Source organism: Streptococcus constellatus, from assembly GCF_902167705.1.
Classification (GTDB): domain Bacteria; phylum Bacillota; class Bacilli; order Lactobacillales; family Streptococcaceae; genus Streptococcus; species Streptococcus constellatus_A.
The window spans coordinates 1-110,060 of record NZ_CABHMZ010000011.1; the positions used below are offsets into that span (position 1 = coordinate 1).

100 protein-coding genes, 20 tRNA genes and 2 pseudogenes are annotated in these 110,060 nt (G+C 40.8%); 13 read left to right on the forward strand and 109 right to left on the reverse strand.

The features are described from left to right. Positions 1–182: 182 nt before the first annotated feature. The 4 genes from FQ204_RS03065 to FQ204_RS03080 form a co-directional block, all read right to left on the reverse strand. On the reverse strand, positions 183–1,229 hold the full coding sequence (locus FQ204_RS03065; RefSeq protein WP_144208484.1) for a zinc-dependent alcohol dehydrogenase family protein: 1,047 nt from the start codon (positions 1,227–1,229) through the stop codon (positions 183–185). Between the two features lie 205 nt (positions 1,230–1,434). Then, on the reverse strand, positions 1,435–1,752 hold the full coding sequence (locus FQ204_RS03070) for a carboxymuconolactone decarboxylase family protein (RefSeq protein ID WP_144208487.1): 318 nt from the start codon (positions 1,750–1,752) through the stop codon (positions 1,435–1,437). Next, positions 1,752–2,144: a stress response transcriptional regulator NmlR gene (gene nmlR / locus FQ204_RS03075; protein ID WP_003036520.1), complete on the reverse strand. Its 393-nt coding sequence runs from the start codon at positions 2,142–2,144 to the stop codon at positions 1,752–1,754. The genes FQ204_RS03070 and nmlR overlap by 1 nt, the downstream gene beginning before the upstream one ends. 15 nt (positions 2,145–2,159) lie before the next feature. Then, positions 2,160–3,200, reverse strand: coding sequence for a zinc-dependent alcohol dehydrogenase family protein (locus FQ204_RS03080; RefSeq protein WP_144208490.1), 1,041 nt, complete (start codon positions 3,198–3,200; stop codon positions 2,160–2,162). A gap of 242 nt (positions 3,201–3,442) precedes the next feature. Between FQ204_RS03080 and FQ204_RS03085 the strand changes: the two genes are divergently transcribed. The 4 genes from FQ204_RS03085 (at position 3,443) to dusB (ending at position 7,588) form a co-directional block, all read left to right on the forward strand. Then, positions 3,443–4,261, forward strand: a complete 819-nt coding sequence (locus FQ204_RS03085; protein ID WP_144208493.1) for a hypothetical protein — start codon at positions 3,443–3,445, stop codon at positions 4,259–4,261. A 17-nt stretch (positions 4,262–4,278) separates the two neighbouring features. Then, positions 4,279–5,550 (forward strand): toxic anion resistance protein, encoded by a 1,272-nt coding sequence (locus FQ204_RS03090; protein WP_144208496.1) that lies wholly within the window; start codon positions 4,279–4,281, stop codon positions 5,548–5,550. Positions 5,551–5,757: 207 nt separating this feature from the next. Next, positions 5,758–6,630: an Hsp33 family molecular chaperone HslO gene (gene hslO, locus FQ204_RS03095; RefSeq protein ID WP_144208499.1), complete on the forward strand. Its 873-nt coding sequence runs from the start codon at positions 5,758–5,760 to the stop codon at positions 6,628–6,630. Next, positions 6,617–7,588: a tRNA dihydrouridine synthase DusB gene (gene dusB, locus FQ204_RS03100; protein WP_186286680.1), complete on the forward strand. Its 972-nt coding sequence runs from the start codon at positions 6,617–6,619 to the stop codon at positions 7,586–7,588. The genes hslO and dusB overlap by 14 nt, the downstream gene beginning before the upstream one ends. Before the next feature lie 74 nt (positions 7,589–7,662). On the opposite strand, the gene FQ204_RS03105 is transcribed toward dusB, so the two are convergent. From FQ204_RS03105 to FQ204_RS03115, 3 genes are read right to left on the reverse strand one after another with little or no spacing between them, the layout of a single operon-like run. Next, positions 7,663–8,103, reverse strand: coding sequence for a GNAT family N-acetyltransferase (locus FQ204_RS03105; RefSeq protein WP_144208501.1), 441 nt, complete (start codon positions 8,101–8,103; stop codon positions 7,663–7,665). A 39-nt stretch (positions 8,104–8,142) separates the two neighbouring features. Then, positions 8,143–10,572: an ATP-dependent Clp protease ATP-binding subunit gene (locus tag FQ204_RS03110; RefSeq protein ID WP_144208504.1), complete on the reverse strand. Its 2,430-nt coding sequence runs from the start codon at positions 10,570–10,572 to the stop codon at positions 8,143–8,145. A 3-nt stretch (positions 10,573–10,575) separates the two neighbouring features. Continuing rightward, positions 10,576–11,037, reverse strand: coding sequence for a CtsR family transcriptional regulator (locus FQ204_RS03115; RefSeq protein ID WP_144208508.1), 462 nt, complete (start codon positions 11,035–11,037; stop codon positions 10,576–10,578). A gap of 259 nt (positions 11,038–11,296) precedes the next feature. Here FQ204_RS03115 and FQ204_RS03120 point away from each other — a divergent pair, with 259 nt between their 5' ends. After that, complete coding sequence (locus FQ204_RS03120; protein ID WP_144208511.1) at positions 11,297–11,647, forward strand: hypothetical protein; 351 nt, start codon at positions 11,297–11,299, stop codon at positions 11,645–11,647. A gap of 80 nt (positions 11,648–11,727) precedes the next feature. Here FQ204_RS03120 and tsf read toward each other — a convergent pair whose 3' ends face one another. After that, complete coding sequence (tsf, locus tag FQ204_RS03125; protein ID WP_144208514.1) at positions 11,728–12,771, reverse strand: translation elongation factor Ts; 1,044 nt, start codon at positions 12,769–12,771, stop codon at positions 11,728–11,730. A gap of 82 nt (positions 12,772–12,853) precedes the next feature. Continuing rightward, positions 12,854–13,636, reverse strand: coding sequence for a 30S ribosomal protein S2 (gene rpsB, locus FQ204_RS03130; protein WP_144208517.1), 783 nt, complete (start codon positions 13,634–13,636; stop codon positions 12,854–12,856). 297 nt (positions 13,637–13,933) lie between these two features. Between rpsB and FQ204_RS03135 the strand changes: the two genes are divergently transcribed. Further along, positions 13,934–14,004: transfer RNA gene (locus FQ204_RS03135), tRNA-Cys, on the forward strand. A 212-nt stretch (positions 14,005–14,216) separates the two neighbouring features. Here the strand turns inward: FQ204_RS03135 and nusG are convergent. From nusG to pbp2a, 4 genes are all read right to left on the reverse strand, one after another. Next, the gene (nusG, locus tag FQ204_RS03140) at positions 14,217–14,753 is read right to left on the reverse strand and encodes a transcription termination/antitermination protein NusG (protein WP_003027329.1); all 537 of its coding nucleotides are present in this window, start codon (positions 14,751–14,753) and stop codon (positions 14,217–14,219) included. A gap of 143 nt (positions 14,754–14,896) precedes the next feature. Then, on the reverse strand, positions 14,897–15,073 hold the full coding sequence (gene secE / locus FQ204_RS03145) for a preprotein translocase subunit SecE (RefSeq protein WP_144208520.1): 177 nt from the start codon (positions 15,071–15,073) through the stop codon (positions 14,897–14,899). 9 nt (positions 15,074–15,082) lie between these two features. Continuing rightward, on the reverse strand, positions 15,083–15,235 hold the full coding sequence (gene rpmG, locus FQ204_RS03150; RefSeq protein ID WP_003074882.1) for a 50S ribosomal protein L33: 153 nt from the start codon (positions 15,233–15,235) through the stop codon (positions 15,083–15,085). Between the two features lie 49 nt (positions 15,236–15,284). Further along, a complete protein-coding gene (gene pbp2a, locus FQ204_RS03155; RefSeq protein WP_144208523.1) occupies positions 15,285–17,507 on the reverse strand; it encodes a penicillin-binding protein PBP2A in 2,223 nt (740 codons plus the stop codon). A 137-nt stretch (positions 17,508–17,644) separates the two neighbouring features. Here pbp2a and FQ204_RS03160 point away from each other — a divergent pair, with 137 nt between their 5' ends. Then, the gene (locus tag FQ204_RS03160; RefSeq protein ID WP_144208526.1) at positions 17,645–18,505 is read left to right on the forward strand and encodes an RluA family pseudouridine synthase; all 861 of its coding nucleotides are present in this window, start codon (positions 17,645–17,647) and stop codon (positions 18,503–18,505) included. A gap of 53 nt (positions 18,506–18,558) precedes the next feature. On the opposite strand, the gene FQ204_RS03165 is transcribed toward FQ204_RS03160, so the two are convergent. The 9 genes from FQ204_RS03165 to FQ204_RS03205 form a co-directional block, all read right to left on the reverse strand. After that, on the reverse strand, positions 18,559–18,768 hold the full coding sequence (locus tag FQ204_RS03165; protein ID WP_144208529.1) for a heavy-metal-associated domain-containing protein: 210 nt from the start codon (positions 18,766–18,768) through the stop codon (positions 18,559–18,561). A gap of 14 nt (positions 18,769–18,782) precedes the next feature. Then, positions 18,783–21,035 carry a heavy metal translocating P-type ATPase gene (locus FQ204_RS03170; protein WP_144208532.1) on the reverse strand — a complete coding sequence of 751 codons (2,253 nt, stop codon included), beginning with the start codon at positions 21,033–21,035 and terminating at the stop codon, positions 18,783–18,785. A 3-nt stretch (positions 21,036–21,038) separates the two neighbouring features. Continuing rightward, positions 21,039–21,506 carry a CopY/TcrY family copper transport repressor gene (locus tag FQ204_RS03175; protein WP_144208535.1) on the reverse strand — a complete coding sequence of 156 codons (468 nt, stop codon included), beginning with the start codon at positions 21,504–21,506 and terminating at the stop codon, positions 21,039–21,041. A 142-nt stretch (positions 21,507–21,648) separates the two neighbouring features. After that, the gene (locus tag FQ204_RS03180; RefSeq protein ID WP_144208538.1) at positions 21,649–23,151 is read right to left on the reverse strand and encodes a zinc ABC transporter substrate-binding protein AdcA; all 1,503 of its coding nucleotides are present in this window, start codon (positions 23,149–23,151) and stop codon (positions 21,649–21,651) included. Between the two features lie 9 nt (positions 23,152–23,160). Further along, on the reverse strand, positions 23,161–23,967 hold the full coding sequence (locus tag FQ204_RS03185; protein ID WP_144208541.1) for a metal ABC transporter permease: 807 nt from the start codon (positions 23,965–23,967) through the stop codon (positions 23,161–23,163). After that, complete coding sequence (locus FQ204_RS03190; protein WP_144208544.1) at positions 23,960–24,664, reverse strand: metal ABC transporter ATP-binding protein; 705 nt, start codon at positions 24,662–24,664, stop codon at positions 23,960–23,962. The genes FQ204_RS03185 and FQ204_RS03190 overlap by 8 nt, the downstream gene beginning before the upstream one ends. Then, positions 24,661–25,104, reverse strand: coding sequence for a zinc-dependent MarR family transcriptional regulator (locus tag FQ204_RS03195; RefSeq protein WP_144208547.1), 444 nt, complete (start codon positions 25,102–25,104; stop codon positions 24,661–24,663). Before FQ204_RS03195 ends, FQ204_RS03190 begins: the two co-directional genes overlap by 4 nt. Before the next feature lie 110 nt (positions 25,105–25,214). Next, positions 25,215–26,630, reverse strand: coding sequence for a hypothetical protein (locus tag FQ204_RS03200; protein WP_144208549.1), 1,416 nt, complete (start codon positions 26,628–26,630; stop codon positions 25,215–25,217). A gap of 189 nt (positions 26,631–26,819) precedes the next feature. Further along, positions 26,820–32,249 carry a Spy0128 family protein gene (locus FQ204_RS03205; RefSeq protein ID WP_260843547.1) on the reverse strand — a complete coding sequence of 1,810 codons (5,430 nt, stop codon included), beginning with the start codon at positions 32,247–32,249 and terminating at the stop codon, positions 26,820–26,822. 563 nt (positions 32,250–32,812) lie between these two features. On the opposite strand from FQ204_RS03205, the gene FQ204_RS03210 reads away from it, so the two are divergent. After that, positions 32,813–33,436, forward strand: a complete 624-nt coding sequence (locus FQ204_RS03210) for a TetR/AcrR family transcriptional regulator (RefSeq protein ID WP_144208553.1) — start codon at positions 32,813–32,815, stop codon at positions 33,434–33,436. Between the two features lie 274 nt (positions 33,437–33,710). On the opposite strand, the gene FQ204_RS03215 is transcribed toward FQ204_RS03210, so the two are convergent. The 17 genes and pseudogenes from FQ204_RS03215 to FQ204_RS03295 form a co-directional block, all read right to left on the reverse strand. After that, on the reverse strand, positions 33,711–35,285 hold the full coding sequence (locus FQ204_RS03215; protein ID WP_144208556.1) for an ABC1 kinase family protein: 1,575 nt from the start codon (positions 35,283–35,285) through the stop codon (positions 33,711–33,713). 109 nt (positions 35,286–35,394) lie between these two features. After that, complete coding sequence (locus FQ204_RS03220) at positions 35,395–35,673, reverse strand: phasin family protein (protein ID WP_144208559.1); 279 nt, start codon at positions 35,671–35,673, stop codon at positions 35,395–35,397. Between the two features lie 120 nt (positions 35,674–35,793). After that, positions 35,794–35,942, reverse strand: a pseudogene (locus tag FQ204_RS03225) (divalent metal cation transporter); the annotation flags it as partial. A gap of 147 nt (positions 35,943–36,089) precedes the next feature. Beyond that, a complete protein-coding gene (locus tag FQ204_RS03230; protein ID WP_144208562.1) occupies positions 36,090–36,452 on the reverse strand; it encodes a DUF1304 domain-containing protein in 363 nt (120 codons plus the stop codon). A 12-nt stretch (positions 36,453–36,464) separates the two neighbouring features. Next, positions 36,465–36,899, reverse strand: coding sequence for a MarR family winged helix-turn-helix transcriptional regulator (locus FQ204_RS03235; protein WP_144208565.1), 435 nt, complete (start codon positions 36,897–36,899; stop codon positions 36,465–36,467). 91 nt (positions 36,900–36,990) lie between these two features. Next, entirely contained in the window at positions 36,991–37,602 is a 612-nt protein-coding gene (locus FQ204_RS03240) for an HAD-IA family hydrolase (RefSeq protein ID WP_144208567.1), read from the reverse strand. Next, positions 37,599–38,876, reverse strand: coding sequence for an MATE family efflux transporter (locus FQ204_RS03245; protein WP_144208570.1), 1,278 nt, complete (start codon positions 38,874–38,876; stop codon positions 37,599–37,601). Before FQ204_RS03245 ends, FQ204_RS03240 begins: the two co-directional genes overlap by 4 nt. A 135-nt stretch (positions 38,877–39,011) precedes the next feature. After that, positions 39,012–40,496 (reverse strand): threonine synthase, encoded by a 1,485-nt coding sequence (gene thrC, locus FQ204_RS03250; RefSeq protein ID WP_144208573.1) that lies wholly within the window; start codon positions 40,494–40,496, stop codon positions 39,012–39,014. A gap of 176 nt (positions 40,497–40,672) precedes the next feature. Then, the gene (locus FQ204_RS03255) at positions 40,673–41,296 is read right to left on the reverse strand and encodes a V-type ATP synthase subunit D (protein ID WP_144208576.1); all 624 of its coding nucleotides are present in this window, start codon (positions 41,294–41,296) and stop codon (positions 40,673–40,675) included. Between the two features lie 12 nt (positions 41,297–41,308). Beyond that, positions 41,309–42,700 carry a V-type ATP synthase subunit B gene (locus FQ204_RS03260; RefSeq protein WP_144208578.1) on the reverse strand — a complete coding sequence of 464 codons (1,392 nt, stop codon included), beginning with the start codon at positions 42,698–42,700 and terminating at the stop codon, positions 41,309–41,311. Continuing rightward, positions 42,687–44,477 carry a V-type ATP synthase subunit A gene (locus FQ204_RS03265; protein ID WP_144208581.1) on the reverse strand — a complete coding sequence of 597 codons (1,791 nt, stop codon included), beginning with the start codon at positions 44,475–44,477 and terminating at the stop codon, positions 42,687–42,689. Before FQ204_RS03265 ends, FQ204_RS03260 begins: the two co-directional genes overlap by 14 nt. A 12-nt stretch (positions 44,478–44,489) precedes the next feature. Beyond that, entirely contained in the window at positions 44,490–44,813 is a 324-nt protein-coding gene (locus FQ204_RS03270; protein WP_144208584.1) for a V-type ATP synthase subunit F, read from the reverse strand. After that, a complete protein-coding gene (locus tag FQ204_RS03275; RefSeq protein WP_144208587.1) occupies positions 44,803–45,813 on the reverse strand; it encodes a V-type ATPase subunit in 1,011 nt (336 codons plus the stop codon). The genes FQ204_RS03270 and FQ204_RS03275 overlap by 11 nt, the downstream gene beginning before the upstream one ends. Before the next feature lie 12 nt (positions 45,814–45,825). Further along, on the reverse strand, positions 45,826–46,416 hold the full coding sequence (locus FQ204_RS03280; protein WP_144208590.1) for a hypothetical protein: 591 nt from the start codon (positions 46,414–46,416) through the stop codon (positions 45,826–45,828). 48 nt (positions 46,417–46,464) lie between these two features. Beyond that, positions 46,465–46,944, reverse strand: coding sequence for a V-type ATP synthase subunit K (locus FQ204_RS03285; protein WP_144208593.1), 480 nt, complete (start codon positions 46,942–46,944; stop codon positions 46,465–46,467). 96 nt (positions 46,945–47,040) lie between these two features. Then, on the reverse strand, positions 47,041–48,999 hold the full coding sequence (locus tag FQ204_RS03290) for a V-type ATP synthase subunit I (RefSeq protein WP_144208596.1): 1,959 nt from the start codon (positions 48,997–48,999) through the stop codon (positions 47,041–47,043). Then, complete coding sequence (locus FQ204_RS03295) at positions 48,989–49,312, reverse strand: hypothetical protein (RefSeq protein ID WP_144208599.1); 324 nt, start codon at positions 49,310–49,312, stop codon at positions 48,989–48,991. Before FQ204_RS03295 ends, FQ204_RS03290 begins: the two co-directional genes overlap by 11 nt. Positions 49,313–49,550: 238 nt before the next feature. Between FQ204_RS03295 and FQ204_RS03300 the strand changes: the two genes are divergently transcribed. Further along, positions 49,551–50,396 carry a MurR/RpiR family transcriptional regulator gene (locus FQ204_RS03300; protein WP_144208602.1) on the forward strand — a complete coding sequence of 282 codons (846 nt, stop codon included), beginning with the start codon at positions 49,551–49,553 and terminating at the stop codon, positions 50,394–50,396. Between the two features lie 67 nt (positions 50,397–50,463). Here FQ204_RS03300 and FQ204_RS03305 read toward each other — a convergent pair whose 3' ends face one another. The 25 genes and pseudogenes from FQ204_RS03305 to FQ204_RS03425 form a co-directional block, all read right to left on the reverse strand. After that, a complete protein-coding gene (locus FQ204_RS03305) occupies positions 50,464–51,348 on the reverse strand; it encodes an ROK family protein (RefSeq protein ID WP_144208605.1) in 885 nt (294 codons plus the stop codon). An 18-nt stretch (positions 51,349–51,366) separates the two neighbouring features. Next, positions 51,367–52,284 carry a dihydrodipicolinate synthase family protein gene (locus FQ204_RS03310; RefSeq protein WP_144208608.1) on the reverse strand — a complete coding sequence of 306 codons (918 nt, stop codon included), beginning with the start codon at positions 52,282–52,284 and terminating at the stop codon, positions 51,367–51,369. A gap of 25 nt (positions 52,285–52,309) precedes the next feature. Continuing rightward, entirely contained in the window at positions 52,310–52,957 is a 648-nt protein-coding gene (locus tag FQ204_RS03315) for a YesL family protein (RefSeq protein WP_144208611.1), read from the reverse strand. Positions 52,958–52,981: 24 nt separating this feature from the next. Continuing rightward, on the reverse strand, positions 52,982–53,437 hold the full coding sequence (locus FQ204_RS03320) for a YhcH/YjgK/YiaL family protein (protein ID WP_144208614.1): 456 nt from the start codon (positions 53,435–53,437) through the stop codon (positions 52,982–52,984). A gap of 13 nt (positions 53,438–53,450) precedes the next feature. Next, positions 53,451–54,281, reverse strand: coding sequence for a carbohydrate ABC transporter permease (locus FQ204_RS03325; RefSeq protein ID WP_144208618.1), 831 nt, complete (start codon positions 54,279–54,281; stop codon positions 53,451–53,453). A gap of 16 nt (positions 54,282–54,297) precedes the next feature. Further along, the gene (locus FQ204_RS03330; RefSeq protein WP_003071173.1) at positions 54,298–55,185 is read right to left on the reverse strand and encodes a carbohydrate ABC transporter permease; all 888 of its coding nucleotides are present in this window, start codon (positions 55,183–55,185) and stop codon (positions 54,298–54,300) included. Positions 55,186–55,327: 142 nt separating this feature from the next. Then, on the reverse strand, positions 55,328–56,653 hold the full coding sequence (locus FQ204_RS03335; protein ID WP_144208621.1) for an ABC transporter substrate-binding protein: 1,326 nt from the start codon (positions 56,651–56,653) through the stop codon (positions 55,328–55,330). 46 nt (positions 56,654–56,699) lie between these two features. Next, complete coding sequence (locus tag FQ204_RS03340; protein ID WP_144208624.1) at positions 56,700–57,404, reverse strand: N-acetylmannosamine-6-phosphate 2-epimerase; 705 nt, start codon at positions 57,402–57,404, stop codon at positions 56,700–56,702. A gap of 596 nt (positions 57,405–58,000) precedes the next feature. Then, positions 58,001–59,151, reverse strand: a pseudogene (locus FQ204_RS03345) (iron-containing alcohol dehydrogenase). Between the two features lie 100 nt (positions 59,152–59,251). After that, positions 59,252–60,247, reverse strand: a complete 996-nt coding sequence (locus tag FQ204_RS03350; RefSeq protein ID WP_144208627.1) for an acetylxylan esterase — start codon at positions 60,245–60,247, stop codon at positions 59,252–59,254. Positions 60,248–60,415: 168 nt separating this feature from the next. Continuing rightward, positions 60,416–61,087, reverse strand: coding sequence for an HAD family hydrolase (locus FQ204_RS03355; RefSeq protein WP_144208630.1), 672 nt, complete (start codon positions 61,085–61,087; stop codon positions 60,416–60,418). 195 nt (positions 61,088–61,282) lie between these two features. Next, positions 61,283–63,934: a bifunctional acetaldehyde-CoA/alcohol dehydrogenase gene (gene adhE, locus FQ204_RS03360; RefSeq protein WP_144208633.1), complete on the reverse strand. Its 2,652-nt coding sequence runs from the start codon at positions 63,932–63,934 to the stop codon at positions 61,283–61,285. Positions 63,935–64,280: 346 nt separating this feature from the next. After that, on the reverse strand, positions 64,281–66,098 hold the full coding sequence (locus tag FQ204_RS03365) for an acyltransferase family protein (protein WP_144208636.1): 1,818 nt from the start codon (positions 66,096–66,098) through the stop codon (positions 64,281–64,283). After that, entirely contained in the window at positions 66,088–66,501 is a 414-nt protein-coding gene (locus tag FQ204_RS03370) for an MORN repeat-containing protein (RefSeq protein ID WP_144208639.1), read from the reverse strand. The genes FQ204_RS03365 and FQ204_RS03370 overlap by 11 nt, the downstream gene beginning before the upstream one ends. Before the next feature lie 7 nt (positions 66,502–66,508). Further along, positions 66,509–66,937, reverse strand: a complete 429-nt coding sequence (locus FQ204_RS03375) for a low molecular weight protein-tyrosine-phosphatase (RefSeq protein ID WP_144208642.1) — start codon at positions 66,935–66,937, stop codon at positions 66,509–66,511. A gap of 239 nt (positions 66,938–67,176) precedes the next feature. Then, entirely contained in the window at positions 67,177–67,740 is a 564-nt protein-coding gene (locus FQ204_RS03380) for a nucleotidyltransferase family protein (protein ID WP_144208645.1), read from the reverse strand. A 1-nt stretch (position 67,741) separates the two neighbouring features. Continuing rightward, entirely contained in the window at positions 67,742–68,740 is a 999-nt protein-coding gene (gene ruvB / locus FQ204_RS03385; protein ID WP_144208648.1) for a Holliday junction branch migration DNA helicase RuvB, read from the reverse strand. Positions 68,741–68,889: 149 nt separating this feature from the next. Continuing rightward, on the reverse strand, positions 68,890–69,927 hold the full coding sequence (locus FQ204_RS03390; protein ID WP_144208651.1) for an aldose epimerase family protein: 1,038 nt from the start codon (positions 69,925–69,927) through the stop codon (positions 68,890–68,892). A gap of 47 nt (positions 69,928–69,974) precedes the next feature. Next, positions 69,975–70,976, reverse strand: coding sequence for a tagatose-bisphosphate aldolase (lacD, locus tag FQ204_RS03395; protein WP_144208653.1), 1,002 nt, complete (start codon positions 70,974–70,976; stop codon positions 69,975–69,977). A gap of 10 nt (positions 70,977–70,986) precedes the next feature. Beyond that, positions 70,987–72,156, reverse strand: coding sequence for an SIS domain-containing protein (locus FQ204_RS03400; protein WP_144208656.1), 1,170 nt, complete (start codon positions 72,154–72,156; stop codon positions 70,987–70,989). A gap of 167 nt (positions 72,157–72,323) precedes the next feature. Next, positions 72,324–72,728, reverse strand: coding sequence for a PTS sugar transporter subunit IIA (locus FQ204_RS03405; RefSeq protein WP_144208660.1), 405 nt, complete (start codon positions 72,726–72,728; stop codon positions 72,324–72,326). Between the two features lie 17 nt (positions 72,729–72,745). Beyond that, positions 72,746–73,573 carry a PTS system mannose/fructose/sorbose family transporter subunit IID gene (locus tag FQ204_RS03410; RefSeq protein WP_144208663.1) on the reverse strand — a complete coding sequence of 276 codons (828 nt, stop codon included), beginning with the start codon at positions 73,571–73,573 and terminating at the stop codon, positions 72,746–72,748. Further along, entirely contained in the window at positions 73,560–74,453 is an 894-nt protein-coding gene (locus tag FQ204_RS03415) for a PTS mannose/fructose/sorbose/N-acetylgalactosamine transporter subunit IIC (RefSeq protein WP_144208665.1), read from the reverse strand. Before FQ204_RS03415 ends, FQ204_RS03410 begins: the two co-directional genes overlap by 14 nt. Positions 74,454–74,471: 18 nt before the next feature. Then, positions 74,472–74,948, reverse strand: a complete 477-nt coding sequence (locus FQ204_RS03420) for a PTS system mannose/fructose/N-acetylgalactosamine-transporter subunit IIB (protein WP_144208668.1) — start codon at positions 74,946–74,948, stop codon at positions 74,472–74,474. After that, the gene (locus tag FQ204_RS03425) at positions 74,945–76,732 is read right to left on the reverse strand and encodes a glycoside hydrolase family 35 protein (protein WP_144208671.1); all 1,788 of its coding nucleotides are present in this window, start codon (positions 76,730–76,732) and stop codon (positions 74,945–74,947) included. The genes FQ204_RS03420 and FQ204_RS03425 overlap by 4 nt, the downstream gene beginning before the upstream one ends. 161 nt (positions 76,733–76,893) lie before the next feature. Between FQ204_RS03425 and FQ204_RS03430 the strand changes: the two genes are divergently transcribed. Next, positions 76,894–77,610 carry a GntR family transcriptional regulator gene (locus FQ204_RS03430; RefSeq protein ID WP_144208673.1) on the forward strand — a complete coding sequence of 239 codons (717 nt, stop codon included), beginning with the start codon at positions 76,894–76,896 and terminating at the stop codon, positions 77,608–77,610. Positions 77,611–77,779: 169 nt separating this feature from the next. On the opposite strand, the gene FQ204_RS03435 is transcribed toward FQ204_RS03430, so the two are convergent. From FQ204_RS03435 to dhaK, 5 genes are all read right to left on the reverse strand, one after another. Beyond that, positions 77,780–78,217, reverse strand: a complete 438-nt coding sequence (locus tag FQ204_RS03435; protein WP_144208676.1) for a bacteriocin transporter — start codon at positions 78,215–78,217, stop codon at positions 77,780–77,782. 99 nt (positions 78,218–78,316) lie between these two features. Beyond that, positions 78,317–79,030, reverse strand: a complete 714-nt coding sequence (locus FQ204_RS03440; RefSeq protein WP_144208679.1) for an MIP/aquaporin family protein — start codon at positions 79,028–79,030, stop codon at positions 78,317–78,319. A 12-nt stretch (positions 79,031–79,042) separates the two neighbouring features. Beyond that, positions 79,043–79,417, reverse strand: coding sequence for a dihydroxyacetone kinase phosphoryl donor subunit DhaM (gene dhaM / locus FQ204_RS03445; protein WP_144208682.1), 375 nt, complete (start codon positions 79,415–79,417; stop codon positions 79,043–79,045). Next, entirely contained in the window at positions 79,414–79,995 is a 582-nt protein-coding gene (gene dhaL / locus FQ204_RS03450; RefSeq protein WP_144208685.1) for a dihydroxyacetone kinase subunit DhaL, read from the reverse strand. Before dhaL ends, dhaM begins: the two co-directional genes overlap by 4 nt. Positions 79,996–80,005: 10 nt before the next feature. After that, complete coding sequence (gene dhaK / locus FQ204_RS03455) at positions 80,006–80,995, reverse strand: dihydroxyacetone kinase subunit DhaK (RefSeq protein WP_144208688.1); 990 nt, start codon at positions 80,993–80,995, stop codon at positions 80,006–80,008. Between the two features lie 156 nt (positions 80,996–81,151). On the opposite strand from dhaK, the gene dhaS reads away from it, so the two are divergent. Together dhaS and dhaQ are read left to right on the forward strand one after the other, a co-directional pair. After that, positions 81,152–81,688: a dihydroxyacetone kinase transcriptional activator DhaS gene (dhaS, locus tag FQ204_RS03460; RefSeq protein WP_144208692.1), complete on the forward strand. Its 537-nt coding sequence runs from the start codon at positions 81,152–81,154 to the stop codon at positions 81,686–81,688. Positions 81,689–81,697: 9 nt separating this feature from the next. After that, positions 81,698–82,684 carry a DhaKLM operon coactivator DhaQ gene (gene dhaQ, locus FQ204_RS03465; RefSeq protein ID WP_144208695.1) on the forward strand — a complete coding sequence of 329 codons (987 nt, stop codon included), beginning with the start codon at positions 81,698–81,700 and terminating at the stop codon, positions 82,682–82,684. A gap of 56 nt (positions 82,685–82,740) precedes the next feature. On the opposite strand, the gene purB is transcribed toward dhaQ, so the two are convergent. From purB to purD, 6 genes are all read right to left on the reverse strand, one after another. Beyond that, positions 82,741–84,036 (reverse strand): adenylosuccinate lyase, encoded by a 1,296-nt coding sequence (gene purB / locus FQ204_RS03470; RefSeq protein WP_144208698.1) that lies wholly within the window; start codon positions 84,034–84,036, stop codon positions 82,741–82,743. Positions 84,037–84,304: 268 nt separating this feature from the next. After that, positions 84,305–85,792, reverse strand: a complete 1,488-nt coding sequence (locus FQ204_RS03475) for a PIN-like domain-containing protein (RefSeq protein WP_144208701.1) — start codon at positions 85,790–85,792, stop codon at positions 84,305–84,307. A 10-nt stretch (positions 85,793–85,802) separates the two neighbouring features. Then, on the reverse strand, positions 85,803–86,873 hold the full coding sequence (gene purK / locus FQ204_RS03480) for a 5-(carboxyamino)imidazole ribonucleotide synthase (RefSeq protein WP_144208704.1): 1,071 nt from the start codon (positions 86,871–86,873) through the stop codon (positions 85,803–85,805). After that, a complete protein-coding gene (gene purE, locus FQ204_RS03485) occupies positions 86,860–87,348 on the reverse strand; it encodes a 5-(carboxyamino)imidazole ribonucleotide mutase (protein ID WP_144208707.1) in 489 nt (162 codons plus the stop codon). The genes purK and purE overlap by 14 nt, the downstream gene beginning before the upstream one ends. A gap of 239 nt (positions 87,349–87,587) precedes the next feature. Beyond that, complete coding sequence (locus tag FQ204_RS03490; RefSeq protein WP_144208709.1) at positions 87,588–88,022, reverse strand: DUF523 domain-containing protein; 435 nt, start codon at positions 88,020–88,022, stop codon at positions 87,588–87,590. Beyond that, on the reverse strand, positions 88,012–89,277 hold the full coding sequence (gene purD, locus FQ204_RS03495; RefSeq protein ID WP_144208711.1) for a phosphoribosylamine--glycine ligase: 1,266 nt from the start codon (positions 89,275–89,277) through the stop codon (positions 88,012–88,014). The genes FQ204_RS03490 and purD overlap by 11 nt, the downstream gene beginning before the upstream one ends. A 194-nt stretch (positions 89,278–89,471) precedes the next feature. Here purD and FQ204_RS03500 point away from each other — a divergent pair, with 194 nt between their 5' ends. After that, complete coding sequence (locus FQ204_RS03500; RefSeq protein WP_144208713.1) at positions 89,472–91,130, forward strand: GBS Bsp-like repeat-containing protein; 1,659 nt, start codon at positions 89,472–89,474, stop codon at positions 91,128–91,130. A gap of 58 nt (positions 91,131–91,188) precedes the next feature. Here the strand turns inward: FQ204_RS03500 and purH are convergent, their stop codons facing one another. From purH to FQ204_RS03670, 34 genes are all read right to left on the reverse strand, one after another. Next, positions 91,189–92,736 (reverse strand): bifunctional phosphoribosylaminoimidazolecarboxamide formyltransferase/IMP cyclohydrolase, encoded by a 1,548-nt coding sequence (purH, locus tag FQ204_RS03505; RefSeq protein WP_144208715.1) that lies wholly within the window; start codon positions 92,734–92,736, stop codon positions 91,189–91,191. Positions 92,737–92,750: 14 nt separating this feature from the next. Next, entirely contained in the window at positions 92,751–92,918 is a 168-nt protein-coding gene (locus tag FQ204_RS03510) for a phosphoribosylaminoimidazolecarboxamide formyltransferase (RefSeq protein WP_186286683.1), read from the reverse strand. 57 nt (positions 92,919–92,975) lie between these two features. Next, entirely contained in the window at positions 92,976–93,530 is a 555-nt protein-coding gene (gene purN / locus FQ204_RS03515) for a phosphoribosylglycinamide formyltransferase (RefSeq protein ID WP_144208719.1), read from the reverse strand. After that, positions 93,530–94,552, reverse strand: coding sequence for a phosphoribosylformylglycinamidine cyclo-ligase (gene purM, locus FQ204_RS03520; RefSeq protein WP_144208721.1), 1,023 nt, complete (start codon positions 94,550–94,552; stop codon positions 93,530–93,532). The genes purN and purM overlap by 1 nt, the downstream gene beginning before the upstream one ends. A gap of 122 nt (positions 94,553–94,674) precedes the next feature. Beyond that, positions 94,675–96,114, reverse strand: coding sequence for an amidophosphoribosyltransferase (gene purF / locus FQ204_RS03525; protein ID WP_144208751.1), 1,440 nt, complete (start codon positions 96,112–96,114; stop codon positions 94,675–94,677). Between the two features lie 89 nt (positions 96,115–96,203). Further along, positions 96,204–99,929: a phosphoribosylformylglycinamidine synthase gene (locus tag FQ204_RS03530; protein WP_144208723.1), complete on the reverse strand. Its 3,726-nt coding sequence runs from the start codon at positions 99,927–99,929 to the stop codon at positions 96,204–96,206. Positions 99,930–99,974: 45 nt separating this feature from the next. Then, the gene (gene purC, locus FQ204_RS03535; RefSeq protein ID WP_144208725.1) at positions 99,975–100,682 is read right to left on the reverse strand and encodes a phosphoribosylaminoimidazolesuccinocarboxamide synthase; all 708 of its coding nucleotides are present in this window, start codon (positions 100,680–100,682) and stop codon (positions 99,975–99,977) included. A 158-nt stretch (positions 100,683–100,840) separates the two neighbouring features. Further along, complete coding sequence (locus FQ204_RS03540) at positions 100,841–101,086, reverse strand: acyl carrier protein (RefSeq protein ID WP_144208727.1); 246 nt, start codon at positions 101,084–101,086, stop codon at positions 100,841–100,843. Beyond that, positions 101,083–102,081, reverse strand: coding sequence for a phosphate acyltransferase PlsX (plsX, locus tag FQ204_RS03545; protein WP_144208729.1), 999 nt, complete (start codon positions 102,079–102,081; stop codon positions 101,083–101,085). Before plsX ends, FQ204_RS03540 begins: the two co-directional genes overlap by 4 nt. Then, positions 102,078–102,851 carry a DNA repair protein RecO gene (recO, locus tag FQ204_RS03550; protein WP_144208731.1) on the reverse strand — a complete coding sequence of 258 codons (774 nt, stop codon included), beginning with the start codon at positions 102,849–102,851 and terminating at the stop codon, positions 102,078–102,080. Before recO ends, plsX begins: the two co-directional genes overlap by 4 nt. Then, positions 102,829–104,016, reverse strand: coding sequence for a pyridoxal phosphate-dependent aminotransferase (locus tag FQ204_RS03555; RefSeq protein WP_144208734.1), 1,188 nt, complete (start codon positions 104,014–104,016; stop codon positions 102,829–102,831). The genes recO and FQ204_RS03555 overlap by 23 nt, the downstream gene beginning before the upstream one ends. A 154-nt stretch (positions 104,017–104,170) precedes the next feature. Continuing rightward, positions 104,171–105,139 (reverse strand): ribose-phosphate diphosphokinase, encoded by a 969-nt coding sequence (locus tag FQ204_RS03560; protein WP_144208736.1) that lies wholly within the window; start codon positions 105,137–105,139, stop codon positions 104,171–104,173. A gap of 133 nt (positions 105,140–105,272) precedes the next feature. Further along, a complete protein-coding gene (pcsB, locus tag FQ204_RS03565; protein WP_144208739.1) occupies positions 105,273–106,499 on the reverse strand; it encodes a peptidoglycan hydrolase PcsB in 1,227 nt (408 codons plus the stop codon). Between the two features lie 109 nt (positions 106,500–106,608). Then, complete coding sequence (gene mreD / locus FQ204_RS03570; protein WP_144208742.1) at positions 106,609–107,109, reverse strand: rod shape-determining protein MreD; 501 nt, start codon at positions 107,107–107,109, stop codon at positions 106,609–106,611. A gap of 1 nt (position 107,110) precedes the next feature. Beyond that, the gene (mreC, locus tag FQ204_RS03575; RefSeq protein WP_144208745.1) at positions 107,111–107,917 is read right to left on the reverse strand and encodes a rod shape-determining protein MreC; all 807 of its coding nucleotides are present in this window, start codon (positions 107,915–107,917) and stop codon (positions 107,111–107,113) included. Positions 107,918–108,015: 98 nt separating this feature from the next. Beyond that, positions 108,016–108,103, reverse strand: a tRNA-Ser gene (locus tag FQ204_RS03580). Positions 108,104–108,113: 10 nt separating this feature from the next. Beyond that, a tRNA-Ile gene (locus FQ204_RS03585) sits at positions 108,114–108,187 on the reverse strand. 35 nt (positions 108,188–108,222) lie between these two features. Further along, a tRNA-Gly gene (locus tag FQ204_RS03590) sits at positions 108,223–108,293 on the reverse strand. Between the two features lie 16 nt (positions 108,294–108,309). Further along, positions 108,310–108,382: transfer RNA gene (locus FQ204_RS03595), tRNA-Phe, on the reverse strand. Positions 108,383–108,388: 6 nt separating this feature from the next. Further along, positions 108,389–108,462: transfer RNA gene (locus tag FQ204_RS03600), tRNA-Met, on the reverse strand. A gap of 12 nt (positions 108,463–108,474) precedes the next feature. Further along, a tRNA-Ser gene (locus tag FQ204_RS03605) sits at positions 108,475–108,564 on the reverse strand. 13 nt (positions 108,565–108,577) lie between these two features. Beyond that, positions 108,578–108,651, reverse strand: a tRNA-Ile gene (locus FQ204_RS03610). A gap of 14 nt (positions 108,652–108,665) precedes the next feature. Further along, positions 108,666–108,739: transfer RNA gene (locus FQ204_RS03615), tRNA-Met, on the reverse strand. A gap of 6 nt (positions 108,740–108,745) precedes the next feature. Beyond that, a tRNA-Pro gene (locus tag FQ204_RS03620) sits at positions 108,746–108,819 on the reverse strand. A gap of 39 nt (positions 108,820–108,858) precedes the next feature. Further along, positions 108,859–108,932, reverse strand: a tRNA-Arg gene (locus FQ204_RS03625). 60 nt (positions 108,933–108,992) lie between these two features. Further along, a tRNA-Arg gene (locus FQ204_RS03630) sits at positions 108,993–109,066 on the reverse strand. 60 nt (positions 109,067–109,126) lie between these two features. After that, a tRNA-Arg gene (locus FQ204_RS03635) sits at positions 109,127–109,200 on the reverse strand. Positions 109,201–109,209: 9 nt separating this feature from the next. Next, positions 109,210–109,295: transfer RNA gene (locus FQ204_RS03640), tRNA-Leu, on the reverse strand. Between the two features lie 7 nt (positions 109,296–109,302). Beyond that, positions 109,303–109,374, reverse strand: a tRNA-Gly gene (locus FQ204_RS03645). 14 nt (positions 109,375–109,388) lie between these two features. Beyond that, positions 109,389–109,461: transfer RNA gene (locus FQ204_RS03650), tRNA-Thr, on the reverse strand. Between the two features lie 10 nt (positions 109,462–109,471). Beyond that, positions 109,472–109,553 (reverse strand) — tRNA-Leu (locus tag FQ204_RS03655). Between the two features lie 9 nt (positions 109,554–109,562). Further along, a tRNA-Lys gene (locus tag FQ204_RS03660) sits at positions 109,563–109,635 on the reverse strand. 27 nt (positions 109,636–109,662) lie between these two features. After that, positions 109,663–109,735: transfer RNA gene (locus FQ204_RS03665), tRNA-Asp, on the reverse strand. Positions 109,736–109,776: 41 nt separating this feature from the next. Further along, positions 109,777–109,849: transfer RNA gene (locus FQ204_RS03670), tRNA-Val, on the reverse strand. Positions 109,850–110,060 lie beyond the last annotated feature (211 nt).

Below are 110,060 nucleotides of genomic sequence, written 5' to 3' on the forward strand. Positions count from 1 at the left end.
CCACGAAAATGTTTAGCTTACAGAACTGCTTATGAAGCTCTAGTGGATGAGTTAGAGTAAATGTTGCACTTATTCTTGCAATTTATCTTTTATTTTATCAAAAATGAAGGTATTTGAGAACTATTGGACTAACATTCACAATCATAAAAGAGGTCGGATTCTACCAACCTCTTTCGGAACTCTTAATTCATCACAATCATAGCTTTAATCGTTTTTCTGTCAGCCATGTCTTTATAGGCTTGGTCAATGTCTTCTAATTTGTAAGATTGAGTGAAAACTTTACCAGGATTGATTTGACCGTCTAGAACTGCTTTTAGCAAGATTTCTTTGTCATAAGTTGTACAAGAAGCTGGTCCACCAGCCATTGCCAAATTGACCATCCAGTAGTCACCAATATTGATGTCTCCTGTATGAGGTACACCAACGCGTCCGACAACAGCACCTGGACGAGCAATTCCAATTGCTGTCTCGGTTGATAAATGCGTTCCGACACATTCCAAAACAGCATCGCAGCCAGCACCGTTGGTTAATTCTTTGACCTTAGCGATACCTTCTTCACCGCGCTCTGCAACAATATCTGTTGCACCGAATTCAAGAGCTAATTTCTGACGATCTTCATGACGGCTCATGATAATAATGCGTTTTGCACCACGCAATTTTGCAGCAATAACAGCACAAAGTCCAACAGCTCCGTCACCAACAATAGCAACTGTATCACCTGTTTTCACATGTGCTACACGCGCAGCGTGGTAACCTGTTGGCATCACATCCGCAAGCGCCATGAAGTTGGCAATCATGCCTTCCGTATAATCACTAGGTTGTCCCGGAATCTTAATCAAGGACCAATTCGCATGTTGATAACGAACATATTCTGCTTGGTAGCCATCAGAGAAATTTTCCCCCATTGGATGACCTTGACAATCCCCTTCAAATCCAGCTTCACAAGCCGCACAATGTCCACAGCCATGAATGAATGGCGCAATGACAAAGTCTCCTTTTTTAAAAGTCGTAATGTCTTCGCCAGCTTCTTCTACAATCCCAATGACTTCGTGCCCAGAGTTCATGGAGCCTTCTTCTTTGGCATCATCCCCACGATAATTCCATAAATCCGAACCACAGACACAGGTGCGAACCACTCGCAAAATCACATCATCTTTTTCCATAATCTTTGGCATATCTACTTCTTTGACAGTTACTTGACCAGGCTTCATAAAGACAGTTGTTTTCATTTTATTTCTCCGTTTCCTTTATTAAAATAGAAGAATTATATATCGCTTTACATCAATCACAACACATAATACTTGTAAATGCAATTCACATTAACATTATTCCAGTAATTACAGGTTGTGCTTGTATAAATAGGTATATCCTTCTCAAAAACAGTATACCACTTGGAGTTCACTATAAGCCAAGAGGTTCTATTTTTCACATATTTTATTTCCAAATCTCTTTTGCACGGTTAAATGCAGACCAAGCCTTAGGCCAGCCCATATAAAAGGCTGCATGGGTAATGATTTCGGCTATTTCTTCCTTAGTTACCCCATTTGACTTGGCGAAGGCTAGATGATGTTCCAACTGCTCGAAATTGCCAGCAGTCATCAGAACCGATACTGTCACAATTGAACGAAGTTTAGGCGACAGCTCTTCCTCTCTTGACCAAACTTGCCCAAAGAGGACATCATCATTTAACTCTGCAAATTTAGGAGCAAATTCTCCTAGATTGTCGCGACCCGCTGTTTGTTTTTTTGACATTATTCGTCTCCTTTTTCTTCAAAAAGCTCTTTTTCTATAGGAACAATTTTATTTTTATAATTTTCAATTTTGTAATTCAAACGATCTAAGGTTTGCTGTAGCTGATTGACACGCTCTTCCAGTTTTTCTTTCTCGTCTTGCAAAATAGCCAAGCGAGCTGAAATACTAACCTCTCCTTTATCCAGCAGGCCAATGTAATCAATCAAACTTTCTACGGACATTCCAGCCTTTTTAAAACAACGGACAAATTCCAAAATATCAATATCGTGCTGGCTAAAATCCCGAATGCCTGCTTGATTTCGTGGGACAGGAGGAATGAGACCGATCCGCTCATAATACCGAATCGTATCAGCCGTTATCCCTGTCAATTCACTCACTTTCTTAATGTTCATTCAAAACCTCTTTTGTTATTGTCCGATGATAACCAACGACTTAATCGCTTCACGCTTGTCCATTGCTTCATAGGCTTCTTGAATCGTGTCCAAAGTAAAGCGTTTGGTAAAGACTTTCCCCGGTTCAATGCGACCTTTTAAAACGGCATCTAGCAAAACTTCCTTGTCATAAGTCGTAACAGACGCAATTCCTCCACGCAGACCAATGTTCTTCCAGAAAAGATTATTGGTATTCATTTCTGCTTTTTGCGGCACTCCTACACGACCAACAACAGCGCCTGGACGAGCAATTTTAGTAGCCGTATCCACAGATTGTTCTGTTCCAACGCATTCTAAGACAGCATCTGCGCCTGCTCCATCGGTCAATTGAAGGACTTTCTCAACAGCTTCGTCTCCCCGCTCTGCAACAATATCAGTTGCACCAAATTCACGCGCTAGTGCTTGACGATCTGCATGACGGCTCATCGCAATAATCCGTTCAGCCCCTAATAGCTTGGCAGCAATAACACCGCACAAACCAACGGCTCCGTCTCCCATAACAACGACTGTATCCCCTGCCTTTACTTCAGCTGTCTTTGCCGCATGATAACCCGTCGCCATTACATCAGCCAAAGTCAAGAGTGAATTCAGCTTATCATCAGAATAATCCTCTGGCTGTCCTGGAATTTTAACCAAAGCCCAATTGGCATTTGTAAAGCGAAGGTACTCTCCTTGATAGCCAGCATTACTTCCATCTTCCATATTTAAGCAATTACCATCAAAGCCGGCACGACAAGCCGCACAATGCCCGCAGCCATGAGTAAAGGGTACAACGACAAAATCACCTGCTTTTATATCCGTCACAGCCGATCCGACTTCTTCTACCACACCAATCGCTTCGTGACCCGCTAATGTGTTTGGCTCGCGCTTAGAAATGCCACGGAACCACCACAAGTCAGAACCACATACACAAGCTCTGACAATTCGGATAATCGCATCCGTTTCCTTTTCCAACTGCGGACGCGCAACCTCTCTTACCTCCATTTTCCCTAGTTCTACAAAAACTGCTGCTTTCATCTTATTGCTCCTTTCTCTATTAAAAAGATGATGCTCCACATTCATCAAAAAGATAAAATATTTACACTTTTATTATATACCTTGGAGTGCACTCTAAGTCAAGAAATTTTTGAAAAATCTTAGCAGTCCATGATTATTTTCAGCCAAACTTTTTATTAAAAATATTGTTCAGTTCCGTCTTTGATGCTTTTTTATGCTAAAATAGACTTAGAAATTTCAGAAGAAACGGGATTATAGAATTTATGTCCAGAAGAGATTATAGAAATGTACGTTCGAGAAGATGGATTGGTATACTGCTTATTTTTATCGCAGTCGGTATTATTATGCAGTACCTCATCCCAATCCTCTTTGCTGTCGGTATAGGCTACGGAATTTACTACTATGCAACCCAGCAGCCGAAAAAAATCACAGGACCTAGCGCCAGTCAGCAAATTGAAGATTTAAAAGAGGAAATCGGTGCCGCAGATAGTCGAATCAGACAATTGGATGCTTATCTGGAAGAAAAGTCTTATGAAAAATACCAACAGTTGGCTGAACAGCTCTTACCTCAATTAAGCTATATCCAAGGTCGGACTGATACCTTGAAAAAACATATCTCGCCTGAAATTTACCAGCGGATTCAACGGAAAGTGCAAGACGTAACAGCAGACATTCATGCTCAACTTTACAACCTCCGCACGCAAGATGCTGAGAGTACAAAGTCAAGCCTTGAAGAATTAGCACCAGAATTGCTCGAAACCATTCACAATATCCAAACCGACCATGAAGCTATTCTCAAGAAAATTTCTCAATCAGAAAGCAACAACAAGGAAGAATTAACTGCTATTCATCAATCTCAAATGGAGCATTATGAGGATATTTTGGAGGGTTACCTAAAAATCAAGGCTTCCCCGAAAGATTTTTACAATGCTGAGGAACGGCTCTCCAGTGCCAAAGCGGCTATTGAGCAGTTTGATTTAGACTTGGATGAAACACTCCGTCAGCTCAACGAAGCTGATCTGCGAGATTTTGACATCAGCTTGCGGATTTTAACTAAAAAAGAGACGAACACAGAACTATAACATCAAAAGGAGACCTTATGAGCCAAGAATTTAACTTCGACATTGACAAAATCGCTAACAATGCCATTACGAAAACGGATAAAACCACTGAAATCATTGAATCAACCAAAACTCAAGCAAATGGGCAGTTAACTTTTTTGGAGAAATTAACTCCTGAGCAACAAAATGCTATCGTGGCAAAAGCCCCACAGTTGGTAGATAACTTTATTTCCGACCAAAATGCTCTTTTAGATTTTGGGCAAGCCGCAGTCGAAGATGTTAATAACACTGTCAACCGTATTTTAGCCGAGCAAAAGAAACTTCAAATCCCACAAGTCGATGAATTGCTAAAAAATACTAATAAAGAATTAAATGGTTTTGTTGCTAAGTACAAGGATGCTCAAATTGCAGAACTAGATAAAAAGCCAAATTTCTTAGAAAAACTCTTTAAACAAAGCAAGAATACCTTGCAAGAGTTCTATTTTGATTCACAAAATATCGAGCAAAAAATGGACGGAATGGCTGCTACTGTCGTCAAGCAAGAAGATGTACTTGCACGCAATATCGTTTCTGCTGAGATGTTGATCGAAGACAATACCAAATCCATTGAAAATCTAGTCGGTGTCATTTCCTTTATCGAAGCCAGTCAAAGAAAAGCCGGTGCGCGTGCCTTGACTCTTCAAAATGAAGTGGCACAATTAGATACCGCCACTCTAGATTACCAAACCAAATCACAAGAATTGGCCCGCTTGACTGAAGTTGTCAATACATTGGAACAGCAACATACTGAATACATTAGCCGTCTGTATGTTGCTTGGGCCACTACCCCGCAAATGCGTAATCTCGTGAAGGTGTCTTCTGATATGCGCCAAAAACTCGGCATGCTCCGTCGCAATACCATTCCGACCATGAAGCTCTCTATTGCTCAACTAGGCATTTTGCAACAATCAATGAAATCTGGTCAGGTAGCGGACGCCATTTCTAATGCCAACAATGCAGCGCTTCAAATGCTGGCTGAAACCAGCAAAGAAGTCATTCCACAAATGGAGAGAATCTCGCAAAATCCAACAATTGCAGTCGAATCTGTTACTAAGTTGGCTGAAAGCTTAGTCGCTCAAAACCAAGGTATTATCGAAGCTATTGACAAAGGACGGGAAAAACGCGCTCTCCTTGAAGCGACTGTTATCCAATCCGCTGAAACCATTAACGACTCTGTTAAACTGCGCGACCAAAAGATTATCCAGGCTTTGCTAGATCAGGGAAAAGAAACTCAAAAAGAAGTGGATGAACGGACTATAAACGAAAACTAATGGACTGGAACAAGAGTTTTCTAAATTCTTATGATATACTATTTTTTCACCGAAACGAAGTGGGCGCTTGGTGGTTTTCATTCCTTGCTATGCAAAGAATGAGACCAGCCTCGTCAACTATGGGGGGTGGGACAACAAAATCAATTTCTTACGAAATACCGATTTTTGTCCCGCTCCCTTTTCTTTTTTTATGTTACAATAAAAGGTATGGACAAGATTATTAAAACTATTTCAGAAAACGGAGCTTTCCGAGCTTATGTACTAGACAGTACTGAAACCGTTCGGACAGCTCAAGAAAAGCATCACACTCAGGCCAGCTCAACTGTAGCACTAGGCCGCACGCTCATTGCCAGTCAAATCCTTGTCGCAAATGAAAAAGGAGATACAAAAATCACCGTCAAAGTTCTAGGGACAAGCTCTCTCGGTGCTATTATCACCGTTGCAGATACAAAAGGTACGGTCAAAGGCTATGTGCAAAATCCCGGCGTAGACATAAAAAAGACTGCAACGGGGGAAGTGCTGGTCGGACCATTCGTTGGAAATGGCGAATTTCTCGTCATTACAGACTATGGAACTGGAAATCCTTATCATTCTATGACGCCACTTGTGTCCGGTGAGATTGGCGAAGATTTGGCATTCTATCTAACAGAAAGTCAGCAAACTCCGTCAGCTGTCGGGTTAAATGTTCTACTAGATACCAATGACAAGGTCAAGGTTGCTGGTGGTTTCCTCTTGCAAGTCCTTCCTGGTGCCAAAGAAGCAGAAATCGCTCGCTTTGAAAAGCGAATCCAAGAAATGCCTGCTATTTCAACACTTTTAGAATCCGAAAATCATATTGAAGCCCTGCTTTCAGCTATCTATGGTAATGAGCCTTACAAACGATTGTCAGAAGAAGAACTCCGCTTCCAATGCGATTGCAGCAAAGAGCGTTTCCTAAATGCTCTCTCAAGCCTACCTAAGTCAGACCTTGAAGAAATGCGAGACGAAGACCACGGCGCTGAAATCACCTGTCAATTCTGCCAAAGCACATATCATTTTGACGAGAAAGACTTGGAGGAACTCATTCGTGACAAATCTTAATACCCCTTTTCTGATTGGCGATGTAAAAATTCCCAACCGAACGGTTCTCGCTCCTATGGCAGGTGTGACCAATTCGGCTTTTCGGACGATTGCAAAAGAGCTTGGTGCAGGACTTGTCGTCATGGAAATGGTCTCAGACAAGGGCATTCAATACAACAACGAAAAGACACTCCACATGCTGCATATTGATGAAGGGGAACATCCTGTTTCCATTCAATTGTTTGGCAGTGACGAAGATAGTTTGGCGCGCGCAGCCGAGTTTATCCAAGAAAATACCCAAACAGATATTGTGGACATTAATATGGGCTGTCCCGTCAATAAAATTGTCAAAAACGAAGCTGGTGCAAAATGGCTCAAGGATCCAGACAAGATTTATTCTATTATCAGCAAGGTTCGGTCTGTTCTCAATATTCCGTTGACTGTGAAAATGCGCACTGGTTGGTCGGACGCTTCACTAGCTGTTGAAAATGCTCTGGCAGCTGAAGCTGCTGGTGTGTCGGCTCTTGCTATGCACGGACGCACACGCGAACAAATGTACACTGGGCAGGCTGATCTTGAAACCCTCCACCATGTTGCTCAAGCCTTAATCAAGATTCCTTTCATTGCCAATGGCGATATTCGCACCGTTCAAGATGCCAAACAACGCATAGAAGAAGTCGGTGCTGACGCAGTCATGATTGGACGCGCTGCTATGGGCAATCCTTATCTCTTTCATCAAATCAATCACTATTTTGAAACGGGAGAAATCTTGCCCGACCTCAGCTTTGAGGATAAAATGCACATCGCTTACGATCATTTGAAGCGCTTGATTGACCTTAAAGGCGAACATATCGCTGTTCGAGAATTTCGTGGTTTAGCACCTCATTACCTCCGCGGAACTGCTGGTGCTGCCAAACTCCGCGGTGCTATTTCCCAAGCCAACAGCCTTGCGGAAATCGAAGAATTGCTACAAGTCTAAACATCAAAAAACACCAATCATCTGGAAAATTATTCCCAAATGGTTGGTGCTTTTTATTTAAACAGCACTTTCTACTAGGTATCTATCCGAGTCATTTCAGTCCTCGCTTGATTACGGTAAATGAGATCTTCTCGAACAGAGAAACCTAATTTTTCCCAAAACTGATTTCCTTCTGTATTTCTTTTGAAAACAACTAAGGCAACCTTATGAATTTTCAAATCATCTAGGACGGTTAAAACCGCCTCAACCAGCTGTCTTGCAATCCCTCTCCTGCGATAGTTCGGATGAACAGCTGTATGGTAGATATAGGCTCTTCGTCCGTCTGAACCAACTAAAATCGCTCCGATAATCGTTTGATTTTCTACTGCTACCAGACAAGTTTGAGGATTTCTTTGCAAAAACCGAGCAATTCCCTCTTTTGAATCATCTAAATCATTCAATCCCATGCCTGCACACGACAACCACAATTGATAAACCTGATCATAATCCGCTTCTGTCATTTCACGAATGTTCATCTTTTAAATCCTTATCTATCCCTGAATGTTTCAAAAAACTCATAGCACTTCAAACTTCAGCTGCCCGGCTTTAACACCGACTTTCAAACGTTGTCCTGTCTTTAACTCACCAGCTAAAAGTAATTCGGATAAATGATCTTCTACCTGAGTTTGTAGAGTTCTGCGAAGTGGCCTTGCTCCCATTTCAGGGTCATAACCCTCTTGAGCCAGAAGTTTCAAAGCGCTAGGTTGGAATTTCAGCTCAATTCCTTTTTCAGCGAGACTGACAATGAGTGGTTTCACCATAATTTTTACCACTTCTTGCATGTCTTCGCTAGTCAGGCTATGGAAAACAACCTTTTCATCAATTCGATTGATAAATTCCGGACGATAACTTTTCTTGAGTTCTTCCATCATCCGTTTTTCCATGCTTTCATGGCCAAAGCGGGCATCACGCGCTCCAAAACCGACCGTCTTATCATCCCGCAAACTTGTCGCACCAAGATTGCTGGTCATAATGATAATGATATTAGAAAAATCCACCTTGCGTCCCTTGCTGTCGGTCAGCACCCCATCATCTAAGACCTGGAGAAGCACATTGAAAATATCAGGGTGTGCCTTTTCTACCTCGTCAAAGAGGAGCACAGAGTAAGGACGATTGCGAACTTTTTCAGTCAATTCGCCCCCTTCTTCATAACCGACATAACCTGGAGGCGCTCCATTGAGACGACTGGCCGCAAATTTCTCCATGTATTCACTCATATCAAAGCGAATAAGTGCTGACTCATCATCAAAGAGAACTTCTGCCAAGGCCTTAGCCAACTCAGTTTTTCCAACCCCAGTTGGACCCAAGAACATAAACGATCCGATGGGACGTTTGCTGGTGCGGATGCCGGATTGATTGCGCCGAATCGCTCGACTGATAGCAGAAATTGCTTCATTTTGCCCAATGACCCGTTTGTGCAGCTCCTTTTCTAAATGGAGGTATTTCTTCGCATCTGTTTGCGTCAACTTTTGCACAGGAATGCCCGATAAACCGCTGAGTGTTGCCAAAATATCCTCGTCTTTAACCTTTAGTTTATAGACAATTGGCTGATTTTCTTTCTCCAACAAAGTGCCAACCTTTTTCCAATCGCCTGCCATTAAAGCCTCGTCTGCTGCACTCAATTCTGCTTTTACATGATTTTGCGGACCTTTATTTTGTACCGTTGCGGCAGCTTCATCTAGCAAATCGATCGCCGAGTCAGGTAGATGTTTGCTGGTTAGATAACGATGAGCATACTTAACAGCTGTCTCAATCGCTGAATCTGTAATCACCACTTTGTGGTGCTCTTCATAACTTTTCTTGAGTCCCTGTAAAATCGCAATACTATCAGCTACCGTCGGCTCTTCAATAGTAACCTTGGCAAATCTCCGTGAAAGAGCTGCGTCCTTTTCAATATATTTCTGGTACTCTTCTTGTGTCGTTGCGCCAACCGTTCTGAGTGTCCCTCTAGCCAAAGCTGGCTTGAGAATGTTCGCTGCATCTAATGTCGAGTCAATCCCGCTGCCAGAACCCATAATAGTATGAAGCTCATCAATAAAGAGAATCACATGTCCATCTGCTTCAATATCATTGATAATATTGTTCATCCGCTCTTCAAAATCACCACGGAAACGAGTTCCAGCCACCACATTCATCAAATCTAACTCTAGAACTCTCATCTTTGCAAGCTTATTTGGAACTTGACCAGCAGCGACACGTTGCGCCAAACCAAGGGCTAATGCTGTCTTCCCAACTCCAGCATCTCCTACCAACACTGGATTATTTTTCGTCTTGCGACTTAAAATCTGAAGCATGCGCGAAATTTCTTCATCACGCCCAACGACCGGTTCCAAAAGACCAGCATGAGCCATTTCGGTTAAATCACGGGTGTAATCTTCTAACCCTCCGCTGGTAGAAGGAGGCATTCCCATCATATTGGCCATCGTTTGTTTTGCTGCAGCAGCATTTTTATTTAAGTGGCGAATAGCCTTTATATCCTCTTTGCTCCAGCTAGCCTTATGCTCTAAATTCTTCCGAAGATCTGTCATGCGCAAAACGCCTTCTTTATCTTCATAACTAAAGCCTGTAAATTCAAGGATACGTGCCGCCAAACTTCCTCTGTCAAACAGCATGGCTAGCAACACATGCTCTGTCCCAAGATTCTTAGCATGAACAGCCTCTGCAATTCGTTCAGCTGTTAAAAACAACACTTTCATGCGATAAGAAAACGGCCAAATGGTAAAGGTTCCATCCTGTTGATAAACCTTTCCCGTGATGTGAAAAGCTGCCTTTTCAAAGTCATCAATTTCAAGTGGATAATCGTTTAAAACTGAACCAGCAACACTATAAGGATTGTTTGCCATCGCAATCAATAAATGCCAAGACTCCAAATAATCCGTTTCAAAATGACTCGCTAACAGTTGTGCTGATTCAATACTTTCTGTCAAAGCTTTTGAATATTTCATATATTAGTTTTTCCCTTTTCTATCAACTTGTTGTAAAATTTTCTTTAACATTCGCGCACGAATCTGTGCAGCATTTACTCCCAATACCCTGTCTGTTGCCGTTGCTAAAAGAAGATTTCCTTCTCGTTCTGTCATGATTTTTTCATCAAACAATAGCTGAATGATATCTGTAAAGACCTGCTGATTAATCTGCTCGCCAATGCTATGCAGCAAATCACAAAGTAGCTCATGATGATTGGAAAACTCAATCCGACCAATTCGAATGTAGCCGCCTCCACCACGCTTGCTTTCAACAACATAGCCGCGACTTTCTGTAAAGCGCGTCTTTATCACATAATTTATCTGGCTGGGAACAACCTGAAAAACGTCCGCAATCTCGCTTCGCTTCAACTCTGCAATCCCCGCCTGCGCCAAAAGAGCTTTAATATATTCTTCAATACTATCTGATGTATTTTTACTACTCATGACAACTCCTTTCCTTTAGGTCTCACTCTATGCACAATACCCGCAACTGACATTGACTATCTTTGACTATTATTATACCGAAATTCTTCCGTTTTTGAAAGAAAAAGAGCCAAATGAAAAACTGAAAAGTCTGATTATTCAAGCAAGTGAAAAAGCTTATTTATCAGCAATAATTCGAGTGTAAACGCTTGCTTTTTAAATTTTAAGCGTTATAATATAGATGAAAATTTGACGATATCAATAAAAGGAGGCCAAATGAATGAAAATGGATTGGTTCAAATATACACGTCATGTACTGGTTTGGTTGTTTTCAACTTTATTCTTTTTTACAATTATTTCTGCTGACTATGTAGATGTTCAAGTCGCCACATTAGTCGCCTGTTTGTTTGCCCCGTTTTTATTTGAACCGTCTTCAATAAAACCCAAAACAAAATGGACAATTGACTTAGCCATTGTTGTCACTAGTGTCTTTGCTATTCTGTTTACACAAACTTACCGAATCGCTTTCACTTACTCTGAAATTACTTATCTACTCATCTCCTTAATTGTTTTAATCTTTGTAGAGTTAGTCATTTCCCACAAGGGATTCACTAAAAGAATTGTAAAATAGCAATAGTCACTAACTAGAAAAGGTTAGAGAACTGGACTTGTTCTCTAACCTTTTGTTTGTTATTTAAATAGTTGATTGACTTAGTTTTGTCCAAGTGCAGCAGCCATCGTAGCAGCTACTTCTGATTCAAAATCATTGGCAGCTTTTTCAATACCGTCACCTACTTCAAAACGAGTGAAGCTAGCGATTGTAGTCCCTTGACTTTCAAGGAATGCTTCAACGGTTTTGCTGTCATCCATGATGTAAACTTGTGCCAATAGTGTATATTGTTGGTCAACTTTTGTATTGTCTAACATAAAGCGATCCATTTTACCAGGAATGATTTTATCCCAGATTTTTTCTGGTTTGCCTTCGGCAGCAAGAGCAGCTTTGATGTCTTCTTCAGCTTGTGCAATCACTTCATCCGTCAATTGAAGTTTAGAACCAAATTTGTAGTGTGGAAGTGCTGGTTTACCAACCATTGCACGACTTTCATTATCTTGGTCAATCTTGTGGTTCATTTGAGCTAATTCATCATGGATAAATTCTTCGCTCAATTCTTTGTATGAAAGAACAGAAGGTTTCATAGCTGCAGCGTGCATTGCCACGTGTTTTGCAAGATCTTCGTCACTACCTGAAAGAACAGTGATTACTCCGATACGTCCGCCATTGTGTTGGTAAGCACCAAATACTTGATCATCTGCTTTTTCAACAACTGCAAAACGACGGAATGAGATTTTTTCTCCGATGGTAGCAGTTGCACTAACATAAGCAGCTTCAAGCGTTTCTCCTGAAGACATTGTCAAAGCAAGAGCTTCTTCGTTGTTAGCTGGTTTGCCTTCTGCGATAACTTTAGCTGTTTCGTTTACCAATTCAACAAATTGAGCATTTTTCGCCACAAAGTCTGTTTCTGAATTTACTTCAACGATAGCGGCAACATTGCCGTTCACATAGACACCAGTCAAACCTTCAGCAGCAACACGGTCTGCTTTTTTAGCAGCTTTTGCCATACCTTTTTCACGAAGCAATTCAATTGCTTTTTCGATATCGCCATCTACTTCTACAAGTGCTTTTTTAGCGTCCATGACACCAGCACCAGATTTTTCGCGCAATTCTTTTACAAGCTTAGCTGTAATTTCTGCCATTTTGATCCTCCAATTAAGATATTATGCTTTTATTTAATAAAAAGGGGAGGGCTAGGCCCCGCCCCATAGGTTCGTTACTTGATTATTCGTTTGATCCTTCGACAACTTCAACGATTTCTTCGATAGAATCTGCTTGTGTATCAGTTGCAGCCAATTCTGCTTCTACTGATTCAACATTATCTTCACCTTGACGGCCTTCGATAATCGCATCAGCCATTTTCGCAGTGATCAATTTAACAGCACGAATAGCATCGTCGTTAGCTGGGATGATGACATCAATGTCATCTGGATCTGTATTTGTATCCACCATCGCTACAACTGGAATACCTAATTTTTTAGCTTCTTTAACAGCGATTTGTTCTTTATGTGGATCTACAACGTACATTACATCTGGGATACGCGGCATTTCTTCGATACCACCCAAGAATTTTTCAAGACGAGCACGTTGCTTGTTAAGAAGGGCAACTTCTTTCTTAGGAAGAACGTCAAAAATTCCATCTTCTTCCATACGTTTGATTTCTTTCAAACGAGCAACACGTTTTTGAATCGTTTCCCAGTTTGTAAGTGTTCCACCCAACCAACGGTGGTTGATGTAGTATTGACCAGCACGTTCTGCTTCTTCTTTTACAGCGTCAGCAGCTTGTTTTTTGGTACCAACAAACAAGATAACTGCATCGTTAGCAGCTGCATCACGCATAAAGTCGTATGCTTGATCTGCAAATTTTACAGTTTGTTGCAAGTCGATAACGTGGATACCGTTACGTTCTGTGAAGATATACTTAGCCATCTTAGGGTTCCAGCGACGAGTTTGGTGACCAAAGTGTACGCCAGCCTCAAGAAGTTGTTTCATTGAAATTACTGCCATGAGTAATGTCTCCTTTTTGTTTTTTTCCTCTTTCAGATTTCAACTCGCAAAATCACCCGTAGGCAACAATTTCACGATTCATCTGAAATGAGTATTTGCCGATTACACGACATCTACTATCATATCAAAATTTCTTCCATTTTACAAGAGGCATTCTGCTTTTTTATAGCCCTCCAAATGATAACTCGGCTGCTTTATTGCTTGAACTCAGGCAAAGAAGCGCGAAAATTTTACAAGGAGATAGCAGTCTACACTCTTGACGAAAACGATTTTTTACGATAAAATAGTAAAAGTTGTGGCGGTATAGCCAAGTGGTAAGGCACGGCTCTGCAAAAGCTTGATCGTCGGTTCAAATCCGTCTACCGCCTTTCAGTACCTGACTTATCAGGAATTAACCGAATGAAAAGCCCGTAAAATAGGGCTTTTTTATTTTTTTGTTCGGTTAAATCAGATCAAATCTGATAAAGTTGGTGGGCAAGTAGTTTTAAAATGAATTTATTATTTTGGATAAAAATAGATAGCATAAAAAAGCAGGCTAGGAATCAATTTCTGCATGTACTGATTCTAGCTTGCTTTTTGATTATAATTCAGCAATTTGGTTCAGATTTACTTCGGCAACTGTATCATTTCCGAACAGCGAAATAATCATCTTCACTTTGTTGTTGTCAATTTCAGTGATTTTACCCGTATAATCTGCAAAAGCGCCGTCAATGATACGTACGGTATCGCCAACTTTCACATCAATATCAAATTCTTGAACGGTTTGTCCCATTGAAATCAAGATTTGGCGGATTTCCTCTTCCAAAAGTGGTGTTGGTTTAGAGCGGTTTCCATGTGAGCCGACAAAGCCTGTTACGTTTGGTGTGTTCCGTACGACAAACCACGCTTCGTCTGTCATCACCATTTCTACCAAGACATAACCTGGGAAGCGGTTTTCTTCAACTTCTTTGGTTTTTCCGTTCTTTTCCACTTGCACCGTTTGCGTTGGGATTTCCACGCGCAAAATATTTTCTAACATATTATAGGTTTGCGCACGCTGTAAAAGATTTTCCTTTACTTTATTTTCATATCCTGAGTATGTCTGCAAGACAAACCAGCCTTTATCAAAACTGTCCATCGTTCTTCCTTTCCTAAATAAAAAAGCCTGTGGGCTTCGGTTTCTTTCTAGCCCTATTATACCACAAAAATAGCCAATGTAACCTTTTTACTGCTATTTTTTACAATAAAAACCTACTTGACAAATAGCAAGCAGGCTAAAAATTAAAAGATATTTAACAATCGTACCAAACCTCTTGTAACAAGTAGGTCGAAAAGATAAATAATGACAACAAAGAAAGCTGTGTATTCCATAACTGAGATAAAATCTACCCAGCTTTGCTTTCTAGTTGGCCAAGTTGTATCTTTTAATACTTGAAATGTATCTTTAATGAATCTCACAACTTTCTCCTATCTAGTTTCTTTATGAATCGTGTATTTACTACAATGCTTACAATATTTATTTACTTCCAGACGTTTTGGTTTTGGCGTACTACTCAATTTGATTGAATAGTTTCTCGATCCACAAACCGTGCACGCCAGACTCGCTTTTTTTAGTGCCATAACGCCTCCATCTTGTTTATTATATCAAGAAAGCCCATTTTTGACAAGCCTATTGGAACCAACTCTTCACCGTGTCCCAAAGATTCTGTGCTTTTTCAGGAATCTTAGCATCGTCAATAGCTTTCTTCGCTTGGTCAACCAAGTTCTTAGCTTTATCCTGTACATCTTTCAAAATATCTGAAGGATTGTTACTTTGATTTGCAGTGTCATTTGTACCACTCGTATCAACCGGTGCAATGCCGTTTTTGGCATAGGCATTTTCGTCACCAAATTTCGTACCATTGGTGTACGGTAGGATACTATTTGCCACACTTCGGAAAATAGCTGAAGCTTCATTGGCACTGGTGCCTGTAAGATAATGATTTTCATCTGTCTTTGGAAAACCTAGCCACTGACTAATCACCACATCTGGCGTGTAACCAATAACCCATTGGTCTCCTGACAAATCTGGGTTAAAATCAGTCTCTGTCGTTCCTGTCTTCCCAGCCATGTCATAGCCGTAAGGAGCTGCATAAACACCTGTACCATTGGTAAATGTTCCCAGCATCATACTGGTCATTTTTTCTGTTGTTGAGCGATTGAGCACTCGCGTTGAAGTTGATTTATGAGTTTTAACGACTTGTCCACTAGCATTTTCAATTTTGGTAATCAAATGAGCATCATTCATAACTCCATTATTTGCAAAAGTCGAGTAGGCTTGTGCCATTTGAAGCGGATTAGTTGCTACGCCACTACCAAGAGCCACTCCAAGGGTCTGCTCCACTTTATCCATATTCAAGCCAAATTTTTTACCATATTCAAAAACTTTTTTCAGTCCTAATTCATTAGCTGCAGCAACTGCTGGAATATTTAAGGATTGCGCTAAAGCCTGATACATTGGCACAGTCGGACTGGATTGAATCCCGCCATAGTTATTCACAGTGTAAGTTCCATACGTTGTTGTACTATTATCCAATTCTTTATTGATAGACCAGCCTGCATCAACTGCGGGGCTATAAACAACCAAGGGCTTAATGGTGGAACCAGGACTTCTTGACGATTGTGTGGCATAGTTAAAACTTCTAAAACCAGCATTTATATCACTGTTTACCTGACCAACCAAAGCGCGAACTCCTCCCGTTTTAGGGTCAAGTGCCACGCTACCTGATTGAGCTCTTGTCCCATCGGCTGCTTGCGGGAATAAATCTTCGCGATCATAGATAACTTGCATGCTAGCTTGGTAATTCTGATCTAGCTCTGTGTAAATACGATAGCCGTTATTGACAATATCAGCTTCTGTTAAGCCATAATCTTGAACTGCTTCATTGATAACCGCATCAAAGTAAGACGGATAACGATAATCTGCTGATTTTCCTGTGTAAGCATCTACCAATTGACTACCCAATCCATTCGCTGCTGCCTGATCAGCTGTCGTTTGATTGATATAGCCAGTAGCTACCATATTTTGCAGAACGGTATTGCGCCGATTGGTTGCATTTTTGATAGAAGCAATGGGATTGTATAGCTCCGGTCCTTTAAGCATGCCCGCCAAGGTAGCAGACTGGTCAAGTGTCAACTGGCTAGCAGATACGCCGAAATATTTTTTAGAGGCATCTTCTACACCCCACACACCATTCCCAAAGTAAGAATTGTTAAGGTACATGGTGAGAATCTGATTCTTACTATATTTCTTGGTTAATTCCAAAGCAAGGAAAAATTCTTTTGCTTTCCGCTCAATAGTCTGATCTTGAGATAGGTAAGCATTTTTGGCTAATTGCTGCGTAATGGTGGAGCCACCGCCAGAACGTCCCGCTGTCAAAATCGCCATGATAAAACGACCGTAGTTAATCCCACTATTTTTATAAAAAGAACGGTCTTCTGTCGCAATGACAGCATGTTGCAAATTCGGGCTAATCTGAGACAATTCTACGTAAGTTCCCTTTTGACCTGACAAACTTCCAGCTTTTTTGCCGTCCTTATCATAAATAGATGTCGTTGCTTTCAAAGCATTCTGCAAATCATTCACATTAGTGGATTTGGCAACATAAAAGAGATAGCCTCCTGTCACCAAGCCAAAACCAAGTCCCAAAATCAAGACAATCTTCGTCAGGTGATAGCGACGCCAAAATCGACGAAATGGATGTTGAGAAATCGGTTTTTTTCGGCTTTTCCCAGAACGACTCAAATGTGATTCAGCCTCTTCAACCTCTGTCACCTCTTGATGCTTACGCTCAGGACTTTCCTTTTTAAAATGATTTACTGCTATTTCAAATAATTCACTCAATTTTTTCATATCCTTATTCTATCACCTTCTCCATATCCAGACAAGAAAGGACCTCTTATTAAGCGTTCAGTTTAGAAAACTTTAAGAAATTGTTCAATCTTTAGCTGGCTATTTTCAATCATCAGCTATTTTGTTACAATAAAATCATGCAATTTACGATTACGATTCCACAAGGTTTGCCAGAAATGACAGTCAAAGAGCTTCTTGAAGAACATTTTTTGATTCCACGGAAGATTCGCCATTTTTGGCGTATCAAAAAACATGTCTTCGTCAACCATGAATCAATCAATTGGCAGAGTATTGTCCACCCACATGACGAAATTACATTGATTTTTGACGAAGAAGATTATCCGAAAAAGTCTATTTTAATGGGCAAAGCTGATTTTGTGGAAGAATTATACCAAGATGAACACATCATCATCGTCAACAAGCCCGAAGGCCTGAAAACACATGCCAATGAACCAACAGAGCTGGCGCTTTTAAATCATGTCTCTGCTTATGCTGGAGATACTTGCTATGTCGTTCATCGCTTAGACAAGGAAACGAGCGGAGCAGTTCTTTTTGCGAAAAACCCTTTTATCTTGCCAATCTTAAATCGATTGCTAGAAAACAAGAAAATTTCGCGTGAGTATTGGGCTTTGGTACAAGGAGCATTTCCCAAAAAACGTCAAATCTATACGGATAAAATCGGGCGTGACCGCCACGATCGACGAAAACGGCTGGTGGATAACAAAAACGGCCAATACGCTGAAACGCAGGTCACCAAGCTCAAAGAAATTGGAAACAATACCCTCGTTAAGTGCCAGCTTAAAACTGGACGCACTCACCAAATTCGTGTACATCTTGCTCATCATGGATACCCCATTATCGGCGACCCATTGTACAATCCTCAAAAGGCAGAGCGCCTCATGCTTCATGCTCATCGCTTAACTTTCACACATCCTTTTACACTTGAAACAATTAGTGTCGAAGCCAGCTCTCAAAGTTTTGAAAAAGGATTGATTTAAAAAAATGATAGGCAGACATCGTTATCTTTGAATAACAATGTCTGCCTGTTTTTCTATGCAACAGCAACAACTTTATAAATTGTTTTAGCGAGTGCTGCCTGGTAATCTGCTGCGCTGTAAGCGCGGTCTGTGGTGACAGTAGCAACCTTTGTATCTAAATCAATTTGAACGTCCGATACACCTTCTAATTTTAGGAAGTGCTCAGTGACGTGTTTCACGCAATTTTGACAAGATATATTTTCTAAAGTGACGATTTGTTTCATGATGAATTCTCCTTTTATGATTTTCTTTTAAAGCGCCGTAAACGCAACGCATTGGTGACGACAGAAACCGAGCTAAAGCTCATGGCAAGACCGGCTAACATAGGATTGAGCAACGGACCGCCAAATACATACAAGAGCCCCATTGCGACCGGTATTCCTAAAGTATTGTAGGCAAAAGCCCAGAACAGATTTTCTTTGATATTTTTAATCGTGGCTTGGCTGAGGCGAATGGCTGTCACCACGTCTAAAAGATCGCTATGCATCAAGACAATGTCGGCTGAATCAATAGCCACATCCGTTCCAGAGCCAATGGCAATCCCGACTTCGGCTTGCACCAGAGCAGGTGCATCATTGATCCCGTCACCCACCATGGCAACCTTTTTCCTTTGCGTTTGCAAATCCTTGACAACATCTGCTTTTCCGTCTGGAAATACTCCTGCAATCACGTGATCGACACCAGCTTCTCTTGCAATGGCTTGAGCCGTTTCCTCACGATCACCTGTCAGCATCACCACTTCTAAGCCCATTTTTTGCAATTCAGCAATAGCTTCACGGCTATTTTTTTTGATTTGGTCAGCGACTGCTACCAGCCCTACCAGTTGTCTATCCAAAACGACAAACATAGCCGTCTTTCCTTGATGAGATAAGAAAATCAAGTCAGAGATATGTTCTCCGAGCTCGACTTGGTATTGTCTCATCAAGCTTTCATTCCCGATTAAAATTTCTTGAGCTTTTACGTGAGCTATAATCCCTTTACCTGAAATCGCTTGGAAATCCGTTACCGGTGCTAATGGTATAGCTTCCGCTTTAGTGGCTTCCAAAATAGCAATTGCCAGCGGATGCTCTGAATGTTGCTCACTACTTGCAACTAAACTCAGCAAATCCTCTCGCGAAATAGTACCAAAAGTCAGTACATCAGTCAAACTTGGCTTCCCTTCTGTAATCGTACCTGTCTTATCCAGAACGACAACATCTACCAAATGAGCCGCTTCAAGAGCCTGCCCCGACTTAATCAAGACACCATTTTCAGCGCCTTTTCCTGTGCCGACCATAATAGCCGTCGGAGTAGCTAGCCCAAGCGCACAAGGACAAGCGATAACCAATACCGCGATAAAGATAGAAAGTGAGAATTGCAGACTTTCTCCTGCTAGAAAATACCACAACAGAGCTGCCAAAACTGCCAAGCCCAAGACAATTGGTACAAAGTAGAGCGAGATTTTATCTGCCATAGCCGCAATAGGCGCTTTCGAGCCTTGCGCTTCCTCTACCAAATGAACAATCTGAGCCAAGGTTGTGTCTGAACCAACTTTCGTTGCTTCATAGTCAATAGAGCCCGTTTGGTTCATAGTGGCACTCGTAATCACATCTCCGACATTTTTTTCAACAGGAACGCTTTCCCCTGTCATCATGGACTCATCTACATAGGTCTGTCCAGAGATAACCACACCGTCAACTGGCATACGCTCTCCTGGCTTAATCCGTACAATATCTCCCACCTTGATGTCTTCTGTATCAATTGTGACGACTTCGTCATAACGGATAACCGTTGCTTGGTTGGGCACCAAGCTCATCAAACTTTGAATCGCTTGTGAGGTTCGACCCTTGGCATTGGCTTCCAGATATTTCCCCAGTAAAACAAGAGTGATAATCACACCAACTGATTCAAAATACAACTGGTGCACAAAAGTATGATGCCCCAGTAAAACTTGAACGACCGAGTACAAACTATACAGAAAGGCTGCACTCGTTCCTACAGCAATCAAACTATCCATGTTTGGATGCCGTTTCACCAAATTTCGAAAGCCACGCGCATAAAAGCCCCAGCCTACCCAGATAGCCGGTAAGGTGAGGAGAAGCTGTGCCAATACAAAGGCAATGGGATGCGTCATGTGATCTAAAAAGGAGGGCAACGGCAAGCCAATCATGCTCCCCATTGAAATATAGAGGAGTGGCACGGTCGCTCCTGCCGCAAACCAAATCTGACGCGCCATTTGGCGCACGTTTTCTTGCTTTTCCGCGACTTGCTTCGCATAATCAGACTGCTTTTGTTCTCCTTTTTCTATCGCTTGGTAGCCCGCTTCTTTCACAGCGTCTAAGACTTGCTCACTTGCAAATCCGTCTTTGGGAAGAACTGTCAATTTTTCCGTCGCCAAGTTCACCGTAGCTTCTTCTACCGTTGGAAGCTCCTTGACTGCCATTTCAATCGTCATCGCGCAAGCTGCACAGGTCATGCCAGATAATTTATACTCTCTTTTGTCTTTTTCCATTTCTTACTCCGCCATTTTGGATTGATTCGTGTCATCTTGACAATGTGCACCACAAGTACATTGACCTGGTGGACAATTACATTGAACCCTTTTAGGAGCTTGTACCTGCTTTTCTTTTACAACATCTAGGATTCGAGACAAATCTGTTTGACTGAATTGATTGCTTTCTAGTATTGAAACTACTAAATCGCCATGCTTGGTGTTGCACATATTGTCAAGCAAGGTACGCCAACTATTTTCCAAGTGCTCATCTTCTAAAATCAACGCATCATAGTAAAATTTCCCCTCAATCTTTTCCATTGAAATAAATTCTTTGGTCTTCAGGCGATTCAGCAAGGTTTTGACAGTAGCCGGTTTCCAATCAAAATCAGCTTCTAAGCGCTCTACAACTTCAGTACTCCGGCTATGAGGATACGCCCACAAAACGCGCATGACTTGCCATTCTGCCTGACTGATATTTTGTTGTTCCATTTTATTTCATCTCTTTTCTGATTACAATTGTAATTTTTGATTCTTTCATAGTTTACATCTGTAATCAACAATTGTCAAGCAAAAAATCGAGAAGATTGTTCAACTCGATTTTTCTCTTTCTGTATAGAAATTTATATCTTCATCAATGCGCAAGCATTTCTTGGGCGATTTCTTGTCCGCTTAATTTCGTTGGGTAGTAAGTTGGCCAATTTTCCAATTCGTTAAAGAGGGCTTCTTGGCTTTCACCACCATAAAAGATATGGAAGTGTGCTGCTTTCGTTGGGGCGATATTATGGTCGCTAAATTGAACATATTTATATTTGCCTGCATCAGCGTCTGTTGCTTCAAACATGAAGCGCACGCCACGATTGCCTTTAGAATACGTCAAAGTGTGTTTGCCGACATATTTGTAAGTATATTTCTTCTTTTGTCCATTTACTACAAATTCCATCGTCTTATCTGTGATATTGATATTAGACACATCTGTCTTGTAGCCTTTTTCATAATAGGCTTTGTACTCAGCCGCTGTCATCTTACCACTTAATTTTGCTTTATAGTCAAAGACTTGATCTAAAGTTCCGTCTTGCAAATATGGATAAACAGATTGCCATTGACCTGCATAATCCGATAATGTTCGGTCCTTAACAGCACTATCTTCAAAGTAACCATTTTGTACAGTCTTCGTATTTTCCTCTTTTTCAGCAGAAATTTCAGCACCTGCTTGGTCGGTTGTCTTTTTCAAGGCTTTCAAGTTGGACTTCATGATTGAAATGTAGTCCGCTCCGTCTTTGGTTTGTTTTTCTGTCAGACTTTCAAGTGGATTGAGCACATCCAATTTCACACCTGTTTCCTTTGCCAAAGTAGATGCCAAGGCTTGAGAAGCATTTTCTTCAAAGTAAATGTACTTGATATTGTTTTTCTTGATGTACTGTGTTAATTCCGCCAAGCGAGAAGCAGAAGGTTCACTGTCTGGTGACAAACCTGAGATAGAGACTTGTTTCAAACCGTAGTCCAAAGCAAGGTAACGGAAGGCTGCGTGCTGTGTCACAAAACTTTTTTGTTTGGCATTTGCCAATCCGTCTGTGTATTCCTTATCCAGAGCTTCTAATTTTTTAATGTAAGCTGCTGCATTCTTCTGGAAAGTGGCTTTCTTATCTGGGTAGCGTTTGCTTAAGCTATCTCGAATATTTTCCACCATCTTAATGGCACGTTTTGGTGACAACCACACATGCGGATCGTATTCGTGATGATGCCCTTCACTCCCATGATCATGGTCTTCTTCCTCTTCTGTACCAGGAAGAAGCAACATTTTTCCAGTTGCTTTCACCACATTTACTTTATCTTTTTTCAAAGTTTTGAGCAATTTTGGTACCCAAGTTTCCATGTTTTCATTTTCGTATACAAAAGCATCTGCATCTTGAATCGTTGCGACAGCTTTGGCAGACGGCTCGTATTCATGCGGTTCTGTTCCTGCACCAATCAAGAGCTTTACATTAGCCGTATCTCCGGTGACTTGCTTGGTGAATTCATAGACTGGGTAAAATGTTGTGACAACATTTAATTTCCCATTTGTACTTTTTTGATTAGAACAAGCTACTAAAAAGATGCTCAGCAAACTTGCCACTAATAAAGCAATTTTCTTCATTTCTAGCTCCTATTTGATAAATTTTTTCAATAAATTAACAAGTAAAAATACGCCAACAAAAATGATGGTGATGCTTGCACTGGCTGGTGTTTCGGCATAATACGAAATATACAATCCAGCAATCATACCTACAAATCCGATAACATTAGCTAATAGAATGACAGATTTAAAGTTTTTCCCAAGCCGCAGAGCAATACTTGCCGGCAAAACCATAATGGTCGATACTAGCAGGGCACCTGCCGCTGGAATCATGAGAGCAATGGCAACACCTGTCACGATATCAAATAGAATAGACATAGTACGAACAGGCAGTCCGTCCACAAAAGCTGTATCCTCATCAAAGGTCAAAATATACATTGGTCGAATGAAGAGAAAAGTCAACACAAGTACGATTGTCGCAATGATAAACAGTGAAATTACTTGCTCCGTACTAATCGTGACAATAGAACCAAACAAATATTGATCTAAACTCATGGAACTAGAGCTTTTGCCCCTGCTCATAACAATCAAAGCAATGGCAAGTCCTGTCGACATCAGAATTGCCGTTCCAATTTCCATAAAATCCTTGTAAATTGTCCGCAGGTATTCTAAGAAAACTGCTGCAATAATCACAATAATGACAGTTGAAATCGTAGGCGAAATACCTAGCACCAAACCAAAAGCAACCCCCGAAAGCGACACGTGGCTGAGCGTATCACTCATCAAACTCTGACGTCGCAGAATTAAAAAAGTTCCTAAAACAGGTGAAAACAGACTCATGGCAATTACTGCCAGAAAAGCCCGCTGCATAAAGTCGTAAGCTAATAAATTAAGCATGGCTCACCTCCTGATCACTCTCGTGAACATTGAAGCACCGCCATGGTGAATCTTGATTTCGCACCAAATGAATATTGCGGTCCGCATATTTTCGGACTTCCTCTGGATCATGTGTAATCATCAGAACAGCCTTGCCATGCCGATGCGCACTGTGGTGCATCAAATCATAAAATTCATCCTTGCTGCCTGCATCCATTCCTGTTGTCGGCTCATCCAAGACAAAAATATCTGGATCTGAAGCGAACATTCGTGCAATCACTGCCCGTTGCTTTTGCCCGCCTGACAGCGAGCCAATCCGTTTATCTCGATGTTCCCACATACCAACTGCATCTAGACTGACCTTGATATGCTCCTCATCATGGGCATTTAAACGACGGAACCAACCCTTGCGCGGATACCGACCGGATTTTACAAATTCATAGACGGTACTTGGAAAACCCGCATTAAAACTAGCAATTTGCTGCGGCAAATAAGCAATCCGTAATTTCTTGCCAGCTGTATTTGTCTTAGAAATCATCACCTTACCAAATCGAGGCTGCAAAATCCCAAGACTAGCCTTGATCAATGTCGTCTTTGCAGCGCCATTTTCACCTGTCAAGGTCACAAACTCACCACTATCTAAATAGTAGTTAATATGCTCCAACACAGGCTCTTTGTCATAATAGAAGGACAAATCTTCAACCGTGATATACCTCATTTTCTGATTTCTCCCACTAAGGTTTCTAAGAATTTTTGAATGGTGGCTTGCTCATCAGAACTATATTGATTAGCAATTTTTTCGTAGATTTCTATCGTATGGTGATGATGGTGCTGATGTTCAGCCGCAACAGGTTCCGCCAATTCTGTCAACCGATAAAAAATGACACGTGCATCTTTAACATCTTTAAAAGGTTCCAACATTTCTTGCTTGATGAGCGACTTGATAGCTTTTGTCACCGCTGCCTGACTGATATTCAAGCGCTTTGCTAACTCTGAATTTGTCAAAGATTCCTCAGACAACAACATCAAAATATGCTCTTGAGTATTGGTCAATGGCATTCCACTCGTGCAAGATCCAATCAAAATCTCATGTTGATTCTCGGATTTTAAAATGATTTCATTTAAAAAACGATCAATTTCATGTGCTAACTGACTCATTTTTCTCCTTTTCTGATTAACCAGTTAATTCTTTACTAGTTAAGTATATCATAAAGAAAATAAGAGTCAAGTGAAAATTTCAGCGCCTTTTCATAAGAAAGGCCTGAGTATCACCTCAAGCCTTTATATAGCTTCCTTCGCGTTCGTTTTTTCCACGAAAATGGCTCCGACTCTTCCTTTGGTCGCTCCCATTTTTCATATCCTGCCCCCTCTAAACTCGTAATTGAATCCTTGGCTAAATTTTTAATGTAATCTTTCGTTCCATCTCGAATAAACTCCTGCGATGTTTCTCCATTTAAGCGTAACAAATTTGTATGTGGCTGCCAAATGAAAGAATATGTAATCCCAGTTTCCACTGAACGATACCGCAAATAGTGAACATTCTTCTTGCTCACCCAACTGTCTACCAACAAAAATAACTGTTGCCGATAGAGCAACTTCTGACCTTTATAAAATATTTTTAAAGATGGAGTTGAATAATAAATTGTCTGACTTTCCGTTTTCCGAATAAGCAGGTAACTTCCTATCGGAGAATCACTCGAATCCGTCGGAAAAATATAAAGAAAGAAAATAGGTAAAAGGAAAAATAAAGCTGGATACAAAATAAAAATAGATAGTAGCTGCCACATCGCACATAAAAAATTTCGTCTAGATAAAGATACCATGATGCGAGATAGATTTATGGAAGAAAACGCTAGCAAAACCGAAGCTAACCGTACCCTCAAAGCCAACCACAAGTCTGCTATCTGCATTCCAAAAGAATGAATAGGAACCATTACCCGCGAATTTAGCAATCTCTTTTTCTGATATAAAGCATACTGTCTCAAACGATTACCATAGTTGTGATTGCCGATATAAATAATGAACCATGCTAAAAACTTTTCTAAGGCTAAGACCGTTCCATAATAAAAAGAAAAAATCTTTAGCCCGTCTGGCACACTCTCTAAAAAATAAAAATAGAAACCAACGAGGAATTGAATAATAAAGATGAGAGATGCCACAATTGTCAGTGTATTGCTGATAAAGTAAAATCGGAAGCACTTTTTATCCACATAATGCGCCGCAACAATATATAGATACACTATAAATAAAGCAAATAATAACTGAAAATAAGGAATCCGATAAATCAATGTATAATACAGATTAGATACCGTATTGACGACTTCGTTCGTGTCATCTTGCGCTAGGTAAACCATGATACGAGTAATAATCAGTGGGAAAGTAAAATAAACACTATAGCGATACAGAAAATCGTGCTTGTGCAGACGTTTCCCGTCCTCCCCTCTCGCTTGATAATAACGCGTCCGATTTAAAAAGAGATAAACAGGCAAGGCAAAATAAAACAAACTTTTCATAAAACCACGTACGAAAACACTTGTTTTAGGGCAAGCAAAATACTTATACACTAAATGCAAGTCCGTATCTTGAATCTCACGAAACAGACTCTGATCCACCAAAAGAGAATAAACAACATAGAAATAGTAATAAGAACTAACCGTCATCCAAAATAGATGTTCTTGATCCATATAGATACCTCCTAAAATGCTGTATTTTGGGATAATTATGGTTATACATCTTTTTGAAGCATTTATCTATATTCTTTTTTCTCTTTTTGAATATAAAAAAAGGAGACCTAATGAGACTCTTCATTTTCCATGAGAATTCTCACTAGATTTCCAATTTTAGACTTATATTTTTTTACAATCTTAATTCTATCAAGATTTTTTCTTGATGAGATAAATTGCACCAGCTAAGACCATCAAACCAATGAAAATAGCCAATGTATGAACGATTGTTCCCGTCTTAGGCAAGCCATTCTTAGGCGGAGTATAGCGATTTTCAAATGTCTTAATGTCATTATCATAGCTTACTTTAGCGTGCAATTGACCATTACCATCGTCTGTCACTTCAATTGTAACTTTGATGACTTTTTTATCATAAGCCACGCCACCAAGCTTGGTATCTTTTTCGGCAATCGTGTAGTGATACGTGCCCGCTTTGGTGTATTTGATAGCATCAAAATTCACATCGCCGTTTGCAGCGTTTTTCTTCACTTGAGAAACCTTATCGTCTGAACCTTTCAGTTCAAACTCAAATTCGCCTGCTTTTAAAGCACGTCCAATCAAGACTTTCTTGATAGACAGTTGTGCATTGGTCTTCGTCGCTGTATACGTATTATTGAAAGTTTGGTCATCTTTTTCATAAACAACTTTTGTTACCAAATGACCATTGCCATCGTCTATTACTGTGACAGTCGCTTTGATGACTTTCTTATCATAAGCCACACCACCAAGTTTGGTATCTTTTTCAGTGATCGTGTAGTGATACGTACCCGCTTTGGTGTACTCGATTGTGTCAAAAGTTACATCGCCGTTTGCCGCATTTTTCTTGACTTGAGAAACATTGTCATCTGAACCTTTCAGTTCAAACTCAAATTCGCTTTCTTTGAGCTTACGCCCTTCAAGAAGTTTTTTGGCAGAAAGTGTTGCAGTTGCTTTGTCTGCTGAGTAGCTATTGTTAAAGGTCTGGTCGTTATTTTCATAAGCCACAGAAGCATGCAATTGACCTTGCCCATCATCTGTTACTGTGACAGTCGCTTTCACAGTATGTGTGTCGTAAATCACTCCACCGAGGCTACCAGCTTTTTCCTTAATTGTGTAAACGTAAGTACCAGCTGCTTTGAAAGTGAGTTCTTTGAAGGAAATCTTGCCGTCGCCGTCATTCTTTACTGTCTCAACGACCGTACCGTCTGGTGCAATCAAGTCAAATGCAAATTCACCGTCATTCAAAGTACGACCTGTTAAGACTTTGTTCGCTTCCAACTTAGCCGTCGTTTCTTTAGCAACATAGGTATTGTTGAACTCTTTCTCACCTTTATCGTAAGTCACTTGTGCAACTAACTGACCATTTCCATCGTCGGTTACTTTTACAGTTGACTTGATTTCTTTCTTGTCGTAAGTCACACCACCGAGTTGACCGGCTTTTTCCTTGATAACATAGTGGTACTCGCCAACTGTATCATATTCGATTGGCTCAAAGATTACTTTACCATCTGCTGCATTAGTCTTCGTTTGAAGAACTTGACCTTTGTCATCTTGCAAATCAAACTCAAACTCATTTTCTTTCAAATCACGTCCTGTCAGCTTCTTCGTTACATCTAACTGAGCGCTAACTTTCTTTGTAGTATACGTATTGTTGAAAGTTTGATCGTTGTTTTTGTACTCTACTTTTGCAACTAATTTTGCATCTTTATTCTCAACAGTCACTGTCGCATGAATGACTTTCTTATCATAAGTTATGCCATTTAATTTGTTATCTTTTTCAACAATGGTATAACGATAAACACCTGCTTTTGTGTACTGAATCTTGTCGAAGTTGACAACTCCATTTACATTTGACTTCGTTTGTGAAACGCCGTCATCATTTCCCTTCAGTTCAAAGTTAAATTCGCCATCTTTTAAGGGACGTCCTGTCAATGCTTTATTGACAGAAAGACTAGCAGTTGTCGATTCCAGCTTATAACGGTTGACGAAAGTCGGATTGTTGACTTCCTCTCCGTCTACCAGATAAGTCACTTTGCTAACTTCAAGTTTACCAGATTTCTCTTCAACCTCTACAGTTACAGCAATGAATTTTCTATCATAGGTAATTCCTGCTGCTGTACCTTTTTTCTCGCGAATAAAGTATTCATAAGTTCCTGCTTTGGTAAATGACAATGATTTGAAATTGACTTCACCTTTGCCATTATTTTTAACAGTTTGCAAGGTCTTACCCGCAGTTGGACTAAAATCAGTATTATCAACCAAATCAAAGTCAAATTCTTGGTCTTTCAAATCACGACCAAGCAGTTTTTTCTTGACTTGCAATTGAGTTGAAACCTGTTGTTGCTTGTACTTATTGTTAAAAGTCCTCTTAGTAATTGGTTTGCCATTTTCATCTAAACCTTTGTAAATGGTATTGACTTCCAGTTTGCCCGTATCCTTATCTTGAGCTACACGAATCGTGACTTTTATCGGTTCTTTATCGTATTGAACACCAGAAAGTGTGCCTGTCTTTTCAATGATTTGATAGTGATAAAGACCTGGTTTATTAAAGTTCAGCGGGCTAAACGGAATCGTCCCGTCTGCTTTGTTTTTAACGGTTTGAACAAGATTCTTTTGTCCGTCACGCAATTCAAACTCGAACTCACCTTCTTGAAGAGCACGACCGGTTAAAGTTTTAGTAACTTGAAGCGGTACGGAAATGGCTTTTGGATTAAAAACATTCGTAAAGACTTGATTGTCATTTTCATAACTAACTGCAGCACTTAGCTTTCCTTGCCCGTCATCTGTGACCTTTACAGTTGCTTTAATTTCTTTGGTGTCGTAAGTAATGCCTTCAAGTCCAGCGTTTCTTTCTTTAATCGTGTAATGATAAGTACCTGCTTTGGTATATTCAATCGTATCAAATTGAACCTTTCCAGACGTAGTATTTTTCTTCACTTGTTGAACGTGGTCTTCTGCCCCAGTCAATTCAAATTCAAACTCTCCTGCTTTCAGTTTGCGGCCAACTAATTTCTTCGTGGCTTCCAACTTAGCAGACGTTTTAGTCGGAGTGTAGACATTCTTAAAAGTCGGCTTTGTTACTTCTTGCCCATCTTTTAGATAAGTAATTTTAGTAACTGCAAGTGTTCCACCCTTATCTTCAACTGTTACAATCACAGAAATCTGTGTGCTGTCATAGGCTACGCCTGAAGCTGAACCATTGTTCTCTTTGATAAGGTATTCATAAGTACCAGCTTCTGTATATTCCAGCGGTTTAAAAGTGACTTTTCCGTCTGCTGTATTTTTAGCGGTTTGCAACGTTTGACCAAGAGTTGGACTGCTACCGCTGTTATCAACTAACTCAAACTCAAATTCATTTGCTTTGAGCTCACGACCAGTTAGAACTTTATTGACTTCTAACTGAGCAGATACTTTGTTTGGGGTATAAATATTGTTGAACGTTGGATTCTTCGTTTCTTTACCAGCTTTTGCATAAGTTATTTTTGTCACTTCCAGTTTGCCAGCTTTATCCTCAACCGTTACTGTTGCCGTGACATGATCTGTTTCATAATAAATACCTGGCAGATCATTGTGAACTTCTGCAATTGTATATTGATAAGTACCAGCTTTGGTATATTCAATTTCTTTGAAAGTGACTTTTCCGTCTGCTGTATTTTTGACGGTTTCAATCTCCCCGTCTCTACCGGTTAATCGAAACTCAAATTCACCATCTTTAAGTTCTCGACCCGTCAAAACTTTCTTGACTTGTAGTTGCGCTTTAGTTTTTTCAGGAACATAGACATTTGTAAACGTATCCTTATTCTTCCAGTTCCCCTCCTCATCAACCGCTTGATAAGTAATACTTTCTACTTTTAATTGACCATTCGCATCTTTCACAACTTTTACTGTTGCATAAATGATATTTGGGTCGAAAAATACATGTGCATCATTTCCAGCTGCTTCCACAATACGATACTCATAAGTTCCTTCTTTATCATACTCAATTGGATCAAAAGTGACTTTTCCATTCACATTTTTCTTCTTTTGCGTTTGATTCGTTTGCTTATCTGTTAACGTAAACTCAAATTCATTATCTTTAAGTTCTCGGCCTCCAATAAGCTCTTTCTTAACTTGTAATTGAGCGGAGACTTTTTCAATTTTCTTGTTAGTAATTGTCTTTCTGTAGGCTTTGTCAGTGCCAAAATCATTTGGAGTGACTTTAATTTTTTCCTTAGAGAGTTGGTAGCCTTCCGGCGCTTTGATTTCCTCAATCGTATAATCGTCTTTTAACAGATTAGGAATTGTAATATCACCGTTTGAATCTGTTGTATACTCACCAATGACTTTCTTATTACTGTCACGCGTTACTTTAAATTTTGCACCAGCTAAAGCTTGTTTTGTTTTTTCGTCTTCTTTATGCAAGTTCATTGAGTAAACATAGCCTTCTGCAAATCCGCCAGCAGCTCGATATACTAAAGAGATATTGACTTCTTCCGAAATTTTATCTTTTGAAGAAAGTTTTGCCTTATTTTTAAAAACTTCTCCACCCACCGGTTCATAGTTAGTTTTAACTTGATATCTGATATAGTAACCTTTAGTCCCAATATTTCCTAAGTAAGTTTGGAAGCCACGTTTATCATCATCCATTTTTATCTGGTGGTTAGTTGTAACATCTTTCTCATTATCGTGTTTCCACTCACCATTTTCCCAGGACCATCTTACTTCATATATACGGATACTGTTCTGATCAATTTGAATCCCCTTAGTATCGTCGTCCAGCCTATCTTGAACATTGACTTCTTTTAAATCAACACCTTTTCGATTGATAGCAAGAGCATACTGAAGAAGAGATTTGTTAGCTCCATCTTGCCAAGCACTTTTTTCTAGTATACTTTCGCTTTTCTTTCCAGGACCTTGATAATGAAGTTTTCCACCAATCTTAGTTTTATGCCCCACTTTAAAATCAAGATCTATGTCTTTTTCTATTTTAACCTTATTATGGTCAACAGCTGCATAAAAAAACAGTTCTCCTAAAACATCCGAATGTTCAGAAGGATATTTTGTATAGGTTAACGTAATCGTTTTAGTTGTGGGGTTGATTTTTGCATGCGCAACAACTTTATCTTTTGCATCCTTAACTTCAAAGTCTGTCCATTCTGGAAATCGTAAAGTTTCTGGTAACGTAATAGTTGTGGTGTCGCCTTCATTAACTGTGTTATTCGGAAGGCTAAATTTTGCATGCACTTGGAAAGTTTCCCACATCTGTACACCCTTTGGTGGGATAGGGTTTCCATCTTTGTTTGTCACATACATTTCTGTGATAACATCATTCCATTCTTTAGCATTTGCAGTGCTAGAAAGATCGTACTTGCTTCCTTCGCTTCTAGGTGTTAAAGCAGGGGGTGCTCCTGGTTTGCTTTCGTTCTTTTCCTCCACATTATCAGTTTTCTTTGAAGCAGTATCTTCTTTTACTTGGCTCGAATCAGCACTTGCTTCCGTTTTATTTTCAGGAGCAGGCGTTTCAGCCTTTTTCTCTTGGCTAGAACTGTCATTTGTGCCTGTCGAGTCAGTAGAAGGTGTTGTTTGTTTAGCTGTCTCTTCTTCTCTAGCCGAATTTTCCAAACCTTTTCCCGTCTCTGCCTGAGTTGTCAATGCTGAAGATTAGTTCGTCAGCGTTTGAGCAACAGCACTAGCCGGTGATAAGATTGTCGAAGCTAGCAATAATGCTACCCCAACAAGATTCATCATTTTTTTAATCATTACGATTTCCTTTCTATAATTTTTTAGAATTTTGCATAAAAGTACAAACTTCTAATAATACCATTATAGCAACCCCTTTATGGCACTTTCAATCAAAATGTCCTGTATTCTTGCTTAATTTCTTGACAGTCTGTAAAGTTTTTTCAAAATAAGCAATTCAAAAAATATTTTATTGGTTCTGTAATTCCTGTAGTGAGATAAATCCTTGACAGAGATTAAGAAGCCCTGCTTTATTGTGATGCCGATAGCATCTAATTTAAAATCAGTTTTTTTAAATCTAAGGCAAAATACAGTTTAGTTATGCTGATTTTATAGTTATACACATTTTTTATTGTATATTTGTTTACAAAACGTAAACTTTTTCCAGATTTTTCGCTAGACTACATATATTTTTTACATTAAAATATTTATAAGGAGAGAGTAAGATGGTACTTAATACAAGAGAGAAGATTTTAGAAGCTTTTTTTGAACTTGCAATGGAAAATCCTCAGAAATCGCATTTTTCTTTAGCAGAAATTGCGCAAAAAGCAGGGAGCTCAAGACAAGCGATTTACAAACGCCATTTTAATGGAAATTATGAAATTCTAGATTATATTCATAAAGAGCTTGATGCTGAATTTCAACTGATTTTTCAAGGTTATGATAAGAAAGTTTATCCTGATCCTTTTGTCTTTTTTGCAGAAGTGGTTATTCCTATCTTATATACCCACCGAAGGCGAATCAGTTGTCTTTTTAAGACAGCTGCCGATCCCTATTGGAGAGATTTTTTAAGAAATACGTATGGTCAATGGATTGAGCAGCACATTACGATTGATTATCAAAAATTAAACATTCCAAAAGAAAAGGCATCGCAGGTTCTTGTTGGAGGTATTCTCATCTTTATTGAGATTTGGATTACCCAACCTGAACCCATACCGCCTGAGCAATTCGCCGAGACTTTTTTAAATTTGATTCATTTCCCTTTAACGGACTATGTTCGTTTCAAGCAAGCTTCCTCTAATGACAAACTAATCGTTACAAATAGTTTGGAAGATAAAGAAAAGGAGTGAGACCGAACTAATATTGAAAATTCTTAGTTCACAGTCTCACTCCACAGCTCTTCCGAGCTTGAAAAATGAATGAAGAAGTACTTTGCTTCACAAGTTGCAGTTGATTTATTAGGTAAAGAGCTTTGAAAGCAGAGAACTGTTGTTCAACCTCAAACAAAATAATTAAAATTTCAAGATGCTAATGTCTAATTTCTAATGTGCTATTTTAAGATTGTGGGAACGAGATAAGTTGTGATTTTCAAAAATTCAACTTGTCGCGCTCTTTTTTGTGTTCTCATCTTGTAGAGCGAATGATGAGATAGAGTAACCACAGCAATACCATTGTCGCTAAGGTAAAAAGGAATTTTGCCAAGAATAGCGTATCTGGATTGAGGGTTAAAATCCCACCTGTCAGTAATAAAGCTAGGAAGACCAGGCTTAGTACAAGACGATTGGCTACGGATTCGATACGACGAAAGCGTTGATTGTAGTCAATTAAGTCATGATTGACGACCAAGCGACCATTCACAATCTGTTCCACTAGCTGGTGAAGCCGTCTTGGGATACTTTTCCCATGTCGCAGCAAATAAAGTAGTTCGATTAAGAAAGAATCGTAACTCAAAGTCTGGTGCAGGATGTCTGATTTCATATTTTCGAGGAAATATTGCTTGGCTAAGGTCATCAGATTGATGTTAGGAGCTAACTCGCGAAAGAGTCCCTCAATTTGCAGGGCTGCTTTTTCTAAGATTGTCATCTGGGACGGTACTTGCAAATGATGACGCGTACAAATCGCTACTACGTCCTCAAACATATCTGTAATAGACAAGGAACCCAACTCTAAATTGCCGTATTTGGTTAGCATACGTTCAACATCTTGCTCTAATTGCAATTTATTGATTGGTTCACTAGCAGTCGTAATGGTCAGAATGGCCTGTGTCATCGAGTCAATATCCTGTGTCGTAAAACTAGACAACATGTCGTTTAGAGACACACGAAAACCCGTTTCCAATTCCCCCATAATCCCAAAATCAATAAAATAAATCTTTCCTTCATGAATCAAGAGATTGCCAGGGTGTGGATCACCATGAAAAAATCCGTCTTTAAAGACTTGCTTGATAAAGCTCAGCATGAGTTTCTGACCAATATCTGCCAAATCGTAGCCAGCTTCTTGTAAAATAGCATATTGATTGATGCGGACGCCAGGAATGTATTCTTCCACAATCAAATGCGGAGTGGTAAAATCTGGATAGACTTTTGGTACGCCAACACAAGGGATATCTTGATTGTAGCGAGTGAACTCATCCATGTACCTAGCTTCGTTACGAAAGTCAATTTCGTTCAAGAGGGTGGTCTGCAACTGTTGCAGAATCTTTGGCAAATCCACCATAGGCAGCAAATGCTTAGGAAAATGACGAGCTAGGCGAATCAAGAGAGCAATGTCTTCTGTAATTTGTTCTTGAATATGTGGACGCTGAATCTTCAACACGACTTCATCGCCATTTAACAAAACAGCTCGGTGAGTTTGTGCGACGGAAGCACTCGCTAAATGTTCCTGCGAGACGTCTAAGAAGAGTTGCTCAATTGGGCGCTTTAACTCGTCTTCAATCGCAGCCATAACCGTCTCTTTGTCCAAAGGATTGACGTCATCTTGTAGCTTGCTCAATTCCTTGATATAGATTTCTGGCAATAAGTCACTGCGGGTAGATAAAATTTGACCGATTTTTACAAAACTGGGTCCTAATTGTTCAAAAGCTTCTCGCAATTGCTTGGGAGCTTTTTTCTCGTCCAATGGTTTTTTTCGATCTTTCAGATTGGACCAGCCAACTGCACTAAAGGCTGTTAGAATCTCTCGTAAGCGTTTGTTTGCCATAAGGTTATCCTCATTCTGTTTGTAATTGTCAGCTTTTCTTTCAAATCCTACTTTTAGTTTAGCAAAAAACGCAGCCTTTATAAAGTTGTGACTGCGTTATCATGGAAGATTATTCTTCTGTTTTTGAAAGCCCTTTGAGCAGCTGATCTAATTTTTCTTCCAGTCGTTCAATGTCTTGCTTGGTAGCATATACATCATCTGCTTGTTTCGTTTGACTTTCAGCTGTTTTTTCACTGACTTTGCGCTTTAACTCTGACTGAAGCTGCTTACCTTCATCCACCGTCAAGCGACCTTTGGCAATCAATTCTTTGACAAATTCGGTGGCTTTATCATAAGTCATGGAAGTCAATCCAATCCCTGCCAGCAAAACTTTTTTCAATTCGTCCATCTTGACACCTCCATATATGAGAATCTTTTCACTTTCATTATAGCGCTTTTAAGCCATTTATTCTAGAGAAAAATGAAGCATGGCTCATTTTAAATACAAGTTTTACATTCAAAATGGTTCATAAAATAGAAACGGCAAGGCAACTGAAAGAAAGACTTGGGAATCGACCAAAAGACTGTCCAGCACCTGCTCTTTGTCCCCATATAAAATAGCACAATCACTACTGGCAAAAGAGCTAATAAGCGAGTTGCCAAGCGAAGAAGCCAGCGTTTTTAGGCGTTAAGATGCTTTGATTGACTTCGCTCAGGGAAATCTTTTGGTCTGACATTTCTATTATAGAATTATTCCTCTAAAATTATAGCAAAAGAATGTTAACGACGATTCGTTTACCTCTTTATAAAGGTTAATCTCTGATTCTATTTAAATAGCAAAATGCTTAAAATAGCTAAAATAGCAGGCCCACCTTGGGTCAAGATGATTTTCTTATTAGCCGTTACAGCTCCATAAGCTGCAACTCCAATGACAAATAAAACAAAAATGGCCACGATTTCTAAATTATGTGAAATATACAAGCCATATAGCAGGAAAAGAGCTAAAAAGGCATTGTAAATCCCTTGATTTTGAAACAAAGATGTGACGGACGGGCGAGACAATTCTTCCTTTGTCATGTTAAAGACTCGGCTGGTGCTGTCTGATTGGGTAGCGATACTCTCTAGATAAAAGATATAGAGGTGTTCCAGTGCGACAATTGTAGCCAATATAGTAGTAATGAGTGACATAATTTCTTCTTTCTAATGTTTTTCCACGGTAATCTGGTCTAAGCCAGATACAAGTTTTTCTAATAAAGTGCTCAGCGTTTTTTGTTCATCAGCCGAGAGGATTTTTTCCATTTGCTTTTTGACATCTACATGATAATTCGGCGGTGCGTGCAGAAGCTGCTCTTTTGCAACATTCGTGACATTCACTAGGACCTCTCGTTGATTTTTGGGATTGCGACTTCGTTGAACATAACCACGCTCTTCTAAGAGCTTGAAGTGTCGGGTCAATGCTGCGGGATCGATTTTTAAAACTTCTTGCACAGCAACTTGACTGCACGGAGCATTGTCCAATAAAAAATTCAGTATCTCGTACCGCGTTAAGCTGATTTCTAATTTTTGCTCAAAGAGTTGCGTGATGGCTTGATCAGTTAAATGCAATTGATACAGCAGGCGATGAATGGCAACCATATTTCTCCTTTCTGATTTTGATTGACTAGTCAACTATTGATAAATCAATTATAGGCTATCAAAAAAAGAAAAGCAAGTATTTTGCCTTTCTTTAACGGATTAGCTTTTTAATATCTAATAAATGGTTGATTTTTTGATTGAGTGTTGGTCGGTAATCGCAGAAATTGATTGATTGAATACCGCTGTTAAAGGCAACATCTACATCCAGCGTTCGATCGCCGATATAGTAAGCGCTTGCTTTATCCAGCTGGTATTTCTCTACGAGATAGTTCACACCTTCTGGGTCAGGTTTTCTTGCAAATCCATTTGCAGTTGTCACGATTTCTGTAAAATAATCCAAAATCTCTAAATCAGCTAAAATTTGATAAGCATTTTTCCCCTTGTGGGTATAGACAAACTGAGCAATATTCTCCTTTTGTGCCCAAGCAAGAATCGCTTTCGCGCCTTTCATAAGACGAATTTGAGCATTTTTCTCTTGCAAACTTTGACCTCGAAAACGGTTCATTTCTTCAGCATCTAAACCTTTTTCGGCTGCGACTTTCTCCAGCAATTTCTGAACAGAATGCTGCAAAATATAAGCACGAATGCCCTCTCGGTCAAAGTCCAATCCATAATGAATATAGGTTTCTTCAATCCCCGCCAAAATCGCATCATAGGAATCCAACAACGTTCCGTCCAAATCCCAAATAAAAGCTCTTGTCATGTTTGACTCCTCATTTTCCGTTGATAGATGATTTGTAAAAAAATCCAGCGAAAGGCATTGTCCAAAAGGGTAGCAGTCCAAACTCCGGGCAAGCCCAATCCCAGAGTTACCCCCATAAAATAGCCCGCCACGATGCGAATCAGCCACATACCGACAGTCGTGGCATAAAAAGGTAACTTAGCATTGCCCAATCCTTGCCAAACAGCCGTGTAGATGACTGTTCCTGCTGTCATAGGCACACCCAAAAGTGAAAAAAGAATGACCGATAAGCTCGCTGTCACAGCGCCACTATCCTTTGTATAAAGATGTGTTAGTGGCTGTCCAAATGCAAAAATAAATAGAGCCACCGGCAACATGAGCCCTAGAGATAGCCAGTAGGTCTGCTTCGTCAGCTTCCTAACTGTTTGAAAATCTGCCTGCCCCACCGCATGAGCCACTAACATAACAGTTGCAGTAGCGACTCCAAAGCCCGGCATATAGTTGAACTGGGTCAGAACCTCTCCAATTGCATTTCCCGCAACAGCATCTGTCCCGAACTTAACGATAATAGCAATAATCACCACGTCTCCAGCCCGCATCATTAGCCGCTCTCCAGCAGCTGGCAGAGATAAACGCAGCAGTTCCCAATCCAGCTTCCAACTCCAAGACGCCAGAGGCAGAGACAATTCTTTCCATAAAATCAAAACGCCCACCAGACGAGCTAAAATGGTGCCCAGCGCCACTCCAACGATTCCCATGTGGAAAATAAAAATCGCGAGACTGGAAAAAAGGACATTGAGCAGATTGCTCAAAAAACTGACATACATGGGAAGACGAGGATTACTAGTCACCCGAATCAAGGCTCCCAGACTTGTCATCATTCCCAAAAGGACAACTGTTCCTCCAATCAACGCTAGATAGAGACCACCTGCATTAGCGACGGCAGGCTCCGTTCCCAGCCAAGTTAATATCTGGCGTCCAAAAACAAGCGAGAAAAGTCCTAGAAAGAGGCTCAAAATCAGAGTTAATTTAATGGCTTCGCTAGTGTGATAAGCCAGAGTGTCTTGATCTCCTTCTCCCAAACTCTTGGAAATGAGACTGGATACCGCTGCTCCCAGCGCAATAAAAATAGCTTGGTAAATCGTAATAATATTACCAGCAACCGAAACTCCTGAAATAGCTACGAGACCGAGACTCGCTACCAAATACGAGTCCACCATTCCCATTAGCATCTGCAAAAAGTTTTCGACCATGGCTGGCAGCGCAATATTTAAAATCTTTTTATAAGTGGTCATACATCATGAAACTCCTGCTTTTGATTATACACTTTTCTGCACTTTGCTGGCAATATTTTGTTTACATCCTGTTGCAATCTGAAAACACTCAGTTGGCTACCAGCTGAGTGTTTGTTACAAAAATTTGTTAGATGATTAAAGTCCTAAATAACTTTCTACTGTTGCCTGCATTTGGTCAGCAGCAACAGTCGTTTTATGGCGAACTTGTGCGTTTTCTAAGCCATCCACCGCTGGTGGAACTGCCACACCGGAAAGCTCATGTAACTTAGCCAATGCTTCAAAATCACTCAGACCTGTCTGCCCAGTCACAGCTTCGACTGCTACTACTGGAAATTTATAAGGGCTGGCGGTTGAAGCAATGACTGTCTTGGTCTCATCACCTGTAGCCGTCCGATATTTTTGATAAACAGCAGAGGCGACTGCTGTGTGTGGATCTTCAATGTAATCAGACGCTTCATAAACTCGTCTGATTTCAGCTGCAGTTTCTGCTTCGGTGGCATATTCTGCTGCAAAGAGTTCTAAAATAGCTGAATCAAAATCTGTCAACTCATACTGACCGTCCTGATTGAGACCCTTCATCAAATCTGCTGTCTTTTCTGCACTATTTCCTAACAGGTGGAAAATTAAACGCTCTAAGTTTGAAGAAACTAAAATATCCATAGACGGACTAGACGTTACCTTAAAGCTACGCTTTTTATCATAGACCCGCGTCTTAAAGAAATCAGTCAAAACATTGTTTTCGTTGGAAGCACAGATCAACTTGCCCACCGGAAGACCGATTTGTTTAGCATAGTAGGCTGCCAAAATGTTGCCGAAGTTTCCAGTTGGAACAGCAAAATTAACTGCTTCGCCTGCCTGAATCTGACCGGTTTTGACCAATTGTGCATAGGCATAAACATAGTAAACAATCTGTGGCACCAAACGCCCGATATTCATGGAGTTGGCAGAAGAAAATTGCAACTGATGTGTAGCTAAACGCTCACGAAGATCCACATCATTAAACATGTGTTTGACATTAGTCTGAGCATCATCAAAATTGCCCTCAATAGCCACCACATGAGTATTGTCACCCGTCTGAGTGGTCATTTGCAGCTCCTGAACCTTGCTGACACCATCTTTAGGGTAAAAGACGATGATTTCCGTTCCTGGCACATCGGCAAAGCCTGCCATAGCTGCTTTTCCGGTATCACCAGAAGTCGCCGTCAGAATGACGATTTTATTTTTCAAACCATGCTTTTTCGCTGCCGTCGTCATCAAATGCGGGAGAATAGACAAAGCCATATCCTTGAAAGCAATAGTAGAACCATGGAAAAGTTCCAAATTATACTGACCATTCAGTTTCACCAAAGGAGCAATCTCTGGTGTGTAAAATTTGCTGTCATAGGCATTGTTAATGCAGTCATCCAGCTCTTGATCTGTAAAGTCATCTAAAAAAGCGGATAAAATCAATTTTGCAACTTCCTGATAGGAAGCGTCTTTGAGTTTGGCAAAATCCAGCTCTACCTGTGGATAAGAAATCGGCGTAAAGAGACCGCCATCCGTTGCTAACCCCTGCAAAATCGCCTGGCTGGCTGTCACCGTATTGTTTGCGTCACGCGTTGATTGATAAACTAAAGTCATGAGTTTCTGTCCTTTTCGTGTAGTCTGTTCTATTATAACATGATTTATCAGAAAATTCCCGCATTTTATGGAAAATGTGAGAGAGTGGAGTTGGAGACTCTCATTGTTTATATCGCTACCTCAAAAAAACAAACGGACGTGAGTTCATAGAATCCACCATCCATTTTGTTTTTAGTTTATTTCACTTTCATTACTCTCACTAGACTAGCGCGTTCGGCTTCTTCTAGCTTCATCTCGATATAATGAATGGTCTCTGTGAGATTCGGAATGGTTGCATACTCTAAGCCATTGACCCTACGACGGATCTTTTCAATCTCATCTGCCATCAGCTGGCAACTCTTTTCAATTTCTGCTAAGCGCAGGAGATCGGGCAATAGGTTGCCCATATCCTCAATCGTCTCATCCATCTGACTGTTAGAAGCTACATAGCTATAAACCACATCTCCCTCATCATCACCATAAGGATTGTCAATATGAGCATGCATTTTGGGCACCTGCACACTCATGATATTTTCCTGTTCAATATGAAGATTGACTTCTCGCATAGGAACAGCAAAAATTTCTTCTACCATGAGGTCACTTTCTAAGGCTTTTGCCAATACAAAGTCCTGCATGTGACCAACCAGAGCTGTTTCAATTTTTTGGCGAAGGCGATTGTTCTCGCGAACAGCTTCAATGAAACGACGCATCAATTCATCCCGCTTATCCTTGAGAAGCTTGTATCCGCGAGTAGCTGTTTTCAAGCGCTCTTTTAGATTGTTGAGCTCCATTCGGGTTGGTTTGACGTTCAAACGAGTCATTGGCTCACCTCCTTAAATGTGCTGCTTGCTTTCTGGCAAATATTGGTCAATCATGTCGTCCTTGATCCGCTTAAGTTCTGTCCGTGGCAAAATAGACAACAATTCCCAGCCTAGATCCAAACTTTCTTCAATCGTCCGATTGGTATAAAAACCTTGATTGATGTATTCTTTTTCAAATCGCTCGGTAAATTGAACATAAAGCTTATCGGTGTCAGATAGTGCGGACTCTCCCAATACAACCGCTAATTCTTTGGCCTGCTTACCTTGAGCATAAGCCGCAAAAAGCTGATTCATGGTTGCTGCATGGTCTCCCCGAGTCTTTCCTTCGCCAGAGCCCTTGTCTTTGAGGCGCGAAAGAGACGGCAATACGTTAATCGGTGGACGATAACCGCTGTTGTAAAGGTCACGCGAAAGGATAATCTGGCCTTCGGTGATGTAACCTGTCAAATCAGGAATGGGGTGAGTGATGTCATCCTCAGGCATTGTGAGAATAGGAATCTGCGTCACCGAGCCTTTCTTCCCCACTAAGCGCCCCGCCCGTTCATAAAGGGTGGAAAGATTGGTATAGAGATAACCCGGATAACCTCGACGCCCCGGCACTTCTCGACGAGCCGCGGATACTTCGCGCAAGGCCTCGCAATAGTTGGTCATATCTGTCATGATGACGAGAACGTGCATATCCTTTTCATAAGCCAAATATTCAGCAGCAGTCAGGGCAATTCGTGGCGTTGCAATCCGCTCAATAGCAGGATCATTGGCTAGATTGATAAAGAGGATAGATCGGTCAATAGCTCCCGTTTCCCGCAAGTCGTTCATGAAAAATTCGGCTTCTTCAAAGGTAATCCCCATAGCCGCAAAAACCACCGCAAAATTTTCTTCTGAATTAAGCACAGTAGCTTGACGAGCAATTTGAGCAGCCAATTCCTTATGAGGCAGACCTGACCCAGAGAAAACTGGCAATTTTTGACCGCGCACCAAAGTATTAAGGTGATCAATGGCTGAAATCCCCGTCTGGATAAACTCATCGGGATAATCTCGGGCGACCGGATTGATGGCTTGACCGTCAATATCTAGGTATTTCTCAGGCAGAATATCTGGACCCCCGTCAATTGGTTTGCCCATACCGTTGAAAATCCGTCCTACCATATCTTCTGACACTGGCAATTCAAGCGGGCGACCGGTAAAACGCACCTTGGCTTTTTCTAGATTGATACCGCTAGAACCTTCAAATAGCTGCACCATCGCCTTATCTTCCTGCACTTCCAAAACCTGTCCCTGACGCCTGGTTCCGTCATGGAGCTGGATTTCCACCAATTCATTAAAATGCACCCCTTCTACTTGCTCCACAATCATCAAGGGACCGACAACTTCGCTGACGGTACGGTATTCTTTAATCACGTTCATTGTCTGCTCCTCCTTGGGCAAGAATCTCATGCAGATTTGCTCGAATAGCGGTATCTAAGTCACAAATTGCATCCAGCTGCTCTTCTGGGATAAATTTCGAGCGAGCAATCCGATCGCGTAGCTCCACAGTACCATTCATGATTTCAGTAAAGTAGGCACCTAAATTCAAGGCACGATTGGCTTCTTCATCAAATGTTAAGATATTAGTGAGCAGAGTTACTTGTTTTTTAAAGGAGGTGTAGGTGTCAACCTCATCAAAAGCATTTTGTTGCAGGTAGTCCTCGCGAATCATTTTTGCTGTATTCATGGTGAGACGATCCCTTTCAGACAGAGAATCCAGACCGACCAGCCGCACGATTTCCTGTAGCTCACTCTCTTTTTGGAGAATGTTCATCGCCTTGGTCACCTTTTCCGACCAAGCCAGCTGTTCATGCTGATCGATATATTGCCCTACCTCGTCTAGATAAAGCGAGTAAGAGCTCAGCCAGTTAATCGCAGGGAAATGGCGACGTTGTGCCAACTGAGCGTCTAAGCCCCAGAACACCTTGACAATCCGCAGGGTATTTTGCGTGACTGGCTCTGATATATCTCCACCTGGAGGGGAAACGGCACCGATTGCGGTAATGCTTCCCTCGCGCTCATCACTCCCTAAGGTTTTAACCCGACCAGCTCGTTCGTAATATTCAGCGATTCGGCTGCCTAGATAGGCAGGATATCCTTCGTCACCCGGCATTTCTTCCAAACGCCCTGACATTTCCCGCAGAGCTTCTGCCCAACGCGAAGTCGAATCTGCCATGATGGCAACAGAATAGCCCATATCTCGGAAATACTCAGCAATGGTGATTCCTGTGTAGATAGAAGCCTCACGCGCCGCAACTGGCATATTAGACGTATTGGCAATCAGAACAGTACGTTGCATGATAGACTGACCAGTCGCTGGATCGATTAGCTCGGGAAATTCATTCAGCACGTCGGTCATTTCATTGCCTCGCTCGCCGCAGCCAACATAAATCACAATATCCACATTGGCAAATTTAGCGACCTGGTGCTGAACAACGGTCTTGCCAGCTCCAAAAGGACCTGGAACAGCAGCTGCCCCACCCTTGGTCACGGGGAAAAAGGTATCAATCACTCGTTGGCCCGTCACCAAAGGCTCCTCTGGAATCAGCTTTTGAGCAAAGGGGCGACCTCGGCGAACCGGCCATTTCTGCATAAGGCTGCCGACAAAAACGGAGCCGTCTGCCTGCTCAATCTCATAGACCGCATCCTCAACCGTGAAGCTGCCAGCCTCAATAGCCGTCAACCGCCCGCTGACACCAATTGGCACTAGAATTCGGTGGACCACCAGCTCGGTTTCTTGAACTGTTCCCAAAATGTCTCCAGCAGTCACCTCTGCTCCAATCTCCAGACAAGGTACAAAGTCCCATTTGGTCTCACGATTCAAATGAGGCAACTGCACTCCGCGTACCAGAAAATCACTCTGTGTCACTGTTTGAAAACGTGCCAAAGGGCGCTGAATTCCATCAAACATTTGCGAAATCAGCCCCGGTCCAAGCTCAACCGACAACGGACTCCCTGTCGTTTCCACTGGCTCTCCCGGTCCAAGCCCAGAGGTCTCTTCATACACCTGAATAGAAGCTTCATCTCGACGCATCTCAATGATTTCCCCAATCAAGCCCAAATTGCCCACACGACAAATATCCTGAATATTCGCGTCCTGCATCCTAGAGGCAACCACCAAAGGCCCCGAAACTTTTATAATCTTTCCTTGACTCAAGTCTTGCTCCTTCTACTTTAATATATCCTGTCCGACTGCTTTTTCTACGTTCTCGCGAATACGCTCCTGTCCTAATCCCGTTACCCCTTTATGGGTCGGGATTAAGATAATCGCTGGCAACACTTGCTTATCATAGTAAGCCAGCGTTTCAGGGATTTCTGCGGCCATATCCTCTGTCAAATAAATAATAGCAAAATCTTCTCGGCGCAATCGCCGTAAAGTATTCACCGCGTCGGTCGCTTCAGTGACTGGAAAAGTTTGAAAACCAATTAGGCGAAAAGGCAGAATAGCATCGCGGTTCCCCACCACACCAATTTTATAAGTTTTACTGGCCATAAATCGGTCTCATCCTTTCTTTAATCATCTCTACTGGAAGCTGATTTGTCAAACCAGTTAAAATAAGTCGAAGATTTTTTACCTCTAGCTCTTTTCCCAATAAATAACGAGCCAACGGAAGCGGACCACTTGTTTCAAATCGTCCTTGCTCTAGGAGTTTAAATTGAACCAAGTCTGCCAAATATTCTAGCTCTAGATTTGTCAGTTTACCCGAACGCAGTTTTTCTTCATAAATGCTCAGTTCTGCGTCAAATTCCAATGGATTGATTTGAGAAAACCAGCTAGCGAGATGACCTTGTTCTGCCAATTCAATCCACTCCACACTCGTCAAAGTGCCTTCATCAGATAAGAGTTGCGTCATAAAACTGTGCGGTTTTTGGTGCCGAATCGCTCGTTGCACTGTCGTTGCATTATAAAAATCAATCGTCAACCGCACCAGTTGCTTGAGCCGCTCGTCTTCAAATGCAGACTCCAAACTTTTTAAGTGTTTGAAATACGCCAAATCCATTCCAATTTCCAGAACGCGCAAATCTTGGTAATCTTGATATTCCGCCCAAGTTGCTGCTATTTCATCCGCCATCAATTTTGGACAATGTTCAGCAGAAAAAGTTGCGGTCAAATGCTCCAAAATGTCTAAGGGATAGGGTCCGACAGAAATCAACAGATGCTTTAAATTTAATCCCGTCGCCTTGTGCTTAAGCAGCACTTTAAGATTGTGATAGGTATATTTGAGCGTGAAAAACTCCACCAAAGCAGAGTCTGGACTGACTTCAAAAGCCCAAGCGTACTCAGCAAACAAATGTTTCGTAAGAAACTTCTCAATCGCATTTAAGTCAGTTAGCTGTTCATGATTCAGATTATAAGCGGTTCCTTCCAAAGCCGCTGACCGACTTTCAGAAGTCGAAGCTCGCAATAACTGCTCATATTGTGTCAGACTTAAGAAACTATTCTCATGGATACTAATTTCCGTATTCACTTGTGCGAAGGTCTTTTCATTCATGAAACAACCTCCTTATTCTGCTTCGTTTTGGAAAATCGCCTGAGCAAGCTGATAACTTTCCTCTTGCCACAAAGAATCCACCAAATTGCGGTAGAGGTAATTATCGTCAATGTTGCCTCGCGAAAGGAGAAAACCTGCTTCTCCACTCACAGGAGAGGAAGCCAATCTTACGTGCGGATAGTGCTCTAACAATCGTTCCAATTGTCCAGCCGAATATTTAACCAATGTCCGTGAACCAACTGTCAAAACAAGCTCTTCTTGCGGATACTTTTTTAAGACTTGCTCCAGAAAAGCCTGCTCCTGCTCGACCGACCAAGCGGCCATTTGCTCATAAGCCCCCGCAAATAATTCTTTCAAAATCCCTTGCTTAGTCGCCAAAGTAGACTGGCGTTTTTCATTTTCAAGCTGCTGCACTTCGCGCTGTACCTGACGGTTCATCATTTTTATTTCTCGCTCACGCTGTTGTAGTTTTTCTTGTTTCAACTGCGCTTCTTGCTCTTTGGCTTCACGCTCAATAGATTCTTTAGCATCGGCCAATAGCTGCCGCCCATTTTCATGCGCCTGCTCCAAAACCGAATCCCTCAAATGAGACTCAAATCCCATATCTCCCTCCTTCTATGAAATCAGATGTTTCACGACATTGAATCTGTCTCATTTTACATTCAAAACCATCAAAAGAGACACAACGAAGGCAAGGATAGCATAGGTTTCTACCATAGCAGCAAGGATAACCCCTTTCATGACGTCTTCAGGTCGCTTTGCCAAAATTTGCATCCCAGCTGTCGCGACATTTCCTTGGTATTTAGCAGAATAATAACCGACAATCCCAATGGGAAGTGCGGCAAAAAAGAGTGCCAAGCCTGTTGGAAGAGCCATCTCAGGTTGAATTTTAAAGAAAATCAAAATCCCGATAACAAAACCGTACAAGCCTTGTGTACCTGGCAAAAGTTGCAAAATCAAAGCACTGACGAATTTCTCAGGTTGCTCTTTTAATAGGGCTGCTGCAGCCTGACCGGTTGAACCGACATTACGCGCAGAACCGATACCGCTGAGAAAAATCGCAAAAACCACACCGAGTGCTGCGAAAAAGGCACCACCATAAGTTGAAAAATAAGATGAAAAAGCTTGCATGAATAAACTCCATTTCTAATATTAGATATTATTGATTTGATTATTTTGTCAATGACATAAGACTTCTAGCTGAGTTGCTAAAATAATTTCGCTGTGCTATTTTTTGTAGCGGACATATTTTTCTGCCGGCTTCAAAGGTTTAAACGCTTTTCCGCCACCGTCGTAGAATTTCCCAAAAAATTCAACAAAAATCAAACGTGCTCCGTGCACATAGCCCGACAAAAAGGAGAGAAACATATTGATAGCGTGAAGGATGACAAACAGCACAATCCCAATACTAAAACGCGCAAAAGGTGGAAAGAGACTAACAATTAAGTTAAAGGCTGAACCAATACTCGCACCAGCAAGCCCCAAAGCCATAAGCCGCGTAAAGCTCACCAAGTCTCCTACATAGCTACTGATATTGTATAGATTAAACAGTGCAGGTCCCAAGCCTTTCAAACTCTTTGCACTGATAATAGAAACCAACACAATGCCCACAGCATTTACAATAGCGAGCCATTGCCCGAGAAAGCCGACCATAGCAAGAGCTGGGAACAGTTGCCCCGCTGCTAGCAAAAACAGCCCAATGAGAATCAACATCCAGGCAAAACCTGAATTATAGGCCGCCGCATAATCCTTCAGGCGAATGTTCTTTTTGCCACTGAGAAAAAGTCCCGTCATGACTGTCATAAAGCCAATCACAACCGACATAATCAAAATAGTTATTACATCTGTGCTGGTATCAACGAGTGCAAAAGGCAATTTGAAGCCAAAGAAAGAACCATAAATCACTCCCCAGAGCGCAACGCCGATTCCTAAAATTCTAAAAAAGCGTAAATTCTTTGCCAGACTTGGCTTGACATGTAAAGTCTTCAAAGCCCAGGTCGTTCCGCCAAAAAGCAACAGACCGTAGCCAATATCAGCCGCCATCATGCCAAAAAAGATAAAGTAGAAGACCGACACAACGGGCGTCGGATCTTTATCCTCGTACCTCGGCAACGAGTACATTTCTGTCACCAACTCAAATGGCTCAACCAGTGCATTGTTTTTAAGTTTTGTCGGCACTCGCTGTCGATCGGCTTCCGTCAGTTCATGGATTTGAAGCAAGACAGCACCACCAAATTGTTGCGCAAGACCCGTTTTCAAATCTTCTATCTGCCCCTGCTCCATCCAGCCCTCTAAAGCAACCAAATTCTGCGTGCTGGCAAGGGCTTCCTTGCTCTCTTGGCGAGAGGTGAGATTCAAAAGATAATCCAACTGAAGTTTGAGCTGTTGCAGCTCCTCATTAGATGCTGCTAGTTGTGCTTGCGTTGACGTGATGAGCACTTCTTGCTCTTTTATCGTTTCTTGCAAGGTTATCAAGCGCTCTTTTGGTAATTCTTCAAAAGCATATTCAAAAGGCTTGAAACCAAGCTCTGTCAAGAATGCTTGAATTTCCTTAGCTGCTTCTGCTTTACACAGCACAAGAATTCCATTTTCTGTGGTACTGGTAAAAATCTCTTCGACTTCTAGATTAGGATAGTCCCGTAATCGAGCATTGAGCTGATTATTCTCATTGCTTGGAATGCTTCCCACAAACGCACGAAGATATTTAAAATGCTTAAGTGCTGACGGCGTAACGACTAAACTCGCCCATTTTTCTAGCTCTGCCATCTCCAACTGAGCCATCTCTTTTACTTCCTGCGCTCTTGCCAAGACTTGAAAGTGTTGCTGAATATTGGCAAGAAGCACTTCTTCATCACACGCCTGCCCCGCTTGCTCTAAGTCTACAAAGGTTGTTTCCAAAGGAGCTTCCTTCAACGACTCCAGTAATTTTTTCTTGGGCACAAACGCCTGCAAGCGTTCAATCATATTGGCAAGTTTTTCCTGCCGCCGAGACAACGCTTGAAGATAATCCGAAGAAGCGTCATCAGGTTGCCATACCAACTCTTGCTCAAAAGCTCCCTGCCAAGTCTCTTTTGCTTGCAAATCCTGAATTTCAACCGATTGGAGATTTTGCAAATAGGAGAGGACATCATCCAACAAATCGTTTGGCAATAGCAACGACAACTCCTGCATGTGACTAATGGCCATATTTTTCTACCACCCTATCCACAATCATTTGCAACAGTGCCTCTTTTTTATTTGATAAAGCTGCTTGGGCTTTTTCTTCGTTCTCTTGTCTCGTTTTTTCTAAGTCTTGTGTCAAGCTGGCAATCTCTTTTTCAGATTGTTCCTTTAACTCAACAAGCAATTGTTGCTTTTCTTCATCGTAGGCTCGCTCTAACTGTTTCAGATTGCTGGCAGCTTGCTCTCGCAATTCTTGAATTTGACTTTTGTAGCCCGCCAACACTTCATCTGCCGCTTGCTCAATTTCCTGCATTTGCTCAAGAGTAGCGTTCGTCATGTCTTGCACCTCCTTTGTATCATACAATGGCTGTAACGTTTACTTATGTAAATTATAACACATTTTCAAACCATTCGTCACAGAGTTTTATTGGTTTTCTTCGCTTAATTAAAATCATCTCACCCTATGCTATTTCTCAAGCTGCCTAACGTCTTATTTTGTAAAACTATGTTATAATACAAATAGGTTTTTCAAAACATTTGTTCTATATCATTACAAGCAAAGAAAGTGACCTCTTATGGAAAATACGCAGCATATCTTAACGACGATTGAAAGCCATTTTGATAGCATGACCGACTTAGAAAAGCGGATTGCCAACTACTTTTTGAGCCCTTCTAGTATCTACGACGACCTTTCTTCACAAAAAGTTGCGCAAACTCTCTACATTTCTCAAGCAGCCTTGACACGCTTTGCAAAAAAATGTGGATTTAAAGGCTATAGAGAGTTCAATTTTCAATATATTCACCAGTTGCAAGGCAAGGCAGAGCAAGCCGAACATTTGCAAAATGACTTGTCTCGCAGAGTGTTTCGAAATTATACTCAAATTCGGCAACAAACTGAGGAATTGATTGATGAAGACAAACTGCTGCGCGTTGCCAATCTCATCGAAGCGGCTGAACGCGTCTATTTCTTTGGAACGGGAAGCTCTGGTCTTGTCGCACGCGATATGAAATTGCGCTTCATGCGGCTTGGTGTTATATGCGAGGCTTTGACAGATCAAGACGGCTTTGCTTGGACAACGAGTATCCTAGATGAAAATTGCTTGGTTATCGGATTTTCTTTGTCTGGAGGAACGCAATCTATCATCAACAGCCTCATCGACGCTCAAGCAATGGGGGCTAAAACGGTTTTAGTAACAGGTCATCCCAACATGGTCAAAGAAACCTTTACTGAAATCATCACTGTTGCCATTCAAAGCAAACCAGAGTATATTTTACGCATCTCAGCACAGTTTCCTATGCTACTTATGATTGACCTCCTTTATGCCTTTTTCCTAGAAATTGACCGAGAAAGAAAAGAAAAAATCTTCAACAGTTTTTGGGAAAATCAAAAATTAAATGGCTATTACAGACGACACAAATAAGGTACTAAACAAAACGAGCATCTCCTCACTAAAGGATTTGCTCGTTTTCATTATAGAAGGCTTTTCGTTAATGATGTTTATTTTTAAAGTGATAATAAGCTCCAAACATCCCCGCAGCATTTTGATGATGAGCGAAAGCGAGCTTGGTTTTTTCAGCAATACTTGGCACCAGACAAGCTTTCATAGCAGCTTCAATTCGAGGACGGAGAATAGCTTCTTGACCCATAATGCCGCCACCTAAAATCACCACTTCTGGATTGACCACATAGCAAATATTCGCAATCCCTTGCCCTAAATAATTGACCATACGGTCGATTCCTTGGATACAACGTGCATTTCCTTCTGTTACTTCTTTGAAAATGCGGCGTCCATTCCACATAGCCGGATCTTCTCCGTGAAGCTCTGCTACATAATTGACCAAGGCAGTCGTTGAAGCCACATCTTGGAAAGCACCGTCTGGCAGATACACATAGCCGACTTCACAGGCTGAATTACTAAAACCGTGGAAAACCTGGCCGTCCACCAGCAAGCAGCCACCGATACCCGTTCCAATCGTCAAACAAATCGCAATGTTCGCTCCCTTGCCACTTCCTGACATAACTTCCGCCAAGCCAGCACAATTGACATCATTTTCAATCTCACAAGGAATGGAAAATGCTTCTTCTAATACTTTCTTGAACTGAGTACCTGCATAGTTCGGAATCTGAGGTCCAGAATAAAAAATTTCTCCTTTGTCTGGATCGACCATTCCAGCTGAGGAAATACAAATCCCAGCAATCGAAGTCTGCTCTAAATAACTTGCTACAATCCCCTTCACCTTGCGCAAAATTTCTGGACCGCCCTTATGGGCCTCTGTTGGTATTTCATGCGCTTCCAGCAAGATGTCCGTATCATCAATCAGACCATATTTGATATTTGTTCCACCAATATCAATGGCAATGTATTTTCCCATAATCCACCTCTTTTTCTATTATAGGAATGCTTCCTTAGCTGCACGAATCAAGCGCGCCGCTTCTTCTACAATCGGACGATCCGCGTCTGTCACTGGTGTTAATGGAGAACGGACAGAGCCGATATTCAGGTTTTCATTGATTTTCAAGACTTCCTTGATGACAGAATACATATTCCCATGAGCAGCTGTTAATTTGCCGATAATAGCGTTAATGGTAAATTGCAATTCTTTTGCCTTTTCCAAATCCTTATCTGCAATCAATTGATTGAGCTTCAAGAAAAGTTCTGGCATTGCGCCATACGTTCCGCCGATACCTGCTCTCGCTCCCATCAAGCGACCACCTAAGAATTGCTCATCTGGACCATTAAAGACGAGATGGTCTTCCCCACCAAGTGCTGCAAAGGTTTGAATGTCTTGAACTGGCATGGAAGAGTTCTTCACACCAATCACACGCTCATTTTTGAGCATTTCTGCATAGAGACTCGGCGTCAGAGCTACACCTGCCAACTGCGGAATATTGTAAATCACAAAGTCTGTTTGTGGTGCAGCTGCGCTAATGTCGTTCCAATATTGGGCAACCGAGTATTCTGGCAAGCGGAAGTAAATCGGCGGAATAGCCGCAATAGCATCTACTCCCAAGCTTTCTGCATGGCGTGCCAATTCCACACTATCCTTAGTGTTGTTGCAAGCGACGTGGGCAATAATTGTTAATTTCCCTTTTGCCACCGCCATGACTTCTTCCAAAATCAATTTCCTATCGGCAACGCTTTGATAGATACACTCCCCCGACGAGCCATTGACATACAAGCCTTGAACTCCTTTTTTGAGGAAATATTCTACCAAATCCCGCACGCGTTCCGGACTAATCTCACCTTGGTCATCATAGCAGGCATAAAAGGCCGGAATGACCCCTTCGTATTTTTTTAAATCTCTCATATTTTATTCTCCAATTTGATTGGTTTTATCGTTTGTACTTGTTAAAAATAGTTTCCATGATAGGCAATTGCAAAAATCCTAAGGCTGCAAAACCGACTAATACAAAAAGAGTAAAGCCTAGCAGCAACACAAATCCTGAACTAGAGAGGAAAAAGATGATTGCAACTAATATGGCTATCATCAAAAAGAACCATGGAAAATGCAAACTCACCATGATAAGACCCGTTTGCAACATATCTTTTACCGTCATTTCAAATTTAGCTACCAAAGGATAGACACATAAAAACAGCAAACTAGCAAAAATGATGACGCCGATACAGGTTGCTTTTAACATTTGAAACGGCATGGTTTCCTGCCTCCAAAAAAGCAGGAGGTCAAATAGACTGATTCCTACAATCAGCAGCTCTAGCAAACCAAGTTTTAAACCGACTTTCCAATTTTTCCTAAATGCCTGCACATACGTTGCTGTAACTTTTACACGACGTGCACCCTTGATTGCAAACAAGGTCTGATACAAGCTAACTTTTGCAATGCCAATCGTGACAATCGGCAGACAAGACAAAAGAAAGATGAGGTTCACAGTCACCAAATCTAATATTTTCTCACATATTCTCATAAAGAAATTATCTGTATCAAATATACTTCGTATTAACTGAGAACCTCTCTTTTCCATGGTTCTACCTCCTAATCAATTAGTTTAATCGTTGAGCAAAACTTTTACGACACATTTTTTGACCTTATCACCTTTAGCAGCAAACCTATTTGGCTGATGTGGTTCATTGGGCAAAAATGCAGCAAAATTCTGCTTGTCCAAATAAAGTGGATAGAGCTGCTCACAAGTCACAAACCCAATATCCTTCTTTTTATCATACGATTTTCTTACTTCTTTTACCCTTGTACCATATTGAATGATTTCATGGCCTGCCAAAAGAAAATGCAAGTCCAGATAAGCTTGATGAAATTCACATTCATCAGTCACTTCGGAACTCAATTCATTTTCCTGCACAAACAGAAAGGCTTTTTCTCCGTCAATCTCATACCGTCCCAACTCACAATCGTTTAAATCGTGCGTCAGGAGATAATCAATGGCACAATCCAAATTCTCATGGATCCCTTTGTAGTGGGCGAGATTTTCCAATTCATCGAAAATCATTTGATCAGCCTCCTTATCCTTTCACAGCTCCCATGGTAATACCTTGCGTGAAGGATTTTTGGAATATCAAGAAGACAGCTACAATCGGAACGGCTGCCATAGCAGCACCGGCCATAATCAAACCGTAGTTGGTCGCCATTTCAGCTTGCATTGTTGCCACCCCAAGTGAAATAGTCAGATTCTGACGCGATGTCAGCATAACCAATTGCATAAAGTAGTCATTCCATGTGTTGATAAAGGTAAAAATAGCAAGAGCGGCAAAACCTGGTTTCACAATTGGAAAAGCAACATTCCAAAAAGTACGAATCTCACCACAACCGTCAATCTTAGCAGATTCCAACAATTCCGTTGGGATATTTTCACTAAATTGCTTCATGAGAAAGACCCCAAAAGGCCAGCCGACAAGTGGCAAAATAACCGCAGCCAGTGTATCATGAATCCCCATAAAGTTGACAATACGAACCAAAGGAACCAGCACAACTTGCTTAGGCAAAGCCATGGCAGCGATAAAGGTCGCAAAAAGAATACGTTGACCATAAAAACGCTTCTTGGCTAGAACATAACCTGCTAAAGAAGAGGTAATGCAGACCAAAAACATGGTTGCTAGCGAGATAAAGACACTATTCCACATCCATTGTAGAGCTGGGTTTTGCACCATTAACTGCTCAAAATTTTCCAGCGTTGGCATTTTTGGCCACCATTGAGGCGGAATGACAATCGTGTCTGGTTGAGACTTAAAGGCCCCTGTCAAAATCCAATAGAAAGGGAAAACAAAGAGAATAGTCAACACCAAGAGAATAATCGTTGAAATCACCGTAAAGGCACTTATTTTTTTCTGTTTCATCTTGTCTCTCCTTTCTTTAATATTCGACGTCATTTCCAAGAATCTTGAATTGGGCAAAGCTAATCAAAGCAATCATGACAGCTAAAAATACCCCCATGGTATTGGCATAACCATATTCAGATAACTTGAAGGCTTTTTCATAAAGGTAATACATCAAAGTACTGGTTGAATAATTTGGACCTCCAGATGTCAATAGCTGAATCAAGGCAAAACATTGGAAAGAGTTAATCGTAGTAATAATCGCAATATAGAGCGTTGTCGGAAGTAAGCTCGGCCATTTAATCTTCCAGAAAACTTGCAGTTCTGTCGCTCCATCAACACGCGCAGCTTCCACCAATGAATTGTCAATATTTCCCATAGCAGCAATATAGAGAATAATGGGCTGTCCGACAGAAGTTGTCAGCAAAATCACAATAATCGCCATCAAAGCCCAATGCTTATCTCCTAGCCAGGAAATATTTTGATTGATGACATGACCCGACTTCAGTACAAAGTTCAAAATCCCTGACAGTGGGTCATAAATCCATTTCCATACAACGGTTACCGCTACACTCCCTGTAACAACCGGCAGGAAGAAGACAAAACGGTAGAAAGAGCGCGCAATCGCATTTTGACTATAGGTCTGTGACGCTACAAACAAAGAGAAAAGCACAACAATTGGCACCGAACCAATAACAATAATCACCGTATTGATGAGAGATTTGATAAAGACTGGATCTTTAAACATTCGCGTGTAGTTATCCAAACCAATGAATGTAAAAGAAGTCATAGAATAGTTAAAGAAACTCGTTACAAATCCCATCACCATCGGCGCTAATACAAAGACAATAAAGAATAATAGAACTGGTGCCAAAAAAGCATAGGATACCAAGGTTTCTCTCATTCTTATTTTATTTACTTTCACATCAAACACCTCATTCAGATTAGAGGGAAGGCTAACTCCTTTAAAGCTTTTTGAGTTCTTTCCCGCTTTTATCTTTTTATAGAAATTCCCCTTTTCCTATTTATACCTAACTGACAACAGAAAAAGGGGAAAATTCAATTACTTATTTTTGAGCTTTTTTAATAGTTTCATTTGCTTTTTCTGTAAAGGTCTTCAAAGCAGATTCAACTTTTTCGTCACCATTTGAAACAGATTGCAACATTGGGAACCAGAGCGTTCTCATTTCAGCAAATCCGTCAATAGTGTTGTAGTATGGTGAATAGTATTTTGTCCAAGTGCTGATTGTTTCCATTCGTTTATCATCGTACAATTTACCAAATGACGTACGAACTGGGAAGGCACCTGTACGAACTACATTTTTTGGTCCCCATTTTTTATCATCAGCGATAAATTTGACAAATTTCTTAGCAGCTTCTACTTTCTTTTCATCTTTATTGTTAAAGATACCAAAGCCATTTACAAGGTATTCCAAAGCTGGTTTACCATTATCTGACGGGAATGGCACTTCAACAACTTCGACGCCACTTGCCTTCAACAATTTTGCCTGGATACCATTTTGTGAAGGCGCCCATAGAACGGTATAAGACGTTTGACCATTAGCAAAGTTTTGAATATCTGCCCCACCATCGAATTGAGAGCCGTTTGTCATCAAACCATCTTTAATCCAGCTAACTGCTTTATTTAGACCTTTGACAAAGTTTGGACTGTCCGTTGTATATTTTGTCACTTTATCATCTGTGACAGAGCCATTATATAGATTAGCGATGAAGGCACGTGTTCCTTGGTCGCCACCTTGACCATTACTGAACAGAGAACCTGGTGTGTAACCTTTTTCTTTTAAGGCTTTCAACACTTTTTCAAAATCAGAAGTTGTCCAGCCTTCTTTCACAAGGTCTTCTACTCCAGCTTCTTTCAGCATTTTTTTATTAAACGCCATATAAAACGGAGCAGAACTGATTGGATACATGTAAGCTTTATCACCAGCTTTGCTTGCTTGAATGATTTGATCATTGTTGACATCTTTGACGAAGTCATCAGTAAAGAGATCATTCAATTCTGCCAATTTACCATTTTTACCATATTGAATAATCCGTCCTGGTGCGTCAAACAGCACATCTGGCGCTGTTCCTGCTTCAATAGCTGTTGTAATTTTTTCTGGACCAGATTTGAAGTCAATGGTTTCTAATTTCACTTTAATATCTGGATTGGCTTTTTCAAATGCTTTGATAATTTCTTTTTCATAAGTGCCAACACCATCGTTTGCTTTTTCTTGTGTGAAGACTGGGAAAGCCCACCAAGTAATCTCTGTCTTGCCAGAGGAATTTCCTGAATCAGCTGATTTGTTTGAACCACCTGAATTTCCACATGCTGCCAAAGATAAAATAGCAGCCCCTGCAAACAACGAACAAAGTATTTTCTTCATTCTCATATTTTTTCTCCTTTTGTTTTATCCTTCTATACGGATAGGGTTGTTCCTAATTTTTACTTACTGCTGCAACAAAGCGCTCTGTGATTTCTTTGGGACGCGTAATGGCACCACCCACTACAATTCCTCTAACACCTAGGTCATGAATGGTTTTGGCTTCACTTGGATAATGGATTTTTCCTTCCGCGATGACATCCAAGCCTGCATCACATAAATTTTTTACTAAGTCAAAATCCGGTCCCTCACATTGCAAACTATAAGAGGTATATCCTGACAATGTTGTACCTACAAAATCCACACCTGCTTCTGCTGCAGCCACTCCCTCTTCAAAGGTGCTCACATCTGCCATGAGCAATTGATGAGGATATTTTTCCTTCACTTGCTTAATGAAATCCGCAATCTTTAAACCGTCAAAACGTTCCCGCTTTGTACAATCAAAAGCAATTACTTCAATATCCAGAGCTGCTAGTTCATCAATTTCTAGCATCGTTGCGGTAATAAATGGCTCTTGAGGTGGATAATCTCGCTTGATAATGCCGATGATCGGCAGCGAAGTAACCTCTTTAATTTCCTTAATATCCCGAACACTATTAGCTCGAATGCCAACAGCTCCTCCTTGTTCAGCCGCTTTTACCAAAAGGGGAATAACCCCACCTGCTTCAGTATATAGCGGTTCGTGTGGCAAGGCTTGACAGGAAACAATGATGCCATCTTTTATTTTGGCAATCAGCTCGTCTTTTGTCATTTGTGCCATAAACAGCCTTCTCCTTTGCTATTGTAGATCGATTTTTAAAGCGCTTTCAATCTCACGATGTTATTATAACCATTTTTTAAAGCGCTTTCAACAATATCTGAGATTTTGGTTCTAATTTCTGATAACACTCACTTTTCTCTTAAATCTTGAAAGTAGTTTCAGAGAGATAATCATTTTAACATGATACTATAATTTATCGCACATTGCCTCTGAGGCATGCAAAAGACTGCATCTCTGCGAGTGCTATCTACCATATCGTCACAAGCTTTCCCCCAAGAATTTTCCAGAATGGAGACCCTATAATAGAATTCGCAAGGGGGAATGCTTTTTCAGGAGTATCAGCCAGAGTCGCTTTTGAATAAAAGTTTAAAATTTTCTCAGTGCTGGTGTTCTTTTCAATATTGTCCTGGCGTCCGTCTAAACATTTTCTCCTATCTACACGTATGCCAATTTACGAAGTGGCACAAAGCATTGAATTTTTAAACAAAACTTACTTTTATAACAAATATCGCACCTACTTTAGGCATTCCCAAAAATGAACATAAATAAGCTACCGAAAATTTCATCGGTAGCTTATTTTTATGACAAATCAGTGCTTAAAACAATTCTTTGTAAAGAGCAATCGTTTCTTCTAGGGTCGGCATAAATGGATTTCCTGGTGCACAAGCATCAATGAGTGCATTTTTAGAAAGGTATTCGAAGTCAAATTCCTCTTCTTTAATGTCCAGTTCTGTCAATTTTTTCGGAATGCCCACAGTTGCTGATAATTTTTCAATTTCAGAAATGGCATAATCAGCGCATTCTTTATCACTTTTACCTTCCGTATGCAAACCAAGAGCTTTCGCAACATTTCGGAATGCTTCTGGCACACGTTTCGCATTTTCACGCTCTACGACTGGTAAAAGCATGGCGTAACAAACACCGTGAGGAAGATTGTAAACTGCTCCAAGTTGATGAGCCATAGAGTGTACATAACCTAGCCCAGCATTATTAAAAGCCATCCCACCTAGGAAAATCGCATTAACCATCGCTTCGCGCGCTTCAATGTCATGACCATTTTCAACAGCACGTGGTAAAAATTCTTTAATTAACTCAATTGCACCAATAGACAATTTTTTCGTCACATTATACGCACCTGGGTTACCAAAGCTTCAACCGCATGTGTAAGGGCATCCATACCCGTTGCAGCCGTCAAAGCTTTTGGTTTAGAAATCATCAATTCCGGATCATTTACTGACAGGAGTGCAAGGCTATTCTTATCAACCATAACCATTTTCACTTTACGCTCTTCGTCAGTAATAACATAGTTAATCGTGATTTCAGCTGATGTTCCTGCTGTCGTATTGATTGCTACAACTGGCAAGCCTTTTTCCTTTGATTTGTGAACGCCTTCGTAATCTTGCGGACGCCCGCCATTCGTTGCAAGAATTGAAATACTACTAGCAGCATCTTGCGGCGAACCACCACCAAGTGAAATAATAAAATCACAATTATTATCTTACAAAACAGCTAAACCGTCTTCAACATTTTTAACAGTTGGATTTGGCTCAACATCACTAAAAACGACATAATCAATGCCTTCCCTATCAAGCGGTTCAGTTACTTTAGGTAAGATGTCACTACTTGCAATATAATGGTCCGTCACTAAGAGAGCTTTCTTGTACCCCAACTCTTTGATATGACCACCTATTTCATTAATCACACCACAACCAATAAGATTAACTGATGGAACATAAAATACTGACATTGTACTTCCTCCTTATTTTTTATAAAGATTATCTGTTTTAGAAACCGTTTACACAATTATATTATAACATTCATAAAGCCTTTTGCAACATCAAGTTCTACTATTCTTTCATCATACCTACCAAGGAATCATTTTCAATATTTGTACCACAGAGCCAGTTAAAGACACGGTCATTGACATAAACATTCATGGCTTCATGTTCATATTCTGGCATGAGATGATATTCTTTCTCACCTGCTAAATGATTAAAAATAGCAAACTGGGTAATTGGATAGCAGACATCATCTGCCAGCCCAATAATCATTTGTACAGGACAGTGAATTCTATGGGCTAGATTTTTCACATCAATATAAGATAAGGTACGAATAATCTGCTCTTCTGTTTCATGGAAAGGATCGTGAAATTTAAAATATCGAAAAAGCTCATCATAAGCCTCACTGGTATTGCCTATTTCCAATACTCGTCTAAAGTCAGATAAAAACGGATAAATAGCTACTACCTGCTGAATGCGCGGATTGAGAGCTGCTGCTACTAAGGCTAAGGCTCCTCCTTGAGAGGCTCCAAAACTAGATAATTGATTCTCATCCACAAGATCCATTCCTGCCACTATTTCAATCAAGCTATATACATCCAGATAGACATCTTTATAAAAGAGACGCTCTGGCCCGTCAACAGCTCCGCGGATAATCTGCCCTTTTACCGTATTCCCTCGTACAGCATCTCCACCGTCAACGGAATAACCGGATTGACCACGCACATCCATAGAGACAACACCATAGCCAGCGGTCGTATAAGCCAACATATCTGCCCAGTCCCAACTACGACCCATATAGCCATGAAAATGAAAAATCACTGGCACTTTTTCTTCCGTTTGAGGGACTACAAATTTTGCATAAACTTGACCTTTGTTTGTCCCTTTAAAGAGAATCTCATAACAAGTGACCTTAGGAATATTGAAGTTTTTTTCAAGCAGCTGATACTCCTTGGAAAGTGGAAGCTCTGCTATGTTTTTATCCCAAAAAGCATCAAAATCATCTGGAGCTTTATCTCTCCCTTGATAAGTTTTGGCTTCCTCTAACAAACTCGGATTTCTCATCTTTTTATCCTCCTTACCGTATTTTAGAAAACCTTTTCAAAAGAATCATATCACAGCCTCCAGCCGTTTTCAATCATTTAATATATTAAGAATCTAGTTTCATTTTTTATAGAATTCTACCTTTCTTTTGAAACTAGTTTCAAGAAAACGATGCCTAAGACATCGCAATCATTCACTCTCTTTCAAAGTTTGCAGTATTGAGAAAATCTCAACCATATCTTTTGCTACCATGTCAGCTCGACTTTGATCAACAGGCAGCCGCTTTTCTTCATAAGCAATAACCTTTAACCCTGCACTCTTAGCAGCAGCGATACCATAGAAAGAATCCTCAATAGCCACTGCATTTTCTGCATCTATGTCCAAATTTTCTAAAACAGCCTGATAAATCGCTGGATTCGGCTTACTTTCTACGAAGTCTTCACCACTGATAATCACATCAAAATAGTCATCAATTCCACAAGAAGCCAGAACTTCTATAATATGCTGATATCTAGAAGACGACGCAAGTGCTACTTTTATATGGTTTTTCCTAGCATATAAGAGAATCTGCACGATGTCTTTCCGAAAAAGTTCTTGATAATTTATTTCTTGGTATTTTTCTGCTGCAAACTTTTCTAGCTGGTGACCGATTGTTTCCAAAGATAAACTTGTCTGGCTGAGCTGCTTAATAGAACGATAAAGCGAAGTATAAGATTTTCCAACTAAAACCGAAAGCTCTTGCTGAGACAACTCATTTGGACGTAAACTAAGCAAACGCACAAATTCTTGTTGTAATTGAAAATCCAGATATTCCGTATCCACAATGACACCGTCCATATCAAACACTAACAATTGAAGCATGACCGCCCTCCTTTTTTCACAACTAGTTTACAGGAAAACGCATACAATAGCAAGCAAAAGAAGAGCCTCCTGCAAATAGAAAAATCTCCCTACAAAAGCAGGGAGATTGTGACTGATAAACTGATTTATGTTTCAAAATTTGAATACATTATCTGTACAATGACAAACGATTCAAATCAGAACAAATTTTACTGTCTATTTACGACGTCCTGGACGTTCTGCATAGCCATAGTAGGCGTCAGCCATGATTTCTTCCATGTCAGCTACCATTGGCAAGCGTGGATTAGCTGGTGAACATTGATCTTCATAAGCCAGAAGAGCAATTTCATGCAGGCTATCTTTCCAAACTTTTTCATCAATTCCTTGATCTTTGAAGTTCATCTTGATACCGACTGCTACACCAAGGTCATAAACAGCTTTTGCATAAGCTTCAACAGCTTCTTCTGGAGTTGAGCATGGCAAACCAAGCATACGAGCAATGTCTTGGAATTTTTCATCCGCTTTCCAGTAGTTGTACTTAGGCCATGTTGTCGTCTTAGATGGACGAGTTCCGTTATAACGGATAACATATGGAAGCAAGATAGCATTGGTACGTCCGTGAATTGTATGGTGAACACCACCAATCTTGTGGGCCATTGAGTGGCTCATTCCAAGGAAGGCATTGGCAAATGCCATACCAGCCATTGTAGAAGCATTGTGCATCTTTTCACGAGCTTCTGGGTCAGCTGTTTTTACAGATTTTTCCAAGTATTTGAAGACCAGCTTGATAGTTTGAAGGGCAATACCGTCCGTATAGTCGTTGGCAAAGTTAGAAGTATACGCTTCTGTAGCGTGAGTCAGAACGTCCATACCTGTATCTGCTGCGATAAATGCTGGAACAGACTCTACCAAAGCTGGGTCAACAATCGCAATAGTTGGTGTCAAAGCATAGTCAGCAAGTGGGTATTTACGGTTATTTGCCTTATCAGAGATAACAGCAAATGGTGTTACTTCTGAACCTGTACCAGATGTTGTTGGGATACCAATGTACTTCGCTTTCTTACCAAGTGATGGGAATTTGAAGGCACGTTTACGGATATCCATGAATTTTTGAACAAGATCGCTGAAGTCAACTTCTGGTTGTTCGTAGAACATCCACATTCCTTTAGCAGCATCCATTGGGGAACCACCACCAAGTGCAATGATGGTATCTGGTTCAAATTCACGCATTGCTTCAGTACCGCGACGTACTGTTGTGATGTCTGGATCTGGTTCAACATCTGAGAAGACTTGAATCGTCACTTTATTTGCACGGAGATTCAATTGATCAATCACACGTTGTACAAAGCCAAGTTTTTCGATAGCTTTATCGGTAACAATCATAACACGTTCAATGCCTTCGCAAGTTTGAAGGTATTGGATTGAGTTACGTTCGAAGTAGATTTTTGAAGGAACTTTAAACCATTGCATATTATTTCTACGTTTCCCTACTTTCTTGATGTTGAGAAGGTTGATAGCGGATACGTTATCACCAACTGAGTTACGTCCGTATGAACCACATCCAAGTGTTAATGACGGAATGAAGGCATTATATACATCACCGATACCACCGAAAGTAGATGGAGAGTTCCAGATGATACGCATTGCTTTTATTTCCGTACCGAAACGTTTTGCAAGAGCTTCGTCTTTTGTATGGATAGCAGCTGAGTGACCAAGACCGTTGAATTCAACCATTTGACGAGATTTTTTAAGCCCGTCTTCAGTGTCTTCAGCTTTCAAGACTGCAATAACTGGTGATAATTTTTCACGAGTCAAAGGTTCTTTTTCGCCAACTTCTTTACATTCTGCTGCAAGAATGTTGGTATCTTCTGGAACAGTGAATCCAGCTTGTTCTGCAATCCAAACAGCTGATTTACCAACGATATTTGGATTTAACTTAGCACCAGCACAGTTTTTACTGTTTGCTTTCGCACCAAAGCAGAATTCTTCCAGAAGTGCTTTTTCTTTTTTGTTTACAAAATAAGTATGATAGGACTTGAATTCTTCTACAAATTCGTCATAGACTTCCTTGTCAATAATAACAGCTTGTTCAGACGCACAGACCATCCCGTTATCAAATGATTTAGACATAACGATGTCATGTGCTGCTTGACGAAGATCAGCAGATTTTTCTACATAAGCTGGTACATTTCCAGCACCTACCCCAAGAGCTGGTTTTCCACATGAATAAGCAGCTTTTACCATGGCGTTCCCACCAGTAGCAAGGATCGTCGCAATGCCATCGTGATTCATGAGAGCACTGGTTGCTTCCATAGATGGTTGAGTAATCCATTGCACACAGTTTTCAGGCGCTCCTGCTGCAATCGCTGCATCGCGTACGATTTGTGCTGCATGAGCTGAAGATTCCTGTGCAGATGGGTGGAAAGCAAAGACGATAGGATTGCGAGTCTTCAAAGAGATCAAAGCTTTAAAAATTGCTGTTGCAGCTGGGTTAGTTGTTGGAGTGATTCCGCAGATAACTCCGACAGGCTCTGCAATTTTAGTCAAACCTGTAATTGGATCATCTTCAATAACCCCAACAGTTTTGACACCCCGCATATTATTAACAACGTGCTCACAGGCAAAGAGGTTCTTCGTTGCCTTATCTTCAAAGACACCGCGACCTGTTTCTTCAACTGCATGTTTCGCAAGGATTCCGTGCGCATCAAGAGCAGCAACTGAAGCTTTTGCAACAATGTAGTCTACTTGTTCTTGATTTAATTTTCTCATTTCTTCTAGAGCGACTAGCCCTTTTTGAACGAGTTCGTCAACATGCTTTTCAGCAGCTAACTTTTTTTCTTCGGGAGTTAATGTTTTTTTATCAGCCATGTGTTCCTCCAATGGTTCTTAGGATTTTACAAACCCTTTGTTAATTTTTTCACAATATTATTATACCTTATTTTCCTTCTCTTGTAAACACTTTCAAGTGAACTTCACAAACTTTTTCTTTTATATTGTGAATTTGTTGTGAAACATATGCTTCCTACTATGTTTTGAAGCGTTGTTTGTGAAATTTAAAACATAAAAAATATATTTCACATACTTGATCCAAGGTTTTATGGGCGAAAAAATTGTGTAAAAAAGCTCTTTTTGCTGCGTATTTGCTCCGCGCTGTCTTTTGATGGTATAAAAAAGTCATGAATCGCAATGCAATCCATGACTTCTACTTTCTTTATTATTTCTTAACGGTTCCTTTTTTCGTTGCTTCATCAATCGTTTGTTTGACTGTTTGAGCATAGAGTTCTCCGCCTTTGGTAATCGTTGTTGTTTCTGAGCCAAAGTGCACGTAGTCTGTACCGTACCAAATTTCAGGATGTTCAATAGCTACTTGATACCAGTCTGCTACAAAGACATAATCGTACTTTTTCGCCAATTCCAATTCATACTGACGTGTTTTTACAGCGATACTAGTCCCGTCATGCGCCGTGCGTCCATCATAAGGTGTGACCAGAATCAAACGATGACCTTTCGGTAATTTTTCAATAAATTGATTGAGCAAAGTCTCATAGTTATCAACAGTATTGGCGCCTAATGCCAGTACAACATTTTCCAGAAGCACTTTATTAGAAATATCCGTTTGATAAACTTCCAAACCTGATGCTAAATTACGACTAACGGCTGCATCTACTTGAGCCTCTGGCATTGCTTGTTTAAGCCATTCACTTGCCCGCAAAGTAACAGAATCTCCGATGATAGTGGTTCCTTTAGCAACATTGTATTGGCTAGCAGTCGCATTATCAACTTGTGTGCGAGTGATTTGCATTTTATTGTCCGCTTGATTGAGTCCATTGACCAATAAATTTTCTTCAAAGGCACCGATTTTGGGAGCCGTCATAATCATAATCAATGTTATCAAGGTAAGAGGAATCAAACTATAAAATACAGGTGTTGTAATTTGCTTGATGTTCATCTTCAAGCCAAATACTTTGGGCTCTTTACCTGCTAATGTTGGCTCCAAAAGGTAGAAAGAACCGGCAGCGAAAGCAAAGGAAAGAATGGTTGTCAAAAGCACGGCTAAGCCATTGCTCATCAATTGAGAGAAAATGATATAGAATGGCCAATGGAACAAATATACACCGTAGCTCGTATCTGCAATAAAAGTGATAATCGGTGGCTCATCAACATGTGGCGTCTTCTCATGGAGCACACGTGTTGCCAAAATCATCACTACTGAAAATACCGTTGCAAGAAGGAAACCAAACAGATAGGTCAATAAATTGTCAAATTTCAGAAGGAAGGTCAATAGCAGCAAAGCCGCAAAACTTCCGCCAAATAGATAGAAGGTTTTTTTCAAATCAAGCGCCTGCTCTATTTTACGGAAAGGTGCTCCTAAGTCGCTCACACCTGAAACCGTCGCTAGAACACTTCCTGCAAAAAATGGAAAGATATGAGTGAAACTTGAAAAGTAAATCACAGAAAAGTTTGAAGTGAAAAATCCTCTAACAAACATGGAAAGAAAACTAATGAAGAACACAGCGGACGAAACGAGAAAGATGATGCCACGAAATTGCCCAACGGTTTTACTTTTCTTCGCTAAATACCATGTTGCCAAGCCCCATAAAATATAGTAGTGCATTTCCAAAGCCAAGCTCCAAGTATGCACAAAAAGGTGCTGAATAAATTGACTTTCGTAATTTCCACCAGACAAAATTTCATAAAAATTGGTCACAAAGCCAAGCGCAGCAGCGATTTGCGTCCCAATCCCCGCTAGAAAATCTCTCCGAATCAAAAGGGTAAAGGGCATGACAATCAAAATCATCAGCACAAGCGGCGGCACAATCCGATAAAAACGCCGTCTCAAAAATCCTTTGATGTCAATTTCCTTGTTTCTGGCAAATTCATCAATCAAGAGAGACGTAATCAAAAAGCCTGAAAAAGTGAAGAAGATGTCCACACCAATAAAGCCACCAGGAAAAGCTTTCTGGAAGAAATGATATAGCAGAACTAAGAGTAGCCCTGTAATCCTCACTAATGAAAACCATTTAATGCGCATTTTGATAAATCCCCTGCTTAAACTTTCCCTTGTAGACAACATTGTCCTCGGTCGTCAGCATCCCTTGTCCATCTGCTTGACCATTTACAAAATTGCCTTCGTATTTCCAACCGGCTTTGGCTGTAAAAGTTCCTTTCCCATTGAAGGTTCCATTTTTAAAATAGCCTTTATAAACATCTCCGTTCTTAAAAGTCAATGTTCCTTGACCATTCATTTTCCCACGAACGAGACTGCCATTGTACTTAATTGCTCCCTTATCCAATGTCAAAGCTCCTTGACCTGGAATTCCTGATGTAAAGGCCACAATTGCTGATATGATAATGACCGTTACTGCCAGTAACTCTAAATTATGTCTCGTAAGATAGATTTTATATTTTTCGTAAAATGCTTTTAATGTATCCATTCTTTACTTAATCTTCGTTCTTCATCTGCTCTAGCCACTTTTGACAACCTGCCAAAACAAGCTGATAAGTTTCATCAAAATCCCCAGTGTACCACGGATCTGGCACGCTTTTTTCTTCAAATTGGAAAATTTTATCAGCGTATTTCTCTGGTGCCATTTTCTTTAAATCCTGAAGATTGGATTGGTCCATTCCGATAATATAATCAAAACTTTCAAAATCTTGTATTGCTATTTGCTGCGAAGTCTTGCTTTTATCATAAGGAATGGCATACTTTCTAAAAATCGCCTGCGTTCCCGCATGAATTGGATTGCCATACTCCCAATCCGAAGTCGCACGACTTTCAACATAAACTTCATCTGTCAAATCTTTCATCACAAATTCTGCCATTGGACTGCGGCAGATATTTCCCAAGCAAACAAACACAATTTTCTTCATAGCATAGACCTCTTTACTATTATAACAAAATCTATAAAAATAGGGATTTTAACCCTTGAGATTTTTTGAATTCTTTAAAAAACACAAAAAAGCCGCCGATTGGGCGACTCTTATAGGGAGATTATTATGAAAAAGAAAAGTTTTTAGGAGTTCAAGTTAAGCTTCTCTCAACTTGTGATTATAGTATAACGATATTGACTTAAATTTTTCTTAAAGATTTTACTGTTTTCTAAAAAATTTTAAAGAAATTCAATTTGAAGATTGTTCCACTTCTTCTGCCAATCTTTTTTCTGTATTCTCATATTATAGAGCTGTCTCCTGTCTGCATCTTCTAGGAAATGCGGAGTGGGCTGAACACGGAAATGGAGAATATCGTCTAAACCATAGGGAGCAAACAATTCCAGCCGACTATTATCCAACAAACGCAAGCCCACAGCCGTACAACATTCTGGGTACTTACTCATGGCATCTCGCGAACTAGTGTATGGTGGAGTATTTGGACTGTGAACATGCATATAAATTTGATTTTTTACTTCCCAATGGTAATGTGGAAATTCTCGCTTGAGCCAGTTTTCAATGTTGAGCGTTTCCTCATAAGAAACATCTGGATCAAAGAAAATCACATCCACATCCGTATCTTTATCAAATCCTGGTTGATTTGATAAACGATTCCAAATAAAATTACGCACACTGCCAGCACAAAGCCAACTATCTTTTAACTGCAAATCACGGATAATCGTCAGCAGCGTCATCATGTCTTGGTCTGATGAGAACGCATGTAAAATCTCTCTTTCGGACAGCATGTTATTTCTCCAAATACTCATAACCCAAATGCTCGTAAGCCTTACGCGTCGCCACGCGCCCTGTCCGTGTCCGCATGACAAATCCTTTTTGAATCAGATAAGGCTCATACATGTCTTCTACCGTTTCCTGCTCTTCTGCGATATTGACGGACAAAGTTCCCAGACCAACTGGCCCGCCGCCATAAACCTCAATCATGGTCTTGAGAATCTTTTGATCCACATAATCCAGACCTTCCTGATCCACATCCAGCATCGTCAGGGCTTGATCAGTAATTTGGTCATCAATTAGCCCGTCACCCATAATCTGAGCAAAATCTCGTACGCGTTTAAGAAGTCGATTGGCAATTCGAGGCGTGCCCCGGCTGCGTAGCGCCAATTCTTCAGCTGCTTCATGAGTGATGTCCATTTCAAAGATTTCTGCCGTTCGCTCCACAATCTCGGTCAAATCTGCTTCTGCATAATATTCCATGTGACCAGTAATGCCAAAACGAGCCCGTAAAGGATTGGACAGCATACCAGCTCGGGTCGTGGCGCCAATTAAAGTAAACGGTGGCAAATCCAAGTGGACACTGCGACTGGTTTCGCCAGAGCCAATCATAATATCAATGTAAAAGTCCTCCATAGCGCTGTAAAGCACTTCTTCCACAGCCATCGGTAAGCGATGAATTTCATCAATAAAGAGGACATCCCCAGGCTCCAGATCATTTAAAATTGCTACCAAATCGCCTGCTTTTTCGATGACCGGACCAGAAGTTTGCTTGAGATTGACTCCCAGTTCATTGGCGATGACAAAGGCCATAGTGGTCTTTCCCAATCCCGGAGGTCCAAAAAGCAGCGTGTGATCTAGTGCTTCATCTCGCAGCTTGGCTGCTTCAATGAAAATCTTTAATTGATTTTTGACCTTGTCTTGCCCAATATATTCTTGTAAATACTGGGGACGCAATGTGCGCTCTACGAGCTCCTCGTCTCCCATCAATTCATTATCCAAAATTCTACTCATAAATACTATTATAGCAAAAAATCAGGTTGGTAAGCTGGTTTAACCTTAGATTTTACAAATAGAAATCAAAGGGAGTGAGATTATGATGATACTAAATATCTTAAAGCAAAATCGACAGAAAAATGTACTGCCGTTTTCAATATTCATTTTCATTTGCTTGTTGCATGATAAATGGTTGTGCTGGTAAAAATCTCGCCCGCTTTCAAGATAACATCTGTCTTCAAGTCACTATGAATCGCATCAGGAAGCGCCTGAGTCTCCAGAGCTAAGCCATTGTGTTGAATCATGGGTTGCCCATTTAAAATGACCGTATCATCTACAAAGTTCGCTGAGTAAGTCACTAAGCAAGGTGCACTTGTTTTAAATGTCAAAAAGCGACCTGATTTTGGTTCGTACAAAGAACCAGCCCTATCCTCTTGCTTATTTAAAGCAAATGGATGATCCAAACCGGACACAATCTGAATCTGCTCATCTTGATTGGCAAAAATATCTTTCAAAGTCACACCTTTTGTTAAGTCTTTGACAAAATTGCGGTTTGAATCAGCGACTTTAGCAGGCACGCCGTCCGGTGCGATTGGAAATACTCCTAAGATATTCAACTGCAAGTTACAGTTATCAATCGGTTGACTGAAATCGCCTGATAGGTTGAAATAGCTGTGATTGGTTGGATTGACCAAGGTATCCTTGTCCGTCTGAACTTGATAAGAAATCCCTAACTCACCTAGTTCTGTTAAAGTATAAGAAACCCAGACTTTTAGATTTCCTGGGAAACCACCCGTTCCGTCTGCACGTTCGGTATAGAAAGTGACGCCTTCGTTTGTGACTTCCTCAACTTGAAAAATAGCACTGTCCCAGCCCGTAGAGCCACTATGATTGCAATTTTCTGCATTGTTGACTTCTAACTGATAGTTTTCCCCGTTCAAATCAAACTCAGCTTTTGCAATCCGTCCAGCCACCGGTCCGACGCTCGCACCATATTTGGGACTATTGCCTACATAAGCAGTAAAGTTATCAAAGCCAACCACAATATTTGCAAATTGTCCCTGTTTGTCCGGCGTGACATACTCCAACACCGTAGCACCATAGGTCATGACTTTCAATCGATAACCCAAGTCATTTTCAAATGTGTAAGAAACAATATCTTGTCCTTGAAATGTGCCAAAAATAGCTTCTTGATAAGATTTCATACAACTTTCCTTTTTTGTCTTTTATTTTGGATTTACATGTACCACATTTAAATGTCTAACTTATCTAGCCACGAGACGGCTGTTTCACGTAAAACACGATTCAAGTCTTCAATATTTTGACGCCCCATTTCATCCAACCAAGCTTTAGCTGCATCCGCTCCTTGATCTGCAAAGACCGTAACTGCATCTTTCCAAGTAGCACGACCGCAAAGGACACCGTTAAATTGAGAGCCTGCCTCACGCGCCACTTTCAGCGTTTCTTGGAAAAGTTCTGCGCTAACTCCAGCACTCAGGAAAATAAAGGGCAAATGAGTCGCATCAGACTGCTCTTTAAAGAAAACCTTCGCTTCTGCAAGACTATAAACTGGCTCTACTCCTTCTTTGGCAAAGCCTTCTACAAAATTCATATTGACAGGAACTTCTACTTTCAAAACGTCTACATTGTAGCGTGAATCTGAAAAGAGCTTCATGGCTTCATTGACTTTGTGTGGTTTTACTTTCGCATAATCTGCATCTACTACACTAGCACGCTTCCTATCATAAGTCAAGATTTCAAGGAAGTAAGGAATGTCTTCTGCCACACATTCACTTCCTACACGTTCAACCCATGCTTGTTTGATGTCGTTGATTTCAGGTTTGTCATCTATATCATAGTAAATCAAAACTTTGACTGCGTCAGCGCCTAACTCTTTAATGCGTTTAGCTGACCAATTTGGTAGCAAGTCTGGCAGGCGTCCTTCTGTCGTTGCATCATAGCCTGTTTTTTCATAAGCAACAATAAGACCGCACTCTGGTGCACGTAATTTGGTAGCAGGTACACCGAATTCTGGATCCAAAAGGATAGAAGTTGCATACGGAGTCAACTGACTGGAAATCAATTGTTTAAATTCAATGAGCGCTTCATCTCCTGACACAACATGTGCGCCACTTGCCAGCATTTTTTTCAGTGAACCTCGCTGGTCAATCGCCAAAGCTCCAATAATGCCATTTTCATCTGAAAGATTCTTTAAGTGTGCTAATTTTTCGTGACTAATCCTTAATTTTTCCATGGGTTCCTTCCTATTCTTTGTCAAATGAGTGAATGATGACGCCTTGTACGACACGGTTGACAGTGCCTGTCGGAGACGGTGTATCTGGACGATTGTTCACCTTGAGGGCTGTCAACAAGGCAAATAATTGACCATAAACAATATAAGGGAATACGCGATAAACATCATCTGCTAGCTGTTGACTAGAAAGAATGACTTGTTCAACATTTTCCAAATCTTCTTTTCGTTCTGTCAACAGAATCACCTTACGAGCAATCTCATCTCCAGCAACTTCTCGTACTAAGTCAAGGTCGTATAATTTGGTATAGGTATCTGTCGAACCAAACACCACAACGACCGTTTCTTCATTTACTAACGATTTTGGACCGTGGCGAAAACCGACAGGGCTTTCATACATGGTCGCCACTTGTCCTGCGGTCAATTCCAAAATTTTCAGCTGGGCTTCATGTGCCAAGCCGAAGAAAGGACCTGCTCCCAGATAAATGACACGGTTGTAATCCAAGGAAACCATCTTTTGAATGGCTTCCGCTGAGTCTAACATCTCTTGGCTCAAGGCTATCAAAGCAGAAATTTTCTCTTCTTTTGCAGCTAAATCTGCTTTGTCAAAGACGAGCAAGGCCGTCAACATCATGGATGTAAAACTCGAAGTCATAGCAAAGCCAGCATCATTTGACGGTGCAGGTTGGAGCAAGAGCAAATTGCGTTCATCACCGTGTGCTTGCTGGGCTAATTTCCCTTCTGCTGCACATGTGATTGTGATTTGGTAAAGTTCCTCAACCAAGTCTTTTGCCAAGTCAACTGCCGCAACACTCTCTGGTGAATTGCCGCTACGGGCAAAGGAAACCAAAATAGTCGGTACTTTCTTGTGCAGATAAGCAAGCGGATTAGCAACAATATCTGTCGTCGCAATGGCATTAAAGTTCCACTTGCGTTCATCGTAAATCTTTCTGAAATAAGGGAGAAGTGTCTCCCCGACATAGGCTGAAGTTCCAGCGCCTGTCAAAATAATCTTAATATAATCATGCTTTTCACCAATCCCATTTAGAAAAGCTGCAATCTCATCAGCCTGTGCTTTATAATTTTCAAAAGCTGTCTGCCAAACTTGTGGCTGTTGATAGATTTCCCGTGTGGTGATTTCCGCACCTAATTCAATCAAGTCTTCCTTTGTATAATCTAGCATGGTTCTCCTTTCTGCTTTGCAATGCTAACTAAAAGAAAGGGAGTGGGAAAATGATGATTTCAAAGAAATCCATTCTCTTGCCCCAGCCCCCTTAGTTATGCAGATTGCTCATTGGAGCAATTCAAGCAAGGACGTGTTTTTTCAGCTACTATTAGCTGGACACTCCTTTATTCATCTTCGTCATCGTTCATTTCTGCTAAAATATCATTGACTTTCACAATGTATTTGTTCGCTTTTTCGATATATTTTGCTTCAACGCCAGTCAGGGCAGAATTGATAAATTCAATCACCATTGGCATATTCATCCCTGCATAAAGTTCAATTTGGAGTCCTTCCAAAATCAGACGACTAACGACATTGCAGGGTGTTCCACCAAGCAGGTCGGCAAAAACGATGTAATCATCTAAATCTTTTACAGTCGCTAAAAATTTAGCAGTAAAGTCGTCTATTCCTTCTTCTGGAAGCAGGGAAACTGTATGAATGAAGTCCAGTGGCCCCATAATCATTTCGGTGCTTTTCTTCAATTCTTCACAAAAGTGACCGTGACTGACCAATACAAGTTGTTTTGTCATTTATAGAGAAGCTCCTTTTAGACACCTAAGATTGGTGTATGAGTAAAGTGTGAAAGTGCAGAAACACCAATTGCAATAATAATCACGATAAAGATTGCTTTTGTTGAATTCATACCTTTCTTACCAAGCAGCCAATAAACAAAACCTGTAAACAATGCTGGAACCAAACGTGGGAAGATTTTATCCAATGTTTCTTGAAGATTGAAGGTTACACCACCAAAGCTTTGTGCATACGTAAATTTAAAGTTAATCATCGTAGCAATCAAGGCAGCCACCATGAAAACACCAAGAACTGTTGCAGCATCTGTGATGGCAGACAATTTATCCTGCATGGTTGTCACGAGCTTAACCCCTTCTTTATGGGCAAATTCTAACTGTTTCCAACGGAAGACGTTGATAGCGATTGTCACAGCTATCCAAAGGAAAATTCCAAGAGGATTGCCTTCAACAGCGAGTCCAGCAGCTAGACCACCCATAATAGCAGGAATGGTAGAACCAAAAATCGCATCACCAATCGCCGCAAATGGACCCATTAAACCAGTTTTAATCCCTGTAACGGTATCTTTAGATTCAACTCCTTCATTTTCTTCAAGTGCTAGGTCAATCCCTGTTACTAAAGTGTGGAAGAAGTTAGATGTGTTGAAGAATTGCGTATGTGTCCGCATCATTTCTTTTAATTCTGGCGTACCGTCTCCATATATCTTGCGCAATTGCGGCAAAATCATATAAAGATAGCCTGAGGCTTGCATACGCTCGTAGTTCCAACCCCATTGGAAAGTAAAGAGACTACGACGGTTGATTTGGTTAAAATCTTCTTTTGTTAATTTGTAATTAGAGTTCGTCATCGTCAATTTCCCCACTTTCTGATTGTTCTGCAGCAACAGTCACCACTTGTTTGTTAGTTGCATTTTTATAGTTGACTGTTGCCAAGGCAAAGCCAATAATCGCAATCCCAATCATTGGTAGGCCTTCAAATTTTGCACCACCAAGAGCTGTAGCGATTTGTTTGACAGCTCCTGAAGCAGCTGCCAATGTTGAAATATAGTCAAAAACAACTTTCAACATAGCTGTAATGGCAAAACCTAAACCAAGGTAATGGAGATTTTTCTTGACTGGAAGGTAACGAAGCAAAATTGCAAAACCGACACCAGGAAGCATTTTACCTGCAAGAATCAATCCGTCTGCGATCCATTGTGCATTATTTGCAAGCCAGTCTGAGAAAGCTTTTACAGCGTCTCCACCGAGCCACAAAGCCAGAAATACTGGAAGGGCACGTGAAAGTCCCCATGGAATGGCACCTAGTAAGTAATTACGTTCAATGCCTTTGTAATCAAATTTTTCAACCGCTGCATCAATACGATGTGCAAAGTAAGTCGTAGAGAAACGTCCAAGAACGTCTGTATAAACCAGCAAAGCTGCTACTGGAACGGCAATAGCTGAAATAGCGAGTTCTGATTTCATACCTGTTGCCACAGAGAATGCTGTTGCAAGAACCGCACCAGACGTTGCATCAATCCGAGAGGCACCACCAAATGTACCAACCCCAAGTACAACGAGCTGGAGACTACCACCAATAAATAGACCAGTCTTTAAGTCTCCCATGACCAGACCAGTGATAAAACCTGCAAAAACAGGTGAACCTGCTGATGTGTTAATCGTCAACTCATCCAAAATTTGATACGCTGAATACAGCGTCAGTAAGAGAATTTGCCACCATTGTATCATAACAATGACCTCCTAAATTTATTTCAATAATTTCATAAAGTCTTCAACTGGGTCGTTTGGAACCATTTGAGCCGTTAGAGTCACACCTTTTTCATGCAACTTGTTAAATACTGCCACGTCTTCATCTACCACGTTAATTGAGCGTGTGATAGAACGCGTTTCAGGTGTCTGCGACATATTACCCACATTGAGCGTTTCAATTGGCACGCCTGCTTCCACTAATTTCAAAAAGCGGTCTGGCTTTCTCGCAACAATGAGCAGGCGTTGGCTATCATATTTGCCGGCTAGAATATTTTCTGCCGCTTTTACAACTGGTAAAACACTCAATTTCACACCAGCTGGTGTCGCCAATTTCAAGCCGCTTTTTTCAATAGCATTTTCTGCTACTTCATCATCTACGACCATGATACGTGAGATATTTAATTTTGTAGTCCAAAGATTGGCTACTTGCCCATGGATCAAACGTCCATCAATCCGATTCCCTACAATTGTCATAATTTTGCCCCCTTTATTGTTTTAAATGTAGGTTTGTGAACTAAATGAATGAATTCGCTGTATTTCCCTTCAGTTTCAAAAATAATAATACGATTTTTTCCGATAGTTAAGAGACTATGTGGAATATACAGCGATAAGGTCGGTCCGACATCCCAGAAGCGACCGATGTTGACACCATTGACAAAGACGATTCCTTTGCCAAAGTGGGTCAAATCCAGATAAGTATCTTTAAGCGCTTTCAATTCAATATCAAACGCATAGAAAGCTGGCTGATTGCCATGCCATTCTTTCGTAAAATCAATTTTTTCTGGATTTTTCAACTCTAATGGATACTGTTTCCAATGGAGCATAAAATGAAGATCTTTGCAGACTCCTGTTCGGATACCTTTATGCTGGCTTTCTGCCAAAAGTTTATGTCCGTAGTTGACACGCCCCATATTCTCCATTAAAATATCCAGCCGATGTGTTGACTGTTTCTTCTGCGAAACAAAGATGTCTTCACCAATTTCTGTCTGGTATTGAGTTGTGATACGGTTTCCATCTACAAAAAGTTGCATCCGATCACGCCCATCGATGACACGAATCCGTTCCTCGTCCGCATCCCATTCCGCTTCTGTACGATAGAGCAGATAGCCAACATTTCGTCCCAGCTCCTCCATGTTCATAGGGTACAGACTCTCAATTGGCTGCGCTACATCTTCTAAGGTTTCAAATAAACTAACTTTCTCGCTGAGCGGAATATCCTTTAACTCAAACGATTCTTTTACCAAAGGTTCCATTTGTGGATACTCTGGATAATATTTTTTTAACATTCGCTGAATAGCAAAGTATTTAGGTGTTGGGTTTCCTTGTTCATCGAGGAGAGCTTCATAATCATAAGATGTCACTTGTGGCAGGTCAATGTTTCCTCGCGCTGAACAGCCATTCATGAAACCAAAATTGGTTCCCCCGTGAAACATATAAAGATTGATACTGCCTTGTTGCAAAACTTCGTGAACCGCTTCCGCCAACTCTTCTGGATCTCGCGTGACAATTGGCTCCTTCCAACGATTGAACCAACCGTCCCAAAACTCCATACACATGAGTGGCCACTTCTTGCCATGCTCATCAAAGAATTCCTGCATCTGCGCGAAATTTTCTTTTGCTTTGGAGCCAAAGTTCCCCGTTACAAATACATTATCCTCAATAAGCGTTCCTGCCCGTAAGGTGCCTCGCCAGGGTCCGTCTGATGTAAAGAGTGGACACGTCACACCTCGCTCTAGCATCATATCTCGAACAGCTCTCAAGTATTCCTTATCTTCGCCATACGAGCCATATTCATTTTCTACTTGCATCATGAGGATATTGCCGCCATTTTCCAAAAGATGTGGGACTACGCGCGGAAGCAATTCATCAAAATAGCTAGCAACTGCGGCAAGATAAACTGGGTCAGAAGAACGAATTCTCATATCTTCTTCTAAAAGCCAAGCCGGCAAACCACCAAATTCCCATTCTGCACAGATATAAGGCGACGGACGAAGAATAACATATAAGCCCAAATCCTGTGCAATTTGAAGAAATTTCTCCAAATCCAAGATCCCCCCAAAGCAAAACTGCCCTTTCTGAGGTTCATGGACGTTCCAGGGAATGTAGGTTTCCACCGTATTAAAACCCAGAGTTTTCAAATTATAAAGCGAATGATACCAATCATCTGGCTGAATCCGAAAATAATGAATGGCACCAGACAATATTTTAAAAGGCTGTTGATTCAGATAAAATTCTTCTTTAATCTCAAATCTTGCCAAACCATTTCCTTCTTTCACATAATAATTTTTTATAATCGGTTACATGGGTTAATATAATATATTTTGCATGAAATGTCAATAGTTTTTTTAAAATTTAACCATTTTCTTAAAATTTATGGTAAAATTCTTTATGAGAGGGAAGTGAAAGAGAGGTGAACAACATGGCAATCCCTAAGTACCAATATATAAAAGATGAACTCAAAAGCAAAATTATCTCAGGTCAATTTGAAAATGGAGATAAATTTTATACAGAAGCTGAACTAATCACAATGTACGATGTCAGTTCTATTACCGTTGTCAGAGCTCTAAACGAGCTAGCAAAAGATGGGTACATTATCCGCCAACAAGGAAAAGGAACATTTGTGTCACGCGCCCGCAAACACAAACTCGTTGAATTTTCTGATGTTGAGATATTTCCTACTCAAAATGATCACGTGACCGTTTTATCGATCGAACGCGGAAATGATTTAAAATTTCTTGACAAGTTAGATTTAAAAGGACATCAATTTTACTATAAAATCGAAAGACTCCGTAAAGCGAAAGATACTCCTTATATCTATCATCAATCTTATATTCCAGAGCAATATATCAATGCCAATTATCCAAATCTTGAATATTACAGCTCTATCTACAACCGCTTCAAACAAGACTATCATATCCACATGAATGATGAGCACTTTGAAGAAAACAATGAAATAAACTTCCCGACACCAGAAGCTGTTGCAACATTACTGGACATTGACACAAACTTCCCAACGGTCTTCCAAGTAAAAACAACACAGTTAGAAAGCACGGGGCAAATTTTAGAGTATAGCGAAGCCTACAAACGCGGCGATTTCTTTAAAATCAAGTTTGTGTCACGCAGTGGAAATCACTAATTATTTTTACGAAAAGAACATCTGAATGTCAGTTGTTCTTTTTTTATATCTTGACATCATTATAACCTATCTAGACCAATTTGAAAAGAATTTTGCTTTGTTTTTTATTTGTCAACTTTTTTATCATTGTTATGAAAAAAATAAGATGTGCTGTCATCTTGTTTTTCTCTTATTTATTAAAATCCTCAATTTCTTTAGTAGTCATATTTGCCTTGATTTGCAGTACTTTTTCTTCTGTAAAACCAGTAAATTTCCCAAAATAAGGAACAAATTTGATCTTATATGCCTCACGAAAAGCAACTAACTCTGGTGTCTTTTTCTCACTATCTAAATAATAAAAAGATTTTGTTTTGGCTCGTTGCAGTTGTTTCACAAATCGCCTACAGTGTGGACAAGTTCCTCGCCCAATGTAGAGATAAAAATTTTCACTCTGAGCCTGCTTTTCTTTGAGTTCAGGCACAGTTATCTGATGAAATTTCGCTACAATAGTTTGATACTCTTTTTGTTCATCTATTCGCTCAGCTGGATCTAGCAAAACTGAATGACAAACAACTATTCCAAAGATCAAAAACACTCCAAGTAATTTCAGCCAATGCTTCTTTGTCATTTCTATCCTCACTATTCTATATAGCTATTATAAAAAATTCAGACAAGAAGCACAAGAAGAGACAGCAAAAGTAGGCCGAAACCTACTTTTTGACTGCTTTTAAATGATACCCAAAATCATATTGTATAGCAAAGCCCCTACAACACCACCAACGATTGGTCCTAGAACTGGGATCCAAGCATAGGACCAGTCAGAATCTCCTTTATTTGCGATTGGTAAAATAGCATGCATGATACGCGGTCCCAAATCCCGTGCAGGATTGATCGCATAGCCTGTCGTTGGTCCAAGCGAGAAACCGACTGCAAAAATAACCGTTCCTACGATGATTGGACCCAAACCAGCAGCAACTTTATTCAGTCCAATTGCCATAATCGTGATGACGAGAACAGCTGTTCCCAATACTTCACCTAAAAAGTTGGAAGCTGTATGACGAATGGCTGGTTCAGTTGAAAAGCTAGCTAAAATCAAGCCTGAATCTTTCGTTTCAGCCCAATGTGGGTAGTAATGAAGCCATAGAACAAAAGCTGCAGCCATTGCACCCAGCATTTGTGCAATAATGAAAGGAAAGACTTGTCCCCAACTAATCGCTCCAATAGAAGCCATTGCGAATGTGACCGCTGGATTCAAGTGAGCTGGACTGAAAAATCCGGACACATAAACCGCTACTGTACAAGCAATCCCCCAGCCTAAAACGATAGAAACCCAGCCGGTTCCTTCCTCCTTCGTCTTGCTCAAAACATTCCCAGCAACAACTCCGTCACCAAGCAATACTAGGATAAAGGTTCCTAAAAATTCACCGAGATACTGAATCATAATCAACCTCCTTTATTTCTTAATTTCCAATTCTTTCAATTGTTCTTGGATGCTTGCCAAATCTGCACCAGCTTGCAAGAGAGCAGCTGCAGTATAAGCCCCTTCAACAATGGGAACATTGTTGATGATGATGTCCTTATCTGAAAAATCTGCTACTAGCTCCAGATTCATGCGAGCCGATCCAAGATCAAAGAACGCTAAAATCTTCTCCGCTTTGTTGGCTTCCACAATCGTTTGGACTTGTTCAAAACTCGTACCAATACCACCGTCTTCTGTCCCACCTACATAGGTCAGCAAGACATCTTTGGCGACTTCTGAAATCAAATCCACAACGCCTTGAGCGATCCATTTTGAATGAGAAACGATGACAATCCCAACCTCTGTCATGCCAGTCCCTCCGCTTCTAGCAAGGCTTCAAAAAGCAAGCCTGACGAATACGAACCTGGGTCAATATGTCCGATAGAACGCTCTCCGACATAAGAAGCCCGACCTTTCGTTGCTTTCATATCTTTGGTTGCTTCAACTAAAGTATGAATGTTTTCTTTGGTTAATTCTCCTTTTTGAAGTGCTTCTACCACACCAGACCAGACATCTACCATGGTTTTTTCGCCCGAAACAGCCTTACCACGCTTTTGAATCATGTCAAGTCCTGCTTGAACAGCATCTGCCAAGCTAGCAGCTTCTTTTTCAGCCTTCATTATTCCCATGAAAGCTGAGCCGTAAAGAGGTCCAGAAGCCCCACCGACCTTGCTGAGCAATTGCATCGAGACAACTTGAAAGACTTCTGCTGAATTGGCAAAATCTTTTCCTTCCAGATTTTCAACAACAGCTGCCATGCCACGCGCCATATTTCCTCCGTGGTCCCCGTCACCAATGGGTGTGTCTAACTCTGACAGGTAGTCTTTGTTGGCTTGAATTTTTTTATTAAAGAGAAGCATCCATTTCTTTGTTAATGCTACATCCATATTGTACCTCCTACCAAGCAATCGTTGCAACAGGACTGTTCAAAGCTTCTAGCCAGTCTTCACGTTCCAATTTGATAAAGGTCAGAGAAATGCCTGCCATGTCAATAGATGTCATGTAGTTTCCTAATTTCTTGTAAACAACTTCCAAACCTGCTGCTGCAAGGATTCCAGCCACATCGTTGGCAAAGACGTACTGCTCCATGAGCGGTGTTGCCCCCATACCATTGATAAGGATTCCGATTTTATCTCCTGCCTTGAGTTCAAAAGAGTCTTTCAATTTTGCCGCTAATTCTTGTGCCAAGTCTTTAGACGGCTGCATTTGTTCTTTGCGATAGCCGGGCTCTCCATGAATGCCGATTCCAAATTCAATTTCATCATCAGCAAGCACAAAGCCGGGTTTTCCTACTTCAGGAACGGTTGCCCCACTGAGAGCCAGCCCAACCGTATGAATCTGAGGAACCAACTCGTCAGCTAACGCCTTGATTTCACTCAGTGATTTTCCAGCACGCGCAGCATTTCCCAAAATCTTATGAACCAAAATGGTACCAGCAACTCCACGACGACCTTGCGTGTAAAGGCTGTCTTCAACGGCAATATCGTCATCGACAACAACACTTGCCACCTCAATTCCTTCCATTTCTGCCATATCCTGCGCCATTTCAAAGTTCATGATGTCGCCAGAATAATTCTTGATAACCATGAACACACCTGCGCCCTCGTCTGCTTCTTTGATTGCCTGCAAGACTTGGTCAGGAGTTGGGGAAGTAAAGACCGCTCCGCAAATCGCAGCTGACAACATACCGTCGCCCACATAGCCAGCATGAGCGGGCTCATGACCGCTACCGCCACCTGAAATAATCGCTACCTTGCCAGATTTTTCGCTATTTCGAGCAATGATGTCAAATCCTTCTACACGATGCACCAAATCACTGTGGATATAAGCCAGACCGTCTAGCATTTCGTCCACAACAGCTGTTGGTTGATTGATAATTTTTTTCATGAGTTTCTCCTTTGCTTTATTTTTCTTATTTTTATTGTAGAATTCTTTGCTCCATTTTGGAACGGACAAAATCAAAAATCTGTCCCTCTTTTTAGTTTTCCTATTGCAGCATTCATGATAAACTAAGAATAGAACTAAAAAGACTGAGGAGGGAAGATGGCAACATCCTTAATCACGAAAAAAAGGATTGCCAAATCCTTTAAAAAATTACTGACCGAACAAGCTTTTGAAAAAATCTCTGTTCGGCAAATTATGGAAGACGCCGGTATTCGCAGGCAAACGTTTTACAATCATTTTCTGGATAAGTACGAATTATTAGAATGGATTTTTCAGACGGAGTTGCGAGAGCAAGTCACAGATAATCTGGAATATATCTCTGGCTATCAGCTGCTGCAAGAATTGCTGCACTATTTTAGCGTCAATAAGAGTTTTTATGCACAATTATTTGATATTGTTGATCAAAATGACTTTTCTTCTTATTTTCAAACCTACTGTCAACAGCTTGTAGCCAAACTCGTCAGAGAATATCATTCCCGCCCTTTCCATTCTGAAATGGAGTATCATTTTTTCATTCATTATCACAGTCAAGCGCTTGCAAATGCCATCAAACATCTGCTGGATTTATCTGAGCAAGATTACCAGCAACAGGCGCAACTCTTGACACGACTAATCAAAACAGCTATAGAAAATTAAGGCAAGTATATGGTTCACATTATCAATTCAATTCATTCAAGCATTCAGCAAAATATCAATGCAATTACTCGCATGTATCCTCACCTTTCACAGCTGAAACAACTGCCCGTCCTTTATCATAATCAGCACGATTCTTCTATCGTACCCATTATTTCAGGTGGTGGCAGCGGCCATGAACCCGCTCATTTTGGCTATGTGGGCGATGGTATGTTAACCGCTGCTATTAGTGGCCCCATTTTTGTGCCGCCCTGTGCGGAGCATATTTTAGAAACCATTCGTTTTCTGCATCAAGGAAAAGGCGTTTTTGTCATTATTAAAAACTTCGATGCCGATATTAAAGAATTTTCCCAAGCTATTTATCAAGCACGCAAAGAAGGAATTCCAGTCAAATACATCATTTCTCATGATGATATTTCAGTCGAAAAAAGTAACTTCCAAATCCGTCACCGTGGAGTTGCAGGAACAATTCTTTTACATAAAATTCTCGGGCAAGCTGCCAAAGAAGGAGCCAGTCTGGATGAGTTGGAAAAGCTCGCTCTTTCTCTGTCCACCTCCATTGCGACACTAGGAGTCGCAACAAAATCTGCCACCTTGCCAAGCAAGCAGTTACCTATCTTTGATTTGCCCCAAGGTCAAATTTCCTACGGAATTGGAATCCACGGAGAACCTGGTTATCGGATGGTTCCGTTTGAATCTTCCGAGCTACTCGCTGTGGAGCTCGTCAACAAAATCAAAATGAAATTCAAGTGGCAAGAAGGGCAAGAATTTATTCTCCTCATCAATAACTTAGGTGGCACTTCAAAATTGGAAGAACTTGTTTTCACAGATGACATTCTTCAACTGTTGGATATAGAAGGCTTGAAACTGCCCTTTGTCAAAACAGGTCACCTCATCACAAGCCTAGATATGGCAGGACTTTCTGTTACCCTCTGCCGTGTTTCCGACAGTTACTGGCTAAAAGCCTTAGAAACCCCAACCAATGCTTTTGCTTGGTGAGAGAGCAAAAATCCAGTAAAATCAAACTTGATTTTACTGGATTTTTTAGTTTTGTTTTAATCCAAACCTATACGGTGGAAAATATCATCCACCCGTTTGGTGTAGTAAACTGGGTCAAAAATGTCGTCAATTTCCTCTGGTGTTAAACGAGAGGTCACAGCTTCATCAGCTTCTAGTAGCGGACGAAAATCTGTTTGATTGTCCCAAGAATAAGCCGTCTTTGGCTGTACCAAGTCATAAGCCTCTTCACGTGTCATGCCTTTTTCAATCAGACTCAGCATAACGCGTTGACTATAAATAAGACCAAAGGTTGAGTTCATATTACGGCGCATATTTTCAGGGAAAACAGTCAGATTCTTAACGATATTGCCAAAGCGATTGAGCATGTAGTCAATCAGAATAGTCGTATCAGGTGTGATGATACGCTCCGCTGAAGAATGCGAGATATCACGTTCATGCCAGAGTGACACGTTTTCATAAGCTGTCACCATGTGACCGCGAATGACACGCGCCAGACCGGTCATATTTTCAGAACCAATCGGGTTGCGTTTGTGAGGCATAGCAGAGCTGCCTTTTTGTCCCTTGGCAAAGAACTCTTCCACTTCACGCTGTTCGGATTTTTGCAGACCGCGGATTTCGGTCGCCATGCGTTCAATTGACGTAGCAATGCTAGCAAGTACCGCAAAATACTCAGCGTGCAGGTCACGTGGCAGGACTTGCGTTGAAATTTCTTGCGCACGGATGCCTAACTTATCACAAACATATTTCTCCACAAATGGTGGAATGTTGGCAAAGTTTCCAACTGCACCTGAAATTTTCCCTGCTTCCACACCAGCGGCAGCATGTTCAAAACGCTCGATATTCCGCTTCATTTCACTGTACCAAGTCGCGAGCTTCAGACCGAAAGTCGTTGGTTCAGCATGAACTCCATGGGTGCGCCCCATCATGATGGTAAACTTGTGCTCACGCGCCTTATCGGCTACGATGTTAAGGAAATAATCCAAATCTTTGCGAATAATGTCGTTTGCTTGCTTGTAGAGATAACCATAGGCTGTGTCCACCACATCAGTAGACGTCAAGCCATAGTGAACCCACTTGCGCTCTTCGCCAAGCGTTTCAGACACTGCACGGGTAAAGGCCACCACATCGTGGCGAGTCTCCTGCTCAATCTCCAAAATGCGGTCAATATCAAAGTCTGCATTAGCACGGATTTTAGCCACATCTTCCTTAGGAATCTCACCCAGCTCAGCCCAAGCCTCATCAGCTAAAATTTCCACCTCAAGCCAAGCACGGTACTTGTTTTCCTCACTCCAAATGTTCGCCATCTCAGGGCGTGAATAACGTTCGATCATGTTATGATACAGAGGGCGTCTAAAAAACAAGAGAAAAATAGGAGACTGATGCTGTGTGCTTGCACACTAGGAAGTCTATCTTTTTTCCGATGCTTTTAGCCCGAGTTCAAATGCTTGAACTTGCCCTCTTCTCCTTTCTATTTCTTAAAATTATGGTATCAAATTTGTAGGAATGGGTCTAGATGTTCCCGAGCTTTCCGCCCGAGTTCAAATCAGCCAACTAGATGCCTGTTTCCTTTCCGCAAAAAATATTTGTAATTATTCGTTACTAATAGTAATCATAGTCATCTTCATCGAAAAAGCTATCCTCCCATGAGCTTTCATTGATATCTCGATTATCTTCAATAATTTCAATTTGCGGTTCTCCTTCATCCTTAATAGAAGGATAAAAGTCTTCACCAAATTCAACTTCTATTTCTCGTTCAATTTTTACTAACAGTTCACCTGAAGCACTGATATTACTTGCTGGAGATGTTATTGCCTCCCTAGTGTCATCATCTCGTCCCCAATATTCAAAGTATTCATATTCAAGATTGCAGTCAAATGTAGCTAGGTATTCAATATGATATGAATACTCGTCTATTGTATTCAATCTGATTTCATCAATAGAAAGCAAATTAACGGCGTTATCAATTTCGTCAAATTCATACGCATGGTCTGGTTTTAATCCATTACTCTGAATCACTTCAATCTCTCTCTCTAAAAATCTAATAAAATCTAATGCTTCATCTTCAATAGTTTCTTTCAAAGATTTATATTTAATTTCAGAAAGAGTTGAGCTACCAAACTTAGTCTTTAGCTGTTCATTAAATTCATATAAGAAATCAGATAATTTTAGTTTTTTTATCTTCTTCCCTACTATATCATTAAATTCTAACAAAATCTCATATCTAGGTCTCTTGGGATCTGTCTTCTTCTTTTTCTTATTTGATTCTTGATCTACTAATATTTCATTCCAATCCTCTTTAGTATCATCTGAAACAAAAATAACTGGACTAGACTTAGATTTAGCATATTCTAATATTTGTTTCCAAATTATTAAATCTCCATATATTTGAAAACTTTGTTTTTCTTCTTCATCCATATAACCTGGTGGAACAGAGGCTGAATATCTTAATTCTCCCTCTCTCATTATTTCTAGCATTTCAGAAAATGAATAACTATCGCCTATTTCAAAATGAGTCTCAATAAAATTTTTAAGGTCATCTTGTTCAATTTGTTCGGTTATTTCAGCAATACGTTCATCTTTTTCAGTCTTAAGTCTATTTTCAAAATCACTAAAAATTTTAGAATTCTCCAAACCAGTAAGATTCAAAGTAAAATTATTGACCTCTTTTTTGAATTCTTCAATAAACGTAGATGAAAAATACGGATGGGTCTGTCTGTTTCCAAACTGTTGTTCAAAGTTCTTAATTGCATTTTCAGTTTCAATTCTCATCTTTTTTAATTTTTCTTGCTGATAAATTATCTTTGCAAAGAATCCAATACTTTCTTTCCCATTAAAAACATTTTGATAGCCTATTTTTTGCTTTTTTATTATGACTTCACGGTTTTTATCATATTCAAACTTAACATGATTGGGTAAAAATATTTTACCATTAAAATGATAATTGCACTTTTCAAGAATTTCAATCGCTGAGTCTGTACTGTAAAAATATAATTCTAACAGCGATGATGTATCAAAAATAAGAATGGCATTATGATACATCTCATCATCATCTGTTTTATATAATTCATTTATTTCGTTCCAATTCATTACATCTCCTCTAAAACTCAAGAACTTCATCTGGCTCATCACTAAACACCGTCACATGTCCCATCTTACGATTGTGTTTGGCTTCTTCTTTGCCATAGAGGTGAAGATGGGCGCTAGGGTGTTCTGCAACGTACTGTGCAGCTTGTTCCATGTGCTGGCCAAGGACATTGAGCATGACGGCTGGGGCATGAAGGGTCACTTCTGGCAGAGGCTGACCCAAAATACCCAAGATATGAGTATCAAACTGTGAGAAATCACAGGCTTCGATAGAATAATGCCCTGAATTATGCGGGCGCGGTGCGATTTCATTGACCAAAATCTGGCTACCAGCCACAAACATCTCTATACATAGTGTACCAGAAAGTTGGACTTCTGTGGCAATTTTTCTTGCTATTTGCAGAGCCTTATCCGCTAAATCTTGGGAAATCCGCGCGGGGGCAATCGTTTTAGAAAGGATGTTATTGCGGTGGATATTTTCCTGAACAGGGAAAAGGGTTAAATCCGTGCCATTTCCAGACACAATGACCGATATTTCCATAGTGAAGGGGACGAAATCCTCCAACACGCAAAGAGTCTTGTCTGCCAAATCACGCGCAGTCGCTAAACTCTCCTCATCTCTAATGACGACTTGACCGTGACCGTCATAGCCGCCCGTTGCTGTTTTCAGGACACGCTTGACAGAGAAATCATAATTTCCCAAGTCTGTAGACGAGCAAATAACGCGATAAGGAGCCAAATCCACGCCAGTGCTTGAGAGAAACTCTTTCTCGTGTACTCGGTTTTGAGAGATACGTAGCAGCCTCGTTCCTTGTGGCAAATCTGCCAAATCAGCAACCGCATCTAAGCTGTCTGCATCCACATTTTCAAATTCATAAGTCAGGACATCACAGCGCTCAGCCAATTGACGAAGAGCCGCCACATCATCATAAGGAGCAACGATAACCTCACTGACACGAGCAGCTGGACAATTAGCAGCTAGATCTAGCGTAATGACCTTGTGCCCTCGATAAATTGCAGCAATCGCCATCATTTGCCCTAATTGACCACCACCGATAATTCCAATCGTTTTAGTTGAGTTCATTGCTAGACTCCTCAGCAATCTTTCCTTGTTTTTCTGCAAAATCAGCCAGTGCTTGGGCAATTTTGGCATCTTCAACAGACAGCAAGCGCAAAGCAAAGAGCGCTGCATTGGTTGCGCCTGCTTCACCGATAGCCATCGTTGCCACAGGCACACCGCCAGGCATTTGCACGATAGAGTAGAGCGAGTCCACTCCGCTTAAAGCACGAGATTTGACAGGCACACCGATAACCGGCAACGTTGTTTTAGCCGCTACCATACCCGGCAGGTGAGCTGCACCGCCCGCTCCCGCAATGATAACCTTGATACCACGTGCGCGTGCTTCCTCAGCATATCGGAACATAAGGTCTGGTGTTCGGTGAGCTGAGACCACCTTCTTTTCATAAGCAACACCGAAGTCCTCCAGAACTTGGGCTGCTTTTTTCATCGTTTCCCAGTCGGATTTAGAACCCATGATAATAGAAATAATTGGTTGCATAATTTCTCCTTTTTTTCAAGCCTGCCTTAGACCGTAAGATTGTCGTAAGCTTTCTTGCGTGTGATATTACACTTTTCTTCTCATCTTTTCTTAAAAGACAAGGAAAAGCTAACATCCCATCTAAAAAATCTTCTTGACTAGGTTTGTAGACCTTTGAGCTACAAACTTTCCTAAAATACCACAGCGATAGCAGACATAGTTTCATAACGACCTTTGGTCGCTTGAGCTAACGTTATACTTTATTTAATTATATCTTCAGCATCAATAACTCTGTAGCCTCGTTTCTTTAATGCTTGCGCAAAAAGACCACTGCCCTCTATTTTTCGACCAGTAAAATGACCATCGTAAATCTGATTGACACCACAAGATGGACTTCGGGACTGAAGAATAGCAAAGTCAATCTTTTTTTCAGCTAAGCTAGACAATGTGCGATCGATTCCTACTTGAAATTCTTTATCATAGAAATTCCCATTGACATCACATGGTCTCCCTTTTAAAATCTCTACTGGCTCTCTCGGAACTGGTAAGCCTCCCGCAACTTCTGGGCACACTGCTAAGACATCTTTATCCGCAACAAAGTCAATAACAGCTTGATTATAATTGTTGCCTCCATTGTACTTGCAATTTTCTCCAAGCAAACAGGCACTAACCAGTATACACTTTTTATTTTTCAAGAGCCTTGCTCCCAATATCGGTTCTGTAAAACAGTCCAGTCGTGTCTTGTTTGTCGAGTTGAGCGTAAATTTTTTCTTGCGCAGCCTGGACGCTGTCGGCTGTGGTGACCAGCATATAGACCCGTCCGCCATTGGACAGCAGATCTTTGCCATTTTCATCAAACTTAGCCCCTGCATAGTAAGTCATCATGTCGCCTTGAGTCTTTTCTGGCAGGATTACACCTTTTTCGTAGGCAAGTGGGTAACCTTCAGAAGCCACCACGACACCCAATGTCACACCGCTATCCGTCCAAGTCATATCAGGCTCCTTGCCTTCCAAAATATCCGTGATGTTCTGCGCCAAGTCAGAAGTCAGGCGTGGCAGAATAACCTGCGTCTCTGGATCACCAAAGCGAGCATTGAACTCAATGACCTTGGGACCGTCCGTAGTCAGAATCAACCCAGCATAAAGAACACCGATATAAGGTCGTCCTTCTGCTATCATGCCCTCCAGCACTGGCTTGATAATGGTATCAACCGCAGTTTCAACCACGCTTGCTGGCAGATGTGGCACGGGCGCATAAGCACCCATACCACCTGTGTTTGGACCCTTGTCACCGTCATAAGCCCGCTTGTGGTCCTGAGCCGTTGGCATGATATAGAACTTGTCACCATTAACAAAGGCAAAGAGAGAGAATTCCTCTCCAGTCAGAAATTCCTCAATCACCACACGCGCACCAGAATCGCCGAATTTATTGTCCAAAAGCATTTCATGGGCTGCTTCGACCGCTTCTTCCACCGTTTCAGCGACTACCACGCCTTTACCCAAAGCCAAGCCGTCCGCCTTCACCACGATTGGAGCGCCCTCTTTTTCGATATAGGATTTAGCTTTTTCAAAGTCTGAGAAAGTTTCGTAGCGTGCTGTCGGCACACCGTATTTTTTCATGATTGATTTGGCAAAATCCTTGGACCATTCCAGCTCAGCAGCTAGCCAAGTCGGACCAAAAGTCTTGAGTCCAGCCTGATTAAAATCATCAACAATTCCAGCCGCTAGCGCATCATCAGGACCAATGAAAGTCCAAGCAACATCATTTGCTTTAGCAAAGTCAATCAGCGCTGCATGCTCAGAAATCCCAATCGGAACCAACTTAAGATCGTCGAAGGTCATCCCGTCATTTCCGGGAGCCACAAAGACCTGCTCCACCTGCGGCGACTCCAACAATTTCTTAGCAATCGCATGCTCGCGACCACCCGAACCAACAACTAAAAGTTTCATGATTGTCCTCTTTACGAATTATTTATATCAATTATACCACAAATGTTCGTTTATACTTTTATTTATCGTAAAATATTTTGATAATAACGAAATCCCAGTATCATTTCTAATTTTTCAATTCAGTTTTCGATTTTTTCATTTTTCCCCGAATAATCTAAATGGAACTATCCAAATTATTTATTCAAAGGAGATTTATGAAAAAATACAGTCAACTGTTTTTACTATCCAGCGCCATTTTGAGCGTTTTTTCAGTTCAACTAACAGCTCAAGCCGCGGAAACAAATAATGCTCAAAAAAGCTTAAATCCAGCAACTCTCGCCAGCAACATTACTGTCAATGTTTCAGGAGACACTGCTTCTATTCACTATACACGTTCACAAACGCAAGTTCCTTACACCATTTACCATGCTGTTTGGTCTGAGGAGAATGGCAGCAATTATCTCAACTGGTACAATGCTGGACAAGAAATAACGGAGTTTGATTTTTCTAAACACAGGGGTTATGGAAAATATTTTGTAGATACTTATGAAAATAAAAATGGTAAAATGGTTTATCAATCGGGAACAAGTTTTAACCTTGAAAAACCAAATCCTACTATTCAGACGAGCTTTCCTGAGCCTGGTATCATGGATATTCAGATCAAAAATGTTCCTGAAACAATCTACAAACTAACCGTTCCGACTTCGTCTGACCGCGACAGGCAAGACGATATTCAGTGGTACACCGCTACTAAAAATCCTGATGGCAGTTATAGCGTGAGAGTTGAACTCAAAAAACACAATTATGATACTGGTGCTTATCATATTCATTTATATGGGGAAAGCTATGTCAAGCCTGAATTCACTGGTCTAGCAGGAATCACAGCACAAGTTGATGCTGATAAATTGCCTTCTGAAGAAGAGCAAAAACCATTCTTCTCTGTTGAAAATATCAATCAAGAACAAGGGACTTATACCGTCAAAGTTAGTGAAACTTCAAAGTCCAAGCCGATTCAATCCGTTCGAGTTCCTATTTGGAGTACGAGCAATCAAAGCAATATCAAGTGGTATACAGCCACTAATCACGGTGACGGAACTTTTACAGCAACCTTTGATATTCGCAATCATCAAGTTTTGTCCGGAACATACACCAACCATATTTATGTAAAATATAAAGATGGGAGCGAACACAGTTATGCGACAGACTCGGTTACTATGTCCGCAGAACAGATTAAAACCAAAGTATCTGTCAATAAACGCTCAACTTATCATTATGAAGTGACTGTGATAGATGCTTACGGCGATGGCAAGATTATCCTACCGACTTGGTCTGAAGTCAACGGTCAAGATGATATTCAGTGGTACACCGCTACTAAAGCTGGAAATGGAATTTACAAATTCACAGTTGATACACAAAAACACACTGGTAGCGGGCTTTTTCATACACATGTCTACCGCAATCTCAACGGTCAAATGATTGGACTAACAGGTACGAGCTATCAGGTAGAGAAGCCTGCTGTCTCTTTCCAACCAAATTATGCTGCAGCAACGACTTATCCAAAAGGACAATGCACTTGGGGCGCCAAAGCTCTTGCGCCTTGGGCTGGCAACTATTGGGGCAACGGTGGCGACTGGGCCGCTAGCGCCAGACGAGCTGGTTTTAAAACCGGCACAACTCCGCAAGTAGGGGCTATTATTTGTTGGACAGACGGCGGTTATGGTCACGTTGGAGTTGTTACTCACGTTGCCTCAAACACACGTATTCAGATTCAAGAAGCCAACTACGCTGGGAAACAATATATTGGCAACTTCCGCGGCTGGTTCAATCCCCATGCAGCTGGGCAAGGAGCAGTTAGCTACATTTATCCAAAATAATTCTCTCTGAACAACTTTAAAAACCTTGGAAACTGAATCCAAGGTTTTTATTCTATTCTCAATGTCTAAAATGCCGTACGCCTGTAAACACCATGGCAATGCCGTATTTATCAGCCATGTCAATAGATTCTTGGTCACGGACGGAGCCACCTGGCTGGATGATTGCTTTCACACCTGCAGTTGCGATTTCTTCCACGTTGTCCGCAAATGGGAAGAAAGCATCAGAAGCAAGAACAGCACCGTCAAGACGGTCTTTCGCTTGGTCAAGAGCGATACGAACAGAAGCCACACGGTTTGTTTGGCCCGGACCGACACCCAGTGTCATGTGGTCATTTGTCACGATGATACCGTTCGATTTCACGTATTTGATCGCTTTCCAAGCAAATTCAAGTGCTGTTTTTTCTTGGTCGTTTGGTTGACGTTTGGTAACAACTTTCCAATCAGCTGGATTTTCTTCGATAACATCTTGGTTTTGAACCAAAAGCCCACCGACAACACCTGTGTATTCTTTTTCAGCTTGGCTAGCTTCTTGAGCTTCAAATGGCAATTGAAGAATCCGCAGATTTTTCTTCTTCGTTGTCAAGATTTCAAGCGCTTCGTCTGAGTAACTTGGTGCAATGATGATTTCAAGAAAAATAGCATGCATTTTCTTAGCAGTTGCTGCATCAACTTGGCGATTCAGCACGACAATTCCACCAAAGATTGAAACTGGGTCTGATTCATAAGCGTAATCCCAAGCTGTTTCAATATCATCTGCTTGTCCGATACCACATGGGTTCATATGTTTAAGAGCAACAACGGTTGGACGGTCCTTGAAGTCTCGGATAATGCGGATGGCAGCATCAGCGTCGCGGATATTGTTAAAGGACAATTCTTTCCCGTTTAATTGTTTAGCAGAAGCAATTGAGTAATCTGTTGGTAATGCCTTTTGGTAGAAATCCGCGTCTTGTTGAGGGTTTTCACCATAACGCATGGGTTGTTTCAAATCATAAGTGATGGTGAGTTTTTCAGGTTTTGTTTCACCAACTTGTTTTGTGAAATATTCTGCAATTAAAGCATCGTAAGCTGCTGTGTGACGGAAAACTTTGGCTGCCAAGCGTTGACGCGTTTCAAAGTTTGTTTCACCATTAGCTGTCAATTCGTCTAAAACAACAGCATAATCAGCTGGGTCAACGACAACTGTAACACTGGCATGGTTTTTAGCTGCAGAGCGAAGCATGGAAGGACCACCGATATCAATATTTTCAACCGCATCAGCGTAAGTCACATCTTGTTTCAGAATAGTTTCTTTAAACGGGTACAGATTAACCACAACAAGGTCAATCAATTCAATGTGGTTATCTTTGGCCGCTTGAAGGTGGCTGTCAAGATCGCGACGAGCCAAAAGACCGCCGTGAATATTTGGATGAAGGGTCTTCACACGGCCGTCCATCATTTCTGGGAAACCCGTCACATCATCAATCGCGATAGTATCAACGCCTGCTTTATCAAGCGCAACTTTTGTTCCGCCAGTTGAGATAATATCCCAACCAAGTTTTTTTAATTCTTGAGCAAATTCAACAATGCCCGCTTTGTCTGAAACACTGATTAGTGCACGTTTTGTCATTTCAGTCCTACTTTCTACTTCTTTTTGTAAAATATAAACCACTCAATAGCAATACTAGCAATAAGCCCGATAGAATAAGCCAAGCAAAGGCGTAACGGATTTTCAAGATTACCCAATAGTACATTTACTATAAAGGCAACGACAATAAAAGTTAATACAAACACCAAAATCTTTTTTATCATCATAATCTCCTTATAAGGCAGCATACTAATAGCTAACTACGCTATCAAATACACTGACTACTTTCTCTCAACTCCTAAGCTCTCCAAAACTTCTGGATAGAGTTTATACTCTGCTTCATGAATGCGAGCTTCAAAACTGTCAATAGTATCATCAGCCAGACGAGGTACACGGACTTGTTTAATCACTTTTCCCGTGTCAACGCCATTGTCCACCCAGTGAACCGTCACGCCAGATTGGCTGACTCCAGCATTCCAGGCATCTTCAATCCCATGAGCACCGGGAAATTCTGGCAGATAAGCTGGGTGAATGTTGATGATACGACCTTCATAAGCTGCTAGCAAAGTCGGACCAACAATCTTCATATAACCAGCCAAGCAAACCAAGTCAATGTCATATTTTTCAAGCAAAGTAACAATAGCCTCTTCGTAAGCTGCTTTATTATCGAACTCTTTGAGTTCAAAAGCATGAGCTGTCACACCAAGTTTTTCAGCACGCTCTAAAACGTAGGCATCTCGATGATCTGAAAAGACAAACTCAACTGGAAATTGCTCCGCAATGACTTGAAAATTGGATCCGTTACCACTCGCAAAAACGGCAATTTTTTTGCTCATTATTTCATCACCACACTTGCATCAGCTTTTTTGACGATACGACCAAGTTCGTAAACGGGCTCATCAAGCAATTCTTTCACGCGCTCAACCTTATCAGGGCTAACTGCCAACATGAGACCAATACCCATGTTGAAGATTTCAAACATTTCTTCGTGTTTAATGCTGCCATATTTTTCAAGAGCTTTGAAAATTGGAAGAACCGGAACTTTATCCTCTTCAATTTCAGCAGCTAAATCATCCGCAAACATCCGTGGAACATTTTCAACGAAGCCACCGCCAGTGATATGAGCAATACCGTTAACCAATTCTTCTTTGATAAGCGGAAGCACCGCTTTGACATAGATACGTGTTGGTTCAAGCAGCACTTCTTTCAATTTTTTGCCTTCAAGTTCTGGAAGTACTTCTTCACCTGTATAATCAGCAAAGACGCGACGCACAAGTGAGTAACCGTTTGAGTGAATCCCACTGGAAGCAAGCCCAAGAAGAACATCTCCTTCAGAAACTTTCGAGCCATCGATGATTTGGCTTTTTTCAGCGACACCAACCGCAAAACCAGCTAAATCATAGTCGTCTTCACCATACATACCAGGCATCTCAGCCGTTTCGCCACCGATAAGAGCTGCGCCAGATTGAACACAACCTTCGGCAACACCAGCAACGACCTGTTCCAGTTTCGCAGGTTCATTTTTACCAGTAGCAATATAATCTAGGAAGTAAAGCGGCTCAGCACCAGCTGCAATGATGTCATTGACACACATGGCAACACAGTCTTGACCAATCGTATCGTGTTTATCATACTTGATAGCAAGCATGAGTTTTGTTCCCACACCGTCAGTACCTGAAATCAAAACAGGCTCTTTCACGTCCAGCTGAGACAAGTCAAACATTCCACCAAAGCCACCAAGAGCTCCCATGACGCCAAGACGTTCGGTACGTGCTACATGTTTTTTGATACGTGCAACAACTTCATAACCCGCTTCAACATCAACACCAGATTGAGCATAAGCATTTTTTTCTGTCATTATTTTTTCCTCATTCATTTAAGAGTAAGAATAAATTTTCTCGAAGGGTAAAAATTTATCCCAGTACTTCTCTAAGCTTCAAACCGAAGACCAAACTTTCAGTCGCTGTTGTTTTTATCTTTTCAATAAAAACTCGTTTTTTCTTTCAGGCTTTTAAGATAACGTTCCTCATAGTCATAAAGCGGCGTTGGATACTTGCCGTCAAAATAGGCTACACAAAGACCACCATTTGGCGCATCCGTATCCAATCCAATGGATTCAATCAAACCGTCAATTGACAAGTAAGTCAAGCTATCAGCCCCAATAATCTCACAAACCTCATCTTTTGTATGATTTGCGGAAATCAACTCACGTCGATTTTGAATATCAATCCCATAGAAACAAGGATATTTCAATTCAGGACTGCTGATTGCCACATGAACTTCTGTCGCACCTGCTTCACGAAGCAAACGAACGATGCGACGCGATGTTGTCCCGCGAACGATAGAATCATCAATCATAACCACGCGCTTACCCTTAACAACACTTGAAACTGCTGATAGTTTCATGCGAACACCTTGCTCTCGCAATTCCTGTGTCGGCTGGATAAAGGTCCGTTGGGTGTATTGATTTTTCACCAAGCCCATTTCATTAGGGAGACCTGATTCTTCAGCAAAGCCCATAGCTGCTGATAGCGATGAATTTGGCACCCCAACGACAATATCCGCTTCGTGCTGAAATTCTTGTGCCAGACGCTTTCCCATATTTTTACGAGCAGTGTGAACATTCACTCCATAAATATCACTGTCAGGTCGCGCAAAATACACATATTCCATGGAACAAATAGCAAGCTGGGTATCCGTCGTGTAGGTATCGCATTGAATGCCGCTGTCATCAATAATGACAATTTCACCCGGCTTCACATCACGAACCCATTTGGCGCCGACCACTTCAAATGCACAGGTTTCACTTGCAACCACCCAAGCTCCATTTTTCATCTGACCGATTGACAAAGGACGAAAGCCATTTGGATCAAGCGCAGCAATTAACTTATCTTCTGTCATCAAAAGATAAGCAAAGCCACCTTTAACAGTATTCAGAGCTTCCTTGACTTTCCCGATAAATTCAGGATTGTGGCTGCGGCGGATCAAATGCATCAAAATTTCAGTATCTGAGGAAGCGTTAAAAATCGCTCCCTGATCTTCCAATTCCTTTTTCAATGACAAAGCATTCGTTAGATTGCCATTATGGCAGAGACCAAATTGCTCGTTGGTGAAATTGTAAAGGAATGGCTGAATATTATTAATAGAAGCCGATCCTGCTGTTGCATAGCGGACATGACCTATAGCAGCCTTCCCTGTCAATTTTTCCAAATCAGCAGGATTTTTAAATACTTCTGAAAGCAGACCTGTATTGCGATGCTGAAGGAGTTTGCCCTTATCATTAGTCACGATACCAGCACCTTCCTGACCGCGGTGCTGAAGACTGTGGAGACCAAAATAAGTCACCTGAGCTGCTTGGGGGTGGCCCCAAATTCCAAAAATTCCACACTCTTCATTGAGAGATTTTTCTTCGTATGTCACTGACATTTCCTCTTATTTTTCTGTCATTTTTATGCTCAATCATTATCAAAAGAAGCCGAAATCATAGTTTCTTTTGATATTGACGAGTATTATTCCCCTGTAAAGTAACGCACAGCACTTGCAAAGAGATGTTGGTCTTTATTTCCTGGAATATTTTGGAAAAGACCATCTTCGTAACGTTCTGAATGTCCCATTTTACCAATGATTTGACCGTTCTTGCTGGTAATCCCTTCAATCGCATTAACAGAGCCGTTTGGATTGTATTTAGAATCCATACTTGGCTTACCGTCAAAGTCAACATATTGGCTAAAGATTTGTCCATTGTCACGAAGTTCTACAAATTCTTCATCTGTTACGACAAATTTCCCTTCACCATGTGATACTGGAATGGCATGAATATCACCAACTTTGACACCAAGAAGCCAAGGTGAGTTCGTATTGACAATACGTGTTTCAACCATTTTCGCCACGTGTTGGTTGGCATCATTGTAGAAAAGAGTTGGGCTTGTTTCAGTCGCTTCTTCAAAGTTACCGTATGGAAGCAGGCCTGATTTCACAAGCGCTTGGAATCCATTACAGATCCCGATAATCAGCCCGCCTTTTTCGATAAAGCTGTCAATAGCTGCGCGGACTTTTTGGTTCAACAAGATGTTGACAATGAATTTAGCAGAACCATCTGGTTCATCAGCAGCTGAGAAACCACCTGCAAAGAAGATGATATTTGCTTTACTGATGTTGTCAACCATTGTGTCAACCGAAGCCTCAATCGCTGCTTCATTAAGTGTTACAAATGGAACTAAATTCACTTTTGCGCCTGCCTGTTCAAAGGCTTTTGCTGAATCATATTCTGAATTTGTACCAGGGAAGACTGGGATGTAAACAAGTGGCTCTGCTACTTTCTTACTTGCTTTAATCACTGCATCGGAAGCAACTGCTGGAACATCTTCAAGTTTTGTACTTTGTTCAAATTCGGTTGGGTAAACGTCTTCGAGTTTACCTTCAAAGGCTGATAAAAGTTTATCTCCTGAAACGTTGACACCGTTGACAGCAAGTGTAAAGTCAGATCTTGTCTCACCGATTTTGCTAGCTTCAGCAATTTCTTCAGTAGATGTAAAGATAAAGCCACCAAGTTGTGCTGTCAAGCTAGTCGCAAGCTCTGCCAATTTTACTTTAGCACCGATATGGTTACCAAAAGCAGCAAGCGCCAAACTTTCCATCACACCACCGTATTTAACAGCTGAAGCTGATGTGATAGGATATGCTTTTTGAATCGCTTCAAATTTAGCAAAGTTAGCTTTAATCAAATCAAAATCAATATCTTGTGAAATAGCTTGCCCTGGAATGTAGTAAATGTATTCACCAGCTGTTTTAAATTCTGGTGAAAGAATTTTACGACTGTCAGCCGTTGTTACACCAAAAGCAACCAATGTTGGTGGTACAGTCAATTCTTCAAACGTACCAGACATGGAGTCTTTACCGCCGATAGATGGCAAACCTAGCTGGATTTGTGCTTCGATAGTTCCAAGAAGGGCAGATACAGGCTGTCCAAAGCGTTCAGCTTGTTTGTCCATACGTTGAAAATACTCTTGATAAGAGAAACGTGCTTTAGACCAATTTGCACCTGTTGCCACCAAACGCGCTGTCGCTTCGACAACCGCATAAGCAGCACCGTGGTATGGTGACCATTCCGCGATGTAAGGGTTGAACCCTTGTGCCATAACGGAAGCTGTTGTTGTCACACCATTTTGAACAGGCAATTTTTGAACTGAGCTTTCTGTTGGCGTGATTTGATAACGACCGCCAATCGGATGATTAACCGTTGAACGACCAACAGAGCTATCAAAGATGGTTTGTAAACCTTTTTGACTCGCATGGTTAAGGTCAGAAAGAACATTTACTGCATCAGCTTCAAGTGTTGCTGCTGAAGTTGTGCGTTGTTCTGGCAGGTCAACTTGACTGTCAACGACATTGGCATCGACCACCACGCGCACACCGTTTGTATCAAGGAAACGGCGCTCAATATCAACGATTGTTTGACCATTCCAAGTCATAACAAGGTTTGGTTTTTCAGTAACTGTTGCAACCACAACCGCATCAATGTTTTCTTTATGACATTCTGCCACGAAAGCCTCAACATCTTTCGGACGAACCACAACTGCCATCCGTTCTTGTGATTCAGAAATAGCAATTTCAGTACCATTAAGCCCTTGATATTTCAAAGGCACTTTGTTAAGGTCGATTTCAAGACCGTCAGCCAATTCACCGATTGCCACACAGACGCCACCAGCACCAAAGTCGTTTGACTTTTTAATGAGGCGAGTCACATTACCATTACGGAAAAGTCGTTGAATCTTCCGTTCTTCAATGGCATTCCCTTTTTGAACTTCTGCGCCAGCTGTTTCAACAGATTCAACCGTTTGAACTTTAGATGAACCAGTTGCACCACCAACACCATCACGGCCTGTTTTACCACCAAGAAGGATAACCACATCACCAGCTTCTGGTTTCTCACGGACAACATTACCTTTAGGAGCCGCACCGACAACGGCACCAAGTTCCATACGTTTAGCGACAAATCCTGGGTGGAAGTATTCTTTAACATAAGTTGTGGCAAGACCGATTTGGTTACCATAAGAAGAATAACCATGCGCAGCTGTTTTAGAAATCACTTGCTGTGGTAATTTACCAAGACGCGTTTCCGAAATTGGTGTTGTAATATCACCAGCACCTGAAATACGCATAGCTTGATAAACATAAGAACGTCCTGACAATGGGTCGCGAATGGCACCACCGATACAGGTCGCAGCACCACCAAAGGGTTCAATTTCCGTTGGGTGATTGTGTGTTTCGTTCTTGAACATCAGAAGCCATGGTTCTTTAACACCATTCACATCCACTTCAATTTCAACAGAACAGGCGTTAATTTCGTCTGACACTTCCATATCATCCAAACGACCATTCGCACGCTCATAACGACCAAAGATTGTCGCCATGTCCATCAATGTTTGTGGCTTTTCAGAACGTCCCAACTCATCCCGCATGGCAATGTATTTGTCATAGGTCGCTTGTAACTGCTTTTCAAACTTAGAAGCTGAAAAGTCAATATTTTTCAACTCTGTCTCAAAAGTCGTGTGGCGACAGTGGTCTGACCAGTAAGTATCCAACACTTTCAATTCTGTTTCCGTTGGCACGCGCCCAATTGATTTGAAGTACTCTTGGATAAAGACAAGGTCATCAACTTCCATCGCCAAACCTTGCTCCGCTTTATAAGCCGCAAAATCAGCAGCTGTATAAGTCTTGAAGAAATCAAGATTTGGAATCGTTTTGTCTGATTCTGAAAATACTTGTGGCGCAATTCCTGTCGTAATATCTTTAAAACGAGAATCTACTGGATTAAGAAGATAATTCTTAACCGCATCAAGTTCAGCTGCATCAATATCTTTATTAACAAGATACAGTTGCGCTGTATTAACCGTTACATCGTTACTGCTGCCAAGAAGAAGCAGGGCCTCTTGAGAGCTGGCAGCACGTTGGTCAAATTGACCTGGAAGTGATTCAATGGCAAAGAAAGCATAGTTGGCAAGTTCAGCAACCACAGCAGTTTCATCCAAAATAGTATCCGTTACCTGCTCAGAGAAGATATGTTTCTCAGCACGTTCAAAAAGCGATTCAGCCAAGCCAAACACATCATACACCTGAATAATACGCAAATCAGTCAAACTCGCTAACTGAAGATTCTGTTTCAGCTCTTTCACAAGCGCTTGAGCTTTAATGTTAAAATTTGATTTTTTCTCAACGAAAATTCGTTTATTCATTTTTTATCCTTTTTAGAGTCTTTTACTAATTAGAAATCACAGTTTTTAGTTAAGTCCTTTTAATTTTTCAAGGACAACTTCATAAACATCTGTCAAACTACCCAAATCACGACGGAAGACATCCTTGTCCATGTGGTGACCTTCAGCATCCCAAAGACGACAGTTATCAGGTGAAAATTCATCCGCAAGAATGATTTTGCCATCTTTATCCTTCCCAAATTCCAATTTGAAATCAATCAAATTCAGACCAATTTGGCTAAACCAATCTTTCAAAAGTTCGTTGATACGACGTGTTTCTGCCTTGATGTAAGCAATCTCTTCGTCACTTGCAATATCAAGGAATTTTACATGTTCATCATTGATAAATGGATCATCTAAATCATCATTTTTGTAGTAAAATTCAACGATTGGAGTATCTAATTTAATTCCTTCCTCAACACCAAACCGTTTTGAGAATGATCCTGCAGTGACATTACGCAGAACAACTTCAAGCGGAATAATATCCACTTTTTTGTTCAATTGTTCGGTTTCTGACAATTGTTTGACAAAATGAGTTGCCACACCTGCTTCATTTAATTTCGTAAAAATGAAAGATGAGATTTGATTGTTAAGAACACCTTTCCCTTTAATCGTCTCTTTACGAGCACCATTAAGCATAGTCGCTTGGTCTTTGTAACGTGCAACGATGATATTTTCATCATCTGTCAAAAATAAATCTTTAGCTTTTCCCGAATATAACAAATCATCTGTCATTTTAATATTCGCCTTTCATCTGTTTCTGACTTAAGTCTATCATATTAAAAAAAGTTTTTCAAGAAAACGTCGTACAATAATGACGAACAACAAAAAAACAACTGGTTTTTCAGCTGTTTTCTTACAATTGATTTCTCATAGAGATGAATTATTCGCTTTTATGCTTTGTTCAAGTTTTTCTGCACGCAAGCGACAATATCGCTCACATTCTTCAAATTATCTATATCTTCGTCTGAAATTTCAATGCCAAATTCATCCTCCACAGTTAGAATAAATTCCATCAAATCAACAGAATCCGCTTGCAAGTCATCTTTCAAACTGAGTGTTTGAGAAACTTGAAATTCCTTGCCGCGACTTTCTTGAATAATTTCTACAATTCTTTCGTATATCTCTTGTTCTGTCATTTTGCCTCTCCTGAAAATTCTTTTACTGCTTTTCCGACAACATTTGTTTCCAACATTGTACGAATTTGGCGAATCGTGCTATAAACTGCTTTTGCATCGCTCGCTCCATGTGTTTTAACAACAGGTGCTTTTACTCCAAATAAAACAGCACCGCCTACATCAGAATAATTTAAACTACTCTTCAAAGATTTTAGACTGTCTTTCAGCAACACTGCACCTAGTTTTGCTTTCCAGCCACCGTCCAAAATGGATTTTTTGAGCTGGCTCATAATCCCCATGGCTGTTCCCTCCATGGCTTTCAACACAGCATTACCTGTAAATCCGTCTGCTACCACAACATCTGCTACATGATCCATTAAATCACGCGCTTCCACATTTCCAATAAAATTCAACGAAGCATCCGCCGCTAACAAATCATACACTTCCTTACGAAGCGGATCACCCTTGCTCGCTTCTGTCCCATTGTTTAAAAGCCCTACACGTGGTTGTTTGATTCCACGTACATTTTCAGCATAAAATGACCCTAAAATAGCATACTGATGCAAATGATGAGCTGTATTTTCTGCATTGGCTCCCAAATCCAACATATCAAAGCCTTTGCCATCTGTCGTTGGTAATGTGGACATCAATCCCGGACGATCAATATTCTTGATACGACCGACGATGAAGAATCCTGCAGCCAAGAGCGCTCCCGTATTTCCGGCAGAAAGAACAGCATCAGCTTCTCCGTCCTTTACTGCTTTTGCCGCCAAAACCATGCTGGCATTTTTCTTCTTGCGAATTGCTTTGGTTGGCTCATCGTCCGAGTTGATTTTTTCATCCGTATGAACAATGCGAACTCGCTCAGTTGCCTTTAAATACTGCTTGATTTTTGCTTCATCTCCATAAAGAATGACTTCAACATCCGAAAAATCGTTTAGTGCTTGATTGACCCCTTCTACGATAGATTGTGGGGCATAATCGCCACCCATGGCATCAATTGCTATTTTTTTCATTTCGACTCCTTGTTCTTTAAAATTTCTCCCCAGTCTCCCAGAGAATCAATAAATTTTTTGGGCTTTAGATGAATCCCAATATACTCTTCATAAATTTGATCAATCACTTTTCGCAATTGTCGTTTTAGCTCCGGCTTCAAAGAAATGGTCTCCAATTCACTAAATTGAACCGCTTGAAATTGATCTAATAAGTAAGGAATGTTAGGATCCAAATGACTCCGTCGCTCATCTTTGCCATAATGTTCCGGACATAAAACGCCGTTATAAGTAAAGGAAAAATCAAACGGTAGCCCTACTCGGTGGCAAAAGCAGCATTCATGGAAATTCAAAGAAACACCAAAACGTGACAAAATTTGAATTTCAAAAATATTGGTCAGCACCTCGTAATCCAAGCCCTGCTCCATCAATTCTAACGTTTTTTGCAAAAAAGCAAAGAGAGCCGAATCTATTTCATTATCCTGAATACTGGCGTCCGCCAGAGCTACCACATAAGTTGCATAAGCCATTGCAAACAAATCATGATTGATATGCTGGAAAGTCGTGACCCCTTGATAATCATCAATATAACTCAAACCGTCATCATTTATTTTCATCAAAAAATCTGCCACTACCAGTGGTTGGATAACTGGATTCAACTTAGAATTTCTAGCATGTTTCACGAAAAACATTCGCTTACCAGCCTGCTCTGTGAAAATTTTGACCAGTTTATCATTTTCTCGGAAATTACGATTATAGAGAACCAAACCTTTACTTGTGATGGATTTCAGCATACTCCTCCATATATTCCTTAAGCCGTTTCATCGCTTCCTTTATCGTATCCATGCTGGCCGCATAAGAAAGACGTACATAACCTTCCCCATACCGACCAAAAGCAGCACCAGGAATGAAAGCAACTGCTTTTTTACGTGCAAAATCCTTCAAAAAAGCAAAAGAATCTTGATTGTAGCCAGCTGGAATTTTGGCAAAAATATAAAATGCACCGTCTGGTTTGATAATCTTAAAACCTAACTCTGTCATTTTTTCGATAATGTAATCGCGACGCTCAATATATTCCTTTTTCATCGGCTCTGCATCATCTTTACCCGCTGTCAATGCCTCCACTCCTGCAAATTGAGCCATCGTGTTTGCGGCTGTCACCAAATATTGGTGACTTTTAATCAATTGAGCCGTAAAAGCAGCTGGGGCAAAGGTGAAACCTAGACGCCAGCCTGTCATCGCATGCGATTTAGACAAACCATTGATAACAATCGTTTGCTCCGGTAAAAATTCTGCAATAGACACATGCGGCTGATCAGTATAAGTCAACTCAGAATATACTTCGTCACAAACAACAAAGACGTCATACTTTTTCAATACATCGGCTAACGCAGCCATTTGTTCTCGTGAATAAGTCACTCCTGTCGGATTAGCTGGATAATTCAAAATCACTGCTTTAAGCTGGTTACCTTGCTTCAAGATAGCTTTTTCCAGCATTTCAGGCGTTAAAACAAAGTCATTTTCTGTCGTATCAATCTCGACAATTTCTGCTCCCACAAGATTGACAATCGGTTCATATCCTGGATAAGCAGGTGCAGGCAAAAGTACCTTGTTTCCTTCTTCTAAGATAGCTGTCAACGTAGCAGATAAAGCTTCGGTTGCCCCAATTGTCACTAAAATTTCTGTTTCAGGATCATAAGAAAGATTGTATTTTTCGTTTACAAATTGACTGGCTGCCTGACGCAATTCTAACAACCCACTCATGCCCGTATAATGACTCTCGTTTGCATCAATTGCCGCTTTCGCAGCTTCTTTTACATGATCTGGAGTTGTAAAATCAGGCTCTCCCAATGTCAAACGAAGAACTCCAGGAATGCTCGAAATAGATTGATCAAATTGCCGAATCAAAGAAACTTCAATTTTATCTAAATTTTTGTTAAAACGTTTCGTCAAATCCATATTTTACCTCCAAAATCTGATAGAACTATTATACTATAAAACCTAAGTCATAGCAAAAATATCATAATATTGAGAAAATTCATCACTTGTCATCTGATTGAAGCAAAAGAATCACTCCAGCTATTAGAGTGATTCCTATCTAAATGTTCTTACATTAAAGAGCCGTTAAAGTTTCAAATAATGGCGAAAGAGGACGTTTTTCATGAATACGTACAATAGCCTCTGCCAAAAGATGAGCAATCGAAATTTGTTCAATTTTATCAATTAAACGCTCTTTTGGCAAATAAATTGTATCTAACACGACCAATTTTTTAATCGCTGATTTTTGAATATTATCCATAGCAGGACCCGAAAGTACTGGGTGAGTACAGCTTGCATAAACCTCTACCGCACCTGCCTCAGCAAGCGCATCAGCAGCATGGCAAATTGTCCCAGCTGTATCAATCATATCATCAATTAAAATACAAGTCTTGCCTTCCACTTTACCGATGATATTCATCACCTCACTCGTGTTCATCTTATCCACACTACGACGCTTGTCAATAATAGCAATCGGTGTTTTCAAAAATTCAGCTAACTTACGAGCGCGTGGTACACCGCCATGGTCAGGGCTAACAACTACATAACCGCCACCTGTCATCCCACGACGCTCAAAATAATCCGCAATAAGAGGAGCACCCATAAGATGATCTACTGGAATATCAAAAAATCCTTGAATTTGAGCCGCATGCAAATCAATTGTCAACAAACGATCCACACCTGCCACCTGCAACATATTTGCAACTAATTTTGAAGTGATCGGTTCACGAGCACGTGCCTTTCGGTCTTGACGAGCGTAGCCATAATAAGGCATTACAACATTGATTGATTCAGCACTTGCACGCTTTAAAGCATCCACCATGATTAAGATTTCCATCAAATTATCATTCACGGGTGAGCTTGTTGACTGCAAGATAAAAACATGTTTTCCGCGGATAGATTCTTCAATATTGACTTGAATTTCTCCATCAGAAAATTGACGCACAGTTGACTTTCCAAGCTCCATGCCAATCTCTTGAGCAACACGTTTAGCCAATTCTTGGTTGGACGAAAGAGCAAAGAGCTTTAAATCAGAAAACGACATGATTTCCTCCAGTATGTATTCGTTTCTTTGTAAACCTGTTACAAATATTCTCCAATTAACATTGTAACCCTTTTTAGTTAATTTTTCAATCAAAAATAAAAAACGCAAGATGCGCTTTTTATCTCTTTATTCATTAGTTTGGATAGATGTAAGTAAATGAACCTTGTCCTGCAGCAGCTGGATTGAACCAACCACGGTAATTTCCAATAGCTTGATTACCTGCATAGTTTGCTTCAGATACTTGGATACTTGTAGCTGATTGAACAGCTGTTACAACAGCAACGTGTCCATAACCACCATCGTTCCATGAAATGATTGCACCTACTTGAGGTGTTGAACCTGTACGGAAACCAGCTGCGGCTGCACTTGCTGCCCATTGAGCACCATTACCCCAATAATCACCAGCCCATGGAGCTAATGTTTTCGCTCCCCAAGTACATTGACCAACTGGATAAGTTGAAGCAGATGAACTATATGTAGGACGACTCACAGTCCTATTAGTAGCTGCTGTTTGCTGCGTCACATTTGTTTGAGTTGGCGTAGGTGTAGCTGCTGAAGTGCTATTGTTCACCGCTTGCACCTGTGCCTCAAAGTTTGTATTTGCTGAAGAAGCGACTGCTTGTGCTTGTGCTGCCTGTTGTGCTTTATAAGCTGCTTCTTGTGCCGCTGCTTCTTCCGCAGCCTTTTGTGCTGCTGCTTTTTGTGCCAACAATGAATTCTTTTCACCCTCAGCAGTTGCTTTTTCTGCTGCAAGATTCAACTGAGCTGCTTTTAATTCAGCTTGCTTAGTAGACAACGTTTTGGCATCATTTTCAAGCGTTTGTTGATTTGCGATAACGGTATTTATCGCTTCATTGTTTGCTACTTGTTTTTCAGAAATAGCTTTTTTATCTTGTTTTTGTTGTTCCAACATTTTGTTGTTTGCTGAAACAATTTCACTCATCGCAGAAACACGTGAAATAGCTTCTGTGATAGATTTTGAATTCACAATTGTATTGATGTAGCTTGTAGCTGTACCACTCGTTTGAGCACTACGTGCTTGGTTAGCCAATGATTCGTTGCGTGCTACAATATTTTTAGACAAAGTTTCAATTTCAGCTGATAATTTCTTTGACTCAGCTTGAAGTTTATCGTTTTCAGCTTTCAATTTTTCTTGTTGAGCTTGAATAGATGAAACTTGACTTTGAATTTGATCTACTTGAGCTTGAGCTGATTTTTGTTGATCAGTCAAACTATTAATTTTGCTATCTTGTGCAGCGATTTTGTCATCAGTAGAATCTGCATGTACATTTACAAGAGATACTCCCTGTGCAAGAACCATTGTACTTAATAAGATTGACGTAAGTAATTTTTTCTTCATAAACAATTATACTCCTATTCGATAAGACATTTATAAGTATAACAAAAAAAGTCGCTGAGTATGTTACGCCTTTATTACAATTCTATTTCCAATTTATCATAAATTTTTATCATAAATATATCTTTTCCAAAATTGGTTGAATCAACAAAAAGAATAGTAAATTTAACACCATCGTCGGAGCGATTGTATAAACAACAAAATCTGAAAAAGACATTCGAGTCAGCTGAGTAACATTTGCCAAAGCGAACGTAGCCATTTCAAAGAAAAACACCAAAATAGCGACTGATAAAAAGCGACTGACTCGATTAGACATCAAAACAGAATTATATTTACTAACAACAGCCCCAATTAAAGGCAATAATAGTGTCGAAATGCCAATAATATGAAAATAATAAGCGTCGTACAATAGACCAATCAACAATAAAATGACAAAATTGATATTTTCCGAAAGATCTATAGAAACGTACAAAATAAAAATAAGTAAAAGATGACTGAGTAAATGAATATCATTTGAAAAAAGATTAGCCAAAAGATTTGAAAGATGACCATCTACTAACATCACAACAAATAAAACCAAAAAAGGTAAAATGTAGTTTTTAAAAAATTTCATATCAATTTCCTACTAATGTCACCACACGAATATCTGACAAATCCGCACTCGGTTTTACAAATACTTCTTTTGTTAAATGATCAGATTTTTCAGTAACAGAAAGGACTGTTCCAACTGGAATATTGGAAATGTTGTACGTTCCTAAACCGCTTGTCACAACTTTCTCACCTTTTTTAATGGTATCCGAACTATTTAACTGACTGATAATGAAAGCAGATTTTTCTTTACTATAACCAACAATCACCCCATAAATCGTATTTGTTTCCGTTTGAATTCTTATTGAAATATTATCAACATTTTTATTGTTTGTTAAAAGATTTACTCGACTAGATTGAGAAGCAACATCTTTCACACTACCAATCAAGCCACCATTTGCCACCGCTAGCATTGTATTTTGAACTCCATTTTGACGACCAGCATTGACAGTTAATTCAGATAACCAAGAAACTGGTATACGCGTAATAACATCAGATGAAACCGTCTTTTTTGATTCATAGAGATTTTTCATTTCTAATAGTTGCCTTAATTGAGCATTTTCATCTTTTAATGAATCTAAATCAGCCGATTGTTCTTCTGCTTTAAATAAAGCTTTTTTTAATTGCTTATTTTCCTTATATGTGCGTGATAAATCAGTCAAATCTGATTTAACATCCGCCAAAAAATTAAATGGTTTTGAAACAATATTATCCAAAATAGATACAACATTAGAAGTTTCATTCACCACACCTAAAGAACGAGTAGTAACTAAAAGTACAGAAGTTATTATTATCAAAATAGCCGTCATTATAAGAAATTTGGATTTTTTCATATGATTCACTCACTCTACTTAAAAATAGATACAATATCTCTCACTCAAGATTCACAGATAACAGAAAAGGAGATAGCTATCGCTACACTCCTTAAATACGGAGAATGGGGGATTCGAACCCCCGCGCCAGTTACCCGACCTAACGATTTAGCAAACCGTCCTCTTCAGCCTCTTGAGTAATTCTCCAAAAATATTATGGGCACGAGTGGACTCGAACCACCGACCTCACGCTTATCAGGCGTGCGCTCTAACCACCTGAGCTACGCGCCCAAGTCCAAAAACTTGGTATGAACATCTCTGTTCAAAGCGGGTGACGAGAATCGAACTCGCGACAACAGCTTGGAAGGCTGTAGTTTTACCACTAAACTACACCCGCTTAATCAATCAAATAATGGCGCGAGACGGAATCGAACCGCCGACACATGGAGCTTCAATCCATTGCTCTACCAACTGAGCTACCGAGCCTACTTATTGCGGGAGCAGGATTTGAACCTACGACCTTCGGGTTATGAGCCCGACGAGCTACCTAGCTGCTCCATCCCGCGTTATTCCTACTAAGGAGGATGTGGGATTCGAACCCACGCACGCTTTTACACGCCTGACGGTTTTCAAGACCGTTCCCTTCAGCCGGACTTGGGTAATCCTCCACATATAACAAAATGGACCTTGTAGGACTTGAACCTACGACCACTCGGTTATGAGCCGAGAGCTCTAACCAGCTGAGCTAAAGGTCCAACAAGATCAATTATAGCGGCGAAGGGGATCGAACCCCCGACCTCCCGGGTATGAACCGGACGCTCTAGCCAGCTGAGCTACACCGCCATAGTATCGGGAAGACAGGATTCGAACCTGCGACACCTTGGTCCCAAACCAAGTACTCTACCAAGCTGAGCTACTTCCCGTATAGGTAGAAAAACCGAAGCCCTCAGACTTCTTCCCTATGCACCCTAGAGGAGTCGAACCTCTAACCGCCTGATTCGTAGTCAGGTACTCTATCCAGTTGAGCTAAGGGTGCTCTTTCTATTAAATATGTATTCATTATATCAAAAATATAAAAAAAGTCAAACCTTTTTTATGCACCCTAGAGGAGTCGAACCTCTAACCGCCTGATTCGTAGTCAGGTACTCTATCCAGTTGAGCTAAGGGTGCTCTTTCTATTAAATATGTATTCATTATATCAAAAATATAAAAAAAGTCAAACCTTTTTTATGCACCCTAGAGGAGTCGAACCTCTAACCGCCTGATTCGTAGTCAGGTACTCTATCCAGTTGAGCTAAGGGTGCTCTTTCCTATGCCGAGGACCGGAATCGAACCGGTACGATTGTTTCCAATCGCAGGATTTTAAGTCCTGTGCGTCTGCCAGTTCCGCCACCCCGGCTCCCTCAAGCGAACGACGGGGTTCGAACCCGCGACCCCCACCTTGGCAAGGTGATGTTCTACCACTGAACTACGTTCGCATTCTCTTCTACTATGCCGGCTACATGACTTGAACACGCGACCCTCTGATTACAAATCAGATGCTCTACCAACTGAGCTAAGCCGGCTTATCTTCTATGCGGGTGAAGGGACTTGAACCCCCACGCCGTTAAGCGCCAGATCCTAAATCTGGTGCGTCTGCCAATTCCGCCACACCCGCCTGTGACTATGACCCGTACTGGGCTCGAACCAGTGACCCTTTGATTAAAAGTCAAATGCTCTACCAACTGAGCTAACGAGTCTTTCTAATGTATCTCTATACACTAAAACGGTCCCGACGGGAATCGAACCCGCGATCTTCGCCGTGACAGGGCGACGTGATAACCGCTACACTACGGGACCTTTTGGTACTAGGAAGCTTCCCTCCTTAGTATCATCTTTTATGGGAGTTAACGGGATCGAACCGCTGACCCTCTGCTTGTAAGGCAGATGCTCTCCCAGCTGAGCTAAACTCCCAAAAGTGAAAGTTTAGCTCAGCCAGAGGTGGAAAGCTACCGCTTTCCTTATCCACCGATTGAAATGTCGATTCCCTCTCCATTTCAACTAAGCTAAACTCCCAAAGAAGTCTAGTTTGAACTAGACTCAAGGCGCTAAGCGACTACCCTATCTCACAGGGGGCAACCCCCAACTACTTCCGGCGTTCTAGGGCTTAACTTCTGTGTTCGGC

Coding starts and splice junctions, on each gene's coding strand:
- mreD (WP_144208742.1), bottom strand. CDS start 107,109: ATGAAATTTTTTAAAAACTACATTTTACCTTTTTTGGTTTTATTTGTT.
- FQ204_RS03245 (WP_144208570.1), bottom strand. CDS start 38,876: ATGACCACTTATAAAAAGATTTTAAATATTGCGCTGCCAGCCATGGTC.
- dhaS (WP_144208692.1), top strand. CDS start 81,152: ATGGCAACATCCTTAATCACGAAAAAAAGGATTGCCAAATCCTTTAAA.
- tsf (WP_144208514.1), bottom strand. CDS start 12,771: ATGGCAGAAATTACAGCTAAGCTTGTAAAAGAATTGCGCGAAAAATCT.
- FQ204_RS03230 (WP_144208562.1), bottom strand. CDS start 36,452: ATGTCACTCATTACTACTATATTGGCTACAATTGTCGCACTGGAACAC.
- FQ204_RS03165 (WP_144208529.1), bottom strand. CDS start 18,768: ATGAAACAAATCGTCACTTTAGAAAATATATCTTGTCAAAATTGCGTG.
- thrC (WP_144208573.1), bottom strand. CDS start 40,496: ATGACTTTAGTTTATCAATCAACGCGTGACGCAAACAATACGGTGACA.
- purE (WP_144208707.1), bottom strand. CDS start 87,348: ATGCAACCAATTATTTCTATTATCATGGGTTCTAAATCCGACTGGGAA.
- FQ204_RS03400 (WP_144208656.1), bottom strand. CDS start 72,156: ATGCTAGATTATACAAAGGAAGACTTGATTGAATTAGGTGCGGAAATC.
- FQ204_RS03430 (WP_144208673.1), top strand. CDS start 76,894: ATGGCAATCCCTAAGTACCAATATATAAAAGATGAACTCAAAAGCAAA.
- FQ204_RS03410 (WP_144208663.1), bottom strand. CDS start 73,573: ATGACGAACTCTAATTACAAATTAACAAAAGAAGATTTTAACCAAATC.
- FQ204_RS03555 (WP_144208734.1), bottom strand. CDS start 104,016: ATGGATTTGACGAAACGTTTTAACAAAAATTTAGATAAAATTGAAGTT.
- FQ204_RS03065 (WP_144208484.1), bottom strand. CDS start 1,229: ATGAAAACAACTGTCTTTATGAAGCCTGGTCAAGTAACTGTCAAAGAA.
- FQ204_RS03375 (WP_144208642.1), bottom strand. CDS start 66,937: ATGAAGAAAATTGTGTTTGTTTGCTTGGGAAATATCTGCCGCAGTCCA.
- FQ204_RS03255 (WP_144208576.1), bottom strand. CDS start 41,296: ATGACTCGTTTGAACGTCAAACCAACCCGAATGGAGCTCAACAATCTA.
- FQ204_RS03080 (WP_144208490.1), bottom strand. CDS start 3,200: ATGAAAGCAGCAGTTTTTGTAGAACTAGGGAAAATGGAGGTAAGAGAG.
- FQ204_RS03350 (WP_144208627.1), bottom strand. CDS start 60,247: ATGAGAAATCCGAGTTTGTTAGAGGAAGCCAAAACTTATCAAGGGAGA.
- purB (WP_144208698.1), bottom strand. CDS start 84,036: ATGATCGAACGTTATTCACGCCCTGAGATGGCGAACATTTGGAGTGAG.
- FQ204_RS03560 (WP_144208736.1), bottom strand. CDS start 105,139: ATGTCGTTTTCTGATTTAAAGCTCTTTGCTCTTTCGTCCAACCAAGAA.
- FQ204_RS03370 (WP_144208639.1), bottom strand. CDS start 66,501: ATGGATACATTAAAAGCATTTTACGAAAAATATAAAATCTATCTTACG.
- FQ204_RS03285 (WP_144208593.1), bottom strand. CDS start 46,944: ATGCAAGCTTTTTCATCTTATTTTTCAACTTATGGTGGTGCCTTTTTC.
- FQ204_RS03295 (WP_144208599.1), bottom strand. CDS start 49,312: ATGACGAACGCTACTCTTGAGCAAATGCAGGAAATTGAGCAAGCGGCA.
- FQ204_RS03185 (WP_144208541.1), bottom strand. CDS start 23,967: ATGCTTAATTTATTAGCTTACGACTTTATGCAGCGGGCTTTTCTGGCA.
- pbp2a (WP_144208523.1), bottom strand. CDS start 17,507: ATGAAAAAATTGAGTGAATTATTTGAAATAGCAGTAAATCATTTTAAA.
- FQ204_RS03115 (WP_144208508.1), bottom strand. CDS start 11,037: ATGAGTAGTAAAAATACATCAGATAGTATTGAAGAATATATTAAAGCT.
- FQ204_RS03120 (WP_144208511.1), top strand. CDS start 11,297: ATGAAAATGGATTGGTTCAAATATACACGTCATGTACTGGTTTGGTTG.
- rpmG (WP_003074882.1), bottom strand. CDS start 15,235: ATGGCACTAAAAAAAGCGAGTCTGGCGTGCACGGTTTGTGGATCGAGA.
- FQ204_RS03215 (WP_144208556.1), bottom strand. CDS start 35,285: ATGGCAAACAAACGCTTACGAGAGATTCTAACAGCCTTTAGTGCAGTT.
- dhaK (WP_144208688.1), bottom strand. CDS start 80,995: ATGAAAAAAATTATCAATCAACCAACAGCTGTTGTGGACGAAATGCTA.
- recO (WP_144208731.1), bottom strand. CDS start 102,851: ATGCTGAAATCCATCACAAGTAAAGGTTTGGTTCTCTATAATCGTAAT.
- purD (WP_144208711.1), bottom strand. CDS start 89,277: ATGAAACTTTTAGTTGTTGGTTCGGGTGGTCGCGAGCATGCGATTGCT.
- FQ204_RS03510 (WP_186286683.1), bottom strand. CDS start 92,918: ATGATAAAAAAGATTTTGGTGTTTGTATTAACTTTTATTGTCGTTGCC.
- purC (WP_144208725.1), bottom strand. CDS start 100,682: ATGACAGATGATTTGTTATATTCGGGAAAAGCTAAAGATTTATTTTTG.
- FQ204_RS03275 (WP_144208587.1), bottom strand. CDS start 45,813: ATGAATGAAAAGACCTTCGCACAAGTGAATACGGAAATTAGTATCCAT.
- FQ204_RS03270 (WP_144208584.1), bottom strand. CDS start 44,813: ATGGCCAGTAAAACTTATAAAATTGGTGTGGTGGGGAACCGCGATGCT.
- FQ204_RS03355 (WP_144208630.1), bottom strand. CDS start 61,087: ATGCTTCAATTGTTAGTGTTTGATATGGACGGTGTCATTGTGGATACG.
- FQ204_RS03500 (WP_144208713.1), top strand. CDS start 89,472: ATGAAAAAATACAGTCAACTGTTTTTACTATCCAGCGCCATTTTGAGC.
- FQ204_RS03380 (WP_144208645.1), bottom strand. CDS start 67,740: ATGCTGTCCGAAAGAGAGATTTTACATGCGTTCTCATCAGACCAAGAC.
- FQ204_RS03105 (WP_144208501.1), bottom strand. CDS start 8,103: ATGAACATTCGTGAAATGACAGAAGCGGATTATGATCAGGTTTATCAA.
- pcsB (WP_144208739.1), bottom strand. CDS start 106,499: ATGAAGAAAAAATTACTTACGTCAATCTTATTAAGTACAATGGTTCTT.
- purK (WP_144208704.1), bottom strand. CDS start 86,873: ATGAACTCAACTAAAACGATTGGAATTATCGGTGGTGGTCAATTAGGG.
- FQ204_RS03175 (WP_144208535.1), bottom strand. CDS start 21,506: ATGGAACAACAAAATATCAGTCAGGCAGAATGGCAAGTCATGCGCGTT.
- FQ204_RS03070 (WP_144208487.1), bottom strand. CDS start 1,752: ATGTCAAAAAAACAAACAGCGGGTCGCGACAATCTAGGAGAATTTGCT.
- FQ204_RS03440 (WP_144208679.1), bottom strand. CDS start 79,030: ATGATTCAGTATCTCGGTGAATTTTTAGGAACCTTTATCCTAGTATTG.
- FQ204_RS03365 (WP_144208636.1), bottom strand. CDS start 66,098: ATGCGCATTAAATGGTTTTCATTAGTGAGGATTACAGGGCTACTCTTA.
- lacD (WP_144208653.1), bottom strand. CDS start 70,976: ATGGAAAAATTAAGGATTAGTCACGAAAAATTAGCACACTTAAAGAAT.
- plsX (WP_144208729.1), bottom strand. CDS start 102,081: ATGAAAAAAATAGCAATTGATGCCATGGGTGGCGATTATGCCCCACAA.
- FQ204_RS03325 (WP_144208618.1), bottom strand. CDS start 54,281: ATGAAACAGAAAAAAATAAGTGCCTTTACGGTGATTTCAACGATTATT.
- nmlR (WP_003036520.1), bottom strand. CDS start 2,144: ATGAACATTAAGAAAGTGAGTGAATTGACAGGGATAACGGCTGATACG.
- FQ204_RS03195 (WP_144208547.1), bottom strand. CDS start 25,104: ATGAGTCAGTTAGCACATGAAATTGATCGTTTTTTAAATGAAATCATT.
- FQ204_RS03420 (WP_144208668.1), bottom strand. CDS start 74,948: ATGACAATTGTAGGGAATCGGATTGATGGACGTTTGATCCATGGGCAA.
- nusG (WP_003027329.1), bottom strand. CDS start 14,753: ATGGACAGTTTTGATAAAGGCTGGTTTGTCTTGCAGACATACTCAGGA.
- FQ204_RS03310 (WP_144208608.1), bottom strand. CDS start 52,284: ATGAGAGATTTAAAAAAATACGAAGGGGTCATTCCGGCCTTTTATGCC.
- FQ204_RS03475 (WP_144208701.1), bottom strand. CDS start 85,792: ATGAATTGGAACGAAATAAATGAATTATATAAAACAGATGATGATGAG.
- mreC (WP_144208745.1), bottom strand. CDS start 107,917: ATGAAAAAATCCAAATTTCTTATAATGACGGCTATTTTGATAATAATA.
- FQ204_RS03320 (WP_144208614.1), bottom strand. CDS start 53,437: ATGATTTTCGATGAATTGGAAAATCTCGCCCACTACAAAGGGATCCAT.
- adhE (WP_144208633.1), bottom strand. CDS start 63,934: ATGGCTGATAAAAAAACATTAACTCCCGAAGAAAAAAAGTTAGCTGCT.
- FQ204_RS03190 (WP_144208544.1), bottom strand. CDS start 24,664: ATGAGGTATATCACGGTTGAAGATTTGTCCTTCTATTATGACAAAGAG.
- purN (WP_144208719.1), bottom strand. CDS start 93,530: ATGAGCAAAAAAATTGCCGTTTTTGCGAGTGGTAACGGATCCAATTTT.
- FQ204_RS03300 (WP_144208602.1), top strand. CDS start 49,551: ATGGAAAATACGCAGCATATCTTAACGACGATTGAAAGCCATTTTGAT.
- dhaQ (WP_144208695.1), top strand. CDS start 81,698: ATGGTTCACATTATCAATTCAATTCATTCAAGCATTCAGCAAAATATC.
- FQ204_RS03530 (WP_144208723.1), bottom strand. CDS start 99,929: ATGAATAAACGAATTTTCGTTGAGAAAAAATCAAATTTTAACATTAAA.
- FQ204_RS03415 (WP_144208665.1), bottom strand. CDS start 74,453: ATGATACAATGGTGGCAAATTCTCTTACTGACGCTGTATTCAGCGTAT.
- FQ204_RS03335 (WP_144208621.1), bottom strand. CDS start 56,653: ATGAGAATGAAGAAAATACTTTGTTCGTTGTTTGCAGGGGCTGCTATT.
- FQ204_RS03260 (WP_144208578.1), bottom strand. CDS start 42,700: ATGAACGTGATTAAAGAATACCGTACCGTCAGCGAAGTTGTCGGTCCC.
- dhaL (WP_144208685.1), bottom strand. CDS start 79,995: ATGGATGTAGCATTAACAAAGAAATGGATGCTTCTCTTTAATAAAAAA.
- FQ204_RS03235 (WP_144208565.1), bottom strand. CDS start 36,899: ATGGTTGCCATTCATCGCCTGCTGTATCAATTGCATTTAACTGATCAA.
- ruvB (WP_144208648.1), bottom strand. CDS start 68,740: ATGAGTAGAATTTTGGATAATGAATTGATGGGAGACGAGGAGCTCGTA.
- FQ204_RS03170 (WP_144208532.1), bottom strand. CDS start 21,035: ATGGAAAAAGACAAAAGAGAGTATAAATTATCTGGCATGACCTGTGCA.
- FQ204_RS03435 (WP_144208676.1), bottom strand. CDS start 78,217: ATGACAAAGAAGCATTGGCTGAAATTACTTGGAGTGTTTTTGATCTTT.
- FQ204_RS03280 (WP_144208590.1), bottom strand. CDS start 46,416: ATGGGATTTGAGTCTCATTTGAGGGATTCGGTTTTGGAGCAGGCGCAT.
- FQ204_RS03340 (WP_144208624.1), bottom strand. CDS start 57,404: ATGGCACAAATGACAAAAGACGAGCTGATTGCCAAAATAAAAGATGGC.
- FQ204_RS03305 (WP_144208605.1), bottom strand. CDS start 51,348: ATGGGAAAATACATTGCCATTGATATTGGTGGAACAAATATCAAATAT.
- FQ204_RS03085 (WP_144208493.1), top strand. CDS start 3,443: ATGTCCAGAAGAGATTATAGAAATGTACGTTCGAGAAGATGGATTGGT.
- hslO (WP_144208499.1), top strand. CDS start 5,758: ATGGACAAGATTATTAAAACTATTTCAGAAAACGGAGCTTTCCGAGCT.
- FQ204_RS03290 (WP_144208596.1), bottom strand. CDS start 48,999: ATGGCCATTAGTCACATGCAGGAGTTGTCGTTGCTATTGCCAAACGAT.
- FQ204_RS03405 (WP_144208660.1), bottom strand. CDS start 72,728: ATGACAAAACAACTTGTATTGGTCAGTCACGGTCACTTTTGTGAAGAA.
- FQ204_RS03090 (WP_144208496.1), top strand. CDS start 4,279: ATGAGCCAAGAATTTAACTTCGACATTGACAAAATCGCTAACAATGCC.
- FQ204_RS03540 (WP_144208727.1), bottom strand. CDS start 101,086: ATGACAGAACAAGAGATATACGAAAGAATTGTAGAAATTATTCAAGAA.
- rpsB (WP_144208517.1), bottom strand. CDS start 13,636: ATGGCAGTAATTTCAATGAAACAACTTCTTGAGGCTGGCGTACACTTT.
- FQ204_RS03315 (WP_144208611.1), bottom strand. CDS start 52,957: ATGGAAAAGAGAGGTTCTCAGTTAATACGAAGTATATTTGATACAGAT.
- FQ204_RS03160 (WP_144208526.1), top strand. CDS start 17,645: ATGCAATTTACGATTACGATTCCACAAGGTTTGCCAGAAATGACAGTC.
- FQ204_RS03180 (WP_144208538.1), bottom strand. CDS start 23,151: ATGAAGAAAATTGCTTTATTAGTGGCAAGTTTGCTGAGCATCTTTTTA.
- FQ204_RS03390 (WP_144208651.1), bottom strand. CDS start 69,927: ATGAAATCTTATCAAGAAGCTATTTTTGGCACATTTCAAGGACAAGAT.
- dhaM (WP_144208682.1), bottom strand. CDS start 79,417: ATGACAGAGGTTGGGATTGTCATCGTTTCTCATTCAAAATGGATCGCT.
- purH (WP_144208715.1), bottom strand. CDS start 92,736: ATGACAAAACGTGCACTAATCAGTGTTTCAGACAAAGCGGGCATTGTT.
- purM (WP_144208721.1), bottom strand. CDS start 94,552: ATGACAGAAAAAAATGCTTATGCTCAATCTGGTGTTGATGTTGAAGCG.
- FQ204_RS03200 (WP_144208549.1), bottom strand. CDS start 26,630: ATGGATCAAGAACATCTATTTTGGATGACGGTTAGTTCTTATTACTAT.
- FQ204_RS03240 (WP_144208567.1), bottom strand. CDS start 37,602: ATGACAAGAGCTTTTATTTGGGATTTGGACGGAACGTTGTTGGATTCC.
- FQ204_RS03110 (WP_144208504.1), bottom strand. CDS start 10,572: ATGAAATATTCAAAAGCTTTGACAGAAAGTATTGAATCAGCACAACTG.
- FQ204_RS03220 (WP_144208559.1), bottom strand. CDS start 35,673: ATGGACGAATTGAAAAAAGTTTTGCTGGCAGGGATTGGATTGACTTCC.
- FQ204_RS03210 (WP_144208553.1), top strand. CDS start 32,813: ATGGTACTTAATACAAGAGAGAAGATTTTAGAAGCTTTTTTTGAACTT.